Origin of the sequence: Massilia sp. R2A-15, from assembly GCF_030704305.1 — a bacterium.
Taxonomy (GTDB): Bacteria; Pseudomonadota; Gammaproteobacteria; order Burkholderiales; family Burkholderiaceae_D; genus JAFCUW01.
Genome location: NZ_CP131935.1, coordinates 3071440 through 3183649, shown reverse-complemented (window position 1 = coordinate 3183649; position 112210 = coordinate 3071440). Strand labels below are relative to the sequence as shown.

At 65.2% G+C, this 112210-nt stretch carries 100 protein-coding genes (1 of these 100 cut by a window edge); 44 read left to right on the top strand and 56 right to left on the bottom strand.

Translation table 11 applies throughout. From position 1 onward, the window contains the following. The 11 genes from Q4S45_RS14605 to Q4S45_RS14555 form a co-directional block, all read right to left on the bottom strand. On the bottom strand, positions 1-572 hold the 5' portion of the coding sequence (locus Q4S45_RS14605) for a flagellar hook-length control protein FliK (RefSeq protein ID WP_305505397.1). Its footprint begins 577 nt before the window's first position; 572 of the gene's 1149 nt are visible here — the first part of the coding sequence; the start codon lies at positions 570-572; the stop codon falls past the left edge of the window. A gap of 14 nt (positions 573-586) precedes the next feature. Further along, positions 587-913 (bottom strand): flagellar protein FliT, encoded by a 327-nt coding sequence (locus Q4S45_RS14600; protein ID WP_305505395.1) that lies wholly within the window; start codon positions 911-913, stop codon positions 587-589. Positions 914-921: 8 nt separating this feature from the next. After that, entirely contained in the window at positions 922-1413 is a 492-nt protein-coding gene (gene fliS, locus Q4S45_RS14595) for a flagellar export chaperone FliS (protein ID WP_305505393.1), read from the bottom strand. A 21-nt stretch (positions 1414-1434) separates the two neighbouring features. Continuing rightward, positions 1435-2850: a flagellar filament capping protein FliD gene (gene fliD, locus Q4S45_RS14590; protein ID WP_305505391.1), complete on the bottom strand. Its 1416-nt coding sequence runs from the start codon at positions 2848-2850 to the stop codon at positions 1435-1437. Positions 2851-2962: 112 nt separating this feature from the next. Then, on the bottom strand, positions 2963-3337 hold the full coding sequence (locus Q4S45_RS14585) for a flagellar protein FlaG (protein ID WP_305505389.1): 375 nt from the start codon (positions 3335-3337) through the stop codon (positions 2963-2965). Between the two features lie 79 nt (positions 3338-3416). After that, positions 3417-5231 carry a flagellin gene (locus tag Q4S45_RS14580; protein ID WP_305505387.1) on the bottom strand — a complete coding sequence of 605 codons (1815 nt, stop codon included), beginning with the start codon at positions 5229-5231 and terminating at the stop codon, positions 3417-3419. 79 nt (positions 5232-5310) lie between these two features. Further along, entirely contained in the window at positions 5311-5571 is a 261-nt protein-coding gene (locus Q4S45_RS14575) for a hypothetical protein (RefSeq protein WP_305505385.1), read from the bottom strand. Positions 5572-5579: 8 nt separating this feature from the next. Continuing rightward, positions 5580-7133: a GGDEF domain-containing protein gene (locus tag Q4S45_RS14570; protein ID WP_305505383.1), complete on the bottom strand. Its 1554-nt coding sequence runs from the start codon at positions 7131-7133 to the stop codon at positions 5580-5582. A gap of 224 nt (positions 7134-7357) precedes the next feature. Further along, complete coding sequence (locus Q4S45_RS14565) at positions 7358-8005, bottom strand: response regulator transcription factor (protein WP_305505381.1); 648 nt, start codon at positions 8003-8005, stop codon at positions 7358-7360. Then, positions 8002-9090, bottom strand: a complete 1089-nt coding sequence (locus tag Q4S45_RS14560) for a histidine kinase (protein WP_374046111.1) — start codon at positions 9088-9090, stop codon at positions 8002-8004. Before Q4S45_RS14560 ends, Q4S45_RS14565 begins: the two co-directional genes overlap by 4 nt. Positions 9091-9104: 14 nt before the next feature. Further along, complete coding sequence (locus Q4S45_RS14555) at positions 9105-9701, bottom strand: hypothetical protein (protein ID WP_305505377.1); 597 nt, start codon at positions 9699-9701, stop codon at positions 9105-9107. Between the two features lie 89 nt (positions 9702-9790). On the opposite strand from Q4S45_RS14555, the gene greB reads away from it, so the two are divergent. Further along, positions 9791-10357 (top strand): transcription elongation factor GreB, encoded by a 567-nt coding sequence (gene greB, locus Q4S45_RS14550; RefSeq protein WP_305505375.1) that lies wholly within the window; start codon positions 9791-9793, stop codon positions 10355-10357. Here the strand turns inward: greB and Q4S45_RS14545 are convergent. Then, entirely contained in the window at positions 10333-10836 is a 504-nt protein-coding gene (locus Q4S45_RS14545; protein ID WP_305505373.1) for a DUF2726 domain-containing protein, read from the bottom strand. The genes greB and Q4S45_RS14545 overlap by 25 nt on opposite strands. Before the next feature lie 381 nt (positions 10837-11217). Between Q4S45_RS14545 and Q4S45_RS14540 the strand changes: the two genes are divergently transcribed. Continuing rightward, positions 11218-11646, top strand: a complete 429-nt coding sequence (locus Q4S45_RS14540; RefSeq protein ID WP_305505371.1) for a YciI family protein — start codon at positions 11218-11220, stop codon at positions 11644-11646. Between the two features lie 54 nt (positions 11647-11700). On the opposite strand, the gene Q4S45_RS14535 is transcribed toward Q4S45_RS14540, so the two are convergent. The 6 genes from Q4S45_RS14535 to Q4S45_RS14510 all read right to left on the bottom strand — a co-directional run bounded on the left by Q4S45_RS14535 (position 11701) and on the right by Q4S45_RS14510 (position 16990). Beyond that, on the bottom strand, positions 11701-12030 hold the full coding sequence (locus Q4S45_RS14535; protein WP_305505370.1) for a hypothetical protein: 330 nt from the start codon (positions 12028-12030) through the stop codon (positions 11701-11703). Between the two features lie 41 nt (positions 12031-12071). Continuing rightward, positions 12072-12713 carry a nucleotidyltransferase domain-containing protein gene (locus tag Q4S45_RS14530; protein ID WP_305505368.1) on the bottom strand — a complete coding sequence of 214 codons (642 nt, stop codon included), beginning with the start codon at positions 12711-12713 and terminating at the stop codon, positions 12072-12074. A 51-nt stretch (positions 12714-12764) separates the two neighbouring features. Continuing rightward, complete coding sequence (locus tag Q4S45_RS14525) at positions 12765-15008, bottom strand: bifunctional (p)ppGpp synthetase/guanosine-3',5'-bis(diphosphate) 3'-pyrophosphohydrolase (protein ID WP_305505366.1); 2244 nt, start codon at positions 15006-15008, stop codon at positions 12765-12767. A gap of 76 nt (positions 15009-15084) precedes the next feature. Continuing rightward, on the bottom strand, positions 15085-15288 hold the full coding sequence (gene rpoZ, locus Q4S45_RS14520) for a DNA-directed RNA polymerase subunit omega (protein WP_154359737.1): 204 nt from the start codon (positions 15286-15288) through the stop codon (positions 15085-15087). Positions 15289-15331: 43 nt separating this feature from the next. After that, on the bottom strand, positions 15332-15976 hold the full coding sequence (gene gmk / locus Q4S45_RS14515; protein ID WP_305505361.1) for a guanylate kinase: 645 nt from the start codon (positions 15974-15976) through the stop codon (positions 15332-15334). 126 nt (positions 15977-16102) lie between these two features. Continuing rightward, entirely contained in the window at positions 16103-16990 is an 888-nt protein-coding gene (locus Q4S45_RS14510; protein WP_305505359.1) for a YicC/YloC family endoribonuclease, read from the bottom strand. A gap of 94 nt (positions 16991-17084) precedes the next feature. Here Q4S45_RS14510 and Q4S45_RS14505 point away from each other — a divergent pair, with 94 nt between their 5' ends. The 3 genes from Q4S45_RS14505 to rph are packed head-to-tail and all read left to right on the top strand — an operon-like array spanning position 17085 to position 19777. Further along, entirely contained in the window at positions 17085-18068 is a 984-nt protein-coding gene (locus Q4S45_RS14505) for a serine/threonine-protein kinase (RefSeq protein ID WP_305505357.1), read from the top strand. Between the two features lie 13 nt (positions 18069-18081). Then, positions 18082-19026, top strand: a complete 945-nt coding sequence (locus Q4S45_RS14500; RefSeq protein ID WP_305505355.1) for a PP2C family serine/threonine-protein phosphatase — start codon at positions 18082-18084, stop codon at positions 19024-19026. 22 nt (positions 19027-19048) lie between these two features. Next, positions 19049-19777, top strand: coding sequence for a ribonuclease PH (gene rph / locus Q4S45_RS14495; RefSeq protein ID WP_305505353.1), 729 nt, complete (start codon positions 19049-19051; stop codon positions 19775-19777). On the opposite strand, the gene Q4S45_RS14490 is transcribed toward rph, so the two are convergent. Next, positions 19774-22650 (bottom strand): PAS domain-containing protein, encoded by a 2877-nt coding sequence (locus Q4S45_RS14490; protein WP_305505351.1) that lies wholly within the window; start codon positions 22648-22650, stop codon positions 19774-19776. The genes rph and Q4S45_RS14490 overlap by 4 nt on opposite strands. A 143-nt stretch (positions 22651-22793) precedes the next feature. On the opposite strand from Q4S45_RS14490, the gene rdgB reads away from it, so the two are divergent. After that, on the top strand, positions 22794-23378 hold the full coding sequence (gene rdgB, locus Q4S45_RS14485) for an RdgB/HAM1 family non-canonical purine NTP pyrophosphatase (protein WP_305505349.1): 585 nt from the start codon (positions 22794-22796) through the stop codon (positions 23376-23378). Then, positions 23375-24613, top strand: a complete 1239-nt coding sequence (gene hemW, locus Q4S45_RS14480) for a radical SAM family heme chaperone HemW (protein ID WP_305505347.1) — start codon at positions 23375-23377, stop codon at positions 24611-24613. The genes rdgB and hemW overlap by 4 nt, the downstream gene beginning before the upstream one ends. A gap of 56 nt (positions 24614-24669) precedes the next feature. Here hemW and Q4S45_RS14475 read toward each other — a convergent pair whose 3' ends face one another. From Q4S45_RS14475 to Q4S45_RS14460, 4 genes are all read right to left on the bottom strand, one after another. Further along, complete coding sequence (locus tag Q4S45_RS14475) at positions 24670-26262, bottom strand: methyl-accepting chemotaxis protein (RefSeq protein ID WP_374046039.1); 1593 nt, start codon at positions 26260-26262, stop codon at positions 24670-24672. A gap of 201 nt (positions 26263-26463) precedes the next feature. After that, positions 26464-27846 (bottom strand): efflux transporter outer membrane subunit, encoded by a 1383-nt coding sequence (locus tag Q4S45_RS14470; protein WP_305505345.1) that lies wholly within the window; start codon positions 27844-27846, stop codon positions 26464-26466. Further along, positions 27843-31001, bottom strand: coding sequence for an efflux RND transporter permease subunit (locus Q4S45_RS14465; protein WP_305505343.1), 3159 nt, complete (start codon positions 30999-31001; stop codon positions 27843-27845). The genes Q4S45_RS14470 and Q4S45_RS14465 overlap by 4 nt, the downstream gene beginning before the upstream one ends. Positions 31002-31019: 18 nt before the next feature. Then, entirely contained in the window at positions 31020-32219 is a 1200-nt protein-coding gene (locus Q4S45_RS14460) for an efflux RND transporter periplasmic adaptor subunit (protein ID WP_305505342.1), read from the bottom strand. A 134-nt stretch (positions 32220-32353) separates the two neighbouring features. Between Q4S45_RS14460 and Q4S45_RS14455 the strand changes: the two genes are divergently transcribed. Further along, the gene (locus Q4S45_RS14455; protein WP_305505340.1) at positions 32354-32968 is read left to right on the top strand and encodes a TetR family transcriptional regulator; all 615 of its coding nucleotides are present in this window, start codon (positions 32354-32356) and stop codon (positions 32966-32968) included. Positions 32969-33070: 102 nt separating this feature from the next. On the opposite strand, the gene tal is transcribed toward Q4S45_RS14455, so the two are convergent. Further along, positions 33071-34003, bottom strand: coding sequence for a transaldolase (gene tal, locus Q4S45_RS14450; RefSeq protein WP_305505337.1), 933 nt, complete (start codon positions 34001-34003; stop codon positions 33071-33073). A 174-nt stretch (positions 34004-34177) separates the two neighbouring features. On the opposite strand from tal, the gene Q4S45_RS14445 reads away from it, so the two are divergent. From Q4S45_RS14445 to Q4S45_RS14430, 4 genes are all read left to right on the top strand, one after another. Next, on the top strand, positions 34178-34567 hold the full coding sequence (locus Q4S45_RS14445) for a hypothetical protein (protein WP_305505335.1): 390 nt from the start codon (positions 34178-34180) through the stop codon (positions 34565-34567). A 235-nt stretch (positions 34568-34802) separates the two neighbouring features. After that, positions 34803-35318, top strand: coding sequence for an outer membrane beta-barrel protein (locus tag Q4S45_RS14440; protein WP_305505333.1), 516 nt, complete (start codon positions 34803-34805; stop codon positions 35316-35318). A gap of 117 nt (positions 35319-35435) precedes the next feature. Continuing rightward, complete coding sequence (locus Q4S45_RS14435) at positions 35436-36200, top strand: slipin family protein (RefSeq protein WP_305505331.1); 765 nt, start codon at positions 35436-35438, stop codon at positions 36198-36200. A 95-nt stretch (positions 36201-36295) separates the two neighbouring features. Then, entirely contained in the window at positions 36296-36568 is a 273-nt protein-coding gene (locus Q4S45_RS14430; protein WP_305505329.1) for a hypothetical protein, read from the top strand. Between the two features lie 10 nt (positions 36569-36578). Here Q4S45_RS14430 and Q4S45_RS14425 read toward each other — a convergent pair whose 3' ends face one another. The 8 genes from Q4S45_RS14425 to pgi all read right to left on the bottom strand — a co-directional run bounded on the left by Q4S45_RS14425 (position 36579) and on the right by pgi (position 45483). Further along, the gene (locus tag Q4S45_RS14425) at positions 36579-36986 is read right to left on the bottom strand and encodes a hypothetical protein (protein ID WP_305505327.1); all 408 of its coding nucleotides are present in this window, start codon (positions 36984-36986) and stop codon (positions 36579-36581) included. 1 nt (position 36987) lies between these two features. Then, a complete protein-coding gene (locus Q4S45_RS14420) occupies positions 36988-37485 on the bottom strand; it encodes a GAF domain-containing protein (protein ID WP_305505325.1) in 498 nt (165 codons plus the stop codon). 93 nt (positions 37486-37578) lie between these two features. Continuing rightward, positions 37579-38433: an SIS domain-containing protein gene (locus Q4S45_RS14415; RefSeq protein WP_305505323.1), complete on the bottom strand. Its 855-nt coding sequence runs from the start codon at positions 38431-38433 to the stop codon at positions 37579-37581. After that, positions 38433-39899, bottom strand: a complete 1467-nt coding sequence (gene zwf / locus Q4S45_RS14410; protein ID WP_305505321.1) for a glucose-6-phosphate dehydrogenase — start codon at positions 39897-39899, stop codon at positions 38433-38435. Before zwf ends, Q4S45_RS14415 begins: the two co-directional genes overlap by 1 nt. 131 nt (positions 39900-40030) lie before the next feature. After that, a complete protein-coding gene (locus tag Q4S45_RS14405) occupies positions 40031-41275 on the bottom strand; it encodes a sensor histidine kinase KdpD (RefSeq protein WP_305505319.1) in 1245 nt (414 codons plus the stop codon). Then, complete coding sequence (locus Q4S45_RS14400; RefSeq protein WP_305505318.1) at positions 41272-42831, bottom strand: ATPase domain-containing protein; 1560 nt, start codon at positions 42829-42831, stop codon at positions 41272-41274. The genes Q4S45_RS14405 and Q4S45_RS14400 overlap by 4 nt, the downstream gene beginning before the upstream one ends. Positions 42832-42946: 115 nt before the next feature. Then, positions 42947-43840, bottom strand: coding sequence for an SMP-30/gluconolactonase/LRE family protein (locus Q4S45_RS14395; protein ID WP_305505316.1), 894 nt, complete (start codon positions 43838-43840; stop codon positions 42947-42949). Further along, positions 43837-45483: a glucose-6-phosphate isomerase gene (pgi, locus tag Q4S45_RS14390; protein WP_305505314.1), complete on the bottom strand. Its 1647-nt coding sequence runs from the start codon at positions 45481-45483 to the stop codon at positions 43837-43839. Before pgi ends, Q4S45_RS14395 begins: the two co-directional genes overlap by 4 nt. A gap of 230 nt (positions 45484-45713) precedes the next feature. On the opposite strand from pgi, the gene edd reads away from it, so the two are divergent. From edd to Q4S45_RS14370, 4 genes are all read left to right on the top strand, one after another. Continuing rightward, complete coding sequence (edd, locus tag Q4S45_RS14385; protein ID WP_305505313.1) at positions 45714-47630, top strand: phosphogluconate dehydratase; 1917 nt, start codon at positions 45714-45716, stop codon at positions 47628-47630. Next, positions 47627-48250: a bifunctional 4-hydroxy-2-oxoglutarate aldolase/2-dehydro-3-deoxy-phosphogluconate aldolase gene (gene eda / locus Q4S45_RS14380; protein ID WP_305505312.1), complete on the top strand. Its 624-nt coding sequence runs from the start codon at positions 47627-47629 to the stop codon at positions 48248-48250. Before edd ends, eda begins: the two co-directional genes overlap by 4 nt. A 6-nt stretch (positions 48251-48256) precedes the next feature. Next, positions 48257-48781, top strand: coding sequence for a Rhs element Vgr protein (locus tag Q4S45_RS14375; RefSeq protein WP_305505310.1), 525 nt, complete (start codon positions 48257-48259; stop codon positions 48779-48781). A gap of 88 nt (positions 48782-48869) precedes the next feature. Further along, a complete protein-coding gene (locus Q4S45_RS14370) occupies positions 48870-49376 on the top strand; it encodes a hypothetical protein (RefSeq protein ID WP_305505308.1) in 507 nt (168 codons plus the stop codon). A gap of 68 nt (positions 49377-49444) precedes the next feature. Here Q4S45_RS14370 and Q4S45_RS14365 read toward each other — a convergent pair whose 3' ends face one another. The 7 genes from Q4S45_RS14365 to Q4S45_RS14335 form a co-directional block, all read right to left on the bottom strand. After that, entirely contained in the window at positions 49445-50404 is a 960-nt protein-coding gene (locus Q4S45_RS14365) for a tetratricopeptide repeat protein (RefSeq protein ID WP_305505306.1), read from the bottom strand. A gap of 10 nt (positions 50405-50414) precedes the next feature. Next, a complete protein-coding gene (locus Q4S45_RS14360; RefSeq protein ID WP_305505304.1) occupies positions 50415-51638 on the bottom strand; it encodes an ABC transporter permease in 1224 nt (407 codons plus the stop codon). Then, the gene (locus Q4S45_RS14355) at positions 51635-52360 is read right to left on the bottom strand and encodes an ABC transporter ATP-binding protein (protein WP_305505302.1); all 726 of its coding nucleotides are present in this window, start codon (positions 52358-52360) and stop codon (positions 51635-51637) included. Before Q4S45_RS14355 ends, Q4S45_RS14360 begins: the two co-directional genes overlap by 4 nt. Next, positions 52357-53568, bottom strand: a complete 1212-nt coding sequence (locus Q4S45_RS14350; protein ID WP_305505300.1) for an efflux RND transporter periplasmic adaptor subunit — start codon at positions 53566-53568, stop codon at positions 52357-52359. The genes Q4S45_RS14355 and Q4S45_RS14350 overlap by 4 nt, the downstream gene beginning before the upstream one ends. Positions 53569-53766: 198 nt before the next feature. Further along, on the bottom strand, positions 53767-54750 hold the full coding sequence (locus Q4S45_RS14345; protein ID WP_305505298.1) for a sensor domain-containing diguanylate cyclase: 984 nt from the start codon (positions 54748-54750) through the stop codon (positions 53767-53769). Between the two features lies 1 nt (position 54751). After that, positions 54752-55366 (bottom strand): chemotaxis protein CheC, encoded by a 615-nt coding sequence (locus Q4S45_RS14340; RefSeq protein ID WP_305505296.1) that lies wholly within the window; start codon positions 55364-55366, stop codon positions 54752-54754. A 2-nt stretch (positions 55367-55368) separates the two neighbouring features. Next, on the bottom strand, positions 55369-55734 hold the full coding sequence (locus Q4S45_RS14335) for a response regulator (RefSeq protein ID WP_305505289.1): 366 nt from the start codon (positions 55732-55734) through the stop codon (positions 55369-55371). Positions 55735-55927: 193 nt separating this feature from the next. Between Q4S45_RS14335 and rpiA the strand changes: the two genes are divergently transcribed. From rpiA to Q4S45_RS14320, 3 genes are read left to right on the top strand one after another with little or no spacing between them, the layout of a single operon-like run. Continuing rightward, complete coding sequence (gene rpiA, locus Q4S45_RS14330; protein WP_305505287.1) at positions 55928-56605, top strand: ribose-5-phosphate isomerase RpiA; 678 nt, start codon at positions 55928-55930, stop codon at positions 56603-56605. A 13-nt stretch (positions 56606-56618) separates the two neighbouring features. Beyond that, on the top strand, positions 56619-56951 hold the full coding sequence (locus Q4S45_RS14325) for a hypothetical protein (protein ID WP_305505285.1): 333 nt from the start codon (positions 56619-56621) through the stop codon (positions 56949-56951). Then, positions 56936-57820: a DMT family transporter gene (locus Q4S45_RS14320; RefSeq protein ID WP_305505283.1), complete on the top strand. Its 885-nt coding sequence runs from the start codon at positions 56936-56938 to the stop codon at positions 57818-57820. The genes Q4S45_RS14325 and Q4S45_RS14320 overlap by 16 nt, the downstream gene beginning before the upstream one ends. A gap of 19 nt (positions 57821-57839) precedes the next feature. On the opposite strand, the gene Q4S45_RS14315 is transcribed toward Q4S45_RS14320, so the two are convergent. The 5 genes from Q4S45_RS14315 to argA form a co-directional block, all read right to left on the bottom strand. Then, positions 57840-59735, bottom strand: coding sequence for an ABC transporter permease (locus Q4S45_RS14315; protein WP_305505281.1), 1896 nt, complete (start codon positions 59733-59735; stop codon positions 57840-57842). Beyond that, on the bottom strand, positions 59732-61582 hold the full coding sequence (locus tag Q4S45_RS14310) for an ABC transporter permease (protein WP_305505279.1): 1851 nt from the start codon (positions 61580-61582) through the stop codon (positions 59732-59734). Before Q4S45_RS14310 ends, Q4S45_RS14315 begins: the two co-directional genes overlap by 4 nt. Continuing rightward, the gene (locus Q4S45_RS14305; protein WP_305505277.1) at positions 61582-62430 is read right to left on the bottom strand and encodes an ABC transporter ATP-binding protein; all 849 of its coding nucleotides are present in this window, start codon (positions 62428-62430) and stop codon (positions 61582-61584) included. Before Q4S45_RS14305 ends, Q4S45_RS14310 begins: the two co-directional genes overlap by 1 nt. Before the next feature lie 275 nt (positions 62431-62705). Next, positions 62706-62978: an oxidative damage protection protein gene (locus tag Q4S45_RS14300; protein WP_305505275.1), complete on the bottom strand. Its 273-nt coding sequence runs from the start codon at positions 62976-62978 to the stop codon at positions 62706-62708. 34 nt (positions 62979-63012) lie between these two features. Beyond that, entirely contained in the window at positions 63013-64323 is a 1311-nt protein-coding gene (gene argA / locus Q4S45_RS14295) for an amino-acid N-acetyltransferase (protein WP_305505273.1), read from the bottom strand. 53 nt (positions 64324-64376) lie between these two features. Here argA and hrpA point away from each other — a divergent pair, with 53 nt between their 5' ends. Then, a complete protein-coding gene (hrpA, locus tag Q4S45_RS14290; RefSeq protein WP_374046038.1) occupies positions 64377-68504 on the top strand; it encodes an ATP-dependent RNA helicase HrpA in 4128 nt (1375 codons plus the stop codon). 130 nt (positions 68505-68634) lie between these two features. On the opposite strand, the gene Q4S45_RS14285 is transcribed toward hrpA, so the two are convergent. Next, entirely contained in the window at positions 68635-69066 is a 432-nt protein-coding gene (locus Q4S45_RS14285; protein WP_305505269.1) for a PRC-barrel domain-containing protein, read from the bottom strand. A gap of 249 nt (positions 69067-69315) precedes the next feature. On the opposite strand from Q4S45_RS14285, the gene Q4S45_RS14280 reads away from it, so the two are divergent. Both Q4S45_RS14280 and Q4S45_RS14275 read left to right on the top strand, forming a co-directional pair. After that, a complete protein-coding gene (locus Q4S45_RS14280) occupies positions 69316-69438 on the top strand; it encodes a hypothetical protein (RefSeq protein ID WP_305505267.1) in 123 nt (40 codons plus the stop codon). Then, a complete protein-coding gene (locus tag Q4S45_RS14275; protein ID WP_305505265.1) occupies positions 69432-70556 on the top strand; it encodes a PHB depolymerase family esterase in 1125 nt (374 codons plus the stop codon). Before Q4S45_RS14280 ends, Q4S45_RS14275 begins: the two co-directional genes overlap by 7 nt. On the opposite strand, the gene Q4S45_RS14270 is transcribed toward Q4S45_RS14275, so the two are convergent. The 4 genes from Q4S45_RS14270 to acpA form a co-directional block, all read right to left on the bottom strand. Next, on the bottom strand, positions 70533-70961 hold the full coding sequence (locus Q4S45_RS14270) for a DUF86 domain-containing protein (protein ID WP_305505263.1): 429 nt from the start codon (positions 70959-70961) through the stop codon (positions 70533-70535). The two genes, Q4S45_RS14275 and Q4S45_RS14270, sit on opposite strands and share 24 nt — an antisense overlap. Positions 70962-70976: 15 nt before the next feature. Continuing rightward, a complete protein-coding gene (locus tag Q4S45_RS14265; RefSeq protein WP_305505261.1) occupies positions 70977-72218 on the bottom strand; it encodes a putative Na+/H+ antiporter in 1242 nt (413 codons plus the stop codon). 7 nt (positions 72219-72225) lie between these two features. Continuing rightward, positions 72226-73788, bottom strand: a complete 1563-nt coding sequence (locus Q4S45_RS14260; protein WP_305505260.1) for a dienelactone hydrolase family protein — start codon at positions 73786-73788, stop codon at positions 72226-72228. A gap of 88 nt (positions 73789-73876) precedes the next feature. Beyond that, positions 73877-75346, bottom strand: coding sequence for an acid phosphatase (acpA, locus tag Q4S45_RS14255; protein WP_305505258.1), 1470 nt, complete (start codon positions 75344-75346; stop codon positions 73877-73879). Between the two features lie 212 nt (positions 75347-75558). On the opposite strand from acpA, the gene imuA reads away from it, so the two are divergent. From imuA to Q4S45_RS14235, 4 genes are all read left to right on the top strand, one after another. Then, on the top strand, positions 75559-76266 hold the full coding sequence (imuA, locus tag Q4S45_RS14250) for a translesion DNA synthesis-associated protein ImuA (RefSeq protein ID WP_305505256.1): 708 nt from the start codon (positions 75559-75561) through the stop codon (positions 76264-76266). Then, a complete protein-coding gene (locus tag Q4S45_RS14245) occupies positions 76196-77677 on the top strand; it encodes a DNA polymerase Y family protein (protein WP_305505254.1) in 1482 nt (493 codons plus the stop codon). The genes imuA and Q4S45_RS14245 overlap by 71 nt, the downstream gene beginning before the upstream one ends. Positions 77678-77748: 71 nt before the next feature. Further along, positions 77749-78507 (top strand): S9 family peptidase, encoded by a 759-nt coding sequence (locus Q4S45_RS14240; protein WP_305505252.1) that lies wholly within the window; start codon positions 77749-77751, stop codon positions 78505-78507. Positions 78508-78574: 67 nt separating this feature from the next. Further along, the gene (locus Q4S45_RS14235; protein WP_305505250.1) at positions 78575-79228 is read left to right on the top strand and encodes a lysozyme inhibitor LprI family protein; all 654 of its coding nucleotides are present in this window, start codon (positions 78575-78577) and stop codon (positions 79226-79228) included. Positions 79229-79302: 74 nt separating this feature from the next. Here Q4S45_RS14235 and Q4S45_RS14230 read toward each other — a convergent pair whose 3' ends face one another. Continuing rightward, positions 79303-79650 carry a hypothetical protein gene (locus tag Q4S45_RS14230; RefSeq protein ID WP_305505248.1) on the bottom strand — a complete coding sequence of 116 codons (348 nt, stop codon included), beginning with the start codon at positions 79648-79650 and terminating at the stop codon, positions 79303-79305. A 106-nt stretch (positions 79651-79756) separates the two neighbouring features. After that, on the bottom strand, positions 79757-81652 hold the full coding sequence (locus Q4S45_RS14225) for a M61 family metallopeptidase (RefSeq protein ID WP_305505246.1): 1896 nt from the start codon (positions 81650-81652) through the stop codon (positions 79757-79759). 315 nt (positions 81653-81967) lie between these two features. Between Q4S45_RS14225 and Q4S45_RS14220 the strand changes: the two genes are divergently transcribed. The 6 genes from Q4S45_RS14220 (at position 81968) to Q4S45_RS14195 (ending at position 87681) form a co-directional block, all read left to right on the top strand. Continuing rightward, on the top strand, positions 81968-82420 hold the full coding sequence (locus tag Q4S45_RS14220; protein ID WP_305505244.1) for an Hsp20 family protein: 453 nt from the start codon (positions 81968-81970) through the stop codon (positions 82418-82420). 203 nt (positions 82421-82623) lie between these two features. Next, positions 82624-84156, top strand: a complete 1533-nt coding sequence (locus Q4S45_RS14215) for a DegQ family serine endoprotease (protein WP_305505242.1) — start codon at positions 82624-82626, stop codon at positions 84154-84156. 44 nt (positions 84157-84200) lie between these two features. Beyond that, complete coding sequence (locus Q4S45_RS14210) at positions 84201-84863, top strand: response regulator transcription factor (protein ID WP_305505240.1); 663 nt, start codon at positions 84201-84203, stop codon at positions 84861-84863. Beyond that, positions 84860-86209, top strand: a complete 1350-nt coding sequence (locus Q4S45_RS14205) for an ATP-binding protein (protein WP_305505238.1) — start codon at positions 84860-84862, stop codon at positions 86207-86209. Before Q4S45_RS14210 ends, Q4S45_RS14205 begins: the two co-directional genes overlap by 4 nt. A gap of 80 nt (positions 86210-86289) precedes the next feature. Further along, positions 86290-86832: a HEPN domain-containing protein gene (locus tag Q4S45_RS14200; protein ID WP_305505236.1), complete on the top strand. Its 543-nt coding sequence runs from the start codon at positions 86290-86292 to the stop codon at positions 86830-86832. 9 nt (positions 86833-86841) lie between these two features. After that, entirely contained in the window at positions 86842-87681 is an 840-nt protein-coding gene (locus Q4S45_RS14195) for a PhzF family phenazine biosynthesis protein (protein ID WP_305505235.1), read from the top strand. A gap of 44 nt (positions 87682-87725) precedes the next feature. On the opposite strand, the gene Q4S45_RS14190 is transcribed toward Q4S45_RS14195, so the two are convergent. Further along, positions 87726-88250: a hypothetical protein gene (locus Q4S45_RS14190; protein ID WP_305505234.1), complete on the bottom strand. Its 525-nt coding sequence runs from the start codon at positions 88248-88250 to the stop codon at positions 87726-87728. Positions 88251-88602: 352 nt separating this feature from the next. On the opposite strand from Q4S45_RS14190, the gene Q4S45_RS14185 reads away from it, so the two are divergent. The 3 genes from Q4S45_RS14185 to Q4S45_RS14175 all read left to right on the top strand — a co-directional run bounded on the left by Q4S45_RS14185 (position 88603) and on the right by Q4S45_RS14175 (position 95928). After that, positions 88603-91296 carry a TonB-dependent receptor gene (locus Q4S45_RS14185; protein ID WP_305505232.1) on the top strand — a complete coding sequence of 898 codons (2694 nt, stop codon included), beginning with the start codon at positions 88603-88605 and terminating at the stop codon, positions 91294-91296. A 107-nt stretch (positions 91297-91403) separates the two neighbouring features. Further along, on the top strand, positions 91404-92558 hold the full coding sequence (locus Q4S45_RS14180) for an acyltransferase family protein (protein ID WP_305505230.1): 1155 nt from the start codon (positions 91404-91406) through the stop codon (positions 92556-92558). Positions 92559-92754: 196 nt separating this feature from the next. Beyond that, complete coding sequence (locus tag Q4S45_RS14175; RefSeq protein WP_305505228.1) at positions 92755-95928, top strand: error-prone DNA polymerase; 3174 nt, start codon at positions 92755-92757, stop codon at positions 95926-95928. Positions 95929-96024: 96 nt separating this feature from the next. Here Q4S45_RS14175 and Q4S45_RS14170 read toward each other — a convergent pair whose 3' ends face one another. Beyond that, complete coding sequence (locus tag Q4S45_RS14170) at positions 96025-97695, bottom strand: methyl-accepting chemotaxis protein (RefSeq protein WP_374046110.1); 1671 nt, start codon at positions 97693-97695, stop codon at positions 96025-96027. Positions 97696-97862: 167 nt separating this feature from the next. Here Q4S45_RS14170 and Q4S45_RS14165 point away from each other — a divergent pair, with 167 nt between their 5' ends. The 3 genes from Q4S45_RS14165 to Q4S45_RS14155 all read left to right on the top strand — a co-directional run bounded on the left by Q4S45_RS14165 (position 97863) and on the right by Q4S45_RS14155 (position 100439). Continuing rightward, positions 97863-99182: an amidohydrolase gene (locus tag Q4S45_RS14165; protein WP_305505224.1), complete on the top strand. Its 1320-nt coding sequence runs from the start codon at positions 97863-97865 to the stop codon at positions 99180-99182. A gap of 79 nt (positions 99183-99261) precedes the next feature. Continuing rightward, complete coding sequence (locus tag Q4S45_RS14160) at positions 99262-99573, top strand: transposase (RefSeq protein WP_305505222.1); 312 nt, start codon at positions 99262-99264, stop codon at positions 99571-99573. Next, a complete protein-coding gene (locus Q4S45_RS14155) occupies positions 99570-100439 on the top strand; it encodes an IS3 family transposase (protein ID WP_305512093.1) in 870 nt (289 codons plus the stop codon). The genes Q4S45_RS14160 and Q4S45_RS14155 overlap by 4 nt, the downstream gene beginning before the upstream one ends. A gap of 78 nt (positions 100440-100517) precedes the next feature. Here the strand turns inward: Q4S45_RS14155 and Q4S45_RS14150 are convergent, their stop codons facing one another. Further along, entirely contained in the window at positions 100518-100919 is a 402-nt protein-coding gene (locus Q4S45_RS14150) for a PRC-barrel domain-containing protein (RefSeq protein WP_305505220.1), read from the bottom strand. Between the two features lie 207 nt (positions 100920-101126). Between Q4S45_RS14150 and Q4S45_RS14145 the strand changes: the two genes are divergently transcribed. The 6 genes from Q4S45_RS14145 to Q4S45_RS14120 all read left to right on the top strand — a co-directional run bounded on the left by Q4S45_RS14145 (position 101127) and on the right by Q4S45_RS14120 (position 108024). Then, positions 101127-103118: a S9 family peptidase gene (locus Q4S45_RS14145; protein WP_305505218.1), complete on the top strand. Its 1992-nt coding sequence runs from the start codon at positions 101127-101129 to the stop codon at positions 103116-103118. Positions 103119-103252: 134 nt separating this feature from the next. After that, the gene (locus Q4S45_RS14140; protein WP_305505216.1) at positions 103253-104941 is read left to right on the top strand and encodes a CTP synthase; all 1689 of its coding nucleotides are present in this window, start codon (positions 103253-103255) and stop codon (positions 104939-104941) included. After that, positions 104938-105789 (top strand): 3-deoxy-8-phosphooctulonate synthase, encoded by an 852-nt coding sequence (gene kdsA, locus Q4S45_RS14135; RefSeq protein ID WP_305505214.1) that lies wholly within the window; start codon positions 104938-104940, stop codon positions 105787-105789. The genes Q4S45_RS14140 and kdsA overlap by 4 nt, the downstream gene beginning before the upstream one ends. An 87-nt stretch (positions 105790-105876) precedes the next feature. Beyond that, positions 105877-107160, top strand: coding sequence for a phosphopyruvate hydratase (gene eno / locus Q4S45_RS14130; protein ID WP_305505213.1), 1284 nt, complete (start codon positions 105877-105879; stop codon positions 107158-107160). A 42-nt stretch (positions 107161-107202) separates the two neighbouring features. Beyond that, positions 107203-107556: a cell division protein FtsB gene (gene ftsB / locus Q4S45_RS14125; RefSeq protein ID WP_305505212.1), complete on the top strand. Its 354-nt coding sequence runs from the start codon at positions 107203-107205 to the stop codon at positions 107554-107556. A gap of 198 nt (positions 107557-107754) precedes the next feature. Continuing rightward, complete coding sequence (locus Q4S45_RS14120; RefSeq protein ID WP_305505211.1) at positions 107755-108024, top strand: transcriptional regulator; 270 nt, start codon at positions 107755-107757, stop codon at positions 108022-108024. Here the strand turns inward: Q4S45_RS14120 and Q4S45_RS14115 are convergent. After that, positions 108005-108754 (bottom strand): hypothetical protein, encoded by a 750-nt coding sequence (locus tag Q4S45_RS14115; protein ID WP_305505209.1) that lies wholly within the window; start codon positions 108752-108754, stop codon positions 108005-108007. The two genes, Q4S45_RS14120 and Q4S45_RS14115, sit on opposite strands and share 20 nt — an antisense overlap. Before the next feature lie 262 nt (positions 108755-109016). Beyond that, positions 109017-111779: a TonB-dependent receptor domain-containing protein gene (locus Q4S45_RS14110; protein ID WP_305505207.1), complete on the bottom strand. Its 2763-nt coding sequence runs from the start codon at positions 111777-111779 to the stop codon at positions 109017-109019. Positions 111780-112210: the final 431 nt, after the last annotated feature.

Below are 112210 nucleotides of genomic sequence, written 5' to 3'. Positions count from 1 at the left end.
GCAATGACCGCGGTGGGCGGATTGGGCGCCTTGAGCGCGGTGGCCAGCACGCCGGTGATGACTTTCGCGGCCTCGCTCAGCGTGGCATGCGGTGTGTCGGATTCGAGCGTGGGCAGGTGTTCGGCCGGCAGCATGGCCGCATTGGCCACATTCGCGCGCAGGGCGGCCTGGGCCAACGCGCGCTGTGGCGCGGCGGCGTGGGCTCCGGCCGGCGCGCCCTCGGGCAGCGCGGTGGCCAGCGCTTCGGACAGCGTCGCGGCGGCCGATCCGCCGGGGAAGGCGCCGACCTGGAAGGTGGGACGGGGAGACAGCGCAACCAGGGTGAGCGGCACTTCGGCGCCGGGCTGGGCGCCGGGCGGCAGCATCATGCGCGCCGGGGTGCCGTTGACCCTGACGACGAAACTGCCATCGGTCAGCCGGCCGAGCACCTGGCCTTGCAGCGATTTGCCGACCAGGGTTTGCAGCGAGCGTTCGAACAGTTCCTGGCGCGGATCGGCCACGCCCTTGAGCGCGGCGATCGCGCGCGCGGGCGAGACCGGCGCGATGCTGGTGGCGTCAAGCCGGGGCAGCATGGCGCACGGGCACGTTAGATCGCGCCGTAGGCGTTGACCAGCCGGCCCTGCGAGCGAGTGTTGCTGATCAGCGAGGACAGCTGGGCCATCCAAGGCATCGTCAGGTCGCGGATCTTGCGGTCGTCATCGAGCATTTTCTGGATGATGCGCACCTTGCGGGCGCGGTTTTCACCGGTCAGCACCGGCGCCGCGTTCTCCTTGAGCGCCTGGACGTGGGCGGCGCAGCGGCTTTCGAGCACGGCGAGCTGGTCCCAGTCGCTGGCGCTGGCGGCCGCCACCATTTCGCCGGTCAGGCCGACCAGCGTTTCGTACACCGACAAAACTTGTTGACTAGTCATCATGCTCCACCTCATGCCTTGATCATGTTCGCGGCCCGCGGCGCCCCGGCGCCATAGCCGGCGAGCGCGGCCGATGGCGGCAGGGCCATGGCGGCCTGGGCGGGCGCGCCGGCGCCGGGGGCGATCTGGTCCCAGGCCTGCTTCAGTTCGCCCAGCAGGCGCTGGACTTCCTCGATCAGCTCGGGCTGGTTGTTCAGGTTGGCCGTCAGCAGGCGCCCGCCCATGTACTCGTACAGCGCGTCGAGGCTGACGGCGATGCCGCCGCCGGCCGACTTGTCGAGGCTGGCGCGCAGGCCTTCGTCGATGATCGTGATCGCCTTCGAAATGGCCTGGCCCTTGGCGGCGATATTGCCCGCCTTCATCTGCACCAGCGCGGTCGACAGCGCCACCAGCGCGCCGTCGAACAGCATGGCGATCAGCTTGTGCGGGCTGGCGGACAGCACGCCCGTTTCCACGCCCACTTTGGCGTAGGCATTGGCCCCGCTACGCTGCGATCCAAACATGTCGGTTTCCTTTATTTAATATCAGCCGGTCGATTTGGCCAGGCTGGCAAGCTGTTGCGTCAAGAAATTACTGGTGGTGGTCATGCTGGCCATCGCCTTGTCGAGCGCGCTGAACTGGGCGCGGTAGCGTTTTTCGACGTCGGCCAGTCGCGAGTTGATGACGGTGCGCTGCTTTTCCAGGTCGCGCACCGCGCTGTTGATGCTGTTGGTGTGCGACGGCAGCGTGCCGACGGGGCTCAGGATGCGCCCCAGCGTGACATCCATCTGGGCGCCGTAGCCTCGCTGGCCGTTGCTGGTGGCAAACAGTGCGGCGAAATTCTTGGTCGGATCGGCCAGCGCCTTGCCCAGTTTGATCGAGTCGATCGCGATCGAGCCGTCTTTCTGGGTGGTGATGCCGACGTCGGGCAGGCTGGCCGAACCGGCCGGCGCGCCGGGAATCGGGCTGCTCAGCAGCGAACGCAGCTGGGTCTGGATGGTGCGCACGGTGCTGTCGCCGTTGAGCACCGCGCCCTTGCCGGTGGCCATATCGTAGGCCGACAGGTCCGCCATCGACTTGGTGGCGTCGTTGTACGCCTTGACGAAGGTTTCGACCGCCGTCTTCACCACGGCGGTGTCGGGCGAGAGCGTCAGCTTGGTGGTCACGCCGGCGGCGGTGGTGTCGGTCAGGTTCAGGGTGACGCCTTCGATGGCGTCGGTGATCGTGTTGCTGGCCTTGCTGATGGGGACGGTGTCGACGACGATCTGGGCGTCCTTGGCCGATACCGTCTGGGCCATGTTGCTGATGCCGTCGGCGCCGCTGTAGTCGAGCGCGGCAAGCGCCGGGTCGGCGACGATGCGCATGGCGTTCTTCGCGCCGGTGGCGGTCGAACTCAGCGCCAGGTAGTTGCTGGTGCCGTCGTTGATGATGCTGGCGGTGACGCCCGAGTTCGACGCATTGATTGCGTCCTTGATGCCCGACAGCGTGTTGTGGGCGGCGTCGATCGTGATGGTCTTGGTGGTCCTGGCCGGATCGGCGGTGAAATGGCCGGCGCCGTCGTAGCTGCCGAAGTCGAGCGTGATGTTGCCGGTACCGACCACGTCGGCCGGGGTGGCGTAGCCGACGCTGGTTTTCAGCTTCTGCGAATCGGCCAGGCTCTTGACTTCGATGTTGTAGGTGGCGGCGGTGGCGCCGGGACCTGCCGTGACGTTCAGGACGGTCGGATTGGCCACGCTGGACTTGAGCGGCGCCAGCTGGGCAGGCGTGCTCAGCGCGCGCGCGGCCGTCTGCAGCGTCGCCAGCGCGCTCTTCATCGTGCCGAATGCGGTCAGCTTGGCCTGGAAAGCGGCTTCCTTGGTGTCGATCGCGTTCAGCGGTTGTTTCTCGACGGCCATCAGCTGGGTTACCAGGCTTTCGACCGGTAATCCTGAACCAATGCCACCAGAACTGATTGTTGCCATGAATTTTCTCCAACGAAGTAGCAATATACCGTGGGCGCTGTCGGGTCAAATCACGCTAAAGAGGGCGCTTTACCAGCCAATTCGGATTCGGTAACTGTTGTGATGCAAATATTTAGGCTTCTTGCCTGATCAGCATGCCTTGGGCGCGATCGAGCGCCTTGGCGATGTCCAGCGCCTCCTGGGTCGGCATCTGGCGCAGCACCTGCTTGGTTTCCTGGTCGACTACCTTGACGACGGTTCGGTTGCTGTCGGCATCGACGGTAAATTCGACGCCCTGATTGGACAGGTGCAGGGACTGGTTGATGTGGCTGACAGCCTTGGCCAGCGCGTCGGCTGCCGCGTCGGCCACCGCGGCTGGGGCGGCGGGCGTGACCGCGACGGCGGTGTCGGGGGCGATTGCGGCTTGGCGGGCGGCGGGCGCCTCGCGCTCGGGCGGCGCCGGGCTTGCCGTCTGCGCGGCGTTGGCGGGAATCGGGCGGATTTCCATGAATATCTCCCTGGAAGGCAAAAGAACCCGGCCGATTGCTACCGGCCGGGTCGCTTACTGCGTCATGCTGGGCGGGAAATTAACCGCGCAGCAGGGCCAGCACGCCGTTCGGCAGCGAGTTGGCCTGGGCCAGCATCGCGGTACCTGCTTGCTGGAGGATCTGGCCGCGGGTCAGGCTGGCCGTTTCCGAGGCGAAGTCGGCGTCCTGGATCCGGCTGCGCGAAGCGGACAGGTTCTCGGAAGTCGCTTGCAGGTTCGAGACCACGGCGCTGAAGCGGTTCTGGTACGCGCCCAGTGCAGCTTTCGACGAGTTGACCGAAGACAGGGCCGAGTCGATGGTCGAGATCGCAGCCAGTGCGCCCGAAGCGGTGGATACGTCGACCGAGCTGACCGTGTTGGTCGACTTGGCATCGGCGCCCTTGATGCCTTCAAAAGCGCCGAGGCCGGCGTTCTTGTCAGCGTTGCCACCCACGACGATACCGTTGACGTTCGAGCTGCTCAGCGTCACCGTGCCGTGGGTAGTGCCTACGTCGATACCAGTGATCTTTTTGGCATCGCCTGCAGTTACTTCGTCGATTTTGATGTCGCGGCCGTCCGCTGCGCTCAGGGTGATCATGCCGCTGACCGCGTCGGAAGTGGCAGTGACGCCGGTCTTGCCGCTGATCTTGTTGATTGCGGCAGCGGTATTGGCGCCCTGGGCGACATCCGTCGTCGCACCAGCCACGTCACCGAGTTCAACGCCGTTGATCGAAATTGCGCCGGCAGTGTATCCGGTTGTGGAGAACTTCGGGGCGGTACCGCCAATCGGGGTGCCCGCGGTGTCGGTCAGACCGGTATCGTCCGTCAGCGAAGCGTAACCAGCGGCCGCCGTGATGGTGATGCTCTTGCCGTTAGTCGAGGCAAGCGAAACCTTGCCAGCTTCGTCGACAGTTGCCGCTACACCAGTTTGCGAACTCACTTTGTTGATTGCTTCGACAACATTGGCGGCCTGGTTGACCGAAACGCTAGTGCCGCCGGCGGTGCCGTTGGCATAGTCGGCAACAGCGCCTTTGGCGATCGCTCCGATGTTAACACCATTGATCGAGAACGAATTTGCAGCAACAGCGGCTGCTTTAGTACCGTCCGGAGCAGCCGCCTTTGTAGGATCGGTGGCAATGGTCGTGGCGACGGTGGCATTGGCTTTCGCGGTGACGCCCGACTGGCCGGCCACCGCATTTATTGCCTGCGCGACTGCGTATGCGCTGCTGGCCGATTGGCCGGCCTGCGAACCGCTGGCCGTGGCGCCGACCTGGGTACCGTTCAGGGTCAGGTCGCCCGCTGCCAGCGCGCCTTGGGTCATGCCCGAGGTCAGCGACGACGAACCGGACAGACCGCTACCCAGCGAGGTGGTCTGCAGGTTGGCGATCTTGTCGATCTGGATGCGGTCGTTCGAGCCGGCGTTGGCGCCGACCTGGAAGCTTTGCGCGGTGAACGAGCCGTCCAGCAGGTTCAGGCCGTTGAAGCTGGTCGACTTGGCGACGCGGTCGATTTCGTCCTTGAGCTGGCCGACTTCCGACTGGATCGAAGCGCGGTCGGTATCCGAGTTCGAGCCGTTGGCCGACTGAACGGCCAGGTCACGCATACGCTGCAGCAGGTCGGTTGCCGAGTTCAGGCCGCCTTCAGCCGTCTGCGCCAGCGAGATGCCGTCATTGGCGTTACGTGCTGCCACGTTCATGCCGTTGATCTGCGAGGTCATGCGGCTTGCGATCGACATACCCGCTGCGTCGTCCTTGGCGCTGTTGATGCGCAGGCCGGTCGACAGACGCTGCAGCGACGTGGCCAGACCCGATTGGGACGTGGTCAGGTTGCGCTGTGCGTTGAGCGAGGAAATGTTGGTGTTGATCATCGATGCCATGGTATTTCTCCAAACTTGGTATTTCGGGGTGGGCAACCTGCCGCTGTTCACCTTGGTCTGCCACGCTGTTCCGTGACAATCAAACCGCAGTTGAATCAGGTAACGGAGCTACCTGCAAAAAGTTGATGGTAAAAAACTCGAATAAATCTGCGTTTTCACTCTCAAACTTTGGCCGTGCGGCGCGCTTAAACGACGCTGTTTGCGCGATCTTTAGGGCAAAAATAAATTTATTTTTTTCAGCGAAAATGGACGCCGCGCAGCAGGAACTTGCCGAACAGGCTAGACGAATCGACATGGAAATAAAAAAACCGCCCCTGGAGGCGGTTTCGAAGGCTTGCATGGCTGTTATCACTCGGCCACGACTACGCGGTTCTTGCCGCTGTTCTTGGCCTGGTACATCGCCTTGTCGGCGCGCGCCACCAGCGAGGCCTGGCTCTCGTTGGGGATGCGCAGCGCGACCCCGGCCGAGAACGTGATCAGCAGGCGCTCGTTTTCGTGCAGGAAGAAGTGCTTGGTCAGTTCGCGCTGCAGGCGCGTCATGGTCTGGGCCGCAGCGTCGATCGTCGTCTCCGGCAGCAGGATGACGAATTCCTCGCCGCCGAAGCGGGCGATCACGTCCATCGAGCGCAGCGTCTCCTTGACGATCTTGACCAGGTGGCGCAGCGCCGCGTCGCCGGCCAGGTGGCCGTGCGTGTCATTCAGGCGCTTGAAGTCGTCCAGGTCGAGCAGGGCCACGCACAGCGGCGTGCCGCGCCGGTCGGAGCGGGCGGTCTCGCGCTCGAACACGTCATCGAGGCCGCGGCGGTTCAGGCTGCCCGTCAGCTGGTCTTCGCGCACCAGTTCGCTCATGTGGCGCAGCTCGGCCTCGAGCCGGGCGATGCGCTGCTCGGCCTCCTCGACTTCCTGGCGCGCGGCGATCATGCGGTCGCGCGAGGTGAGCGCCTCGGTCTGCACCAGGCGCGTTTCGCGCAGCACTTCGGCCACGACATCGTTGAGGTCTTCGATCTTGTCGGCGCGGCTGATGCGCTCGGAGAAGCCGCCGATCTTTTCGTGGAAGTCGGCGGTGCTGGCGGCCACCGTGCCGAGGCGGTCGATGAAGGTCATCATCATGTTCTTGACGGTGACCTTGACGTCCGACAGGCTGTGCTTGAGCTTGCTCTGTTTATAGATGACGTCCTTCAGGCTGCGAGTGGCGTCCTCGAGCGAGCGCTGGTCCATCGGGCCGGCGATCAGTTCCTGCACCGCCTCGATCTGGCCGCGCAGCCAGCTGTCGTCGTCGAGCAGGCCGCTGACGTTCTCCAGCAGCAGCTTGAACAGGCGCAGCAGCAGCTCCTGCTGCTCGGCCACATCGCCGCCCTTGATCTCGATCTGGTAGCACAGTTGCTTGAGGCGCAGCGCGATCTCGTTCAGCGCCTCGTCGGTGTGGGCCAGCTTGACGGCCGCGCCCAGCGACTCGGCTTCGGTCACCAGCGCAGGAAGGCCGCCCAGCAGCGAGGCGACGGCGAAGGTCAGCGTGCGGCTGAGCAGGTCGCGCAACTGCTTCGATTCGGCGTTCTCGTCGCCGGCCACTTCGATCGTGCTGGGCTTGCGAAAGTGCTTTTCGACCAGCTGCGACAGGCTGCGCGCGTAGCCGTCCCAGTCGCGCGCCTTGACCGCGCGGTTGAAGCGGCGCCCGAATTCGGCGAGGTCGCCCGGCGTGGCGGTCAGCTTGACGGCGAAGTCGGAGAGCACCACCTCGGCGCCCGGGGATTGCGCGGCGACCGGCGCCGGCGCGGCCGGCACACCGGCGATCTCGTTGTAGATGTCGCGGTAGGCGTCGGGGGTGGGGGCGATGCGGCGCGTGGCAAGGCGGCGAAACGCTTCGCGCGCGATTTCGGCGGGGTTGGGTGGTGCGGTGGACATGGGGTGGGACGAACGAACCTGATGCTATTTGATGAAGGAATGATAATCGACTTCATCAAAAGTCATCGTTCGGAAAGGACGCGGGAAATGGCCTTACTTCACGGCTTTGAAAATATTGCCGAAATAGCTAGCCGCGCCTGCAAGATGGGGTCAGGTCCCCGCTTCGCGACGCGCCGCCGGCAGCATCGGGGTCTGGTCCTGCGGACCTGACCCCATTTTTAGCATCATTCGATCAGCTGGTTCTTGATCGCGTAGTGCGTCAGCTCGGCGCTGTTCTTCAGCTTCATCTTCACCAGCAGGCGCGCGCGGTACTCGCTGATGGTCTTGACCGACAGCTTGAGCTCCTCGGCGATCGCGCTGACTGTCTTGCCCGACGCGATCATCGTCAGCGTCTGGTACTCGCGGTCGGACAGCGCCTCGTGCGGCGCCGCCTCGTGTCCCTCGCCGAGCTGGCTCGCCAGTTCCTGGGCCAGCGCCGCGCTGACGTATTTCTGGCCGGCGGCGACCTGGCGGATCGCATCGACCAGCTCGCGCGGCGCGCTCTGCTTGGTCAGGTAGCCGGCGGCGCCGGCCTTGAGCGAGCGGATCGCGTACTGGTCCTCGCGGTGCATCGACAGCATCAGCACCGCCATTTCCGGATGCTCCTTCTTGACCTGCTTGAGCACTTCGATGCCGCTGCGGTCGGGCATCGAGATATCGAGCAGCATCACGTGGCACTTGGCCTTGCGAAACAGCTTGATCGCGTCGAGACCGTTTTCGGCCTCTCCGGCGACGACGATGTCGCGCGAGTCGGCCAGGATCTGCTTGAGGCCCTCGCGCACGATGGCGTGGTCGTCGGCGATGAATACGCGGATGGTGGCTTTTTCGGTCATTGTTGCGGTTCGGTTCCTGGCGAGGCGAGCTTGATCTTGATGGCCACCATGGTGCCACCTCCGGGCGCTGCCGACAAGGTCATTGTGCCGCCCAGCGCGCGCGCCCGCTCGCTCATGCCGCGCAGGCCGAACGAGCCGGGCTTGACGCGGTCGGCCTGGGCGACGCCGGCGCCGTTGTCGCTGATCTTCAGCGAGATGTGCTGGCGCTGGCGCTGCAGCGCCACCGTCACCTGCGTCGCGCGGGCGTGCTTGGCGATGTTGGTGAGCGCCTCCTGGAAGATGCGAAACAGCGCGATCGCGTGGTCGGGCGAGAGGTCAATGTCCTTCTCGTTGGTGGTGAACGTGCAGGCGATGCCGGCCTGCTTTTCGAATTCGCGCACCTGCCATTCGAGCGCGGCGACGATGCCGAAGTCGAGCATCGGCGGGCGCAGGTCGAGCGAGATGCGGTGCACCGCCTCGATCGTGCGGTCGACCAGCGCATCGACGTAGGCGGCCTTGTCGGCCAGCTGCGGTTGCTCCGGCGGCAGGCGCCTGGCCAGCATCGCCAGCGCCATCTTGATGGCCGTCAGGTTGCCGCCCAGGTCGTCGTGGATTTCGCGCGCGATGCGGGTGCGTTCCTGCTCCTTCACTTCCTCGATGTGGGCGGTCAGCTCGGCCAGGCCGGCGCGCGAGTTGGCCGCCTCCTGCTGTTCGAGCTTGCCCGCGGTGATGTTGGTCATGATCCCGTCCCAGCGCACGCCGCCTTCCATCGGATGCGGCGTCGCGCGCAGGTTGATCCACTTGACGTCCTTCCAGGCGTCGATCCAGATCCTGCCTTCCCAGTTCCAGGCCGACAGCGCGGCGGCCGACGCCTGCATCGAATCGAGGTAGCCCTTGCGGTCTTCCGGCAGGATCAGGCGCAGGAACAGGTCCGGGTCCCGCTGCAGTTCGGCCGCGGACAGGCCAAGCAGGGCGGCGCAGCCTTCGCTCAGGTACGGAAAATGGATGGCGCCGCCGGCATCCTGCGCCAGCTGGACCACCATGCCGGGCATGTGGCCGACGATGGCGTTGAAGCGGGCTTCGTAGTCGATGGCGGGTGGGGTCATGGTGGTCATGTGGGTCAACGGCGCCGTGCGCGCCAGATGGCGATGAAGCGGCGCAGCATGCGCGCCGGGCGGCTGGCGCTGCGCGCGCCGGATTTCACGCGGGGACGCAGGCGGGCGAAGAAGGTGCGCGCGGCGCCGCGCATCAGCGCCGACAGCATGCTCACGCGGCGGTAGGCATCGGTGGCTTTCAGGCGCGCGATCCAGCGGTCGCGGATATCGATGAAGCGGGTGTGCCAGCGTTCGAACCACGCCAGGGTGAGCAGGGTGGGGCGGGTCAGGAAGTAGATGCGCGCCACCAGCGCGGCGCCGCCGATCTTGGCGACGACGATGACGGCGATGCCCGAGATCGGGTGGCCGCTGGCGATGGCGATCAGCGCGATGATCTTCACCGGCAGGAGCAGCAGCGCGGGCAGCACGAAGGCGGCCAGCGCGGCGTAGGGCGGCAGCGCGACGATGTGCCGCTCCAGCGCCTTCAGCGGCGGCCAGCCGGCGATCAGGCGCACCAGGCGCAGGCCGAGGTCCCAGAACCACTCCTCCAGCAGCAGGATCAGCGCGCCCAGGTACACCAGGGGCGAGAGCAGCCGGTTGCGCAATGTGCGGGATCGTTTCATTGCGGCCATCATACCGCAACAGGGCGGCTGCAAAGGGTCTGGCCCGCGGGGGCAGACCCAGGTTTTCCACCGCCGGTTACAATAGTCCGATGAATAAAGCATTTGTCAAAGAGTCCGACAACGAGGACGACGAGGAAGCGCTCGCGCTGGCGCAGGCGATCCCCGCCGGCGCCAAGAACTACATCACGCCGGCCGGCTACCAGCGCATCAAGGACGAGCTGCTGCAGCTGATCGATGTCGAGCGGCCGGAAGTGGTGAAGGTGGTGCACTGGGCCGCGTCGAACGGCGACCGCTCGGAGAACGGCGACTACATCTACGGCAAGCGGCGCCTGCGCCAGATCGACGGCCGGATCCGCTTCCTGACCAAGCGCATGGACTCGGCCGCCGTGGTCGATCCGACTGTCCATCACGGCAACGACCAGGTGTTCTTCGGCGCCACCGTGCATTATCAGAACGGCGCCGGCGAGGAGCACACCGTCACCATCGTCGGCATCGACGAACTGGACCCGCTCAAGGGCAAGATCAGCTGGGTCTCGCCGGTGGCGCGCGCGCTGACCAAGGCGCGCGAGGGCGACGTGGTCACACTGCAGACGCCGCTCGGGACGGAGGAGCTGGAAATCCTCGGCGTCAGCTATCCGGCGCCGGAAGCGGACTGACTCGGCGGGGTGCCCAGCAGCGAGTCGAGGATCTCGGCGGTGGCCGGTTTCGCCTTGGACGTCCAGCGCATGACGCGGTAGCCGGCCTGCTGCAGCATGGCGTCGCGTTTCGCGTCCTTTTCCGTATGGTGGGTGCGGTCGTCTAGTTCGATGATCGCCACGATCTGGCCCGTGTCGCGGCGCTGCGCGACGAAATCGACGATCTTCTGGCTGAACATGCCGCGCGCCCGCATGTACTCGCGCCCATTCAACTTCTTCGCCATCGCCGGCTCCAGCAGGGCGCCCATCGCCACCTGGGCGTGGAAGCGGTACTCCGGCACGGCGCGCTCGAGCCGGCCCAAGAATTCCATCTCGTTGGCGGTGAGGAAGGGCTTGGCCTTGAACCCGGCGGCGTTTCCACCCGCGGGACGTTGGACGGCCTTCACACATGCCGCCAGCACGATGGCGACAACGCAAATCAGAAGCAGGGCGATGGACATGGCGGTTTCCTTGAGCACGAATGCATAAACGATACGTTGTTTTGCCGCATGGAAACTATTCAATTGTCACTGTGGTTTGATTGAGACGCGATAAGAGGCTGCTCGGATTATCAAATTACCATTCCCGTCGGACTATCCGGGCGGTGCGACGCGCCGCAATTGACGACGACATGGGAGAAGACGATGACGGAACTGCTGGCTTCGATTGGCGCGACGGTGGGGTATTGGGACGATTTTCTGAAGCTGCTGCTGGCGCTGTTGAAGCTGTTCAAGTAACGCGATGGAGGGGTCATGTCCTGCGGGCCGGGCCCCATTTTGGTCGTCGGCTGTCCAAAAATGTGATAATTTTGCTCACCTTAATCCCAACAACCGGAGACGACGATGCGATTCATGATTTTGCTGAAGGCCGACAAGGATACCGAGGCTGGCGTGATGCCGAGCCAGCAACTGCTGGCCGACATGGGCGCTTACAACCAGTCGCTGATCGATGCGGGCATCATGCAGGCAGGCGAGGGCTTGCACCCGACTTCGAAGGGCGCCAAAGTGCATTTTGCAGGCGGCCAGGTGAGCGTGACCGAGGGCCCGTTCCCGCTGACCGGGGAGCAGATCGCCGGTTTCTGGATCTGGAAATGCAAGTCGAAGGAAGAGGCGATCGAGTGGGTCAAGAAGGTGCCAATGCCGATGGCCAGCGGCCAGGCCGACATCGAGATCCGCCAGATCTTCGAAGCCGAGGACTTCGGCGCCGAGTTCACGCCGGAGTTGCGCGAGCAGGAGGAGCGCCAGCGCGCGCAGATTCAGTCGCAAACCTGAACGTCGCGGCCGGGGTCTGGTCCAGCGGACCTGACCCCATTTTCTGTTGGCGCGTTAGGAAGGCCCAGCGGGCGTAATTCCTCGCGCCGCGGCAATCAGCACATCGACCTGGTCGATCAATTCATCCACGAAACTCGTCGTGACATCTAGCTCACCTTCATACTCGGCAAGATTGCGCTTCTTGTGCGCTTGATCGAGCAACAGCCACTGCTGTGGCGTAAATCCGAGGGTGTGCTCGAGGCACTGGAACACCAGATATCGGTTTTCGCTGCGGTAGCCATGGGCACGAAGGGCCGACAGCGCCGCGGCGTGCGCGGCATTGTAGGCAAGGTCGAATCGGCTTTCCAGCGAAAGGACAGGCTGCCTGGCGTCCTGTAAGCGCACTGAAGCTGAGCGTAATAACCTGGCCGTTTCTCTCTCTGACGTCAGGCGGCTCCGCCTTGAGCTTCCCAATTCGCTCCAGATTCGCCAATGCCGCCGATTCGGACGATGCCATCTTCAGTCCCCTTTACAAAGACTTTCGGCTGCTCCAGCACGCGCATTATGAAGGACCTGCCATCGCGCACGCGCTGCGCAAACTCCTCCGAAGTGTACAACGTCGGATTGACCACCCGGCCCAATTGCGCTTGCGCGGGCAACAAGGCTTCCAGCAACTGTGCGTTCGACGCCAGCGATCCGATCACCATCAGGTCAACGTCGCTGCCCGCACGCTCGGTGCCTTTGGCGATCGACCCGTAGACGAAGGCTATTTCGATGCGAGTCCACAGTGGCTGCAGCGCCGCGCGCAACACATCCGTCACGCCGGACGTCTTGAGTACGATGGAGCGGAGCTCCGCAAAGATCGGCGCGGCGTGGTTGGCCTGGTAATGTTTCTGGTTGCCGACCCTGTGCACGGTGACCAGCCCAGCTGCCTCCAATCGGGCGAGTTCCCGCTGCACGGCCCCGGACCCCGAAGCCGCCAAGGCGATTATTTCGTTGGCGTAGAACGAGCGCTCAGATTGACCAAACAACACTGCCAGCACGCGCTGTTGTGTCTTCGTGAATAATGCATCAGCGTAAATACCCATAAAAGGTATGTTAATGCCCAAAATGGGCACGTGTCAACGGCTGCTGCTGCGTCAGGCGCGCTCGCGCTCCACCCGCGTCACGCCGGCCACGCGCCGCAGGTTGCGGATCAGGTGCGCCAGGTGCACCCGGTCCTTGACCTGGATGGTGAAGCGCAGTTGCGTCATGACGTGTTCGATGTCCTCGTCCATGCCGACGTAGGTGATGTTGGCGTCGGACTCGCCGATCTCCGCGGCGACGCGCGCCAGGATGCCTTTTTCATTGTTGATCAGCACCCGGATGCGGCAGTCGAAGCGGCGGTTCAGCTCCGCGCCCCACTGCACCGCGATCCAGCGGTCCGGTTCCTTGATGCGCAGTCGCTTGGCAGGCAGGCAGTCGCTGGTGTGCACGATCAGCCCCTGGTCGCGCCGCAGCTGGCCGGTGATCTGGTCGCCCGGGATCGGCAGGCAGCACGGCGCCAGCTGCACCGATACGCCTTCGCTGCCGTAAATCGTCACCGGATCCAGTTCCGCCGGCACCAGGTGATGCTGCGACGGCAGGTTTCCCTGGTCGTCGTCGATCAGCCCGAAGATGTGGCGCGCCACCAGCGCGGCCATGCGCTTGCCGATGCCGATCTCCGCGTACAGGTCTTCCATCGACTTGGCCGACGACTCGTTGAGCAGCTTTTCGATGGTCGGCTGCGGCAGGTCGGGATTGATGTTGAGCGCCGACAACGCCTGCGCCAGCAGTTCCTCGCCCAGCTCGACCGACTCGTTCAGGTTCACCGTGCGCAGGTGGTGGCGGATCGCCGAGCGCGCCTTGCCGGTGCGGACAAAACTCAGCCAGGTCGGGCTCGGGCGCGAAGAAGGGTCGGTGACGATTTCGACGATGTCGCCGTTGTGAAGCTCGTTGCGCAGCGGCGCCGGCTCGTTGTTGATCTTGACCGAGACGGTATGGTCGCCGATGCCGGTGTGGATCGAATACGCGAAGTCGAGCGCGGTGGCGCCGCGCGGCAGCGCGATGATCTTCGACTTCGGCGTGAACACGTAGACCGAATCGGGGAACAGGTCCACCTTGACGTGCTCGAGGAATTCGGCCGAGTCGCCGGTCTGCTGCTGGATGTCGAGCAGCGACTGCAGCCAGGTGTGGGTCTTCTGCTGCAGGTCTGACAGGTTCGACTCGTTGTTCTTGTACAGCCAGTGCGCGGCCACGCCCGATTCGGCGGTGCGGTGCATCTCCTGGGTGCGGATCTGGAATTCGACCGGCGTGCCGTAGGGGCCGATCAGGGTGGTGTGCAGCGACTGGTAGCCATTGAGCTTGCGGATCGCGATGTAGTCCTTGAACTTGCCAGGCATCGGCTTGTAGAGGCCGTGCAGGGTGCCCAGCGCCACGTAGCACTGGGCGAAGCTGTCGACCACCACGCGAAAGCCGTACACGTCGAGCACCTGCGAGAACGACAGGTGCTTGGTGCGCATCTTCTTGTAGATGCCGTACAGGGTCTTCTCGCGCCCGTACACTTCGGCCGGAATGTCGGCGGAGGCCAGCGTGTTCTTGACCGCCTCGAGGATTTTCTTGACCACTTCGCGCCGGTTGCCGCGCGCCGCCTTGACCGCTTTCGCGAGCGTCCGGTAGCGCATCGGGTACAGGTGCGAGAACGCCAGGTCCTGCAGCTCGCGGTAGATCGCGTTCAGGCCAAGCCGGTGCGCGATCGGCACATACACTTCCATGGTCTCGGCGGCGATGCGGCGCTTCTTGGCCGGCGCCATGTGCTCGAGCGTGCGCATGTTGTGCAGGCGGTCGGCCAGCTTGATCAGGATGACGCGCACGTCCGACGCCATCGCCAGCAGCATCTTGCGGAAGTTCTCGGCCTGCGCTTCGATCAGGCTCTGGAATTCGATTTTCTCGAGCTTGGACAGGCCGTCGACCAGGGTGGCGACCGGCGCGCCGAAGCGTTCGATCAGCTCTTCCTTCTTGACGTCCTGGTCTTCCATCACATCGTGCAGCAGCGCGGCCATGATGGCCTGCGCGTCGAGCTTCCAGTCGGCGCAGATTTCAGCGACGGCGATCGGATGGACGATGTAAGGCTCGCCCGACTTGCGGACCTGGCCCAGGTGCATCTCGTCGGAGAAACGATATGCTTCCTTGACCTTCTTCAGTTCGGCGGGGGTGAGGTATTCGGACAGCTTGGCCGACAGCTGGGTGACCGACGCCACCGGCGGCGCGGGGCCGCGGGCGGTGTCTTGCGGCTGCGACGCCGAGCGCCGGTCCCGGGTCTTGGGGGTGCCTGAATGTGTCGAATCCGGGGAAGTCAGGTTCATACGCTTGGTCAATCTGCCGCAGTGTGATGAAAGGATACCAGAATGGCGGCTTGACACATTAGGCAGGGCGCCTCAATTACATCGGCACCTTTTTCAGCATCTCGAGGCCGACTTTGCCGGCGGCGATTTCGCGCAGCGCGACGACGGTCGGCTTGTCCTTGGCTTCGACTTTCGGGGTGTGGCCCTGCAGCAGCTGGCGTGCGCGATAGGTCGCGGCCAGGGTCAGCTGGAAGCGGTTAGGGATACTCTTCAAGCAATCTTCAATGGTAATACGGGCCATAGTAACTCCTGATCTGGTGAATTGTGCCGGGGCTGAGAGGGGATTACGACTGCAGCGCATGGATGCCCAGCTGGGCAAAGAGCGAGGCGTTACGCGCGGCTTGCTGGGGAAACCGGGCACGTGTCGCTTTGACAATCGCGCTCATCTCGGACAAGGCGACGTTGAACTCTTCATTAATAATAGCATAGTCGAACTCGGGAGCGTGAGCGATCTCGCCGCCGGCGGCCAGCAGGCGCTTGGTGATCACGTGCGGTTCGTCCTGGCCGCGCTTGTACAAACGCTCTTCCAGCGCGGCGATCGAAGGCGGCAAAATGAAGATGCCGACCGCCGACGGGAACTGCTTGCGCACCTGGCGCGCGCCCTGCCAGTCGATTTCCAGCAGCACGTCGGTGCCGGACTTCATCTCCTTTTCGACCATCAGGCGCGAGGTGCCGTAGTAATTACCGTGCACTTCAGCCCATTCGAGGAACTCGCCGGCGTCGGCGCGCGCAACGAAATCCTCGGGCGTGGTGAAGTGGTATTCGCGGCCGTCCTGCTCGCCCGGGCGCGGCTGGCGCGTGGTCGTCGAGATGGACAGCTTGATCGCCGGTTCCTGGGCCAGCAGGGCGTTGACCAGGGTCGATTTGCCGGCGCCCGACGGCGCCGCGACGATGAACAGGCTGCCGGCGAAGGCGGAGTTGGTATTCATGTTAATAAGTCCTAAATGTTAATCGGGGGTCTGGTCCTGCGGACCTGACCCCATTTGCTTCGGCGCGAAAAATTCAACATGGGGTCAGTCCCCGGGACCAGACCCCGATGCTGCATGCGCCGCCGCTTATTCGAGATTCTGCACCTGCTCGCGCATCTGCTCGATCAGCAGCTTCAATTCCATCGAGGCGTCGGCCAGTTCCTTGACCGAGGCCTTGGCGCCCAGCGTGTTCGCTTCGCGGTTCAGTTCCTGCATCATGAAGTCCAGGCGCTTGCCGACCTGGCCGCCTTTTTTCAGGATGTGGCGCGTTTCGGTCAGGTGCGCGGTCAGGCGCGACAGCTCCTCCGAGACGTCGATCCGGATGCCATACAAGGTCACTTCCTGGCGGATCCGCTCGAACGCTTCCTGGCGCGACAGGGTGGACGGCGCGCCGTGGCCGGCCAGTCCCAGCGCATCCTGCATGCGCTCGACCGCCTTCTGCTGGAACTGCGCGATCACCTGCGGGATCAGCGGCGTGATGCGCTTGACGATGACGTCCATCGCATCGATCCGCGATTCGAGCATGGCCTGCAGCGCGGCGCCTTCGCGCTGGCGGCTCTCCACAAACGCGGCGACGGTGCGCGCGGTCAGGGCGGCGACATCGGCCTGCAGCGACTCCTGGCCCACTTGCGCTTCCTCGATCACGCCCGGCCAGCGCAACAGCTCGGCCACCGACATCACCGGGGCCGAAACGAAATGGCGGGTCACTTCCTGCTGCAGGCGCGCGAGGTCGGCCAGCAGCGAGGCATTCAGGGCTTGCGAGCCGCCGGCGACCTTGCGGCCGAAGCTCAGGCGCGCTTCAACTTTGCCGCGCGTGATGGCGGCCATGATTGCGGCGCGCAGGTCCGGTTCGAGTGCGCGCAATTCGTCGTTGATGCGAAACTGCAGGTCGAGAAAGCGCGAGTTGACGCTCTTGATCTCAATCGTCAGAGTTCCTGCCGCGCCTTCGCTGGTCGCGACAGCGTAGCCTGTCATGCTTGAAATGCTCAATGGAGTCCCCGGTTTTTATCTTTTCTTTACAAAGCTGTGATTTATCCACACAATCGCCGTGTTAAGCAAGGAACCCTTCATGGCTGCACAAAACAACGCCCCGTTGCCCGATGGGCTGGAAATTGCTGGATATCGCATTGTAAAGAAAATTGCGTCCGGTGGGTTCAGTATTGTTTATCTGGCGTATGACGGTGACGGCAATGCGGTGGCGATCAAGGAATACCTCCCCAGCGCCCTGGCGCTGCGCCAGCCGGGCGAGCTGATTCCGGTCATCGAGCGCAAGAACCTGCCCGTTTTCCGCATCGGCCTCAAGTGCTTTTTCGAAGAGGGCCGTGCGCTGGCGCTGATCGCCCACCCGAACGTGGTGCGCGTCCTGAACTTCTTCCGCGCCAACGAGACTGTCTATATGGTGATGGCCTACGAATCGGGCCACTCGCTGCAGGAGCACATCGCGCGCCTGAACGCCAAGGGCAGCAAGGTGGGCGAGGCCTTCGTGCGCCAGGTCTTCACCGAGGTATGCAGCGGCCTGCGCGAAGTCCACGCCAACAAGCTGCTGCACCTGGACCTCAAGCCGGCCAACATCTACCTGCGCACCAGCGACGGCAGCCCGATGCTGCTCGATTTCGGCGCCGCGCGCCAGACCATCAACGCCGACGTGCCCAAGCTGACACCGATGTACACGCCCGGCTTCGCGCCGCCCGACCTGTATTCGAAGGCCGCGGCGCTGGGGCCGTGGTCGGACATCTACAGCATCGGCGCCTCGATGTTCGCCTGCATGGCCGGCCAGCCGCCGCAGCCTGCCGACCAGCGCAAGACCGACGACAAGATGGAGCCGCACTACGCCAAGCTGGCGGCGCATTACTCGCCCGAGCTGGTGGCGATGGTGCGCTCCTGCCTGGAGCTCGATCCGCTGGCGCGCCCGCAAAGCGTGTTCGCCCTGCAGAAGGTGCTGCAGACCCCGATCCCGGAAGCGGCGCCCGTCGGCGCGGCCGAGAAGCTGACCGGCCAGCTGCGCACGCTGGTCGGACGCCTGGGCGCCATCGGCCGCAAGAAAACCAACTGATCCCGGAGCGCCCATGCAATTTTCCGTCTACCAGCAAAGCCACATCGGCGGCCGCAAGGTCAACCAGGACCGGATGGGCTACAGCTTCACCCGCGACGCGCTGCTGCTGGTGCTGGCCGACGGCATGGGCGGCCACCTGCGCGGCGAAATGGCCGCCACCATCCTGATGCAGACCATGTCGGCGCTGTTCCAGAAGCAGGCGGCGCCCTACGTGAAAAAGCCCGAGCGCTTCCTGGAAGAGGCTTTCCTCGAAGCGCACCACGAGATCCATCGCTACCGCGCCGAGACCAACCTGCCGGACACGCCGCGCACCACCGCGGTGGCCTGCCTGATCCAGCACAACACCGCGATCTGGGCGCACTGCGGCGACTCGCGCCTGCTGTGGATGCGGCGCGGCCAAGTGCTGGGCCGCACGCGCGACCATTCGCACATCGAGCACCTGATTTCGCGCGGCCTGGCCGATCCGTCCGAGCGCGCCACCCACCCGGACCGCAACAAGCTGTATAACTGCATCGGCGCCTCGTCGCTGCCCAAGGTGGAAGTGGGGCGCCAGGCCAGCCTGCAGCCGGGCGACGTGATCCTGCTTTGCTCGGACGGCCTGTGGGGCCCGCTCGAGGAAGGGGAGATCACGCACCGCCTCGCGACCCAGACCATCGTGCGCGCGATTCCCGAGCTGGTCGAGATGGCCGTGTCCATCGGCGGCCTGGCCTGCGACAATACGACCGCGCTGGCGATCATGTGGCAAGGTTCGGAAGCCGATGCCGCCTCGCCGCTGTCGGCCGAGCCGAGCGTGATTTCGACCGAGCTGCTGCCCGATAACCTGGTCAGCACCACGATCCAGGCGACGCCGGAGCCGGCCGCCGCGACCGAGGTCGACGCCTTCAACGACGACGAGATCGAAAAGGCGATCGCCGAAATCCGCGGCGCGATCGAGCGCTCCACCCAGATACTCAAATAACATATTCACTTCAAGGACTTACATGACTTTTGCAAATCGCCCGAGCGGGCGCGCCGTCGAACAGCTGCGCGACATCCGCCTGACCCGCCAGTACACCAAGCACGCCGAAGGATCGGTGCTGATCGAGTGCGGCGACACCAAGGTCATTTGCACCGCCAGCATCGAAGACAAGGTGCCGGGCTTCTTGAAGGGCAAAGGGCAGGGCTGGATGACGGCCGAATACGGCATGCTGCCGCGTTCGACGCACACGCGCATGGACCGTGAGGCCGCGCGCGGCAAGCAGTCCGGCCGTACCCAGGAGATCCAGCGCCTGATCGGGCGCTCGCTGCGCGCCGCGTTCGACCTCGAAGCGTTCGGCGAGCGCACACTGCATCTCGACTGCGACGTGATCCAGGCCGACGGCGGCACCCGCACCGCGTCGATCACCGGCGCGATGGTGGCGGCGTACGACGCGTTTCGCCAGCTGCAGCAGCGCGGCATGATTGCCGAAATTCCGCTCAAGAGTTTTGTCGCCGCGATCTCGGTCGGCGTGTACCAGGGCATGCCGGTACTGGACCTCGATTACGTCGAGGACTCGGGCTGCGACACCGACATGAACGTGGTGATGACCGAGGCCGGCCACTTCATCGAAGTGCAGGGTACGGCCGAAGGCGCCGCTTTCGACCGCGCCGGCATGAACCGCCTGCTCGACCTGGCGCAGGCCGGCATCGCCGACCTGATCAAGCTGCAGAAACAGGCGCTGGGCATCTAGGAAGTAGTTGGGGTCAGGTCCGCCGGACCTGACCCCGGGTTTGTCGCGCCGGCCAGCAGCTCGCACAACAATTCGATATCCACCGGCTTGACGAAATGCTGGTCGAACCCGGCCGCCTTCGACAGGATGCGGTCGTGCGCCTGACCGTAGCCGGTTAGCGCAATCATCAGCGCGGAGGCGCCATCCGGCCGCGCGCGCAGGCGCCGCGCCAGTTCATAGCCGTCCATGTCGGGCAGGCCGATGTCGAGGATGAACACCTCGATCGCGGCATCGGCGGCGCTGCGCAATGCACTTGCGCCGTCCTCGGCAACCACGACCTGGTGCCCCTCCGCGCCGAGCAGCGCCGCCAGGGACTCGGCGGCGTCGAGGTTGTCGTCCACGATCATCACGCGCCGGGGCGCCGCATGCGCCGCGGCTTCGGGCGCGGCGGCGGCTTCGGGCGCGGCGCCGTTCGCCACCGGCAGCAGCAGGGTGAAGGTGCTGCCTTTGCCCAGCCCTTCGCTGTCGGCCAGCACGCTGCCGTTATGGAGCGCCGCGATACTCTTGACCAGCGCCAGTCCCAGCCCCAGGCCGCCCTGCGCCCGGTCAGGCGTGCGTTCGGCCTGGATGAACAGGTCGAAGATGTGCGGCAGCAGGGAGGGCGCAATGCCGCTGCCGTTGTCGCGCACCGCGACCAGCGCCTCGCCGTCGTCGATGTCCAGCGACAGCGTGATGTCGCCGCCTTGCGGCGTGTACTTGGCAGCGTTATTGAGCAGGTTGGCGATGACTTGCACCAGGCGCGTCTTGTCGCCGTGTACGTGCGCCGGCCCGGAGCCGATGCGCATGGTCAGGTGATGGCGCCGCGCTTCGATCAGGGGACGCACCTGCTCGACCGCGCTGGCGATCGCCTGCTTCAGGTCGAGGTCCGATTTTTCCAGCTGCACCAGGCCGCGGGTTACGCGCGACACGTCGAGCAGGTCGTCGACCAGGTGGGTCAGGTGCCGCACCTGGCGGCTGATGATGTCGCTCGCCTGGTGCACACGCTGCTGGTCGCCGGCCTGGATCTTCAGCAGCTGCGCCGCGCTGCTGATCGGCGCCAGCGGATTGCGCAGTTCGTGCGCCAGCATGGCCAGGAATTCGTCCTTGCGTCGGGCCGCCAGGCGCAGTTCGTCCTCGGCCAGTTTCTGGGCGTGGATGTCGGTGCAGGTACCCATCCAGCGAATGATCCGGCCGGCGTCGTCGCGCACCGGCAGTGCGCGCCCCAGCACCCAGCGGTATTCGCCGGAGTGGTGGCGCAGGCGGTACTGGATCTCGTAGGTCTGCCCGCTGGCCAGGCTGCGCTGCCAGGCATCCCACGCGCGCGCCTGGTCGTCCGGATGAAACACGCCGTTCCACGCCTCGCCATCGGTCGATCCTTCCGGCACGCCGGTGAAGCTGTACCACTGCTGGTTGTAGTAATCGTGGAAGCCGTCGGGCAGGGTGGACCACACCATTTGCGGCATGGCGTCGGCGATGGTGCGGAATTTTGCCTCGCTTTCGCGCAGCGCCCACATGCTGCGCAGGCGCTCGCTCGCGGTGCGCGCGCGCTCCGCCACTTCGCCGATCAGCGCGAGCTCGCCGGAACTCCACACGCGCGGCAACGCATTATTGACATACAGGACCGCAACCAGCTCGCCGTTTTCGAGCACCGGCACGTTGACGAAGGCGCCGGCGCTGCGTGCGCGCAGCGCGGCGGCCGCCGGGGCCGTACGCGGATCGACGTCGACATCGCCGATCGCAATGAACCTGCCGAGCTTCAGGTCGTCGATGAAGGAACCGTAGTCGCGCAGGTGGAGCGTGCCGGCCAGCGATTCCACGCCGGGCGCGCACCAGTCGCGTTCGACGTGCAGCGTGTCGGCGGCGGGATCGATGGTGCCGTACCCGACCCGGCTGGTGCCCAGCGCCTCGCCCAGTATCCGGGCGGCGGTGAAGCCGATATCGTCCGGCGTCTTCAGGTCGCGCAGGGCGTCGGTCAGGGCGACCAGCGCGTCGCGCCGCGCGTCCGCATGCACGCGGTCGGAGACGTCGACTCCCTGCAGCAGCACGCCGCGCACCTTGCCGTTGTCGCCGCGGATCGGCTGCAGCACGAAGTCGATAAAGCGCTCGTCCACCGGGCCGCCTGGAATCGGCTGCACCGGGTAGCGCGCTCCATTGGCGGCGAACGGCCTGCCGCTGCGGTACACCTCGTCGAGCAGGCGCAGGAAGTCGTGCGCGGCGATGCCGGGGATCTCGGCGATGGTCTTGCCGACGATGTCGCGGTGGCCGATCAGTCCCAGGTAGCCCGAGTTGACCACTTCGACGCGGTGTTCGGGCCCGGTGAGCATCGCCATGAACGTCGACGACTGCTGAAACAGGTTGGCGAAGCGCGCACGATCTTCGGTATCGTCCTCGCGCGCCGCGATCTCCCGTTTCGCCAGCACGGCGTGCGCCTGCGACTGCACGAACGCGGTGACGTCCTCGACGCGGTGGATGATCTGGGTCACTTCGCCGTTCGCATCGAGGACCGGCGCGTTCACCGGGTTCCAGTAACGCTCTTCGAAGGAGCCGTCGGGCAGGGGAATATCGTACTTCTGCACCGCCATCGTATCGGCGGTTCGCGTCGCCAGCACGCGCAGCAGCGAAGCGCGCAGCCTGCGAACGCCGTCGGCGTACGGATCGTCGGGGTTGTCGGGGAAGACGTCGAACAGGTGGCGGCCAACGATGGCCTCGCGGGTGTTGACGGTCGCCTTCAGGTAGGCGTCGTTAACCGCCAGGATCGTGAAGTCCGGCGCGAGCACCAGGTAGGGCGCGGGCGTGGCTTCGAACAGGGTCCGAAAATCGACGGGGGCGTGGCGCTTTGTTGCTAAGTTGGTCATTGGCTCGATAAATGGCGTGGCCAGGTACCCAATGTAGCTGCGGCCGCACCGCGATTTGACCTTAGTGTTGCAGCCCAGTCAAGCGAAGCACGTTTGCCGCGACAGGGTAAAATGTCGCCTTCCCCGCACCGTCTCCCACCATCATGACCCAACGCCTCGTCCTCGCGTCCAACAACGCCGGCAAACTCAAGGAATTTTCCGCCATTCTCGCGCCGCTCGGTTTCGAGCTGCATCCACAGGGCGAATTCGACGTGCCCGAAGCGGAAGAACCGTTCGCCACCTTCGTCGAGAACGCGCTGGCCAAGGCCCGCCACGCCTCGCGCCTGACCGGCCTGCCGGCGCTGGCCGACGATTCGGGCGTGTGCGTCAACGCGCTTGGCGGAGCGCCCGGCGTGTGGTCGGCGCGCTACGCCGGCGAGCCGAAGTCGGACGAGCGCAACAACGAGAAGGTGATCGCCGACTTGGAAGCGCACGCCGACAAGTCGGCCTATTATTACTGCGTGCTGGTGTATGTACGCCACGCCGACGATCCGCAGCCGGTGATCGCCGACGGCGTCTGGGCCGGCGAAATCAGCCCTGTCGCTCGCGGCGCCAACGGCTTCGGCTACGACCCGCACTTCTGGCTGCCGGCGCTGGGCAAGTCGGCCGCCGAGCTGGCGCCGGCCGAGAAGAACGCGCAATCGCACCGCGGCCAGGCGCTGCGGGCGCTGGTCGGGAAGCTGAAATGATTCCGATCAAAGTCGTCGGCGCCGGCCACAAGACCGAACCGCGCTCGCCCGCGTCAAGCGCCTTGCAGTACCTGCAGCCGGGCGCGCTGAACCTGGCGGCGTTGCCGCCGCTGTCGCTGTACATCCATTTTCCGTGGTGCGTGCGCAAATGCCCCTACTGCGACTTCAATTCGCACGAAGCGCGCGGCGAATTCCCGGAGCAGGAATACCTGGACGCGGTGCGCCTCGACCTGGAGCAGTCGCTGCCCCTGATCTGGGGCCGCAAGGTCTACACGGTGTTCATCGGCGGCGGCACGCCGAGCCTGATGTCGGCCAAGGGGCTGGACCAGTTGCTGTCGATGGTGCGCACCTTGCTGCCGCTCGAAATCGACGCCGAGATCACGATGGAAGCCAATCCGGGCACCTTCGAGGCGGAGAAGTTCAAGTCATACCGCGCCAGTGGCGTGAACCGCCTGTCGATTGGCATCCAGAGCTTCAACGCCGACCACCTGAAAGCGCTGGGGCGCATCCACGACGACGGGGAGGCGATGCGCGCGGTGGAAATCGCCCAGGCCAATTTCGACAATTTCAATCTCGACCTGATGTACGCGCTGCCGTCGCAGACGCTGGCTCAGGCCGAGAAGGACCTGGCCACGGCGCTGTCGTTTGCGCCGCCGCACCTGTCGCTGTACCACCTGACGATGGAGCCGAACACGGTGTTCGCCAAGTTTCCGCCTGCACTGCCGGACGACGACGCCAGCGCCGACATGCAGGACATGATTGCCGAGACCACCGCCGCGGCGGGGTTCGAGCATTACGAAGTGTCGGCGTATGCGCAGCGCGGACGGCGCGGGCGCCACAACATGAATTACTGGGAGTTCGGCGATTACCTGGGCATCGGCGCCGGCGCGCATTCGAAGATATCGTTCCCGCACCGGATCCTGCGCCAGGCCCGCTTCAAGCAGCCCGAGTCATATATCAAGGCGGCGCAGGCCGGCAATCCGGTGCAGGAAGAGCACGAGATTTCGCGCGCCGACATGGGGTTCGAGTTCATGCTCAACACCCTGCGGCTGACCGAGGGGTTCTCGCCGAACCTGTTCGGCGAACGCACCGGCATGGGCATCAACGCGATCGACGCGCCGCTCAATGCGGCCGAGGCCAAGGGGCTGATCTACCGCGACCACACGATCATCCGGCCGACGGAGCTGGGGCAGCGCTTCCTGAACGACCTGCAGCAAATGTTCCTCGGCGCATAAAGAAATGGGGTCAGGTTCGCCGAATCTGACCCCGGGTTTGTCGACGCCGCGTGAGCTTACGCGAGGCGCAAACGCGTTTCGTTTGCAACCGCTGGATGCTGCCGTCCCGCCGCCAGCTTGAAGCCTGCCGCCACACTGGCCAGCGTCTCCGCCTGTTCCTGCATGCTGGCCGCCGCTGCCGCCGCTTCCTCCACCAGCGCCGCGTTCTGCTGCGTCACCTGGTCCATCTGCGCGATCGCTTCGTTCACCTGGTCGATGCCGATGCGCTGTTCCTGGCTAGCCGAGGTGATCTCGGACATGATGTCGTTGACGCGGGCGACGCTGTCGACCACTTCGCGCATCGTCGTGCCGGCTTCCTGCACCAGCTTCGTGCCGATGTTGACCTGGCCGACCGAGTCGCCGATCAGGTCCTTGATCTCTTGCGCGGCGCTGGCCGAACGCTGCGCCAGCGAGCGCACCTCCGACGCCACCACCGCAAAACCGCGGCCCTGTTCGCCGGCGCGCGCCGCTTCGACCGCGGCGTTCAGCGCCAGGATGTTGGTCTGGAAGGCGATGCCGTCGATGACGCCGATGATGTCGACGATCTTGCGCGAGGACGAATCGATCGAGCCCATCGTATCGACGACCTTGCCGACGATGTCGCCACCTTTTGCGGCGACGTTCGACGCGGCCAGCGCGAGCTGGTTGGCCTGGTAGGCGTTGTCGGCGTTCTGGCGCACGGTGGACGTCAATTCTTCCATCGACGCCGCGGTCTCTTCGAGCGAACTGGCCTGCTGCTCGGTGCGCGCCGACAGGTCGAGGTTGCCGGCCGCGATCTCGTTCGATGCGGTGGCGATCGAGCGGGTACCCGTCTGCACTTCGGAGACGACCTTGACCAGCGCGTCGTTCATCGACTTCAGTGCGCGCATCAGGTCGCCGATTTCGCACTTCGACGCGGCGTCGAACGTCGTGGTCAGGTCGCCGTTGGCGACGGTGGCGGCGACATCGATTGCCGATTTCAGCGGACGGGTGATGCTGCGCGAGATCAGGTAAGCAAACACGGCGCCGATCGCCACCACCAGAACGCCGAGCAGCAGCAACAGCCTGAAGGCGCGGGCGCTGGCCGCTTCGAGGGCGAGCGCGGTGTCGTCAATGGCCTTGCGCTGGAACGCTTGCAAGGCCTTCACCCTGGCCGAATACGATTCGGCCGCGGGCATGAAGGCGTCGTTGAAGATGCGCACGCTCGCTTCGGCGTCGCCAGCCCTCTTCGCGTTCATCACTTCGACTTTGGCGGCCTGGTATTTGGCGCGGTCGGAGACGATCGCCTTGAGCATGGCTTTTTCTTCATCGCTGGTGAGGACGGCTTCGACCTGCTTGATCAATTCGCTCGCCTTGGTCACGCTGTCGGCGATCGGCTTGGCGAAGGTGGTCGACAGCGTCTCGTCGGTGCTGCGCGCGATCAGCGCGGTGCGGGCGATGGCGGAGTAGGTGTACAGGTACCAGTCGCTGACCAGGCGCTCCTTGACCAGCGGGAGCTCGGTCATGCGCCTGGTCGATTCGGCGGCGGCGCGCGCCGTCACCAGGGAGTAGGCGGTCGATGCGATCGACAGCAGCAGGACAACGGCGAAGGCGACCGCAAGCCGCGTGCCAATGCGTAGGTTGGAAAACATGATAATCGCCCGTCGGTAGATATAAAAACGATACTTCGAGGCAACTATTATCCGCTTTTGGGCGCTGCTGGGCTACATTGCGATGGAAATTTGTTGTACTTGGGAAACAAATGTGTCATCTGACCGAGGCAAAGCAACAATGCCGTTCCGGGGTCTGGTCCGGCGGACCTGACCCCATTTTCATTGCCGCGTCCGGCGTGGTCAGCGGACCTCGGTCCAGCCGCCGCCCAGCACCCGGTACAGCGTGACCTGGTTCTGCAGGCGCAGCAGGTTGGCCTGCACCGCCGCCTGCTGCGCGGCGAACAGCGAGCGCTGGGCGTCGAGCAAGTCGAGATAGGATGCGGCGCCGGCCTTGTAGCGCAGGTCCGACAGGTTGAAGCGGTCGGCTTCGGCCGCGGCCACCGATCGCTGCGCGCGCAGCTGCTCGGCGAAGGTGGCCTGGCCGGCCAGCGCATCGGACACTTCGCGGAACGCCACCTGGATGCTCTTCTCGTACTGCGCCACCGCGATGTCGCGGCCCGCTTTCGCGCTGCCCAGGGTGGCGCTGTTGCGGCCATAGTCGAACAGCGGCAGCACCGCCTGCGGCGCAAAGGTCCAGCCGAACGAGCCGCTCTTGAAGAGACCCGACAGGTGCGAGCTGGCGGTGCCGGCGCTGCCGGTCAGCGCAATGCGCGGGAAGAAATTGGCGCGCGCCGCGCCGATGTTGGCGTTTGCGCCGATCAGCTGCTGCTCGGCCGCGCGGATGTCGGGACGCACCGCCAGCAGGTCGGACGGCAGCCCGGCCGGAAGTTCGGACAGCTCGGTCTGCGCCAGCGTGCGCGCCGGCGCCAGGTTCTCGGGCAGCGGCTGGCCCACCAGCAGCGTGAGCAGGTTGGCGTCTTGCGCGCGCTGGCGCACTTGCTGCGCCAGCACCACGCGCGCGGCGTCGACGAGTGACACGCCTTGCTGCAGGTCGAGCTTCGACACCACGCCGTTGTCGAACTTCAGCTGGATCAGCTTGAGCGACTCTTCGCGGCCGGCCAGGGTCTGGCGGGTCAGGGCCAGCAGCTCGTCGTCGGCCAGCAGCGCCAGATAGGCGTTGGCCACCGAGGCGACCAGGCTGATATGGGCCGACTTGCGCGCTTCCTCGGTGGCGAGGAACTGTGCCAGCGCCGCCTCGCTCAGGTTCTTCACGCGGCCGAACAGGTCCAGCTCGAAGGCGCTCACGCCAAAGCCGGCGGTGTAGGTGCTGGTAGTGCTGTCGTTCGCACCGGGCAGGCGGCTGCCGGTAATCGCCGCGTTCACGGTCGGCAGGGTGTCGGCGCGGCGGATCTGGTATTGGGCGCGGGCCTGCTCGATGTTGAGGATCGCCACGCGCAGGTCGCGGTTGTTGGCCAGCGCCAGTTCGATCAGCTGCTTCAGGCGCGCGTCGGCGAAGAAGCGTTGCCAGGCGATCTGCGACGCCGCTTCCGTCGCAGCCGGGCTGGCCTCGGGAAAGCTGGCGGCGATCGGCGCCGCCGGCCTTTCATATTTCGGCGCCAGCGACATGCAGCCGGACAGCGCAAGGGCGAGCGGCAAGGCGCCCAGGGTGAATCGTTTCATCATATTTTTTCCTCGACTGCGACAGGGGCTTCTTCTTCATGCGCGTACCGCTTGCGCTGGCGCTCGCTGCCTTTAAAAATGGAACGGATCACGACGAAGAACACCGGCACGAAGAACACGCCGAGCGCGGTGGCGCTGATCATGCCGCCCATGACGCCGGTACCGATGGCGCGCTGGCTGGCCGAGCCGGCGCCGCCGGCGATCACCAGCGGCAGCACGCCAAGGATGAAGGCCATCGACGTCATCAGGATCGGGCGGAAGCGCAGGTGGCAGGCGCGGATCGCCGCCTCGACCAGGCCGACGCCTTGCGCCTGCAGGTCCTTGGCGAACTCGATGATCAGCACCGCGTTCTTGGCGCCCAGGCCGATGATGGTGATCAGGCCGACCTTGAAGTAAACGTCGTTCGGAAAGCCGCGCATGTTGGCCGCCAAGAGCGCGCCGAGCACGCCGAACGGCACCACCAGCAGCACCGACACCGGGATCGACCAGCTTTCGTACAGTGCGGCCAGCGCCAGGAACACCGCCAGCAGCGAGAACGCGAGCAGCACGAACACGGTCGAGCCGGACAGCTTTTCTTCGCGCGACTGGCCGGTCCACTCGAACGCGAAGCCTTGCGGCAGCTGCGCCGCCAGGCGTTCCATCTCTTCGAGCGCCTGTCCGGTACTGTGGCCCGGAGCGGCGTCGCCCGACAGGCGCATGGTCGGATAACCGTTGTAGCGCACCGTCTGCATCGGGCCGGTGATCCAGCGGGTCGAAGCGAAGGCCGACAGCGGCACCTGCTGGCCGCGCGCGTTGACCGCGTTCAGCTTGAGCAGGTCGTCGGGCTGCATACGCGCGTTCGCATCGGCCTGCACGACGACGCGCTGCAGGCGGCCGGCGTTCGGGAAGTCGTTGATGTAGGCCGAGCCGAGCGAAGTCGAAATCGCCGCGTTGATCGCGTCGAACGTCACGCCCAGCGCATTGGCCTTGTCGCGGTCGATGTCGAGCTGCAGCTGCGGCGCGTCTTCCAGGCCTTCCGGACGTACGCCGGCCAGGATCGGGCTCTTGGCCGCCATGCCCATCATCTGGTTGCGCGCGGCCAGCAAAGCCTCGCGGCCATTGCCGCCGCGGTCTTGCAGGCGGAACGAGAACCCGGTGCCGCGGCCCAGTTCCGGAATCGGCGGCGGGCTCAAGGCGAACACGAACGAGTCGCGCTGCTTCGACAGCGCGCCGGTGATGCGGTTGGCCACATCCTGCGCGCCCTGGCCGGCGCCTTTGCGCTCCTTCCAGTCCTTCAGCGGAATGAAGGCGAGCGCCACGTTCTGGCCCTGGCCGGAGAAGTTGAAGCCGGCCACCGCCACCATCGCGGCCACTTCCGGCTGTTTCATGATGAACTTCTCGGCGTCGTCCAGCACCTTGTTGGTGCGCTGGAGCGTGGCGCCGGCCGGCAGCTGGATGTTGGCGAGGATGTAGCCCTGGTCTTCGTTGGGCAGGAACGACGACGGCATGCGCATGAACAGCAGCGCGACGACGCCGATCACCACCGCGAACACGGCCAGCGCGCGGCCGGTGTGGCGCAGGGTCTTGGCGACGACGCCTTCGTAGTTCTTCGCGGTGCTGGAGAAGCCGCGGTTGAACCAGCCGAAGAAACCGGTCTTGGCGTGGGCGTGGCCCGCTTCGACAGGTTTGAGCAGGTGCGCGCACAGGGCAGGGGTCAGCGACAGCGCCATGAAGGCCGAGAAGAAGATCGACGACACCATCACCGCCGAGAACTGGCGGTAGATGTTGCCGACCGCGCCGGCGAAGAACGCCAGCGGCACGAACACGGAGATCAGCACCACGGTCACGCCGATGATGGCGCCCTGGATCTGGCCCATCGCCTTGCGCGTGGCCTGCAGCGGCGGCAGGCCTTCCTCGCTCATGATGCGCTCGACGTTTTCCACCACCACGATGGCGTCGTCGACGACGATACCGATCACCAGCACCATGCCGAACATGGTCAGCACATTGATCGAGAAGCCCAGCGCGAGCAGGGTGGCCAGGGAGCCGAGCAAGGCGACCGGCACCACGATGGTCGGGATGATCGTGTAGCGGAAGTTCTGCAGGAACAGGTACATCACCAGGAACACCAGGATCACCGCTTCGACCAGCGTTTCGACGACCTGCTTGATCGAGATATCGATGAACTTCGAGCTGTCGAACGGGATCGCCCACTTCATCCCGGGCGGGAAGTACTTCGACAGTTCTTCCATGCGCTTGCGCACCAGCGTCGCCGTCTCGAGCGCGTTGCCCGACGGGGACAGCTGGATGCCGATGCCGGTCGACGGCTTGCCGTTCAGGCGCGCCGACGTCGAGTAGTTCTGGCCGCCGATTTCGATGCGGGCCACGTCGCGCAGGCGCACCGACGAGCCGTCCGGATTGGCGCGCAGGATGATGTTGCCGAACTGTTCGACGGAGGTGAGCTGGCCGGTGACGACCACGGTTGCGGTAGTGGTCTGGTCCGAGATCAGCGGCAGGTCGCCGATGGTGCCCGACGAGACCTGCGCGTTCTGCGAGCGGATCGCCGCGTTGACGTCATTGGCCGACAGGTTGAAGCCGACCAGCTTGGCCGGGTCGATCCAGATGCGCATCGCCTTCTCGGTGCCGAACAGCTGCGCCTGGCCGACGCCCTTGATGCGCTGGATTTCCGGCAGCACGGTGCGCGAGGCGTAGTCGCCCAGCGCGATCGGGTCCCACTTCGGATCGTCCGACGACAGGATGGTAAACATCAGGAAGTTCGAGCGCGCCTTGTCGACGCGCACGCCTTGCTGCACCACCGCCTGCGGCAGGCGCGGGGTGGCGCGGCCGAGGCGGTTCTGCACGTCCACCTGGGCCAGGTCGGGATCGGTGCCGGTCTCGAAACTCAGCGTGATCGTGCCGGTGCCGTTGGCCTGGCTGATCGACTCCATGTAGATCAGGCCGGGCGAGCCGTTCATCTCGCGTTCGATCACGCTGATGACGCTGTCCTCCAGCGTTTGCGCCGAGGCGCCGGGGTAGGCCGCGGTCACCACGATGGACGGTGGCGCGACGGTAGGGTATTGCGCGATCGGCAGTTGTTTGATCGCGACGCCGCCCATCACCATGATGAACAGTGCGATCACCCACGCGAAGATCGGGCGGTCAATAAAGAAGCGAGCCATGAAGAAGTCCTGTATCTGTTATTTGCCGGCGGCTGGCGCTGGGGCGGTGCTGGCTGCCGTTGGCGTCCATGGCACCGGCTTGACCGGGGCGCCCGGCACCATCATTTTCTGGAAGCCGTCGACCACCACCTGCTCGCCTGGTTTCAGGCCATCGAGCACGATCCAATTGGTGCCTTGCTGGGAGCCGATCTTGACCGGGCGCGGCGCCGGTTTGCCGTCGGCGCCGACGACGATCACGGTGTCGCCCTGGGTGCCGCGGGTGACGGCCTGCTGCGGCACCACGATGGCCGCCGGCAGCTGCTGCTGCGACAGGCGCACGCGCACGTACTGGCCGGGCAGCAGCGCGTTGTCCGGGTTCGGCACTTCGGCGCGCAGCGCGACTTGGCCCGAAGTCGGGTCCACGGTCACGTCGGAGAACAGCAGCTTGCCCTTGCGCGGCAGCTCGGAGCCGTCGTCGAGCATCACTGTCACCGGCACGCCGCCGGCCGCATTGGCCTTGGCGCCGGCGTCGCGGCGCAGGCGCTGCAGGTCGCCGGCCGACTGGGTGATGTTCAGGTAGACGGTGCTGGTCTGCTGGATCAGCGCGAGCTGGGTCGCTTCGGTGGCCGACACCAGCGCGCCTTCAGTCACCAGCGCGCGGCCGATGCGGCCGGCGATCGGCGCCGTCACGGTCGCGTAGCCGGTGTTGATCTGGGCAATCTGCACGGCCGCGCGTTGCGCCGCGACGTCCGCCTCTGCGGTCTTCTGCGCGGCGACGACGTTGACGTATTCCTGCTTGCTGACCGCGTTCGCTTCGACCAGCGGCTTGTAGCGCGAGGCTTGGGCGGCGGCCTGGTTCAGGTTCGCCTCGGACTTGCCGAGGTTGGCGCGGGCGCTGGCCAGCGCGGCCTGGTAGGGCGCCGGGTCGATCTGGTACAGCGCCTGGCCGGCCTTGACTTCGCTGCCTTCCTGGAACAGGCGCTTGAGCACCACGCCGTTCACCCGCGCGCGCACCTGCGCCACCCGCACCGGCTCGACGCGCGCCGGCAGTTCGGTCTGCAGCGCGACGGGCTCGAATTTGGTGACGATCACGCCGACTTCCGGCGGCGGGCGATTGCCGCCGGGCGCGCCGGCCTGGGCGGCGTCCTTCGAACCGCAGGCGGTGAGCACGGCGAGGGCGAACAGGGTGCCGGCGGCGATCCGTGTCATGGACAAGGTGGAGGAGGGGGAAGTGCGCATTGCGTGTGCATCCTTTGGAAATGCGGCTGTGGCAGTCGGGTAGACCGTGTTGCCGCTGGCTTTTGTCAAATTTCCGGATATACTATCACGACTGTATGTTTAAATGTTTTGACGGCGATAATTGAAGGGAAGGCATGGTACGCAGGACCAAGGAAGACGCGCTGGCGACTCGCGACAGCATCCTCGATGCGGCGGAGCAACTGTTCGTGAAACAAGGCGTCTCGGGGACGACCCTCCAGCATATCGCAACGGCGGCCGGTGTGACGCGCGGCGCCATCTACTGGCATTTCCTCGACAAGGGGGCGATGTTCAACGCGATGATGGAGCGGGTCAAGATGCCGCTCGAGGCGGCGCGCCAGCTGCTCGACGAAGCCAACGCGGCCGATCCGCTCGAGGCGCTGCGCGAGCACATGCTGTGCGTGTTCCGCGTGACGGTGGACGATCCGCAGGCGCGGCGGGTGTTCGAGATTGCGACCCTGAAGATGGAGTTCGTCGACGAGTTGAATGCGGTGCGCGAGCGGCGCAAGCAGAATCAGGAGTTGTGGATGGCGCGCACCGAGGCGCGGATCCGCGACGGCATCGCGAGCGGGCAGGTGAAGGCGGACGTCGATGCGACGGCGGTGGCGCTGGGGCTGTGGGCGATCATGGATGGCTTGCTGCGCACCTGGCTGCTGGACCAGCAGGCGTTCGATTTAATGAAGCTGGGGACGCAGATCGTGGACACGCATTTGGCGTGTTTGCGGGCATAGGCAGCAAATAAGATGGGGTCAGGTCCGCAGGACCAGACCCCGGTGACGCGACGGCCGCATCGAAGTCGGGGTCTGGTCCCGCGGACCTGACCCCATCTTCAATCAGCGCATCGCCGCAATCATCTGCTTCAGCTTGCCCGAATCGGCGCAGAAAGCGCGGATGCCTTCGGCCAGCTTCTCGGTCGCCATCGCGTCTTCGTTGAGCATGAAGCGGAACGTCTTCTCGTCGATCGACACTTTTTCCACGGTGGCGCCGCCGTCTTCCCCGCCAAGCTTGCGCGCCACCGGCGCATCGGTATCGGCCATCTGCTGCAGCAGGTCCGGCGAAATCGTCAGCAGGTCGCAGCCGGCCAGTTCCAGGATCTGCGAGGTGTTGCGGAAGCTCGCGCCCATCACCTCGGTCTGGTAGCCGAACTTGCGGTAGTAGTTGTAGATGCGCTTGACCGACTGCACGCCCGGATCGTCGGCGCCGGTGTATTCCACCCCGGTCGACTTCTTGTACCAGTCGTAGATGCGGCCGACGAACGGCGAAATGAGCTGCGCGCCCGCTTCGGCGCAGGCGATCGCCTGCGGCAGCGCAAACAGCAAGGTCATGTTGCAGCGGATGCCTTCGCGCTCGAGGATCTCGGCGGCGCGGATGCCTTCCCAGGTCGAGGCGATCTTGATCAGCACGCGCTCGCGCCCGATGCCGGCCGCTTCGTACAGCGCGATCAGTTCGCGGCCCTTGGCCACGTTCGCCTCGGTGTCGAACGACAGGCGCGCGTCGATCTCGGTGGAGACGCGGCCAGGGATGATCTTCAGGATCTCGACGCCGAACGCGATCAGCAGGCGGTCGATGACGTCGCCGGTCGACAGCTGCGGGAAGTCGCGCACGGCCTGCTCGAGCAGCGGACGGTATTCAGGCTTTTGCACTGCCTTCAGGATCAGCGACGGATTGGTGGTGGCATCGCGCGGCGTGTACGCCTTGATCGACTGGAAATCGCCGGTGTCGGCGACCACGGTGGTGAATTGCTTGAGCTGTTCGAGTTGATTCATGGCGTACGCTAGGGAAAGGAAAGTCGGGCCCGTATTGTATCAAGCGGAAATCATCGCCGCGCAACGGCTTTTTGCGCGATTGCCTGTTTGCAATCGCGCGCCGCGTGGTGTTGTCGTCGTTACACTGTGTCCATGTCAATTATTTCACCGATAACTTTTTCAAGGGAGCGGCACATGAGGCGGAAAACGATCATCCAGGCATTCATCGGCGTGGCGGCAGCGGCGGCCATGGCGGGCGCATTCAGCGCGCAGGCGCAAACGGCCACGGTCCAGCCGCCGAAGACTGGCGAGGCGAACGACCACACGTCGCCCAACGCGGTGCAGCAGCCCGCCGGCAGGATCACGAATGCGACCGGCAACATCAATCCCGGCGTGGTGCCGCCGATCGTCGGCGAGGCGAACGACCACACGTCGCCGAACGCCGTGCCGCGCCCCGCCCACAAGGTGAAGCATATGAAGAAGAAGGTGAAGAAGGCCAGGGTGAAGCCACCTGTGACCGGCGAGGCGAACGACCATACGTCCAATGGCGGCACGACTGAGGCTGCCAAGGCCGCGCGCATGTAGTCAGCCGCACCTGGGTCTGACCGCCGGCGGCGCACATCCAAAAGCGGAGCTTTCGGGCTGAACCCGATGAGGTTGCATGCCTGGCATTCAATTCTGCGCAATTTACAACATTCTGTTGTTTGCTTACTATTCGTTACCTAAAATTGATTGCTGGTGAGTAATAGGATTGTAATAATGCCCGAGTCGCCGACAACTACCCGATCGGCGCCTCCATTCATTATCACAAAGGCCAACCATGTTCAAGAAAATCGCTATCGCCGCGGCCCTCGCCGTCGTCGCTTCGTCGTCGTTCGCCCAGCAGATGCCACGTCCAGCCATCTACGCTGGCGCCGACGTCGGCAGCACCAAGTTCGACGGCATCTCGGATCGCCAGAGCAGCTTCGGCGCGTTCGTCGGCTACCAGTTCCACCCTAACTTCTCGATCGAGGCAGGCTATCGCCGTCTGGGCGAATTCGACCAGTTCGTCGGCAGCACCAAGGTCGGCGTGACCGTTGACCAGACCGCGCTGTCGTTCATCGGCTCGGTGCCGCTGCAGAGCGGATTCAACGTCTACGGCCGTCTGGGCTACAACCGCCTCGACGCCAAGGGCAGCGTTTCCGGCTACGGCAGCGCCTCCGATTCGACCTCGGGCGTGCTGTACGGCGTGGGCGTCGGCTACACCTTCACCCCGAACATCACTGCACGCCTGGAAGCGCAGCGTCCAAGCAGCGATTCGAGCAACATCGGCGCCAGCCTGTCGCTGAAGTTCTAAGCGCCGCCGGTTCGATCAGGAAAGCCCGCTTCGGCGGGCTTTTTTGCATTCTGCGCACGTTCGCGCGCGCGGGCGTATGCTTGCGGTATGGCGTCGAATCCTGCGAGGAGAGCGATCATGGTGCTGCAATTTGGTGGCGTGTTCTTCCTGTTCATCATCGGCCTGCTGCTGTTTTCCACGGTCTGGATCTTCCGCGAGTACGAACGCGGCGTGGTGTTTTTCCTGGGCCGGTTCTACAAGGTGATGGGGCCGGGCCTGGTGCTGATCATCCCGGCGATCCAGAAGGTGGTGCGGGTCGACCTGCGCACCGTGGTGCTGGAGGTGCCGACCCAGGACGTGATCTCGCGCGACAACGTGTCGGTGAAGGTGAGCGCGGTGATCTATTTCCGCATCATCGACGCTGCGCGCTCGGTGATCGAGGTCGAGGATTACCTGAATGCGACCAGCCAGCTGGCGCAGACCACCTTGCGCTCGGTGCTCGGCAAGCACCAGCTCGACGACATGCTGGCCGAGCGCGAGCGGCTCAACCTGGATGTCCAGCAGGCGCTCGACGCGCAGACCAACTCGTGGGGCATCAAGGTATCGAACGTCGAAATCAAGCAGATCGACCTGACCGAGTCGATGATCCGCGCGATCGCCCGCCAGGCCGAGGCGGAGCGCGAGCGGCGCGCCAAGGTGATTCACGCCGAGGGCGAGCTGCAGGCGGCCGAAAAGTTGTTCGAGGCCGCGGCGATCCTGGCCAGGGAGCCGCAGGCGATCCAGCTGCGCTACCTGGAAACGCTGACGGTGATCGGCGCCGACAAGAACACCACCGTCATCTTCCCGCTGCCGATGGACCTGGTGCAGCACTTCCTCCAGTCCGGGAAAGGCGCGTCTCCATAGAACCTTGCGCCATCGAACTGGAATATACGGGTGAACAATGACTGTTCGCCGTCGCGCCGCTGGCGGTGCGAAGGAAACCGAGAGAGGGAATTATCATGCGTACGACTATGGCATTGACGCTGGCGCTGCTGCTGGGCGGCTGCGCCACCCCGGCGGAGCGCGCTGCGCAACAGCAGCGCGAAGTGGACGAGATGATCGTCGTGTACGGGCCCGCGTGCGAGCGGCTGGGATTTCCGAACGGCTCCGATCAGTGGCGCGGGTGCATCCTCAACTTGGACACCAAGAACGCCATTGCGCGCTACCGGACCTCGCCGACGACGACCACCTGCTTCGGCCACCGCGGCTTTTTCAATTGTTCGTCGTTCTGAAGGCCGGCGATCAGGCGTGGCCGTGGGCGCGGATTGAGGTGATGCGCTTGCTTGCAGGGTCATAGGTGGCGTCGTAATAGCAGTCGCCGCCATCGGCAATTACCAGCCAGCCGTCGCGAAGCGATTCGGGCGTGCGGCCCCACAAGGAGCACGCGCCGCTCAGGCGGACAAGGCGTGCTCCGTCCACGACCACACCCTGATACTGCACCGTGTAGGCCGAGATGTCGCGCATGGGACGGCGGTTGCGCGGAGCGTTGTCGATGGCGGATGCCTTGATCGCCGACGCCGCGTCCATCGCGACTTCCAGCGGCACGTCCCATTTTCCGCCGATGACCTGGTACCAGTTCGGCAGCGCCTCCTGTGCAATGGCGCCCTGCGTCAATGAGAGGGCGAACAGGAAAGCGGCGAGGGCGCGCATCTCAGAAATCCGTCGCGTCGAGGAAGGCCTGGACCAGCGCTTCCAGTCCGGACTGGTCTTCTTCGCTGAAGCGGTTCAGGGTAGGGCTGTCGATGTCGAACACGCCCAGCACCGCGCCGTCCTTGATCAGCGGGATGACGATTTCGGCGTTCGACGCCGAATCGCAGGCGATGTGGCCGGGGAAGGCGTGCACGTCGGGCACGAGCATCGTCTTGCGCTGGGCCGCCGCGGCGCCGCACACGCCGCGCCCGAACGGGATGCGCGCGCAGGCGACCTTGCCCTGGAACGGGCCGACCAGCAGTTCCTGGCCGTCGCCTTGTTTGTTCGGGCGGGTGAGGTAGAAGCCGGCCCAGTTCAGTTCCGCGATGGTGTCGTAGATGAAGGCGGAGAACTGCGACGCATTGGCGACCAGGTCGCGCTCACCTTCGAGGATGCTGGCGACCTGGCGGGCCAGCATGGCGTAATCGGGCTTGGTGGAGGCGGCGGGGGTGATGTGCATGGTGTCGTCGAAGGCGATGTGAACGAAGCGGGTATTTTATCTGAGATGATGCGCACACACCTGGGTCTGATCCGCGGTCTCAGACCCAGTCACCTAGCCGATGAACGAATCGAACTGCATGTCGAATTCCTGCAGCGCCTTCTGCGCGTTCTGCATCTTCTTGCGGAACTCGGGTCCGCGCTGCAGCGCCAGGCCGACCGCCAGCACGTCGATCACCACCAGGTAGGCAAGGCGCGCGGAAATCGGCGTGTACGGGTCGGTGTTGAACACCAGGTCGATCGGGATCAGCACCGTGGCCAGGTCGGCCAGCGGAGTGCCGGACGGCGCCAGCACGATGACGTCCGCGCCGCCGCGCCGCGCCAGCTTCACCGAGCGCACCAGCGCCGGGCTGTTGCCGCGCTGGGAGATGGCGACGACCGCATCGCCTTCGCGCAGCAGCGCCGCAGCGATGCTGTGGATGTTCGGATCCGAGTACGCCACCGTCGGCACGCCGGAGCGGAAGAACTTGTGCTGCGCGTCGGCCGCGACGATGCCAGACGTGCCCTGTCCATAGAACTCGATCTTGTTCGCGCGCGACAGGATATCGAGCGACTTCTGGATCGCTTCGGGATTGAGGTTGTTGCGCAGGTCGAGCAGGGTGTTGATCGATCGGCTGCAGATCTTGCTGACCAGGTCGGACGCCAGGTCGTCCTGCGCCGGCTGCTCGTTCGCGCCGGGCAGCGCCAGCGCCAGTCCCTGGGCGAGCTTGAGCTTGAACTCGTGCCAGCCGTCGTAGCCGAGCGTGCGGCAGAACCGCACGACGGTCGGCTCCGACACCTGCGCGCTCTTGGCCAGCGCCGTGATGTTCTGGCTGACCGTCGCTGACGGCTGCTCAAGCACCGCCAGCGCCACCTTGCGCTCGGACTTCGACAGCGAGTCGAGCTGGGTGCGGATAGAGTCGAGCAACATCAGTCTTCAGGCAGGGCTTCTTCGCGCCACTGCAGGCCGTCGCGGCCAATCAGTGCGCTCGCCGCCGCAGGTCCCCAGGTGCCGGACGAATACGGAATCGGATTGCTGTCGGCCTGCTCCCAGTAGTCGAGAATCGGCTCGACCCATTCCCACGCCGCTTCCAGTTCGTCGCCGCGCATGAACAGGGTGAGCTGGCCGCGCAGCACGTCGAGCAGCAATCGCTCGTAGGCGTCCATGCGCGGCGAGTTGAACTGCTCGCGGAAATCGAGTTCGAGTTCGGCCTGCTTCAGGCGCATGCTGTCGCCCGGCGTCTTGGCCATCAGGTTCATCGACAGGCCTTCGTCCGGCTGCAGGCGGATCACCAGGGTGTTGGGCTGGAAGCTCGACGTCGGCTGGTTGAAGATCGAATGGGGAATCGGCTTGAAGCGCACGACGATTTCGGCGAGGCGGTCGGCCATGCGCTTGCCGGTGCGCAGGTAGAACGGCACGCCGGCCCAGCGCCAGGTGTCGATTTCGGCCTTCAGCGCGACGAAGGTCTCGGTGCGCGACTGCTCCGGCGCGTCCGGCTCGTCCTTGTAGCTCGGCACCGGCTGGCCGTCCACGTGGCCGGCGCGGTACTGGCCGCGCACGATGTTCTGCGCCAGCGTGGTCGGCGTGAAGCGCTTGAGCGAGCGCAGCACCTGCAGCTTGGCGTCGCGCACGGCGTCCGGCGCGATCGAGGTCGGCGGCTCCATCGCGACGATGCACAGCAGCTGCAGCAGGTGATTCTGCAGCATGTCGCGCAGCGCGCCGGAGGTGTCGTAGTAGCCCATGCGGTTGCCCACGCCGATCTTCTCGGCGATGGTGATCTGCACGTCCGAGATCCATTCGCGGCGCCACAGCGGCTCGAACAGGATGTTCCCGAAGCGCAGCGCCAGCAGGTTCTGCACCGTCTCTTTGCCGAGGTAGTGGTCGATCCGGTAGATCTGCGACTCGGCGAACACCTTGCCCACTTCCTTGTTGATCTGCTTGGCCGATTCGAGGTCGCGTCCGAGCGGCTTTTCCAGCACCACGCGCGAATTGGCGGTGGCAAGGCCGGTCGCGGCGAGGTTGTCGCAGATCTGCGCGAACAGGTGCGGCGGCGTGGCCAGGTAGTAGACCCGCGTCAGGCTGTCGTCCTTGCGCAGCGCCTCGACCAGCGCGCCGTAGGTCTTCTCGTCGGTCGCGTTCATCGACACGTAGACGATGCGCTTGATGAACTGGGTGTACTTCGCCTCGTCGGGCGCCTTGATGTGCGGCTTGGAGTTGGTCTCGACGGCCTGCAGGAATTCCTCCTGCGACCATTCGTGACGGCCCACGCAGATGATGCGCGCGCCCGGCGGCAGGTCGCCGGCCACGTCGCGCGAGTACATCGCAGGGAGCAGTTTGCGCATCGCCAGGTCGCCGCTGCCGCCAAAAAGAACGAGGTCAAAATCGTTGAGAGCCATAGTATGTGTTCGCAAAAGTAGGATGCCGGATGGATGATGCCGCTTGTCGCCCCGCGCTGGCGCACGCAAGTGCCGCGCCGGCTCGTTTATGTAAATTTACTACATAAATAATCGAATCACAAGAAATTTTACTACTCGATCGCCCCGTCCCGGCCGCGCGGCACACGGATCGTAAACGTCGTTCCCCTGTTGGTGCCGGCGCTGTCGACGGTGAGGGTGCCGCCATGCAGTTCGACGATGCGGCGCGCGATGTACAGGCCCAGGCCGAGGCCGGTCGCGTTGCCGCTGGTTTGCAGCGTGAAGGCGCCGAACACGTGCGGCAGGTCTTCCGCCGCGATGCCCTGGCCGCTGTCGGCGATGTCGATTTCGACGTGGCCCGCGCTGTCGCGGATGGCGACCCGAATGGCGCCGCCGTCCGGCGTGAACTTGATGGCGTTGAGCAGCAGGTTCCAGATCACCTGCTGCAGCCGGCTGGCGTCGGCCGCGAGCGTGATGCCGTCGCCGAAATCGGCCGGCGCGACGCTGAAGGCGATGCCCTTTTCGTGCGCCGCCGGTTCGATCGTCGATACGGCGTCGCGCACGATGCGGCCCAGCGCCACGTCGGCCGGCACGATCGACATATGCCCGGTGAGGGTCCGGGCGGCGTCGATCAGGTCGTCGACCATGCCCGCTTCCTGGCGCACGTGCAGGCGCATCGCGGTCAGGCCGGCTTCAATGGCCGGCGGCAGGTCCTGCACGGTGCGCAGCATCAGTTCGACGCGCATCGACAGCGCCGCCAGCGGCGTGCGCATCTCGTGCGACACGGTGGCCAGGAACAGGTCGCGCGCGCGGCTGACGCGATTGAGCTCGTCGATGATTTCGCGCTGGCGGTCGAACGATCCGGCCAGGGTCGCGAGCAGGGCGGTGTAAGTGGCCATGCGCGCGTCCGAGACGGGCGCCTCGAGCCGCACCTCGTTCCACAGCGCCTGGCCCGACAGGCCGGACAGCTTGGCGATGCGTTCGCATTCGAGCGGGGAGGTGAAGTCGCGGAAGCACCAGCCGAACACCAGCACGCCGTAGACCTTGCCCGACTGGGTCAGCGGCAGGCTGGAGACGCGCATGCCGTGGAACATGCGGTCGGGCGCCGGCGCGCCGCTGTCCACGACCGCGGCGACGATCTCGCGTTCGAATTCGGCGCCGGCGCCGCTTTCGTTCCACAGCGTCCCCGTGCCGAGGAACCTGGTGGTGCGCGACGACACCAGCGGCCCGACCGTGCGCCGGCCCTGCGCATCCCATGCCGAAACGGCCAGTCCGGTGGACAGGGCGTACTGATTCAGGGGCGCGACCCAGCCATCCCAATCGATCTGGGCGACATGGGGCTGCGCGATGTGGATCACTTGTTCGCTTCGACCGGCAAATCGACCGACGAGGGCATCTTGTCGCCCTGGGCGATGGCGCCTTCGATCAACGGGCTTTGGCGCGACGGCGAGCGTGACAGCAATCCGTAGTACGACGAGAACGGCAATTGCGGCACCACGCCGGCCGCATCGCCGCCCGCTTCTTCCTCGAGCAGCTGCAGGCCGCCTTCGGCGATCACGTACTCGCGCGTGACCTGGATGTTGCGGCTGCCGCGCACTTTCGGAATCGCGATCGCGCGCCGCAGCACGGTGGAGATCTCGACGTAGTTCAGCAGGATGATGTTGTCGACCAGGTGCGAGCCCTTGAGCTCCTCGCTGATCTGCGACAGTCCGAGCAGCTCCGGGCTTTCGTAGTTGAAGAGGATCGTCGCCAGGCGGTTCTTGAAGAACGTCGCCAGCGCGTACAGGTAGTCGGCCACCTCGTCGCGGCTGGTCATCTCGTAGACGGCGATCGAGTCGAACACGACGACGTCGATGCCCTCCTGTTCGACCAGCTTGATGATGCGGTCGAAGTGCACGTCGAGCTCGAGTTCGAGCGGCGACTCGTAATGGAGGAACAGTTCGCCGCGCTCGACCATGCCTTCGAGGTCGAAGCCGAGCGAAGCGGCGTTGCGCATCAGCTGGCGCGGATGTTCGTCCAGGCTCACCAGCAGCGTCTTGTGGCCGGCAGCGATGGCCGACTTCAGGAACTGCACGCTCAGCACCGTCTTGCCGGTGCCGGAGATGCCGCTGACCATGGTGACCGACCCTTCGTACAGGCCGCCGTCCATCATCGCGTCGATCGATTCGGAGCCGACCGACAGGCGCTTGTCGGAAGTGGGCTGCTCGTTCAGCGACAGCGGGCGCGATTGGGCGCGGCGGTACACGTGGATGCCCTTGTTCGGTTCGATGCGCATGGTGTGGCTGCCGCCGATGAAGTCCTGGCCGCGCGACTTGAGCACCGTCAGGCGGCGCTGCACGCGCCGGCGGTTTTCCTCGCGCGTGAGCGAGATGATGGTGTCGAACACGAAGCGCTCGTGCGCCGCGGCGCCCATCGACTCGTCGCGTTCGGCGGTGACCATGGTGGTCACGCCGAGGCGGTTCAGGCCCTCGATCAGCACGTGCACGTCTTCGCGGAAGGGCAGGTCGTGCACTTCGGCGTACAGGCGCAGCGGCGTCAGGCCGTCGATCAGCAGGCGCTTGGCGCCCATCGCGCGCAGCGATTCGGAAAACGCGCCCTCGGCATTGCGAAATTCGCTCAGGAGCACGGCGGGGCTGGTCTGGATCACCTTCACCTTGCCGGAGTCGATCTGGCCTTGCAGGTCCCAGCTGAAGCCGGCGGCGTCGCGCAACAGCTTGGTCGAATCGAGTTCGAACGACACGATGGCGCCCGGCTCGTCGTACAGCTCCGCGCCGGCGTGGATGAATCCCAGGCCGAGCGTGGTCTTGCCCGAGCCGGGGGCGCCTTCCACGATGATGTTGTTATGGCGCGGGAGGCCGCCCAGCAGGACTTCATCGAGTCCGGTAATCCCTGTTTTGACCAGCGTGTCCACCATGATTCTCCGTGCGCGAAAAGTTCGGGGCCAGGTCCGGCGGACCTGACCCCATTTAATGCCGACAGTCTATCAGGCTACCTGTGTCCGCTAGCGCACAGATGGAAAGATGGGCTGATCAGGGCTGGTAGAGCGGCTCCGGCAGGCCGGGAACGTCCACCCGCATCGACAGCACGCAGCCGGAGAGCGGGTATCGCGCGCGCTCGTCCGCCGGCCGCTTGGTGCCCGCGCTGGTGATATACAGCGTGCGCAAGTCCGGGCCGCCGAAGGCCATCATGGTCGGCGCACGCACCGGCAGCACTACTTCGCGCAGCAGTTCGCCGTCGCTGGAGAGGCGCAGCAGGCGGCCGCCTTCGAACATCGCGCTCCAGTAGGCGCCTTCGCTGTCGACCGCGGCGCCGTCCGGACGCCCGCCATAGCTGGCTGCCGCCTTGTCGGTTGAGAAGCGCTGGAACGGCTGCGCTTCGCCGACATTGCCGGTGGCGGCGTCGAACGGATAGCGGTCGATGCGGTGGCTGGTGGTGTCGGAGTGGTACATCCACTGCCGGTCCGGGCTGAAGCCAAGGCCGTTCGAGACCGTCATGCCGCCCGACCAGGCCAGGCGCACCTGGCCGCGCTCGAGGCAGTACATTTCGGCCGCCTGTTCCGTGCGCGGCTCGTACAGCGTGCCGACCCAGAAGCGGCCCGCCGCGTCCACGCGTCCGTCGTTGAAGCGCACCTTGCCGGTGTCGTAAGGCGCCGGCGCGATCGGCGTCAGGGCGCCGCTGCCGGTGTCGAAGTGCGCAAAGCCCGAGCGCAGCGCGACGACCAGGCCGCCGCCGGCGTGCAGGCCGATCGCGGCCGGTTCGCTCTCCATCGCCCAGCTGCGGTGCGCGCCGCTGGCCGGATCGAGCCGGTGGATCGCGAAGCCGTCGATGTCGACCCAGTACAGGCAGGCTTCGGCCTGGTTCCACAGCGGGCATTCGCCCACCGCCATCGGCTGATCGTATGCGACTTCGATGGCGTCGCTCATACGGCCGCCTTGGCCATCGCAATCAGGCCATTGGTGGAGCTGTCGTGCTTTGCCGGCTGCGCGTCGCCGGTCAATTCGGCTTCGATGTTCTTCGCAAGTACCTTGCCCAGTTCGACGCCCCACTGGTCGAAGCTGTTGACGTCCCACAGCACGCCCTGCACGAAGGTCTTGTGCTCGTACAGCGCCACCAGCGCGCCGAGCGAATGCGGCGTCAGGTATTCCATCAGGATCGTGTTGCTGGGGCGGTTGCCGGGGAAGGTCTTGTGCGGCGCCAGGCGCTCGATCTCGTCGGCCGCCAGGCCTTGCGCCTGCAGGTCGGCGCGCACTTCGTCGGTGGTTTTGCCGCGCATGAAGGCTTCCGACTGCGCGAAGCAGTTCGCCAGCAGGGCCGCGTGGTGCTGCGCAAACTCGTGCCCCGGCCGCAGCGCGGCGATGAAATCGATCGGCGTCACGTCGGTGCCCTGGTGCAGCAGCTGGAAGTAGGCGTGCTGGCCGTTGGTGCCGCATTCGCCCCAGATCGCCGGGCAGGTCGGCGTGTCGACCGGATCGCCGCCGCGTGTGACGCGCTTGCCGTTGCTTTCCATCTCGAGCTGCTGCAGGTAGGCCGGGAAGCGGTTCAGGTCCTGGTGGTAGGGCGCGATCGACACCGAACCGCAATCGAGGAACTGGCGGTTCCAGAAGCCGACCAGCGCAAGCAGTGCGGGCATATTCCGGTCCAGCGGCGCGCTCTTGAAATGCTGGTCCATCGCGTGGGCGCCGGCCAGGAAGTCGCTGAAGTAGCCGTAGCCGACCGCCAGCGCGATCGGCAAACCGATCGCCGACCACACCGAATAGCGCCCGCCAACCCAGTCCCAGAACGGGAACATGTTGGCCGGGTCGATGCCGAATTTTTTGATCGCCTCCGTGTTGGTGGACACGGCGACGAAGTGCTTGGCCAGCGCTTCGGGCTGCGCCAGCGCCAGGAACCAGCGGCGCGCGGTCTGCGCGTTCATCATGGTTTCGCTGGTGGTGAAGGTTTTCGAGGCGACGATGAACAGGGTGGTTTCCGGATCGACCTGGGACAGCGTCGCGTCCATGTCGTGGCCGTCCACGTTCGAGACGAAGTGCAGGTTCAGCGTCGGCAGCGAGTACTGGCGCAGCGCCAGGCAGACCATCTTCGGCCCGAGGTCGGAGCCGCCGATGCCGATGTTGACGACGTCGGTGATCGGCTTGCCGGTGTGGCCGCGCCAGGCGCCGGAACGCACCGCGTCTGAAAAGCGGCGCACGCGCGCCAGCACGTCGTGCACGTCGGCGCCGACGTCCTGGCCATCGACCACCAGCGCCGGCGCATCGAAAGGCGCGCGCAGGGCGGTATGCAGCACGGCGCGGTCTTCGGTCAGGTTGATCTTTTCGCCGGCGAACATCGCGTCGCGCTGGCGCTCGACGCCGCGGGTGCGCGCCAGGTCCACCAGCAGTTCAAGCGTGCGCCCGTCAAGGCGGTTTTTTGAATAGTCTAGAAACAGGCCCGCGCCTTCGACCGACATCTTCTTGAAGCGGTCGGGATCGGCGCCGAACAGGTCGCGCATCTGCCACTTGCCGGCATCGGCGGCGTGGTCGGCGAGGGCTTGGAAACTGGCTGTGGAGGTGAGGGCAGGCTGGCGCATGGCATCGAGAGTAGAATGGGATTATGTTTATGATACAGGAAATTTCGGTAAATTCACTACATGATGGAATGCCGACGGCGTAATGGATACGCATCGCTAGCAAGCGCGGGAACTCGGCGTCCCCGTCGCTCCGGCGGACCTGACCCATTTGCACAAGAATATTTGCACCGCACAGGTTCTGCCGACAATTTTGTAGTAAAATTTCAGAAATTAATTTCAGAGGATTGACCATGGCGCTCCATCCAGTACTCCAGGCGGTGACCGACCGCATCATCGAACGCAGCCGCCCGTCGCGCGCCGCCTATCTGGCGCACCTCGACGCGGCGCGCGTCCAGGGCGTCCAGCGCAGCGCACTGGCCTGCACCAACCTGGCGCACGGTTTCGCCGCCTTCCCCGCCAACGACAAGCTCAAACTGAAAGAGCAGAAGAAGCCGTCGATCGCGATCGTATCCTCCTACAACGACATGCTGTCGGCGCACCAGCCGTTCCAGTTCTTCCCCGAGATTATCAAGGCCGCCGTGCGCGAAGCCGACGCGGTCGCCCAGTTCGCCGGCGGCACGCCCGCCATGTGCGACGGCGTGACGCAAGGCCAGCCCGGCATGGAGCTGTCGCTGTTCTCGCGCGACACCATCGCCATGAGCACCGCGGTTGCGCTGTCTCATAATATGTTCGACGCCGGCCTGTACCTGGGCGTGTGCGACAAGATCGTGCCTGGCCTGTTGATCGGCGCGCTGCACTTCGGCCATCTGCCGGCCGTGTTCGTGCCGGCCGGCCCGATGACCAGCGGGATGTCGAACAAGGACAAGGCGGCGATCCGCCAGCGCTACGCAAAGGGCCTGGCCACGCGCGAGGAACTGCTAGAAGGCGAGTCGGCCTCGTACCACAGCGCCGGCACCTGCACTTTCTACGGCACCGCCAACAGCAACCAGATGCTGATGGAGTTCATGGGGCTGCACCTGCCCGGCGCCGCCTTCGTCACGCCGGGTACGCCGCTGCGCGACGCGCTCACCGCGGCCGCAGCCAAGCGCGCCGTCGCCATCACCCCGCAGGGCGGCAACTACACGCCGGTCGGCCATATCGTCGACGAAAAGGCGATCGTCAACGCCGTCATCGGCCTGCTGGCGACCGGCGGCTCGACCAACCATACGCTGCACCTGGTGGCGATCGCCAAGGCGGCCGGCATCGTGATCGACTGGGACGACTTCAACGAACTGTCGGCCATCATCCCAATGCTGACGCGGATCTACCCGAACGGCGACGCCGACGTGAACCACTTCAACGCGGCCGGCGGTCCCGGCTTCGTGATCCGCGAACTGCTCGACCAGGGCCTGCTGCACGACGACGTGCGCACCATCCTGGGCAAGGGCCTGCGCGCGCACTGCATGGAACCGTTCCTCGACGGCGACCAGGTGGTGTGGAAGCCGGCGGTGGCGCAATCTGCCGACACCGACGTGCTGCGCCCGGCCGCAACGCCGTTCGCCAACGACGGCGGCATGATCCTCGTGAAGGGCAACCTGGGTCGCGCGGTGATGAAGATCTCCGCGGTCAAGGAGCAGCACCGCATCGTCGAGGCGCCGGCGCTGACCTTCAATTCGCAGGAAGACTTCATGCACGCCTACCAGGCCGGCCACCTGGACCGCGACTTCATCGCCGTGATCCGCTTCCAGGGCCCGCGCGCCAACGGCATGCCGGAGCTGCACGCGCTCACGCCCGCGCTGGCCAACCTGCAGGACGCCGGCCGCAAGGTCGCCCTGGTCACCGACGGCCGCATGTCGGGCGCGTCGGGCAAGGTGCCGGCGGCGATTCACGTGTCGCCGGAAATCCTGGCCGGCGGCCCGCTCGGCCTGGTGCGCGACGGCGACATCATCCGCCTCGACGCCACCCTGGGCACCTTGCAGGCGTTGGTGCCGGACGCAGTCTGGCATGCGCGCGCGATGGCGACGGCGGACCTGTCGTCGTCCCACATCGGCATGGGACGCGAGCTGTTTTCGATGTTCCGCCACTCGGTCAGCGAAGCGGAGAAGGGGGCCACGACCTTCGCGCTGCCATCGCCGATCCCCACCACCGTGCCGCTGCACGAAGGCGCCGATGTCGGCGAAATCGTGCCCGGCTCCGACGAAGACACCTTGATCAAGAACCCATCATGACCATGAACCTGCTCGACATCATGCGCGTTGCGCGCGTCATCCCCGTCATCGCGATCGACGACCCTGAACACGCCGTGCCGCTGGCCAAAGCGCTTGTGGCGGGCGGCATCCGCGTGCTCGAAGTCACGCTGCGCACCAAGCACGGCCTCGACGCGATCCGCGCGATGACCGCCGTGGAAGGCGCCATCGTCGGCGTCGGCACGCTGACCCAGCCGGAGGAGTTTGCCGCCGCGCGCGACGCCGGCGCCGTGTTCGGCGTGTCGCCGGGCCTGACGCCCGCGCTGATCGAGGCGGCCAAAAAGAGCGGCCTGCCGCTGCTGCCCGGCGTGATGACGCCGTCCGAAGTGCTGGCCGCGCGCGAGGCGGGCTTCCGCCAGCTCAAGCTGTTCCCGGCGGTGCCAGCCGGCGGCGTCGGCATGCTCAACGCGATCGGCGGGCCGATTCCGGACGTGACGTTCTGCCCGACCGGCGGGATCTCGATCGAGACCGCGCCGGCTTTCCTGGCCTGCAAAAATGTCGCCTGCGTGGGCGGCTCCTGGCTGACCCCGAAGGACGCGCTGGCCGCCGGCGACTGGGCCCGCATCACCGAACTGGCGAAGGCGGCCGCAGCCCTGGGCTAAACGTTCGTGTCGAAGCGCAGCCTGACCGCGGGCGAAGTGGCGATGGCGTCGATGCTGTTCGGCGACGCCATCGATTATGCGAAAGTTCGCATAATCGGGCGGCGCTACCTGCCGTTCCAGCCGCGTAACTGCGCGATGACGCCCAACGGCAGCATCTACTTCCACCGCTCCTGCTTCCTGGACGATTATTCGTGCGCCGACATCGGCGCGCGCCACTGGTTCATGCACGAGATGGTGCACGTCTGGCAGCACCAGCTGGGCTATCCGGTGCGCTTGCGCGGGGCCGTGCGCATCGGGCTCGATTACCGCTACCGGCTGCGCGACGGCGCCACGCTGGCCGACTTCAACATGGAAGCGCAAGGCGACCTGTTGGCCGACTATTTTGTGTTGAAACTGCTCGATGCGCCGGAAGCGATGCGCTGGCGCCACAACGCCGATCGCCTCCCTCTGTTTGAGGAAGTGCTGGCCGATTTCATTGCCGATCCATCCAGCCGCGCGCACCTGCCGCGCATGTTCGGACGCCGCCGTTAGTGGCGCGGTTTGCGCGGCGTCAAACACATCCGGGCTGAAAGCCGTACGCTAGAAGTTTGCGAGACGCAACTTTTTCCGGCGAGGGCCCATGTACTTCCGTGTATTCATCCCGATCATCCTGCTGCTGTGGTCAGCGCGGGCGGGAGGCGCGCCGGCGCAACGCGTAGGAGAAGCGGAAGTGCGCGATGCGAAGAAGGGGCAGCCATGCTTCACGATTTCCGAGCGCGAGGAGCGGCGCGGCGGCGCGCCCGATTTCGAGGCGATCAGCGTGATCGACACCTCGGCCAGGCCGCGCGAGACGATGTGGAAGATGTCGATGCCGAGCGGGCGCACCTTCCCGGTCATGTTCAGCATGTGCATCCCGTACGCGGGGCGGGTGCAGTCGCTGCCGCAGACGCGCGCCACCGAGCTCGAGCCGGGCAGGGTGTACGAGGTGACGATCGACGTGCGCAGTGGCGGGACTCCCGAACAGGCGCGCAGCTATGGCGCCAGGTTCTGCCTGGTGCGGCAGCGCGACGGCGACGTCAAGGTGCTGCCGATCGCGCCGGGCGCGCGCGAAGGGAAAAATTCGTACGGCTGCATGGCAGGCAAATAGAACATGGGGTCAGGTCCGCGGGACCAGACCCCGAGCTGCGACCGGCGCCGGTCGCGCGGGCTTTTCCTTTACCGCTTCAGTGCCTTCAGTTGTTCCTCGGCGTCGGCCCGCATTTTCGCCGACAGCCCGGTCTTGTAGGCCAGCGCCTTTTCGTACGCCGCCGTGGCCTTCGACTTATCGCCCAGCGCCAGCTGCGACTGTCCGATGCGGTACCAGGCGCCCGCGCGCGGGTTCATCGCGAGCACCTGCTCCATGCCTGCCAGCGCTTCGCGGTGCCTGCCCTGTTCCTGGTGCACGCGCGCCAGGCCGTACACCGCGACGTCGTTGTCCGGGAAGCGCCTGAGTGCCTCGCGGTACAGGCGCTCGCTGTCGGCGTACTTCTTTTCGCTGAGGTAGTTGAAACCGAGATTGTTGATCAGGTCGCGCTGGGCGTCGGCCACGTCGTCGTTGGCGCTGACCGGCATCGCCAGCACCGCCGCCTCGGCCTTCGCGACCTTGTCGTCGGACGCATCGAGACGCGCCTGCATCACCCTGGCGGCATCCGGATTGATGGCCGCCGTCTGCGCCGCCAGCGTGTGCGCCTTGCCGCTGCCGCCGCCGGCAATACCCGGCGCCTGCATGTAGAAGGTCAGCAGCGACATGCGCGCGCCGACATTCTGCGGATCGAGTTCGACCGCCTTCTTGAAGGCGTCGCGGATCGTGCCGGCCGAGCCGATCATCGACATCATCCCGCCCGACAGCGCCTTGCTCCCGAGCGCATTGCCGAACCAGAGGTGGCAGTTCGATACCTGCGGGTGCGCCGCGATGCATTGCTCGCCGAGCTTTGCCGCTTCGTCGTAGCGGCCGGCGGGAAGGATCGCCTCCACCTTCGCGGCGATCGCCTCGGGGTTGGCCGGGTCCTGCGCCAGCTTCGCGTTGGCGATGCGCTCCGCGTCGGCGTACTTGTGCGCCTTGAGCAGCGCGCTGTATTCGTTGGCGGCGGCGGCCTGGGCGAAAAGCATCGCGGCGGCCAGCAGGGATAACTTCATGGAGATCCTTTCATTCGTAGCGCAGGCAGTCGACCGGCTGCAGGCGTGAGGCGCGGCGCGCGGGATAAAAACCGAAGAACACGCCGACCAGGCTGGAAAAGCCGCAGGCGAGCAGGATCGCCGACGGCGTGATGAACACGTCGAATTTGCCGGTGGAGGTGATGCCGGCCGCCGCGCCGACGGCGATCGCAATGCCGATCGCGCCGCCGGCCAGGCAGATCACTACCGCTTCGGTCAGGAACTGCAGCAGCACGTCGCGCGGCTTGGCGCCGATCGCCATGCGGATGCCGATCTCGCGCGTGCGCTCGGTCACCGACACCAGCATGATGTTCATGATGCCGATGCCGCCGACCACCAGCGAGATCGCGCCGATCAGCCCGAGCAGCAGCGCGATGCCGGCGCTGATCTTGTGGGCCACCTCGGCGAACGAGGCCAGGTTCTCGACCCGGAAGTCGTCCGGGTCGTCGACCTTGATGCGATGGCGGTCGCGCAGGCGCTCCTTGATGTCCTCGACCGCGTCATCGAGGTTCTGGCCCGGTTTGCCCTGCACCGCGACGTAGTGGACATTGTTGGGGAAGGGGCTGCGGATCAGGTGCGCGCGCGCCGCGGTGATCGGCACGATGACCATGTCGGCCAGGTTGCCGCCGTCGATCTGCTTGCCTTCGCCGTGCAGCACGCCGACCACTTCGAACGACACGTTCTCGATGCGGATCGACTTGCCGATCGGGTCGAGCTTGTAGAAGAACTGGTCGGCCACCTTCTGGCCGATCACCACCATTCGCGATGCGGCGCGCACGTCGGCTTCCGAAAAACCGCTGCCCTGGTCGAGCTTCCAGTTCCGGATCGCGAACATCTCGGTCGTGACGCCGAACACAGTGAAGCTCGCGGTCTCGTTGCCGGCCGAAAGTTTGAAGCCGCCTTGCAGGGCTGGGGAGGAGCCGGACAGGCTGGGAATATTATTAAGCGAGATCGCATCGTCCATCGTCAGCGACGGCGCGGCGTTGGTGCGCATGCGCCGCTCGGCGGCCCGGCTGCCGCCCGGGAACACGTACAGCATATTGGTGCCGAGCGCCTGCAGTTCCTTGCCGATGAAGCGCTGCATGCTGTCGCCGAGCGCGAGCAGCAGCACCACCGAGGTGATGCCGATGATGATGCCCAACATCGTCAGCACGGTGCGCAGGCGGTTAGCGCCCATCGAGCGGAACGCCTCGATCACGACCTGGAGCAGGTTCATGGCGCCGCCTCGTGAAGCTGGCGCAGGCCCTCGAGCGCCGGGCCGTCGTACACCACGCGGCCGTCCTTCAGGCGCATCAGGCGCCGGCTGTAGGCGGCGATGTCCGGCTCGTGCGTGACCAGCAGGATGGTGATGCCGCGCTCCGCGTTCAGCTGCTGGAACGAGCGCATGATCTCTTCGCTGGTGTGGGTATCGAGGTTGCCGGTCGGCTCGTCGGCAAGGATCAGCGGCGGGTCGCCCACCAGCGCGCGCGCGATCGCCACGCGCTGCTGCTGGCCGCCGGACAGCTGGTTCGGCGTGCGCTTCGCGTAGCCGGCCAGCCCGACGCGTTCGAGTTCATGCAGCGCCTTCGCGTGCGCACGGCCGCGCCCGACGCCGGCGTAAATCAGCGGCAGCGCGACGTTCTCCGCCACGCTCATGCGCTTGATCAGGTTGAAGCTCTGGAACACGAAGCCGATCGTGCGGTTGCGTACCATGGCCAGTTCGGCGCGCGACAGGGTGCGCGTGTCGATCCCGTTCAGCATGTAGGCGCCGCCGGTGGCCTGGTCGAGGCAGCCGAAGATGTTCATCAGGGTCGATTTGCCGGAGCCGGATTGCCCCATCACTGCCAGGAAGTCGCCGCGCGGCACCTGCAGGTCGATGCCGAACAGGACCGGGGTCTCGATCCCGCCCGAGAAGTAGCTCTTGGTGACGCCGCGGATATCGATCAGCGGGCCGCTCATTCGGTCTTCGCCGGCGCCAGCGTGCGGGTGACGACCTTGTCGCCCTTTTTAAGGTCGCCCGCCACCACTTCGGTGTAGCGGTAGTTCGATAGGCCGGCCTTCACGTCGACCGGTACCGCCGCATTGCGCGCGTCGAGCTTGTAGATCTTGAATTGGCGCTGCGCTTCGCTCTTGCTGCGGAACGACAGGTCGTCCTCGTCGGCCGGCGGCGGCGGCAACGGTTCGGGCTTGCCGCCGTTGGCCGCAACGCGCTTCTTGCGCTCCTTTTCCAGCTCCTCGTCGGACAGGCGGAAACGCAGCGCGGCGGTCGGAATGCGCAGCACGTTCTGGCGGCTGCCCACCACCAGGCGCACCTGCGCGGTCATGCCCGGCTTGAGCAGCTCCTGCTTGTTCTCGACGTCGAGCACGACGTTGTAGGTGACGACGTTCTGCACCACGTTGGCGGCCAGGCGGAACTGACGCATGGTGGCGTCGAATTCGCGGTCCGGATAGGCGTCGACGACGAAGCGCGCCGGCTGACCGGCTTTGAGCGCGCCCACGTCGGCCTCGGACACGTTGGTATCGATCTGCATCTTGGTCAGGTCGCGCGCGATCTGGAACAGGTTCGGCGTGTTGAACGACGCAGCCACGGTCTGGCCCAGGTCGATGGTGCGCTTGATGATGACGCCGTCGATCGGCGCGCGGATCACGCTGTTGGCCAGGTCCGCCTTCGAGCGCGCCAGCTGCGCCTCGGCCAGCTTGACGTTGGCCCTGGCGACATCGAGCTCGCGGCGCGACTGTTCCAGCGTCAGCGTCGACACATAGTTCTGCGCCACTAGGCGCACGTTGCGGTCGAAGTTCGATTGCGCCAGCCGCATCGACGCGGCGGCCGAGGCCACGCTGGCTTCGCCCTGGCGGATCTGCGCGTCGAAAATGGTCGGATCGAGCTTGAGCAGGACCTGGCCTTTTTTTACGTGGTCGTTGAAGTCGGCGTTCAGTTCGACCACGGTGCCCGAAACCTGCGAGCCGACGTTGATCAGAGCAACCGGGTTGATGGTGCCGGTGGCGGTGACGGTCTGGGTGATGTTGCCGTTATCGACGGCGGCGGTGCGGTAGAGGGAATCGGGGATCGGCTTTTCTTTTTTGCTTTGCAGGTAGGCCGCGGTTGCAGCGCCGGCGAGGACCAGTCCCAACGCCAGCACCACGCGCTTCTTCGTCAAAATTTTCATCGTTGTTTGCACCCGAACCCGGTGAAGCGCTACCGCGCGATGGATCCAGTGTGCAGCAACTTTGTATTTCATGCAACATACATACAAAGACAAGGGAGTGCGAGCTGCGGGGTCTGGTCCTGCGGACCTGACCCCGGTTTTTTCGCCGCGGCTGGCGATGAGATCCGCTTGTTTCTGGCGCCGGCGACAACGCCGGGGTCAGGTCCGCCGGACCTGACCCCATGCCTGATCGACCGCCACCCGGTTGCGGCCGCCGCGCTTGGCTTCGTACAGCGCCCGGTCGGCCGCGCCGATCAATTCGGCCACTTCGAGCGGATTGCTCGGCGCCTGCGTCGCCACGCCGATGCTGATCGTCACCTGCGCCGCCCCCTGCGCGCCGGCATGGGGAATGGCAAGCTGCGCGACGCACTTGCGCATCGTCTCGGCGATGCCGGTTGCGCCCGCGCTGTCCATGTCGGGCAGGATCACCGCGAACTCCTCGCCGCCGTAGCGCGCGATCAGGTCCGGCGGCCTTTTCAGCCGGCCCGCCAGCGCGGCGGCCACGCGGATCAGGGTGTCGTCGCCCTGCTGATGGCCGTAGTGGTCGTTGTACGCCTTGAAGAAGTCGATATCGATCATCAGCATCGACAAGGGCACGCCGGAGCGCTTGGCGCGCCGCTGCTCCTTCTCGATCGCCTGGTCGAAATGGCGGCGGTTGGCGATGCCGGTCAGGCCGTCGGAGAAGGTCTGCGAGCGCAGCTCGAGCGCCTGCTCGCGCAGCAGCCGTTCGCGCTGCACCGCCGCGCTCACGTCGCTGACCTGGATCAGGCAGTGGCGCCGGCCGCCTTCGACATCGAGCGGCGTCACGGCGACCGCCTGCTGGATGCGCAGGCCGCCCAGCCGCGCTTCGTGGTCGGCGAACAGCGGCAGCGGCGCCTTGTGCAGCGTCTGCGACAGCACGGCGGGGAAGTTGTCGCGCAGCGCCTGCAGCACCGCGCGGTCGAGGCGCTTGCCGTGCAGTTCGGGGAACACGGCGAAAAAGTCGCGTCCCAGTACTTCGACTTCGGTGCAGCCCGAGCGCAGCGCCATCCAGCGGTTCCACAGCACAACGCGGCGCGCGTTGTCGAGCACCACGGCGCCCAGGTCGAGCGCGCCGAGCACATTTTCCAGCATCCCTGGGCGGATCATGTCGATGCTGCCCATGTCACTCGCCCTCGATGCTGGACAGGTAGCGGTCGACCTGCACCTGCAGGTCGGCCAGCGCGGAGAGGTCGAGCACGAACGCCACGTAGCCGTTGATCTGGTGCGTCTCGAGGATGAAATCGATGTGCAGCACCAGCACCACGGTCTCGGGCGCGCCGCCGGAGGCGCCGAGGATGTCCTCGCTGCTGCCAAGGTGGTACACCGGCAGCGAGCCGCGCAGCTCCTGTTCGAAGATGTTGGCCAGCGTGCCGACGCAGGAGTTGAGGATGATGTTGCCGATCTCGCTCATCGCCTCCTGTTCCATCTCGGTGAGTTGCTTGAACGGCACCGCGTCGCCCACCATCAGGCGCACGATGTCGAGGCTTTTATCTTCGGGGAACATCAGGATCGCGTGAGTGGAAAAGGCGCCTTCGTAGCGCTGGCTGACGCCGCACACGCGCTGGCCATCGACGTTGCCGAGCAGGGCGGCGGCGGCGCGGTTGAGGAAGCGGATCGACGGTACCGACATCGTGACCTCTTCGCTGACGATCTCGCTCATCGCCCTGGCGGCCTGTCCGACGCCGATATTGAAGATCTCAACCAGCGCGTCGTGCTGCAGTTCGCTGAGCGTGACCATGCTTACTCCAGCGCGCCCAGCAGGGCGTGGATGCGCGCCTCGGTGATCGGCTTCTCCATGAAGCCGATGCCCATTTCGCTGGCGCGGTTGCGCGTCACATTCTGGACGTTGGCGGTCACCAGCGAGATGTGCGCGTCCGGGCACAGCGCGCGCAGGTGGCCGGCCGCGGCCATCCCGCCCATGCCCGGCATGTTGATGTCGATCAGGATCAGCACCGGCGACAGTGCCTGCACCTTGTCGAGCGCTTCCTCGCCGGTGGCCGCTTCCTCGACCAGCCATCCGGGCTGCCGGGTGAGGATGAACTGGCGCGCCATCAGGCGCGACACGCGGCTGTCGTCGACCACGAGTACGGTTTTTGAGTCGTTCATTGCGGGTTCCTAAGAGTCACTAAAGCGTTGAGTAATTCTCCCATCAAATCGCGATGAGTTTTTCCCAAAAGGAACATTCTTTGCGCTGGCGCGGGTTCGGGCTTGCTGCGGGACAAAGGAATTTGTGGTCGAAAGGCGGCCTCGCCACGGTCGATCCGTTAAAATGTCGGCATTCCTTCAAAGTTACCCAATCATGACCCAAGACGAACTCAAACAAGCGGTGGCCGCGGCCGCCATCCAATATGTGGTGGACGGCGAAATCATCGGCGTGGGCACCGGCTCGACCGCCAATTTCTTCATCGACGAGCTGGCGAAGATCAAGCACCGCATCAAGGGCACCGTCGCCTCGTCCGAAGCGACCGCGGCGCGCCTGCGCGGCCACGGCATCGAGGTGTTCGACCTGAACGACGTGCCGTCGATCGCCGTCTACATCGACGGCGCCGACGAAATCACCAATACCGGCGCGATGATCAAGGGCGGCGGCGCGGCGCTCACGCGCGAGAAGATCGTCGCCTCGGTGTCGGGAAAATTCGTCTGCATCGCCGACGGCTCCAAGCTGGTCGACGTCATGGGCAAGTTCCCGCTGCCGGTCGAAGTGCTGCCGATGGCGCGCGCCGCCGTCATGCGCAAGCTGGCGTCGCTGGGCGGCCAACCGAAGCTGCGCGTAAAGGCCGGCACCGACGAAGCCTTCATTACCGACAACGGCGGCCAGATCATCGACGTCGCCGGCCTGTCGATCACCGACCCGGTCGCGCTGGAGCAGGAGATCAACCAGGTGCCGGGCGTGATCGCCGTGGGCCTGTTTGCGCTGCGCGGCGCCGACGTCTGCCTGCTCGGCACCGGCGAAGGCGTCAAGACCCTCACTTTCTAATCCAGGGAATAGCATGAAGCGATTGCTGCTGCTGGCGACGTGCGCGTGTGCGCTGTCGGCTTGTTCGATGTTCAACACGAAGATGGAACCAGTGGCGGCCGCTCCGGTCAAGCCGGTCGACACGCGCCTGCGCGACGCCAGCGGGGCGTTGATCGAGCGGATCGCGTTCCGCCCGGGCGTGTCGTCGGTGACGGTGGAGCGCCTGGGCAAGCTGCAGGCATGCCAGAGCAACGAGGGCGCCGGACTGGTGACCGAGCCGGGGCCGGTCGAGGTCTACAGGATGGTGTGCGACGGCGGCAGAATCTTCATGGCGCGCTGCGAACTGCGGCAATGCAAGGCGATGTGACGATTCCGGTCACGGATTCGCGCCGCGACGGCATCTTGATGCCGTCGCTGGCGCTGTTTGGCAGCCAGGTCTCGGTCAATCTTGGCGCCGCGGTGGCCAAGAATCTGTTCCCGGTCATCGGGGTGGAAGGCATCACTGCGTTCAGGGTGGGCTTTTCGGCGCTGATCCTGCTGGCGATATTCCGCCCCTGGCGTTCGCCGCTGACGCGCCGCGACGTGTTCAACCTGGTCATCTACGGCGCCGTCATGGGCCTGATGAACCTCTTGATTTACCGCGCGTTCCAGCGCATCCCGATCGGCATTGCGGTCGCCATCGAAGTGACCGGGCCGCTGCTGGTGGCCTTGCTGTCGTCGCGGCGGCCGCGCGATATTGCGTCGTGCGCGCTCGCGGTCTTCGGACTCTACCTGCTGCTTCCCCTTAATTCAGTCGCCGGCCGCCTCGATCCGGTGGGCGTTGCCTATGCCTTCGGCGCCGCCGCATGCTGGGCGCTGTACATCGTGTTCGGCAAGCGCGCGTCGAGCATCGCGGGTGGGCAGGGCGTCGCGCTGGGGATGCTGGTGGCGGCGCTGTTCATCGTGCCGCTCGGCGTGGCGTACACAGACGCGTCGACGATCACGGCGCGGGTAGCGGGCATGGGTCTGGTGATCGCGGTGTTGTCGAGCGCGGTGCCGTACTGCCTCGAGATGCTCGCGCTGCGCGGTCTGCCGCAGGGGCTTTATGGGATGTTCAGCAGCGCCGCGCCGGCCGTTACTGCGCTCGCCGGGCTGGTCGTGCTGGGGGAGCGGTTGAACGGGACGCAGTGGATGGCAATTGCCTGCATCGTGCTGGCGTCGGCGGCGTGTGCGATGTCCGCGCGGGCAAATACCTAGCCGACGGCAAAATTTCTGGCTACTCCGGGTCTGCCGCGCTCTGCGGCAGGCAGACCCACCGTTCGTAAATGATGATGCCTTCATACATCAGCCCGGGCTGGAAGCATACCTCCCCACGCGTGATGATCTTGTGGGGTACCGCCGCAGTGTAGTATTTGCCATCCTCGGAACGTTCGCCGTAGCTGGTGCGATACTGGGCCGAGTCGCTGGCCATGCCGGGCCGGAAGCGCACCAGTGGATACGCCTTGTCGGGCAATGACAGATCGAGGCGCAGCGCGATCGCGTAGCCATCCTCCTGCTCGACCAGGCTACCGCGTGGACGCGGCAATGCGGCGACCTGGCGCGCAAACTTCGGCTCGAGCTGCTTCAGGTGGCGCGCGTAATCGTCCAGCACCAGGTCGAGGTCGTAACCGGACAGCTGGAAAGCGGTCTGCCACAGGGCGTAGCCATGCAGATCGCGCGGGAAGTCCGCGTGGGCCAAAGTCTTGAGCAGCGTTTTCGGCGCCGCCGGGCCGTAGCGGGCCACGAAGCGCTCGACCAGAATCGCCCCCAGCGGGTACTTTAGATTTTGATCGACGGCGCTGGCGAAGGCCTCATGATCGGTCAGCTGCCGCGGCGTGACCAGCCGGCGTGCCGAGGCGATTGCCGCCGCCAGTTCGTGATGTTCGTTCACCCGGCCCGGGCTCGTGATTTTGCCCTCGACCCATTCAGCCAGGCCTTCATTGAACACCGTCATGCCGTCGAGCTGGGGCGCATGCTCGCCGCCCGCCAGTCGCGCGGCAAACACGTGCGCCGTTTCGTGCGCCAGCGTGGAGGACGCACCGGTGACGCGCACGTCCATGCGAATGCGGTCAAGGTAGGCCGTACCCGCGTGATTAGGCGTGGTGCCGGACAGGTCGACGTCGATCGGCGCTCCCCCGTCAATTTTTAACAACGAAGCCACCTCGGTAAAGGTCTGGTCCGCGCCGGCGATCAGCGGACTCACACGCGCGCTGCTCAAAGCCGGGTAGCTGAAGGAATAGTGGGATGTTGTTGCGTGGCCTGTCGCGATCGGCATGAACTCGACGGCATCGGCGCGCTCGCTGCGCGTTCCGCCGCCTTCACCCTCGTCGCGTTTGATCAGCATCACCATCCCTGCGACAGCGGCGATCACCATGCTCGCGACCACAGGCACGACGAACAGGCGTCGCGGCTTTTGCAGGCGTCGTGCTTGCGCCAGTACGCGCCCCGCGGAGCTGAAGATCAGGAACGCCGCTACCCCGAACAGCAGGGTCGCGCCCAGCTGGGTCCAGATCGTTGGGAAGGGCAGCTGCCAGGCCATGCCGGTGAAACGCAAGGTCAGCAGCTCGGCGGGGTTGAGGGCCGCCGCCCACGCTGGCGCCGGGTCTTCCAGCAGCTTGATCCCGATCGCGCACAACGCAAGCACGAGCCAGCAAAGGGTGCGCAGGAAGCCCAGCAGCATGCCGGCTGTCAGGCTGACCGCGGTGACCAGAACGCTCAGGCCGAAAAACGTCAGCAGCAAGGACGGATGCAGCGCGTAGTCGAGCGACCCGCGCGTCGCCAGGTGCAGCGCGACGTTCAACAGCAGCAGTCCCAAAGGTGGAATGATCAGCACCAGCATTGCCGCCTTGATCTTCGCCATGAAGATCGCGCCGCGCGTCAGCGGCAGGCCATCGAGGAAATTCAATGTCCCGTCGTCGATTTCGCGGACCAGCAGGTTGCTGCCCAACGCAAATCCAAGCACGATCTGGAGGGCCGCCAACTCGCTCGACAAGGACGCGAAGCGCACAGGGAAGGAGTGCGCTTCCAATGGCGTGAGAAATGCGTCGATCGTGTCGAGAAGCACCAGCGCCAGGACGACAAACAGGAAGGGGCGAAGGCTGCGCATCTCCTTGGCAAACAATGCGCCGTTCATTTCACCTCCCAGCGCTGCGCCGCCAGCCTGACGCTGCAGCCTAGCAGCGGCTCGCGGCGCTCGATGGCAGTAAATAGGCGCGTGCCGCGCGTGAATGAGGACGGCAGCACGCCCGCGCGCGTCGTGTCGACCCGCTGCAGCACCTCGGCCGGTATTTCCGCGGTCCACGGACGAAGCGTGACGTAGCGAACCGAGAATGGCATGGCTTCGTCATCGGCTTTTCCAACCTGGTAGTGGACCTCGTACGTGCGGCCTTGCATCGGCCGCGCCGTGAAGCGCACCTCTGGAATGGCGATCTGGCCGAGGGGGCCCGCCAGGCGCGTCTGCTCGGTGATGAACAGACGTCCAAACTGCTGCGCGAGCACGGCCTGGTCGGGCGCGCCGGCCTTGGCCAGCAGTTGTGCAAAGCTCGGTTCGAACAGCGAGGCCCGCACGTCATCCGGCGGTCGCACCGCCAGCACCGCGCGGCTCAACGCCTGGAAGCGCTGCTCCCCCATCTGCTGCGCCAACGACGACACCATGCGCCAGGCCAGCGCATCGCCCAGGCAGGCGCCCAGCTCCTCGCGCACGGTCAGCCATTGCAGCACCGCGCTGCCGGCGTCGCGTTGGCGCGCCTGCAGCAGCCGCGCCGCGAATGCCGCGCGCAGCGACAGCTTCTCCTGCTGCTGCGGCAGGTCGCGGGCTACCAGCCACTGCGCGATGCCTTCCACCAGCCAGCGCCTGTCCTCCATCGCCGCGCGGCCCCGCGAATGCCAATCCATCGACGCCGCCATCGCATAGGCGCGAAAGGCTTCGCGGTCGAACTGGCTGTTGGTGAAGGCGGCGCGCACCACCACGCCATCCGCATTGGGCAGTGCGGCGCGCTGGAATGCGTCGCCATCGAGCGCATCGTCGGGCAGCGCCGCCAGCGGGGGAGCCTGCGGCAGCGCCAGGAACGACTGCAGGCGCCCCAGGTCGGAAGCCAGCAGATTGGCCAGCGTGCGCGATTCCGAGCGATCGTTCGTGATTCCGACCGCAACGGCGGGGCCGGCTTCGCTGCGCACCGCTTGCTGAAGCTGGAAGGCTGGCTTCGACTTGCGCGATTCGATCACCGTAAATGCCATGATCAGTGCCAGGATGCCGATCGTGACGCCGGATTTTTCGCGCGACGTCATGCGCCGCGACAGGGCGACGACCAGGGAGCCCTCGGCGGACAGCGCGAGCGCGAACGTGGCCGCGACGAGCGCGACGGCAATGCCGCAGGTTATCAGCACGGCCCTGCGAGGTAGCTGCAGCCGTTCGTAGACCATCGACTCCTGAACCAGGTGGAACGGCGGCCACTGTGCCATCGCCATTTGGCCGGCGGTGTCGGCCATGATGATGGAGACGATCAGCACACCCCAGATGACGAAACGGTAGCGGCCCGTCAGCCCGATCGCAAAGGCCAGTGCATAGCTGAGGAAGATGAAACTGGCGCTACGGATCGCCACCAGTGCGATGTAGTGAGGTGTCAGCAAAACCTGTCCGCGGGCGGCGAGCAGGATGACGCCGAAGCAGGCCGCCATCGCCAGCGACAGCAGCGCCGCCCCGAACAGCCATTTCAGCGCAAGCACCTGGGCCCGATGGACAGGCAGGGTTTCCAGGAACAGCTGCGTGCGACCCATGTATTCGCGCACCACGAGGCGGTTCGCCAGAATCAGCGCCGTCAGCGGCGCGAACAGCACCACCACTTTTTGGTAGGCCGCCATCGGGCTGCCCATCTGCCCCGCGCCCAGCAGCGTGACGGCCTGGCCGATCGCGAGCACGATCAACATCGCCAGCAGCACGCGGCGATGTTCCCGCCACTCCTTTCGCAGCAGGGCGCGCATCAGGCGAGGACGCTGTCGGTGCGGGCAAATGCGAGGAAGATGTCTTCCAGCGACAGCGTCTCGACGGCGACGCCGTCCGGCCAGCCGGCGCTGTCCCACAAGGCGGGATCGGCACGCCAGACATCGCCGCGCAGTCGCGTGAAGCCTTCGCCCGGCGCCAGCGAATCGTCGGCCACAATCCGGCGCACGCTCGCGCGCAGGCTGCCGACCTCGCCTTCGAAGCAGCAGCGGCCGCCCTGCACGATGCCGACGCGCTGCGCCAGCTGCTCCACCTCGCCGACCAGGTGGGAGGAGAACATCACCGTTGTGCCCTGTTCGCGCTGCAAGGCTTGCAGCCGGTCGTTGAACTCGCGCCGCGCCACCGGATCGAGTCCGGCGGTCGGCTCGTCGAGCAGCAGCAATTCCGGACGCGGGGCCAGCGCCAGCGCCAGGCCGAGCTTGGTGCGCGTGCCGCCGGACATTTCCGAGGCACGGCGGTCGCGCGGCACGTCGAGCAGGCGCAGCAGGCGCACGAATTCCGGCGCATCCCATTTCGGATAGAAGCTGCCGACAAAGGCGCCCAGCTGGTCGGACGTCATCCACGGATAGAAATTCGGCTCCTGGCAGACGTAGCCGATGCGCTGCTTGAGGGAAGAGGGCATCCGTTTCACGCTCTGCCCCAGCACGGCGATGTCGCCGCCATGAGGCCGCAGCAGGCCCATCAGAAGTTTGAGCGTCGTGGTCTTGCCGGCGCCGTTGCGGCCGAGGAAGCCGAACATTTCGCCTTGCCGTACAGTGAGGGACAGGTCGTCCAGGGCTAATACTTTGCCGTACCGGTGGGTGATGTTTTCCAGCTCGACTGCATTCATGGTCTGATTGCCCGTTTTGGTTTTGGGCAATTATACTGCGGTCGGTTGCATCTTTTGCAAGAATATTGCAAACGACAACGTTGCTGAATTCAGGGGGAAGTTTGAGGGAATTCTGTGGCGCTTCATGTCGGCGCGGGGGAGATCAGTGCCTGGTCGGCACGCTCAGCATGGGTTCCTGCCTGCGCAGGAACGACGACTGAAAAATTTAGCGATAACTCTAAAACCGTCGTTCCTGCGAAGGCAGGAACCCATGCTGAAACTGGTTAGTCTGGGACTTAATCCGCTGGCGGCACGTAGCCGACAGCCGCATCGGCGCCTTCGCCGAAGAAGTGCTTCTCCATCTGCGCCGCCAGGTATTTGCGGGCGCGCAGGTCGGCCAGGTTCAGGCGGTTTTCGTTCACCAGCATGGTCTGGTGCTTGAGCCACGCGGCCCACGCCTCTTTCGACACCTGCTCGTAGATCTTCTTGCCCAGTTCACCCGGGTACGGCGGGAAGTCGAGCCCTTCGGCGTCTTTATTCAGTTTGATGCAATGGACGGTGCGGGCCATGTGTGCTCCTAATGCGGTATGGTGAAAGCGGAGATTATAAAGATTTAATCAGGACCTGTGATTTGCGCTGCCAGTTGTACATCTGCTGGCGGTCCTTCGGCAGCGCGTCGACCGTGGCCGGCACGAAGCCGCGCTTCTGGAACCAGTGCGAGGTGCGCGTGGTCAGCACGAACAGCTTGTTGAAGCCGGCGGCGCGCGCGCGGTTCTCCATGTGGCGCAGGATGCGTTCGCCGTCGCCCTGGGTCTGCACTTCGGGATTGACGGTCAGGCAGGCCATCTCCGCCATCTTCGCGGCAGGGAACGGGTACAGCGCGGCGCAGCCGAAGATGACGCCATCGTGCTCGATCACCGAGAAGTTGTCGATCTCGCGTTCGATCAGCTCGCGGCCGCGCTTGACCAGCGTGCCGTCGGCTTCGAGCGGCTCGATCAGCTTGATGATGCCGCCGACATCGTCGATGTTCGCCTTGCGCAGGCTCTCGAGGTTCTCGTGGCTGATCATGGTGCCCACGCCGTCGTGGGTGAACAGCTCGAGCAGGGCCGAACCGTCCATCGCGAACGACACGATGTGGGCGCGCTCCACCCCGTTGTTGCAGGCCTTGATCGCGTGCTGCATGTAGTACGCCGCGTCCGAAGGCAGGAAGCCGGCCTGCAGCACCGCTTCGGCCTGGTGCGACGACAGTTCGCGGATTTCGACGCCGCCTTCGTCGAGCATCATCGGCGTTTCGCTGATGAAGATCAGCTTGTCGGCATGCAGCGCGATCGCGGCCGACACGGCCACGTCTTCCATTGTCAGGTTGAACACTTCGCCGGTCGGCGAGAAGCCGAGCGGGGAGAGCAGCACGATGCTGTCGGTGGCCAGGATCGGATGGATCGTCTCGGCGGCGACCTTGCGGGTGACGCCGGTCAGCTCGAGATCGACGCCGTCGATCACGCCAAGCGGGCGCGCGGTGACGAAATTGCCGGAGATAATACGGATCGCGGCATTCGACATCGGCGTGTTCGGCAAGCCCTGGCTGAATGCGGCCTCGATGTCGAGGCGCAGTTCGCCGGCCGCTTCCTTCGCGCATTCGAGCGCGGCGGTGTCGGTGATGCGGATGCCGTTGTGGAAGCGGCCTTCGACGTTACGCAGCGCGAGCTGCTCGGCCACCTGCGGACGCGAGCCGTGCACGATGACGACGCGGATGCCGAGCGCCACCAGCAGCGACAGGTCCTGGGCCAGCACGGTGAGGGCGCCGGCGGTGACGAGTTCACCCGGGAATGCGACGACGAAGGTCTTGCCACGGAAAGCGTGGATATACGGCGCGACGGAGCGCAGCCACTGGACGAATTGGTTAGAAGTTTCCATTTGCCGCATTATAATTCGCTGCGCGACTTGCGCGCTAAATACGTGTAAAAACAATGTCAGAACAGAGTAACAAGCCTGCAGATGCCGCTTCGGCCGCCAATAACCATCGTGCGCAGCGGTCAAAGGCGGGGTCAGGTCCGGCGGACCTGACCCCATCGAAGCAGGCGCCGTCCCGTCAGGGTCAGCAACGGCAGCAGGCAAAGCCGGGGTCTGGTCCTGCGGACCTGACCCCATCTTCGCGTCAGGGTGGACGCCAGCAGCAGGGCAAAATGGGGTCAGGTCCGCGGGACCAGACCCCGACCCAGCGGACGCCGCGTGAGCCGCGGCCGCCGCGCCAGCCGGCCGTGCGTACGCCGCTGCCGCCGATCACCTTCCCGGAAGACCTGCCGGTTTCCGGGCGCCGCGCCGAAATCGCCAAAGCGATCGCTGAAAACCAGGTCGTCATCGTCTCCGGCGAAACCGGTTCGGGCAAGACCACCCAGCTGCCCAAGATCTGCCTGGAGCTGGGCCGCGGCGAAAAGGGCCTGATCGGCCACACCCAGCCGCGCCGCATCGCCGCGTCCTCGACCGCCAAGCGGATCGGCGTGGAACTCGGCTCGCCGCAGGGCGTCCACGTCGGCTACAAGGTGCGCTTCAACGACACCTTGCAGCCAGGCGCCTGGATCAAGCTGATGACCGACGGTATCCTGCTGGCCGAAACCCAGACCGATCCGCTGCTCAAGGCCTACGACACCATCATCATCGACGAGGCGCACGAACGCAGCCTGAACATCGACTTCCTGCTCGGCTACCTGAAGCAGCTGCTGCCGCGCCGCCCGGACCTGAAGGTCATCATCACCTCGGCGACCATCGACGCCGAGCGCTTCGCGCGCCATTTCGGCACGCCCGACAAGCCGGCGCCGGTGATCGAAGTGTCGGGCCGCCTGTACCAGGTCGAGGTGCGCTACCGCCCCGTCGAACGCGAGCAGATCCTGACCGGCGCCCCGGATACCGGCAAGCCGCTGCCGAAGGCGCAGGCCGCGCGCGAGAAGCGCGACCTGATGGACGCGGTGGTCGATGCGGTCGATGAACTGTGCCGGCTGGGTTCCGGCGACGTGCTGGTGTTCCTGCCGGGCGAGCGCGAGATTCGCGACTGCGCCGAGGCGCTGCGCAAGCACCACCCGCCGCATGTCGAAATCCTGCCGCTGTTCGCCCGCCTGTCGGTCGAGGAGCAGGAGCGCGTCTTCAAGATCGGCAACGCGCGCCGCATCGTCCTGGCGACCAACGTGGCCGAGACTTCGCTGACCGTGCCGGGCATCCGCTACGTGGTCGACGCGGGCCTGGCGCGCGTGAAGCGCTACAGCTTCCGCAACAAGGTCGAGCAGCTGCAGGTCGAGCCGATCGCGCAGTCGGCGGCGAACCAGCGCGCCGGCCGTTGCGGCCGCGTCGCCGACGGCGTCTGCATCCGCCTGTACGAAGAACAGGACTTCCTGCAGCGGCCGAAGTTCACCGAGCCGGAAATCCTGCGCTCGTCGCTGGCGGCGGTCATCCTGCGCATGAAGTCCCTGCACCTGACCGACGTCGAGACCTTCCCCTTCATCGAGCCGCCGCAAGGCCGCGCGATTGCCGACGGCTACCAGCTGCTGCAGGAAGTGGGCGCGGTCGACGAGTTCAACCAACTGACCCCGCTCGGCAACAAGCTGGCTCGCCTGCCGCTCGACCCGCGCGTGGGCCGCATGATCCTGGCCGCGCTGGAAAACGCCTGCCTGACCGAGATGCTGATCGTCGCGTCGGCGCTGTCGGTGCAGGACCCGCGCGACCGGCCGATGGAGCATCAGCAGGCCGCCGACGAAGCGCACAAGAAGTTCGCCGACGAGAAGTCGGAGTTCCTGACCTACCTGAAGATCTGGCGCTGGTTCGAGCAGGCGATCGAGCACAAGAAAACCAATCGCCAGCTGATGGAAACCTGCCGTTCCAGCTTCCTGTCGCAAGTGCGCCTGCGCGAGTGGCGCGACGTGCATTCGCAGCTGCTCACCATCGTCAAGGAGCAGGGCTGGCGCCTGAACGAGCTGCCGGCCACTTACGAAAACCTGCACACCGCGCTGCTCACGGGCCTCTTGGGGAACATCGGCTTCAAGAGCGAGGATGAGCCGGGCACCGGCTACCTGGGCGCGCGCGGCATCAAGTTCCACATCTGGCCAGGTTCCTCGCTGATCAAGAAACCGGGCAAGTGGGTGATGGCGGCCGAACTGGTCGAAACCACGCGCCTGTACGCGCGCACGATCGCCAACATCCAGCCGGAGTGGGTCGAGCGCGTCGGCGCGCACTTGCTGAAAAAATCGTGGGGCGAGCCGCGCTGGGAAAAGCGCGCCGCGCAGGTGACCGCATCCGAACGCGCGACCTTGTACGGGCTGGTGGTGTACAGCCAGCGCCGGATCAACTACGGCCAGTTCAATCCGCAGGAAGCGCGTTCGATCTTCATCCAGGACGCGCTGGTCGGCGGCGACTACGACACGCGCGCGCCGTTCTTCGCCCACAACCACAAGCTGGTCAAGGAGATCGAGAACCTCGAGCACAAGTCGCGCCGGCTCGACGTGCTGGTGGACGATCACCTGATCGCCGCCTTCTACGACAAGCTGATCCCGGCCGACGTGGTCAACGGCGCCGGCTTCGAGAAGTGGCACAAGGATGCCACGCGAGATAATCCGAAGCTGCTGTTCCTGAACCGCGAAGAGCTGATGCGGCACGAGGCGGCCGGCGTCACCACGGAACTGTTCCCGAAGACGCTGACCGTCACCGGCATCGAGATGGCGCTGACCTACCACTTCGAGCCTGGCAGCGTGCGCGACGGCGTGACGATGTCGGTGCCGCTGTTTGCGCTGAACCAGCTGCCGCGCGAGCGCGTCGAGTGGCTGGTGCCGGGCATGCTGAAGGAGAAGGTGCACCTGCTGCTCAAGTCCCTGCCGCAGAAGCTGCGCCGCCATTGCGTGCCGCTGCCCGATTACGCGGCGCGTTTTTGCGAACGGATTCAGGACGCCGGCAAGTTCGGCCGCGGTGATCTGATCGACGCGATCATCGCCGACATCCGCGCCCAGACCAGCATCGCGGTGATGACCACCGACTTCAAGGTCGAAACGCTGCCGGCGCACCACTTCATGAACTTCAAGGTGATCGACGAGCACGGGCGCCAGCTCGACATGGGGCGCAACCTGGCCACCCTGCAGGCCGAATTCGGCGGGCAGGCGCGCCAGAGCTTCCAGAAGCTGGCCGAAGCGACCGCGGTGGCGGCGCCGGCGGCTCCCGTTAAAGGCAAGGCGGCGGCGCCGGCCGCGGAGGCGCCGAAGGCGACGGGCGCCCACACCAACATCACCTCGTGGACCTTCGGCGAGCTACCGGAGTTGCTCGAGATCGTGCAGGGCAAGCTGACCCTGATCGGCTTCCCGGCGCTGGTGGACAAGGGCACGCACTGCGACCTCGAAGTGTTCGACGATCCGACGGTGGCCGCGCGCACGCACAGGATCGGCCTGCGCCGCCTGTTTGCGCTGCAGTTCAAGGAGCAGCTCAAGTTCATCGAAAAGAACATCCCGGGCATGCAGCAAATGGGGATGCAGTTCATGGCGATGGGATCGCAGGAAGAGCTGCGCGACCAGATCATCGCGAAGGCGATTGACATCGCCTGCCTGCAGGATCCCCTGCCGACCGACGCGGCCTCGTTCAACAAGCGCAGGGACGAGGGCAAGTCGCGGCTTGGCTTGCTGGTCAACGAGATTGCGCGGCTGGTGTCGTTGGTGCTGACCGAGTTCCACGGGCTGCCCAAGAAGCTGCAGGGCGTGCAGGCGCAGGCGGCGGCCGACATGCAGGAGCAGTTACGCGGCCTGGTGCACAAGCGCTTCGTCACCGACACCGAGTACGCGCAGCTGTCGCACTTCCCGCGCTACCTGAAGGCGATCAATGTGCGGATCGAGAAGCTGCGCGGCGATCCGGCGCGCGATGCGAAGCTGATGGCGGAATGGAACGGGGCGGCGAGCCAGTTCCTGCGGATTTCGAAGACGCAGGCGGGCAAAAATACCGACCCGCGCATGACCGATTTCCGCTGGATGCTGGAAGAGTTGCGGGTGTCGCTGTTTGCGCAGGAGCTGCGTACGCCGATGCCGGTGTCGGCCAAGCGGCTGCAGAAGGTGTGGGAGTCGATGCAGCGCTAGAAGTTGGGGTCAGGTCCGCCGGACCTGACCCGGGGTTGCCGCGGCAGATGGATTTGACGGTAAAGTGATTCCACCGCTAGTGTCAAATTCGGGGTCAGGTCCAGCGGACCTGACCCCCGGTCTGCATCTTCTAGTGATCGCTGCGCGTTTCCCCCATCGCCGGCCCCGAGCTGGCGCCGGCCCCGCGCACCGCGCCTCCCACCATGCCGTCCACCGGCACGCCGGTGCCGTGACCCGGAAGATCGGCGCCATAGAAACTGTGCACCTGCTTCACCCACTCCACGTCGGTCATGTCGGGCCACGAATGCGAATTGAATCCCGGCGCCGACTTCAGTTTGTCCTTGTCCACGTCGAGCACGAAGCATTTGTCCACGGTATCCAGGCGCAGCGCTTGCCACGGCACGGCGAACAGTTTCTCGCCCAGCCCGAAAAAGCCGCCGAACGCCAGCACCGCATACGCCACTTGTCCGGTGCGCATGTCGAGCATGATTTCCTTGATGTCGCCGAGGCTCAGCCCCTCGGTGTTGATCACGCTCTCGCCGATCAGGGTGTCGGAACCCATCAGTGCCGGTCCCGGCCCCTTTCCGCTGGCGTGCTTGTATATCCCCAATCTGTCACGGTCTAGAAAGCCCATGATTAGTCCCTCCTGGTGAATCCCCAGCCTAGGGACGCCAAAGCGGCACGTCTTTGATGTAGCTCAATCGTGCTGCCGCCAAATCAATCCGTTGTGTTCATGCCCTTATGCGCGCCAGCGCACAGAGCCGGGATTGCACACTGGATACTCTGGTAAAAAAACACGGAGGCACCCTAAATGATGTTTGTGAACGCACGCTGCAACAACGCCGGCCCGCTGGGCAAACCAATCCGCACCCGCTCGTTCCGGGCGTTCCTGCTGGCGCGCATTCACGTTCCCCTCACCAGGCTCCGATGGTAAAAACAGCTAACCCATGGCTGCGCAGCGTGCTGCGCGCCACTAAGAAGCAGCAGCGTTCGGTTGTCCGCGCCATCGGCAGCCTGCTCGCGCCGCCCAAGCCCAAACGCCAGGCCAAGGTTCGTCCGGCCGGCGTAGCCGCCACCGTCACTCCGCTCAAGGCGCGCGCCAAACGCAGCACCCCGGCCGCCGCCAAGCCGGCGTCGCCGGCTCCCGCCATCGGCAAGTGGCTCGCTTCCTATCTGCCGGGAATATCCGAGCGCGGCACCCTGCGCCGCATGAGCTACTGGCTGTACCTGCCCGACAAGCCGCCCGCCGACACCGGCCTGCCGTTGATCGTCATGCTGCACGGCTGCGACCAGACCGCGACGCTGTTTGCCGAGGGCACGCGCATGAACCAGCTGGCCGAGGCCGCCGGCTACGCGGTGCTGTATCCGCAGCAGGCCGTCAGCACCCATCCCCATCGCTGCTGGAAATGGTACGACCGCGCGACCCAGCAGGGCGGCGGCGACGTGCCGATGATCGTCGGCATCGTCAACAAGGTGATGGCCAGTTACCCGATCGACCGGTCGCGCATTTATATCTGCGGCATTTCGGCCGGCGCGGGCATGGCCAACATCGTCGCGCTGAACCATCCCGAGTTGTTCGCCGCCCTCGGCCTGCATTCGGGGCCGAGTTTCGGCGCCGGCCACAGCACCATCGGGGCGCTGGCGGTGATGCAGCACGGCGGCGGCGCGCGCGTGGACGGGGCGATCGAGGAAGTGCTGGACAAGCGCGACGCGTTTTCGCCCTTGCCGACGATCCTGATCCAGGGCGAGGACGACCACGTGGTGCGGCCGATCAATCAGGTTCAGCTGGCGCGCCAGGCGATGCTGGTCAACCGCCTGCCGGCCGACAGTCCCGAACAGGTAAAGGTGAAGCTCGGTACCCGGCGCGGCCACGGCTACCACTTGCGCGACGTGTACCGCGGCCGCAAGGTGATGCTGCGGGTGGCGCGCATCGCCGAACTGAAGCATGCATGGAGCGGCGGCGACGAGCGGCTGTCGTATAACTCCGGGCGCGGGCCGGATGCGAGCCGGATGATGCTCGATTTCTTTTCAAGGCACCGGCGGGCGGTTTGACTCGCGCGTGAGCAGCGCCTGGGCGAACGCTTCGACATCGTCCAGCCCGCGCTTGACGATGGTCACCAGCGCCGGCAGCGGCGCGGCCTGGTAGTCCCACTCGGCGCGGCAGAATTCGCCGACGCGCACCAGGTCGTGGGCCAGTGTGTCGCCGATCCAGCCGTGCTCGCGCAGCAGCGTGAACACGTGGCCTTCGTCTTCAGGTTCGCCCAATCCGTAGCTGCCGATCACGTAGTCGCCCATTTCCACCGCCGCTTCCCACGCGCGCAGCACGTTGAGCGTGGCCGCGTCGCGCCGGGTGATGTCGTCGAGGAAGGTGGTGGGATCTTTTTCGTATTCCTCGCGCGCCCGCCGCAGGCAATGCTCGATCATCGCCGTCTTGCTCGCAAGTACCTGGTCGCTCATGATTGCCTCCACTGGCTAAATGAGGAAAAGTGCCGCCGCGACGATGGTCGGCGCAAGCGCGCCCAGGAACAGGCCGGCCGCGCCGATCGATTCGTCGTTGAAGCCGCGCCGCAGCAGCGACACCCCTGCCGGATTCGGCGCGTTCGCGATCACGGTCAGCCCGCCGCCGGCGACGGCCCCGGCCACCAGCATATACCTGTCGTGGGCGGACAGGCCGGAAATCAGCGAGCCCAGGTAGGTGAGCGCGGCGTTGTCGGTCACCGCGGTCAGGCCGAGCGCGCCGAAGAACAGCGCGGTCGGGCCCAGGCTCGAGACCAGCGGCTGCAGCCACCATTGCTGCATGCCGCCCAGCACCACCAGCCCGGCCAGGAAGAAGCCGACCAGCAAGCCTTCCTTCAGGATCAGCGGATCCTGGTGGCGCGGGTAGGCCTGGGTGTAGCCGAGGAACAGCAGGAACAGGCCGAGGAACAGCACCGGATGGTGCGCGAGCAGCACGACGGCGGCAAGGAAGGCGAGGTGGATCAGGGCGATTGCGGGCGGCACGCGCGGCGCGGTCGCGGCTGGCTTTGCCGCTACGAGGTGGCGCCGCAGCAGGAAGGTAACGCCGGTCGCGTTGATGGCGACCGCCAGCGCCGCCTTCCAGCCGAACTGCGCGGCCATGAAGGCGCTGTCCCAGCCCCAGGCGCCGGCCACCATCAGCACCGGCGGCGCGGCGTAGGCGGTCAGGGTGCCGCCGATCGACACGTTGACGAACAGGACGCCGAGGGCGCCGTACTTGAGCCACTCCGGAGGGCCGGGCCGAAAGACCAGAGGCGCCAGCATCAGCGCGGCGATCGTCATCGCCGCCGGCTCCGTGACCAGCGAACCGGCCAGCGGCACGAGCGCCAGGCCAAGCCAGGTCTGCGCCACCTCGTCGCGCATCGGGGCCAGCCGCGCCAGCCAGCCCAGCAGGCCGCGCACGCTGTCCAGCACCGGGCGCGAAGCCGCCACCACCATCACCACGAACACGAACAGCGGCTCGGTGTACTGGCGCGACTCGGCGTACGCAATCGCCGCTTGGCCGCCCGACAGCAGCGCCATCGCGATGATCAGGATGAAGGCCCAGAAGCCGAACACCACCTCGACCTCGCCGAGAAGGTGCAGCAGGCCGGCGTGGCGCGGGTGGCGGTGCGCCAGCACCTCGAAACCCTTTGCGGCGAAGGTGTGGATCAGGGCACAGCCGAACAGGATCGCGCCGGCAAGTTCGACTGTGTGCATCGTGTCCTTATCCGGCGGCCGGTTTGGTCACGCCGGCATGCAGGGTCTTCAGGCGCTCCACCGCATTCGTGTTGGACGGATCGAGTTCCAGCGAGCGCTGGTAATTCTTGATCGCCAGCGCCTTGTCGTCAGCTTGCTGATAGGCTTCCGCCAGTGAGTCGAAGGCATTCGCGCTTTTCGGATCGACGATGGTGGCGAGCTTGAAGATCTCGATCGACTCCTTGACCTTGTTCGCCCTCAGCAACTGGTAGCCCCAGTCAATCAGCACCTGGTCGCCCAGCTTGAAATCGGGATGCTTCTTTTGCATCTCGGCGTACACTTCCGATGCGTGGCCGAATCCGCGCTGGCCCAGGCCGGCGGCGAACGTGTCGAGCGTCGGCGGCAGGCCGCTCGAGGCGCGCCTGTCGACCATCAGCATATGCGCCGGCACGCCGTTTTTGGCGGGCGCGTTGGCCATGAAGGCGAGGCCGGCGGTATCGTTCTTCAAATAGGCGTTGAGGAACTGGGCGACGTAGCGCGCCATCCAGCTCATCGCCAACGAGGTTTCCTCCCGCGTGTATTCGTCCAGGCCCCGGTCGCCATCCGACGCGAAGCGCTGGAACTCCGAGCTGAAGTTCGAGTGCTCCATCGGATTCATCGTCAGCTTGTAGAAGTCGGCGTATTTGATGTCGTTCAGCAGGTTGCTGGACATATCGAACTTGCGGGTGGCATGTTCTTCCATCGATCTTGGGCGGGCCGCGATGTACATGAACGGGGCCGTCAGCCGCTCGGGCGAGACATATTTCGCCGAGCGCACGAGTTCCGGGAAATAACGCACCGAACCGTCCAGGCTCACCAGTGCCGAAATGCGGCTGTCCCTGGCGGCGGCCAGCACGTTCGCCAGGCCGCCCCAGCTGTACCCGATCACCGCGATGTGCGCGGCATCGGCCTGCGGCAGCGATTGCGCGTAGCCGACCAAAAATTCGATATCGCCGGCCTGGGCTTCCACACCCTCGAGGTCCATCGTCATCGCGCGGCCGTGCGGCCCGATCGCCGCGGTCGAGATCACCACATAGCCCTGGCTCGCGAGGTATTCGCACAGGTCGACGTTTTCATGCGCCGACGCATTGAAACTCGGCGCGTAGATCACTACGGGGAATTTTCCCGCTGCCGGCCTGGCGTTGCGCACCGCCCACATCGGCCGGGCTTCTTCGCCCCGGATCGTCGCGGCGCTCAAGGTGGTCCAGATGCCCGAGATACTGGTCGAAGTGACCTTGTCGATTTCAGCTGCTGGACGGTGGAAATCTTCTTCGGTGGCGACGGTGCGCAGATAGTCGATGTAGTGCACCGGCGCGCCGCCTTTCGCCGCCGGATACCAGATCAGCGTTTGCAGCGGCCGCGCGCGCTCGCCGGAGCTGGGCTGGCGGGTCAGCACATCGATCCTGGCCTTGTAGGTGCGCGAATAATCGTATTGCTGCACGGTGCGCAAGCCGACCCCATGCGGGCCGGGCTCGGCGGAAAAGACGAAACCCGATGCGGCCTGTGCGAGCGACATGGCGCCGAATAACACGCCGAACACGATCTTGTGCATATATGTATCTCCACGATAATTAATTTTTTACAATCATGGCAAGATAGCACATATATTTTTGCGCCAGAGCACTAAATTCGCCGCCAGCTCAGCGCGCAGCCTTGTTCAGTTCGAACGCATTGGTCAGGTCGCCTTGCTGGGTGCGCACGCCAGGCAGCGGTTCGAGCTTGAAGCGGTGCGTCAGGAACTGCAGGATCGACGTGGTGTCGTACGGGGTGTGGTCGACGAAGCCTTTCTTGGCATACGGCGAGATGATGATCGCCGGAATGCGCGAGCCCGGACCCCAGCGGTCGCCCTTCGGCGGCGCCACGTGGTCCCAGAATCCGCCGTTCTCGTCGTAGGTGATGATGATCGCCATGTGCTTCCACTGCGGCGACGCCTTCAGCTTCGCTACGATGTCGGCCAGGTGGATGTCGCCTTCCATCACGTTGGCGCCGCCGGGATGCTCGTTGAGCTTGCCGGACGGCTTGTAGAACGTCACCTGCGGCAGCTTGCCGGCCTTGATGTCGGCCATCATGTCCTCGCCGTCCTTCAGGTGGATGGCGCGATCCTTCGTGCCTGGCGCAAAGCGCAGGAAATAGTTGAAGGGCTGGTGGTGCGGCTGGAAGTCCACTTCGCCGCCGTAGATCTGCTTGCGGTCTTTCAGCGCCGCGTTGTAGCCGCCGGCATACCACTTCCAGGTCACGCGCTTGTCGGACAGGGTGTCGCCGATGGTTTTCAGGGTCTGCGGTGGCAGCGGGTCATCGGCCGGGTCGGCCAGGCGCGGATCGTCCTGGGCCGGCTTCGCCAGGCTCGGCTGATAGCTCGGCTGCACGGTATTGATGGTGTAGCCGTCCGGGCTGATCACGCCGTCCTGGAACTTCGGCCCGCCGGCCATTGCGCTGGCCGGCGAATCATCCTTGACCATCAGGCGGCCGTTCGCGTCCAGCTTGGCGCGCATCTTGTCGGGCGCGTTGGGGAAATTCGGCGTGCAGGCGCAGGCCAGCCACATGTGGTTGATGTAGGAGCCGCCGAATGCGCCCATGAAGAAATTGTCGGCCAGCGTGTATTCACGGGCGAGTTTCCACAGCGGCAGCGACGCGCCGTCGTAGTGGCCCATGGTCAGCGCGCCGGCGTCGGACCAGGCCACGAACATGTCGTTCTTGCCGCCGTTGATCTGCATCTGGTTCTGGTAGAAGCGGTGGGTCAGGTCGCGCGTCTTGGCCGACAGCGGCAGGTTGATCGGCGGCGCGTCGATCTGGAACGGGGCGTTCGGCATCGCGGCCGGATACTGCGGGTCGGGTACGCCCACCTTCTGCCACACCGGCGGCAAGGTGGCCAGCACGGTGCCGTCGCGGTCGCGCTGGACCAGGCCGTTTTCGGCGGTGGCGTTGGCGATGCCGTTGGCGCCCGGGAAGCTGCCGTACAGGTTGTCGAAGCTGCGGTTTTCGCCGTACAGCACGACCACGGTCTGGATCTGTTCGAGGCCCGTCAGCTTCTTGGGCGCCTTCTTGGCGGCGTGGGCGGGCAGGGCGGCGAGCGCGGCGAGGGCGAACAGAGCGGAGCAGGCGAGTTTCATTGTTGGGCCGTGAAAAAGTGGACGCCTATTATTTCACCTTTTCGAATCCGCCGGCGGAGGAAAGTCGGGGTCTGGTCCTGCGGACCTGACCCCATTTGCTTTAACAAGCTGCCCCATCGATTGCACCGGCGCACACGATATCAGATAGACCTTGCCAAACCCCCGCCCAAATAGTACTGTGTATTCATACAGTAGTTTTAAGCGATTCCACCATGTCACTCCATCAACATATCGCCGCGCCGGAGGCCTTGCACCCCTCCTTGTGGCTGGCTTCCCAGCTGGCGCATTCCACTGCGCGCTGCGTCGATACCGGCCATCCCGCGCTGTCGGGCCAGTTGCCCGGCGGCGGCTGGCCGACCGGCACCCTCATCGACCTCATGCTGCAGCAGCCCGGCATCGGCGAACTGCGCCTGCTGCGTCCCGCGCTGGCCACGGTGGCGCGGCGCCGCATCGTGCTGCTGCAGCCACCCCATCCGCCGCAGGCGCTGGCGCTGGCCGCGCTCGGGCTGGCGCCATCGCAGCTCATCTGGATCCGCAGCAGCCGCAGCAGCGATGCGCTGTGGGCCGCCGAGCAGGTGCTGCGCAGCGGCAGTTGCGGCGCCTTGCTGTTTTGGCAGAACCACGCGCGCGGCGAAACCCTGCGCCGGCTGCACCTGGCCGCGCAAAGCGGCGAAACCCTGTTTTTCATGATGCGCCCGCTCGCCGCGGCGCAGGACAGTTCGCCCGCACCCCTGCGCCTGTCCCTGCGGCCGGCCGCGGGCGGAATGGACATCGAATTCGTCAAACGCCGGGGACCGCAGCGCGACGCGCCGCTGTTCCTGCCCCTCACACCTTCTTTATTGCAGCGCCATGCGACTTTGGATCGGGCTCTACCTGCCCCAGTTACCGCTCGAAGTGTTTTGCCCGAACTGGTCCAGTGATTCGGCCAGCGTCGTGCTCGAGCAGGAACGCGTGCTGGCGCTGTCGCCGGCGGCGCGGGCGGCCGGCGCGCAGGCCGGCATGCGGCGCGGCGGCGTGCTCATGCTCGTGCCGGATGCCAAGCTGTACGAGCGCTCGGTCGAGCGCGAAGCCGAGGCCCTGCATGCGGTAGCGATGGCGCTGCTGCAGTACACGCCGCTGGTGGCGCAGGCCGAGGAATCGACGCTGCTCATCGACATCGGCGCCAGCCTGCGCCTGTTCGGCGGCATTCGCGCCTTGTGCCGGCGCATCCGCGCCAACCTGCGCGCGCTGGGCTTTACCGGCTCGCTCAGCTGCGCGCCGACCGCACGCGGCGCCTGGCTACTGGCGCGCCACGGCGGCGCGCGCGTCGTCCAGATGGATTCGCTGGTGCGCCGCCTCGACCGCCTGCCGGCCGCCTTGCTGCCGCCGGCGCGGCCCTTCGCGTCCTGGTTCGAAGGCATCGGCTGCTTCAACCTGGGCGACATGCGGCGCCTGCCGCGGCCCGGCCTGCAGCGCCGTTGCGGCCGGCCGCTGCTCGACGTCCTCGACGCCGCCTACGGTATGACGCCCGAACTGTTCGACTGGATCGAGGCGCCCACCACTTTCCGCGCCAAACTCGAACTGTTCGACCGCATCGAGCACGCCGACGCGCTGCTGTTCGGCGCGCACCGTCTGCTGCTGCAACTGACCGGCTGGCTGTGCGCGCGCCAGCTGGCGGTCGAACGCATCACCCTGCAGCTCGAGCACGAACGGGGCCGCGTGGCGATGGCGCCCACCGAAATCGACATCGCGCTGGCCGAGCCGACCTGGCGCGACGAGCACCTGGTGCGCCTGCTGCGCGAGCGGCTCGGCAAGGTCGAACTGGTGGCGCCCGTCATCGGCCTGTGCCTCGAAGCGCTGCAGGTGCAGCCGATGGCGCCGCCGAGCGACTCGCTGTTTCCCGAGCCGGGCGGCAGCGAGCAGGACCAGTTGCGCATGCTCGAACTGCTGGTGGCGCGGCTGGGACCGGAAAACGTTCTGCAAGCGGCACCCCAAGCCGATTATCGGCCCGAGCACGCCAACGCCTGGGTCCCTGTCGGCAAGAAGATTCGTCCGACGGAGCGCGAGGCGCAGATGCCGCCGGATGTGCTCAGCCTGCCGCGCCCGAGCTGGCTGCTGGCCAAGCCGATCGCGCTCTTGATGCGCAATCACCGGCCGTTCTACGGCTCGCCGCTCAAGCTCGCCTCCACGCCGGAGCGGATCGAAGCAGGGTGGTGGAGCCAGTCGCAAACGCGCGACTATTTCATCGCTGAAGGACAGGACCACGCGCACTACTGGGTATACCGCGAGCGCATCGTCGGGTCGGCGCAAGACAGCGAGCCGCGCTGGTTCCTGCACGGCCTGTTCGGTTGAACGGCGCTTGCCGAAGGGGCCGATCTGATGCACAGTAACAGGTTGCTGGCTCAACCGTAAATGGAACCGACATGCAGACTGAACGTAAGGAATTTGCCGGCGCGGACGGACAGAAACTGGCGGCGCGGATGGAATCACCGGACGGGCCGGTCAGGGCCTACGCCTTGTTCGCTCACTGCTTCACCTGCGGCAAGGACGTGTTTGCGGCCAGCCGCATCGCGCAGTCGCTGGCCGAGCGCGGCATCGCCACGCTGCGCTTCGACTTCACCGGTCTGGGCGCGAGCGAAGGCGATTTCGCCAACACCAACTTCTCGTCCAACGTCGCCGACCTGGTGGCCGCGGCCGACTTCATGCGCGGCGCGGGGCAGGCACCGCAGATCCTGATCGGGCACAGCCTGGGCGGCGCCGCGGTGCTGGCGGCCGCCGGGTCGATCCCGGAAGCGAAAGCGGTGGTGACGATCGGCGCGCCGAGCGATCCTGAGCACGTGCGCGGGCTGCTGGGGCCGTCGCTGGGCACGATCGAATCGGCGGGCGAGGCGGAGGTGTCGCTGGCGGGGCGAACCTTCAAGATCAAGCGCCAGTTCCTGGTCGATGCGGCCGGCTACAACCTGGCCGCCAAGACCGCGTTGCTGAAGCGCGCGCTGCTGGTGATGCATTCGCCGAAGGACACGACGGTCGACATCAGCAATGCGCTGGCGATTTTCACCGCGGCGAAACACCCGAAGAGTTTCATCTCGCTGGACGACGCCGACCACCTGCTCACGCGCAGGGAAGATGCGGTGTATGTGGCGGGAATGATCGCCGCGTGGAGCGAGCGTTACCTCGCGTAGGGTCCCGAGGCGCAGATCCCAGCGTCATGACGACGCGACGAATGACCATTCTGTTTAGGAACCATCGATGAAAATGCTGTTGTTCTTGTTAATTGCTCTCGCTGCCGGCTCCGGCAGTTGTGCCAGTTTCCCCTGCGACAAAGCTGTATCGCAGACGGAAAAGCTCATCTGTCGAGATCCGGAATTGTCCAGGCTCGATGAGGACATGGCGACGAGCTTCAAGAAGCAACTTGCGGCCATCGATGGCGCCTACAAGAAAGATGCGCTCAACGAGCAAAAGAACTGGCTACGATTCGTACGTAGTCTTTGTGATGATGCCAGCTGTCTTCGACGAGCGTATGAAACGAGGAACCAGCTGATTGCAGCATGTTCCCCGAATTGCGTCGACCCAGTCGAAGTGTATAGGTTGGGGGATGAAAACTACAATTTGGTCACATTAAGGGATCCCGCGCGGCGCTTGAAATCCTTCAGTGCCAAAGTTCAGGCACGGGCACTGGGCTCCGTGCTTGGGTGCGAAACATTGATTGAGGTACCGGTGGGGACCGCACATGGGAATAACAGCTTCGGAGGCGTGTGCAAAGTCAAGACTGCCAACAAAACGCATTACATGGCGATTTGTGACGATGACATGGTGGGCCATTTTGGCGCCATCGAAGCGGAAAGCGGCCTGCCTCAAAAAGCGCTGGTCGACTTCACGATCAAGGAATGCTTCGGCGGTTAGCGCTCGAGGATTCAAGCGCGCCGGGCTAAAGTCAAGATGGGGGCAGGTCCTTGGGGACCAGACCCCAGGAATTGTCATTCGTCGTCAAACTCTTCCGCCAGGTTCTTCCAGCCCTTCTTCTTGGCGAACTCGCTGAACTCCTCGGGCGCTTCCAGCACGATCATCTTCGCTTCCTGCAGGCCAGGATCGCTGTGCTCGAAGTTCGGGCCGACGTAGCCCAGCGCGCGCAGGCGGTCGATGATGTTTCCGACCAGCGTCTTGTCCTTGTACAGCCCCGCGACGGACGCGGTGAAGTCCACGAAGACGTCAATAATCCCGTAGCCCTCGTCGTAAATGCGTATCGCCTTGACGTCGTGGGAACGGCCGCTGCTGTCGCTGGCCTTGAACGGGCCACTCAGCTGAATGTCGGTATCGGTAGTCATGGCCGCAGCATACACCATCGTGAAATTACTTGAGTGGGGTCAGACCCGTTTATTGAACGGCGCGGAGTCGACATCGCCGACAAATAAGCGGGTCTGACCCCATTGTTTACTTGAGCGGCTTCAAGATCGCCGTGAGACGGTCCTTGCTGCCGGCAATGCGCTCAAGGTGCGGATAGCGCAGGCCGCCGTGATAATCGAGCGAAATGGTCCGATAGTTTGTGCCCTGTTTCACCAGCAGCACGATCGGGTCCTTGCCGTCCTTGGCCGCCTTCACGGCCGCCTTCAGCACCTCGCCCTTGTAGGCGCGGTTGTTGACCGCGACGATCGTGCTGTTGGCCGCCAGCCCGGCGCGGAACGCCACGCTGTCCCAATTCACGGCAGCGACGCCGCCGTCGGCCTTGACCGTCATGCCCAGCGAGTAGGCGAAGCTGGTCGTCTTGCTCTGCTCGTCGGCCGACTTGCTGTAGTCGCTTGGCTTGTCGCTGTACACCAGCTTCCAGCCGGCGCGCGCCAGGCCGTCGAGCGGCGCGCCGCTGGCGTGGCCGTCCAGGCGCGCGCGCAGGAACGGCGCCCAGTCGAACGGCTGCACCTTGTTCAGCGCGGCGACCACGTCGTCGAAGGTGTAGAACGCCGGCAGAAAACTGCCGTCGTTGATGCTGTAGAAGGCGCGCGCGAAGTCGTCCAGCGAGTGCTTCTCGCCCGACATCTCGCGAATCTTGGTATCGACGTCAAGCCACACGAACATGCCCTCGACGTAGTAGTCCTCGGCGCGCTGCCAGTTGCGCCAGCCCAGCGGGCGGCGGCCGTTGATGATCGAGTCGTTGACCGTGTCCTGCAGCGCGCGCCACGAGCGGCCCTGCACGTTGTCGTACAGCGCGGCCATCGCGGCAAATTCTTCCTGCGTGCCTTTTTCCGCGATCAGGCCGGAGCGCGCGCCCAGCACCTTGCCCCAGTACTCGGTCTGGCCCTCGTACACCCACAGCAATTCGTTCTGCAGCGGCGTGTTGAAGTCCGGGACGTTCTGGCCGGCCGGGCGGCGGAACTTGCCGTCCCACGAATGGGTGTACTCGTGCGGCAGCAGGTCGCGTACCGCTTCGTTCTTGGCCCACTCGGTGAAGTAGCCCGGCTTGACGCCGTTCTCGCTCGACTGGTGATGCTCGCGGCCGATGCCGCCGAAGTCTTCCGACAGCGCCAGCAGGAAATCGTAGTGGTTGTAATGGTGCGAGTTGAACAGCTTGGCCGCCTGCTTGACCAGCGTGCGGTGCGCCTCGATCTGCTCGGGCTTCGCTTCCAGGCTCTCGGCGTTGTCGGCGACGATGTTGAGGAAGACCGGCGCCTTGGCGCCCGGGTCGAGGTCGATGCGCTTGAAGTAGCGGCCGGCAAACAGCGGCGAGTCGATCAGGGTTTCCAGGTCGAGCGGCTTGAACACCACTTCATTGCCGTTGCGCGCGGACGCTTCGAGCGCGCTGCCGTATTGCCAGCCTTCCGGCAGGGTCAGGCTCGGCTGCACCGTGATGCGGCGCGCAACGTAGCCGGCCGGGTACAGCGTCACCGACGGCCACTGCACGCCAAGGATGTCGTTGGTCATCGTGATGCGGCCCTGCGAGCCGTCCAGCGGCGACAGGAACTGGTACTCCGCCTCGAGCGTGCTGACCCCTTGCGGCACCGTCAGGTGAAAGGCGAACACATTGACCGGGTCGCGCGTCCACTCGACCGGCTTGCCGTTGCCGGTGAACTTCAGGCCGGCCAGCTGGGAGAGGATGTTGTTCGGGCCGTGGTTCGCCGGCAGCCACTGCGGATACAGCAAGGTCAGCGGCCCCGGCTTGACCGGAATCGACATCTTCATGCGGAAGATCTGCTGGCTCAGGTTGGTGGCGTCCACCTTCAGCACGATGGTGCCGGGATACGGCTGGTCCACCGGCGCAGGCACGTCGGCGCGGGCGGGCAGGGCGAGGGAGGCGAGCAAGGCAACGAGGGGCAGCAGCTTGAGCTTGGAGGTCATGGTCAGAATAAATAGTTGATATGTCAAGTAATTCGGCAGCGGAAGTGTAGCACGCGAGGCAGGGGAGTGAGGCAGGGGTGTTGTGAAGCGAAGCTACGCGCCTGCGGAACGGTCGAGCCTTGCAAGGCTCGACTCCTTCCCGGTCCACCGGACCACATTTTTTAAGAAAAACGCCAAATTTTTTTCGCCTCATTGGGCAAAAATCCGTATTTTTCAAGCCCTTGAAATGGCTGGGCGCCACCACTAGATTGGACGCAACGGATGCTCAACAGAGGTCCGTCAACTTATCGCTTAACTTACAAAAGGATATTTATCATGCGTACTTTCGACCTTACCCCTCTCTATCGTTCCGCTATCGGCTTCGACCGCCTGGCCAACCTGCTCGAGCAGCGCGCCGATGCGCAGCCAAGCTACCCGCCATACAACATCGAACTGGTGAACGAGGACCAATACCGCATCGTCATGGCGCTCGCTGGTTTCAGCCGCTCGGAAATCGAGATCGTCACCGAGCGCGACGCACTGCACGTCACCGGCCGCAAGCAGAAGGATGAAGTGCAGCGCACCTACCTGCACCGCGGCATCGCGGCGCGCGACTTCGAGCAGCGCTTCCAGCTGGCCAACCACGTCAAGGTGACGACCGCGTCGTTCGACAACGGCATGCTGACCATCGAGCTGGTGCGCGAAGTGCCGGAAGCGCTCAAGCCGCGCAAGATCGCCATCGACGGCGGCGAAACCGTGCAGGCACTGGAGCAGCGCCAGGCCGCCTAAGCGGTGCTAAAGGGTCTGCCCCCGCGGGGGCAGACCCAGGTGTTGAAGTAAGGGGGCGCTCGCGGTTGGAGCGCCCCTTTCTGCGTCAAACATGGGGGGCAGGTCGGCACGACCCGACCGCTCCAGCGGCAAACTTAAGCAAACTCTAAGTCTGCAGGTTCACACTCATCACATCGACCAACCCAACTCACAGGAGTACGACAATGCAAAACCAAGGTGCCGTTACTGCCATTACCGCCAAGCGCCTGACGCTTGCACTCGCTGCCGCCGGCGCGATCGGCGGAGCAGTGGGTGCGATCGCGGTCAACCACAACAACGCAGTCGCTGCCAGCGCGGCCGCCGCGGCCGCGCCGTCGACCTACGTCGCGCCGGCGCCGCTCGCCGCGCCAGGCACGCAGGTGTCGATGGCGCTGCCCGACTTCACCCAGATCGTCTCGCGCATGGGGCCCGCCGTGGTCAACATCCGCGTGATGAGCGGCACCAAGACCGCCTTCAAGGGCCGCGCCCAGCAACGCGAGCCGCAGTTCGATGAAGACGATCCGTTTTTTGAATTCTTCCGTCGCTTCCAAGGCCCGCAAAATCCGCGCGGCCAACGCGACAGGCCCGTTTTTGGCGCCGGTTCCGGGTTCATCGTGAGTCCGGACGGCGTCATCCTGACCAACGCGCACGTGGTGCGCGATGCCGAGGAGGTCACGGTCAAGCTGCAGGACCGGCGCGAATACCGCGCCAAGGTGCTCGGCTCCGATCCGAAGACCGACGTGGCGGTGCTCAAGATCGACGCCAAGAACCTGCCGGTGGTCCCGATCGGCAAATCGAGCGACCTGAAAGTGGGCGAGTGGGTGCTGGCGATCGGCTCGCCGTTCGGCCTCGAGAGCACCGTGACAGCGGGCGTGGTCAGCGCCAAGGGCCGCTCGCTGCAGGACGATAACAGTGTGCCGTTCATCCAGACCGACGTCGCCGTCAATCCCGGCAACTCGGGCGGGCCGCTGTTCAACACGCGCGGCGAAGTGGTCGGCATCAACTCGCAGATCTATAGCCAGACCGGCGGCTACCAGGGCCTGTCGTTCGCGATCCCGATCGACGTGGCCTACCGCATCAAGGAGCAGCTGGTCGCCACCGGCACGGTCAAGCACGCGAAGCTGGGCGTGACGGTGCAGGAAGTGAACCAGGGCTTCGCCGATTCGTTCAACCTGGCCTCGCCGGAAGGCGCGCTGGTGTCCTCCGTCGAACGCGGCGGCCCGGCCGACAAGGCGGGCCTGAAATCGGGCGACGTGATTCGCAAGCTCAATGGCCAGCCGATCGTCGCGTCGGTCGACCTGCCGGCGATGCTGTCCACGTCCAAGCCGGGCGAGAAGGTGACGATGGACGTCTGGCGCGACGGGAAGATCGTGCAAGTAGGTGCGAAACTTGGCGACGCCAGCGAGAAAGCCGCGCCGGAAGAACGCGTGGAGACGGCGTCGGCCGGCGCCGGTTCGAAGCTCGGCCTGGCGCTGCGTCCGCTCCAGCCGATCGAGCGGCGCCAGTCCGGCCTGGCATCGGGCCTGCTGATCGAAGACGCAGACGGCGCCGCGGCGAACGCCGGCGTGCAGCCGGGCGACGTTCTGCTGTCGGTCAACGGCCGCCCGGTGAACACCATCGACCAGGTACGCGAGGTGGTTGGCAAGTCGAACAAGTCGGTGGCCTTGCTGATTCAGCGCGGCAGTGACAAAATCTTCATTCCGGTGAGGATAGGCTAAACCTGGTCGTCCTCCATCCGCAATGATTCGAGAAAGAGGAAGTAATGCGGCTATTGCTGGTGGAGGACGATGTGATGATCGGCGAAGTGGTGCTCGACCTGCTCAGGGCCGAGCACTACGCCGTCGACTGGGTCAAGGACGGCGAGATGGCCGACACCGCGCTGGTGCAGTCGCAAGCCTACGACCTGGTGCTGCTTGATCTCGGCCTGCCGCGCAAGGACGGCCTCGAAGTGCTGCGCTCCATGCGCGCCCGCAAGGACCGCACTCCCGTGCTGGTGGCAACGGCGCGCGACGCGGTCGGCGACAGGATCGCCGGTCTCGATGCCGGCGCCGACGATTACGTCCTCAAACCCTACGACCTCGACGAACTGCTCGCGCGCATCCGCGCCTTGCTGCGCCGTTCGGCCGGACGCGCCGAACCGGTGTTCGAGTACAAGACCATCTCGGTCAATCCCGCCACGCGCGAAGTGACGGTGGCCGGCGTGCCGGCGACGCTGTCGGCGCGCGAGTGGGCCGTGCTCGAAGCGCTGATCGCGCGGCCCGGCGCGGTGCTGTCGCGCGCGCAGCTCGAGGAAAAGCTGTACAGCTGGCGCGATGAAGTGTCGAGCAACGCGGTCGAAGTCTACATCCACGGCCTGCGCAAGAAGCTTGGCAGCGAACTGATTCAAAACGTGCGCGGTGTTGGCTACATGGTGCCCAAGCTATGAAGTTGACGCATTCGCTGCGCGGACGTCTGCTGTGGTTCATGCTGGCGGCGATCACCTTCGCCGCGGTCGTGCAGGCGACGGTCGCCTACCGCACCGCGCTCTCCGACGCCGACCAGATCTTCGACTACAACATGCAGCAGATGGCGCTGTCGCTGCGTACCAGCGCGCCGCTGTCGAACGCGGAGTCGCGCGCCGGCATCGACGCGGCCGCCGAAAACAACGAACTGGTGGTGCAGGTGTGGACGCTGGACGGCGTGCAGCTGTTCCGCTCCGTGTCGAGCGCGCGCCTGCCGCAGCGCGCCGTGCTGGGATTTTCCAACGTCGAGGTGAACAACACCACCTACCGGATCTTTTCGGTCCAGACCAGCACCCAGACGGTGCAGGTGGCGCAGGACATGGCGGTACGCCGCAACATGGCCAGCAACCTGGCGCTGCGCACGGTCTGGCCGATCGCGGTGATGATGCCGATCCTGATGCTGTCGGTGTGGTGGATCGTCAGCGGCTCGCTCGAACCGGTCGCGCGGGTGCGCTCGCAGGTGGCGTCGCGCCAGGCCGACGATTTGTCGCCGGTGTCCGACGCGGGACTGCCGGACGAAGTGCAGCCGCTGGTGCAGGAACTGAACCTGCTGTTCGGGCGCGTGCGCGAAGCGTTCGAGGCGCAGCAGCATTTCGTCGCCGACGCGGCGCACGAACTGCGCACGCCGCTGGCCGCGCTCAAGCTGCAGGTGCAAAGCCTCGAGCGCGCCGACACGCCCGAATCGCGCCAGCTGGCGGTGGCGCGGCTCTCCGCCGGCATCGAACGCTCGACCCGGCTGGTCGAGCAGCTGCTGGTGCTGGCGCGGCAGGAAGCGAATGCCGCCGGCGGCCCCAGGTCGCAGCCGGTCGCGCTGGACGAGCTGGCGCGCCGGACCGTCGGCGACCTGGCCAACGTGGCGCAGCACAAGGACGTCGATCTGGGCCTGCACCGTGCCGATGAAGTGCGCATCGAAGGGCAGGCCGACGCGCTCACTATCCTGATGCGCAACCTGGTCGACAACGCCATCAAGTACACGCCTGCAGGCGGCACGGTCGACATCGACGTGCGCAAGGACGGCGCCGGCGCCGCCATCGTGGTGGAGGACAGTGGACCCGGAATTCCGGTCGAGGAGCGCGAGCGCGTGCTCGACCGGTTCTACCGCGTCGCCGGCAGCGAGGCGTCCGGCAGCGGCCTCGGACTGGCGATCGTCAAGGCCATCGCCGAACGGCATGGCGCGACGCTCACGCTGGGCCAGTCCGCGCGCCTGGGTGGCCTCGCCGCCACGGTCGCGTTCCCGCCGCCTCCACGGGGTCTGGTCCTGCGGACCTGACCCCATGTTGCTTGACTAATCTTTCCGTGGCAACATGACTGCGACAGCCAGCCATTGGGGGGCGCTTTACGAAGGTATTCATGTCGCGCGCATTGCAAGGATTTGAGAATGGCATTAGGGATGCCGAAGAACTATTGGCCCATTTCGACGCCATCAACGGCAAGCCGCCGCCGGCCAACGCCGAGGTGCTGAAGCGGGCTGGGCTCGTTATGGCGCTGACGGCGTGGGAGACCTACGTCGAGGACCGCCTGCTGGAGGAAATGAGCAAGAAACTTGGAGTGGTGGCCGGGAGCTACGTCGGCGACTTCGTGATGAACAAACTGAAGCACGACCTGAAGCAATTTCATAATCCCAGTTCCGACAAGACCAAGCGGATTTTTCATGAATACCTTGGGATTGATGTGACGGAAGGTTGGGCGTGGGCTAACTACGAGCCGGAGAAGGCGCGAACGACGTTGAATGCCTGGATGTCCAAGCGTGGCGACGCCGTGCATCGCTCGAAGCCAGTCAACGCCGGATCGCCGGCGGCCCATTTAGTCAAGAGGGACGACCTTGAAAAACTCATTCGCTTCATCCGCGATTTGGTGAAAGCCACCGATTTGTTTATCGCGAAGTCCACCTGATCCATCGACATGCCCGCTATCCGCTACCAGCTCCTTAACGTTTTCGCCGAAACCACGTTCGGCGGCAATCCATTGGCCGTCATCGAAGACGGATCCGGTCTGTCCGACGCCGACATGCAGGCTGTCGCGCGCCAGTTCAACCTGTCGGAGACCACCTTCCTGCTGCCGTCGACCGTCGCCGCAGCCCGCGTGCGGATCTTCACGCCGACCTACGAGATGCCGTTTGCCGGCCATCCGACCCTCGGCTCGGCGCAGGTGGTCAGCGATCTGCTGCGCGCGGGAGAGCGCTTCAGCATCGAGATGAAAGGCGGCGTGATTCCCGTGCGCCGGCGCGACGGCCGCTGGACGCTGTCGGCGAATGCCGCCCGCCATCGCCTGATGGAAGCGACATCGGCCGAACTGGCGGCCATGCTCGGATTGCCCGCGAACGCCATCGTCGGCCCGGCGTACTGGATGGACTGCGGCACCGAGCAGCCGATGATCGAGCTCGCGTCGGTCGAACATGTGCACGCGTGCCGGCCGGTCGCTTCGCTGATGGCGCAATGGAGCCGGAACACGGCGGGTCAGCCGAAGACCTACGTGTTCGCGCGCACCGCGGAAGGATTCGAGAGCCGCTATTTCTGGATGACAGGCGAAAACAGCATCAGCGAGGATCCCGGCACCGGTTCGGCCTGCGCGAACCTTGGCGCATGGTGGCTGCTGACGCAAGGCGATCGACCGCTGCATGCGATCGTGCGGCAGGCGACGGCGATCAATCGGCCAAGCGTGCTGACGCTCGATGTCGAGCAGGGGAAGGTGGAAGTAGGGGGCAGGGTGATCGTGCTGGGGAAGGGCGAGCTCAGTTGGTGACGGCGCAGGTCCGGCCGATCTGCGCCGCCAACACGTCGACCTGATTACTTCGCGATCGCCTGCAGCAGCACAAACCCTTCGTGGCGGATGACGCCCTCCGCATCCGCCAGCGCCTTGCTGGCCTTGATGAAGGCCGGGCGCTGCATGTCCTTGCGTTCGGCTGCGGTCGGGGTGGGGCGGGCCGGCTCGCCGAAGCTGGGGCGGCTGTTGTACATCAGGTAGACCAGCTTCTTGCCGTAGGTGGAAGAATAGAAGCGCGCCATCTCGGCGGCCGTCTCCGCGCTGATGGTGCGGGCCAGGGGATAGGCCAGGCGCGCGTAGATTTGCTCCTTCGGCACTTTCTCGAGCTTGGCGTAGGCGGCGGCGCGCTGCTGCTCGCTGGCGTAGCGGCTCGAGCCGGTCACCGAGCGCATCATTTTCTCCATCTGCATCGCCGCCATCAGATCGGTGACGGCGCGCACGTGGCCGTTGGTGATGACGGCCGGCGCGGCGGCGGGCGCCACGGCATATGATTCACTGCAAGTTGCGATCAGCACAGCCAGGCCCAACGCTTTGATCAGCTTCATCATTTCCTCTTGAGTAATGTTTATTTTAGGAAATTATAGCAAGTTTGCATCATGAAAAGCATCTGCTTCGCCGCATCGATGCTCCATGCTGTGTTTATATTCAGCATTCTTCCTTTACATGTCCTCCTTCCCCCCAGCGACCGGCTTGCCCGATTGAGTGGTATCCGCTGCCACGCAAATCTCTTCAAATATTGCATAACCTAAAATCATGGCAGACATACATTTTATCATGCCGTGCGTCAACATTGTCGGTATTGAACTGGTAGTAACATACTAATGTTGACACGCGGCAAAAGCCGATTTTCTTGTTGGGCATGATAAAAAAGGTGGAGATATGAGGGCAGGCAAAAAACCAATGGCGATCGCAATCTCGGCAGCGCTGCTGACGCTGGCGGCGGCGCCGTCGTTCGCACAGCAGGCGACGGTGCAGGAACAGGGCGCGCAACCGGACGTGGCGGTCGTCGCCATCACCGGCATTCGCGCATCGAAGCAGAAGTCGATCGATACGAAGAAGAACGCCGGCGCCAGCGTCGAGGTGGTCTCGGCCGAGGACATCGGCAAGATGCCCGACAAGAACGTTGCCGATGCGGTCCAGCGCCTGCCCGGCGTCAACATCGGCGCCACCTCGGCCGGCCAGTTCGACGAAGCCGAGCGCGTCTCGCTGCGCGGCACCTCGCCGAGCCTGACCCTGACCACGCTCAACGGCCACTCGGTCAGCAGCGGCGACTGGCACGTGGCCGACCAGACCAGCAGTGGGCGCAGCGTCGGCTTTGCGCTGCTGCCGTCGGAGCTGGTCAGCCAGGTGATCGTCTACAAGTCGGCCCAGGCGGACATCGTCGAAGGCGGCCTGATCGGCACGGTCGATATCATTTCGCGCCGCCCGCTCGATTTCAAAAAGCAGCTGACGATGGAAGCGTCGATCGGCGCGGTCTACGCCGACCTGCCGAAGAAGACCGATCCGCAAGTGAGCGCGCTGGTCAACTGGAAGAACGACGCCAACACCTTCGGCGTGATGGCCCAGGGCTTCTCGGAGAAGCGCGCGATCCGCCGCGATTCGCAGGAGCATCTCGACTGGCGCACCATTTCGCCGACCAGCACGCTGGCCAAGGCGCACCCTGAACTGGCCGGTGTCGCCTACAGCGGCCTGATCGGTTCGGCACTGTTCGACGGCGTGCGCGAACGCAAGGGCGGCATGCTGGCGCTGGAAGCGAAACCGATGCGCGACCTGACCATTGGCGTGACCGGCATGGTCGCCACGCTCGACGCGACCAACTACAACCGCAATCACATGACCGACTTCTCCGACGCGATCGGCAGCGGCAACGGCGTGCAGAATTTCCAGTACGCCCTGTCGCCAAGCGGCAAGACGATCAACCGCCTGACGCTGCCGAACCAGGGCCCGTACGTCGACGATTCGACGCCGCCGTCGGAAGTGGTGGAAAGCTACGTGCGCGACGGCGCCCGCTCGACCAGCGCCTTCCTCGACCTGAACGCCAAGTACCGCGTGACCAACGACCTGGACGTGCAGGCGCAGGTCGGTTACACCAAGGGCGAGGGCAAGACGCCGAAGCAGAACTCGGTCGAGGTGAACGTCTACAACAGCGCTTCGGCCTACACCCTGTACGGCATGAGCCACGCCGCCGACGTGTCATACGGCTCGCTCGACGTGTCGAACTTCAAGAACCCGAACATCGTGCTGACCGGCGCCGGCGGCACCAGCATCGACACGCTCGACAAGGAATCGAACGGCCAGCTCGACTTCACCTACCGCCTGGCCCAGGGCATGTTCAACCGCGTCAAGTTCGGCGCGCGCTATTCGAGCCACACGCGCGAACTGCACCAGATCGCGCCGGCGCTGCTGACCGACACCTTGCCGCCATGGGATGGCTCGGTCTATCCGTCCGATTTCGGCAGCAACATCGGCGGCGCGTTCCCGCGCAACGGCTGGTTCATCGGCGCGGCCGACCTGCAGAAGTGGAAAGACGGCAATCTCGACGCCGATCCGCTGCGCCGTGAACTGCTGCGCTCGGAATTCAAGCTGACCGAGAAAAATGCGGCCGCCTATGTGATGACCGAATTCGAAGCCGACAAGCTGTCCGGTAACGTCGGCGTGCGCGCGGTCAAGACCAAAGAGGAAGCGCTGGTCAACATTCCGGTCGCCGGCGCGGTCTGCCCCGCGCTCCAGCCATGCCCGTCCGTGCCGGGCGCGGTCACGACCTCGATCTACGGCACCGTCTACCAGGCGCCGATCACCAACACCTACACCAACTTCCTGCCTAGCCTGAACCTGCGCTACGAGCTCGACCATGGCTGGATCGGCCGCGTCGCCCTGAACCGCACGCTGTCGCGCGCCGACTATGCGGACCTGGCCGGCGCCATCAGCGGCGTCGACAACCTGACCCACAAGGCCACTGGCGGCAACCCGAACCTGAAGCCGACCACCTCCGACAATATCGATGCGTCGATGGCCTGGTACTTTGCGCCGCGCGCCTTGCTGTCGGCCGGCGTGTTCCATTCGAACATCCACGACTACGTGAAGTTCGGCGACACCAGCGTCACCTTGTATAACACCACCACCAACAAGGACGACACCTACACGGTCACCTCGCCAGGCGCCATCTCGGCCCGCGTGCAGGGTGTCGAGTTCGCCTACGAGCAGCCGATCGGCGCCGGGTTCGGCTTCAACGCCAACTACACCTATGCCGATTCGAAGGATGCCGACGGCGCTCGCATGAAGGGCCAGTCGAAGCACACCTACAACATCGGCGCCTACTACGAGGACGACAAGTTCAGCGCGCGCCTGGCCTACAACGGCCGCTCCGACTACATCATCAGCATCAACCGGACCGGTCCGACGACGCAGAACGCGCCTTTCAAGACGCTGTCGGCGTCGCTGCAGTACAAGCTGTCGGAGAACCTGTCGCTGTCGCTCGATGCGCTGAACCTGAACAACCCGATCAGCAAGGCGTATGCGTTCAACGAAGAGCAGCCGCGCGCGTTCCGTGAAAACGGCCGCCAGTACTACCTGAACCTGCGCATGAAGTACTAAGCCTTCGGCCGATGGGCGGTCCGCGGCCGGGCCGCCCATTTTCCGTGCCGGCCCTCGCAATGGGGGCGCAGCAACCGGCACACACTTTTCCGCATAGAGGCATAGGCATGAACTTGCAACAACAACGGCTCGCGTCGCTGGACGCGTTCCGCGGTTTCACGATCGCCGCGATGGTCCTGGTCAACAACCCTGGCGACTGGAGCCACCTGTACGCCCAGCTCGACCACGCCGAATGGAACGGCTGGACCTTCACCGACACCATCTTTCCCTTCTTCCTGTTTATCGGCGGCGTGTCGATGGCCTTGTCGCTCGGCCGGCTCGCCGCCGCCGGCGCCGCCAAGCCGGCCCTGCTGGGCAAGCTGGCCTGGCGCGCCACCCTGATCTTCCTGATCGGCTTCACCCTGAACTTCATCCCCAACTTCAACCTGGCCACGGTGCGCATCCCCGGCGTGCTGCAGCGCATCGCCGTGTGCACGCTGCTGGCGGCGCCGATCGTGGTCTACCTCGGTTGGCGCGCGCAGCTCGCCGTGATCGCTTTTTTGCTCGCCCTGTACGCCGGCCTGATGCTGTATGTCCCGGTGCCCGACGTGCACGGCGTGTGGGCGGCCGGCGCGCTCGAGCCGGGGCGCGACTTCGGCGCCTTCGTCGACCGCTGGCTGCTCGACGGCCACCTGTGGGTCAAATCGAAGAGCTGGGACCCGGAAGGCGTGACCAGTACCTTGCCGGCGCTGTGCAGCCAGCTGGCCGGCGTGCTGGCGGGGCGCTGGCTGCTGTCTCGCTACTCCCGCGGCGAGCAGACGGTGTGGATGATGCTTGCCGGCCTGGCCTGCCTGGCGGTGGGCAGTGTGGCCGACGCGCTGCTGATGCCGATTAACAAAAGTCTGTGGACGCCGTCGTACGCGGTATGGATGACCGGCTGGGCCTTGCTGGCGTTCGGCGCCTTCTTCTGGCTGCTCGACGCCAATCCGCATGCGGCGTTGCGCGAGCGCGCCCGGCGCCTGAGCACGCCGCTGCTGATCTACGGCATGAACGCGCTGTTCATTTTCGCCTTCTCCGGCTTCGTCGCCAAGATGCTCGGCTTCATCAAGCTGGCGCAGCCGGACGGCGGCAAGATCGCGCTGGGGCGGCTGCTGTATGCGCCGATTGGCGCGCTGCCGATCGCGCCGGTCAACGCATCGCTGTTGCATGCGCTGGCGTTCAACGCCGCCATGTTCGGCGTCGCCTGGCTGATGTGGCGGAAGAAGTGGTTCGTCAAGGTCTAGCAGTCGAGGCAGCCCGCCCATGGGGGCAGACCCGCCCATGGGTCAGACCCGTTTTTTCGAAAGATAAAGGCGGCAGCGGCCAAATAAGAAGCGGGTCTGACCCCGGCCTGCCGGTTGGGCCGCGCTTTCAGGCATTTTCTTGTCTGGCCGCGCCCGTAGGCTATACTGTGTTTATATACAGTATTCTTGCTTCCCGATGCCTGCTTTCCTCCCCGCGGCTGGCTTGCCCGACTATGCCGAGCTGTTCTGCCTGTCGAACTTCTCCTTCCTGCAAGGCGCCTCGCACGCCGAGGAGCTGGTCGCGCGCGCCGTCCAGCTGGGCTACTCGGCGCTGGCGCTGACCGACGAATGCTCGCTCGCCGGCGTGGTGCGCGCCCACGCCGAAGCGAAAAAAGCCGCGCTGCCGCTGCTGGTCGGCGCCCATTTCCACCTGCAGAATCCGGACGGCAGCCCCGCGCTGTCGCTGATCCTGCTGGCGCAAAACCGCAACGGCTACGGCAACCTGTCCGAGCTGGTCACGATCGGCCGCACCCGCGGCGACAAGGGCACCTACCTGCTCACGCCCGCCGATTTCGCCGCGCCGCCGCCTGCGCTCGCGCACCTGAAGCAGATGCCCGACTGCCTGGCGATCCTGCTGCCGGCCTATCCCGGCCACGACGCCGCCGACGTCGATCGCCTGCACGCGCAGGCGGCGTGGATGGCCGCGACCTTTCCGGGCCGCGCCTGGATCGGCCTGAACCTGCTGCACCGCGCCTACGACGACGCCCACCGGGCCACCATCGAGGAGGTGGCGTGGCAGCACGCGCTGCCGATCACCGCGGTCGGCCACGTGGTCATGCACGTCCGTTCGAGGAAGCCCTTGCAGGACACGCTGTCGGCGATCCGCATCGGCAAGCCGGTGGCCGAATGCGGCTACCAGCTGGCCCAGAACGCCGAGCAGCACCTGCGCGCGCGCCTGCGCCTGGCCAACATCTACGCGCCCGAGGTGCTGGCCGAAACGCTGCGCATCGCGCGCCTGTGCACCTTCTCGCTCGACGAACTGCGCTACGAATACCCGAACGAAGTCGTCCCCGCCGGCCACACGGCGGCCAGCTACCTGCGCAGCGAAACCTACATCGGCGCGCACCGGCGCTTCCGCGAGGGCATCCCGGCCAAGGTGCAGCAGCAGCTCGAACACGAGCTGGCGCTGATCGGCGAGATGCGCTACGAGCAGTACTTCCTGACCGTCTACGACATCGTGCGCTTCGCCCGCTCCAACAACATCCTGTGCCAGGGCCGCGGCTCGGCCGCCAATTCGGCGGTGTGCTACTGCCTGGGCATCACCGAGGTCGACCCGGCCCGCGCCAACCTGCTGTTCGAGCGCTTCATCTCGAAGGAGCGCAACGAGCCGCCCGACATCGACGTCGACTTCGAGCATCAGCGGCGCGAGGAGGTGATCCAGTACATCTACAACAAATACGGCCGCACCCGCGCCGCGCTGGCCGCGGTGGTGATCAGCTACCGGCCCAAGAGCGCGCTGCGCGACAGCGGCCGCGCGCTCGGCATCGACCTGGCCATCGTCGAGAAGGTGGCCAAGACCCACCACTGGTTCGACAGCAAGCAGGACCTGGTGAACCGGCTGGCCGAAAGCGGCCTCGATCCCGAGTCCGGCCTGGCGCAGCAATGGGCCACGCTGGCGCAGCTGCTGCTCGGCTTCCCGCGCCACCTGTCGCAGCATCCGGGCGGTTTCGTCATCGCCCAAGGCAAGCTGTCGCGCCTGGTGCCGATCGAGAACGCCGCGATGGCCGAGCGCAGCGTCATCCAGTGGGACAAGAACGACCTCGAGGAGCTTGGCCTGATGAAGGTCGACGTGCTGGCGCTGGGCATGCTTTCGATGCTGCGCCGCGGCCTCGAATTAATCAGCACGCGCCACGGCACCGTGTTCGAGATGCAGGACATCCCGCACGACGACACGCCCACCTACGACATGATGTGCGCGGCCGACACGGTCGGCGTATTCCAGATCGAGTCGCGCGCGCAAATGAGCATGCTGCCGCGCATGCGACCGCGCGTGTTCTACGACCTGGTGATCGAAGTGGCGGTGGTGCGCCCCGGCCCGATCCAGGGCGGCATGGTGCATCCTTACCTGCGCCGGCGCCAGGGCCTGGAGGAGGTGGTCTATCCGAAACCCGAGATCCGCGCGGCGCTCGAACGCACGCTCGGCGTGCCGATCTTCCAGGAGCAGGTGATGCAGGTGGCGATCCTGGCGGCCGGCTTCACGCCGGGCGAGGCCGACCAGTTGCGGCGCGCGATGGCGGCGTGGAAGCGCAAGGGCGGCCTGGAAAAATACTACGAGCGCATCGTCGGCGGCATGCTCGAACGCGGCTACACGCTCGAATTCGCCGAGTCGATCTTCGCCCAGATCCAGGGCTTCGGCGAATACGGCTTCCCCGAATCGCACGCGGCCAGCTTCGCGCTGCTGGCCTACGCCAGCGCGTGGATGAAGCGCCACGAGCCGGGCGCCTTCCTGTGCGCGCTCCTGAACAGCCAGCCGATGGGCTTCTACAGTCCGTCGCAGCTGGTGCAGGATGCGCGCCGCCACGGCATCGAGGTGCGGCCGATCGACATCGCCGTCAGCGACTGGGATTCGACACTCGAAGAATTCGACGACACCCGCACGCGCCAGCCGGCGGTGCGGCTCGGGATGTCCCTGCAGCGCGGCATGAGCCGGGAAGTGGCGGCGCGCATCGAGGACGCGCGCGCGATCCGGCCGTTCACCGACGTGGCCGACCTGGCGCGCAGGGCGGGGCTCGACCGCGGCGACCTGCAGGTGCTGGCCGCGTCGAACGCGCTCGCTTCATTGGCCGGCAACCGGCGCCAGGCGCTGTGGCAGGCGGTCGGCGCGGTGCCGGACAAGGACCTGCTGCGCCCGACCACGCCGCAGGAGGAGGCGCCGCGGCTGCGCGCGCCGTCCGAGGGCGACGAGATCGTCGGCGACTACCGCTCGCAGGGATTGACCTTGGGCCGTCATCCGCTGGCGCTGCTGCGCCCGCAGTTGCTCAAGCAGCGCTTCATGCCGGCGGCGGTGCTGAACGACTACCAGAACGGCCAGCTGGCGCGCGCCTGCGGCATCGTCACGGTACGCCAGCGGCCCGGGACGGCCAAGGGCGTGCTGTTCATGACGCTGGAAGACGAGACGGGCAACATCAATCTGATCGTGTGGCCCAAGCTGGTGGAGGAGCAGCGCCGCGAAGTGCTGCGCGCGCCGTTATTGGGCGTGTACGGGGTCTGGCAGAGGGAAGGGGAGGTGCGCCACCTGGTGGCCAAGCGGCTGGTGGACATGTCGCATTTGCTGGGGCGCCTTGGCACGCAAAGCCGCGACTTTTGCTGATTATGGAAAAAGGGAACTGGTCCTGCGGACCTGTCCCCATTTTGCGTCGACTCTGAAGATGGGGACAGGTCCGCAGGACCAGTCCCCAAACTTCATTTAGAACTCTTCCCAGTCGTCGCCGCCACGCGCGGCGCGCTTCGGCGCCGCGATCGCGCGGGCCACCGGCGCCACGCGGGCCGGACGCGCCGGCGCTGCCGCGCGCAGCATCGGCTCTGTCTTTCCGGTCGAACGATCAAGCTTGAACACGCCGACCACCTGCGCCAGCTTGCCGGCCTGCTCCTGCATCGATTCGGCCGCCGCCGCCGATTCTTCCACCAGAGCCGCGTTCTGCTGCGTCACCTGGTCCATCTGCCCGATCGCCTGGTTGACCTGCTCGATGCCGTCGGTCTGCTCCTGGCTGGCCAGCGCGATCTCGCTCACGATGTCGGTGACGCGGCGAATGCTCGACACCACCTGGTCCATCGTCGCGCCGGCCTGGTCGACCAGCTTGGCGCCGGCGTCGACCTTCTCGACCGAGTCGCCGATCAGCGTCTTGATTTCCTTGGCCGCCGCCGCCGAACGCTGGGCCAGCGTGCGCACTTCGGATGCGACAACGGCGAAGCCGCGCCCCTGCTCGCCGGCGCGCGCCGCTTCCACCGCCGCGTTCAGCGCGAGGATGTTGGTCTGGAAGGCGATGCCGTCGATGACACCGATGATGTCGACGATCTTGCGCGCCGACTCGTTGATCGATCCCATCGTCACGATCACCTGGCCGACCACCGCGCCGCCCTGTGCGGCGTAGTCCGACGCCGTGATCGACAGCTGGTTGGCCTGGCGCGCATTGTCGGCGTTCTGCTTGACCGTCGAGGTCAGTTCCTCCATCGACGCCGCGGTCTCTTCGAGCGAGCTGGCCTGCTGCTCGGTGCGCGCCGACAGGTCGTGGTTGCCGGCGCTGATTTCGCCCGACGCGGTGGCGATCGCGTCGGTGCCGCCGCGTACTTCGCTGACGATCTTCACCAGGCTGTCGTTCATGTGGCCGAGCGCGCGCAGCAGGGCCGCGGTTTCATCCTTGCCGGAGGCGCCGATGGTGCGCGTCAGGTCGCCGCCGGCGACGGTTTCCGCCAGCTCGACCGCCTGGCGGATCGGCCGCGTGATGCCAACCGTCAGCAGCCACGACCCGGCCACGCCCAGCGCCACCGCGCCGGCCGTGAGAACGGCGATCAGGGTGGTGCTGATGCCGGCGGTGTCGTCGATCGCCTTGGCCGTCGAATCGATATGGCTGCGCTGCAGCGTGACCATCTCCATCAGCAGGTCCTGGTAGACCTTGGCGCGCGGCGTGTACGCTTCGTCGAGCACCTTGACGGCGGTCTCGTTGTCGCCGGCGGCCTTGGCCTTCATCGCCGCTTCGCGCGCTTCGATGTAGATCTTGCGCTGCGCGATGATCTTCGCGTACAGCGCCTTTTCGTCAGGCGCCTGGATCATCGGCTCGACCTTCTTGACCAGCTCGATGACCTGCTGGGCGGTGGTGGCGGCGTCTTCCTTGAAATACGCGCCCAGCGCCGGGTCGCTGCTCTTCATGATTGCCGCAGTGCGGCGGATGGCGCCGAAATTCTGGCCGTACCAGTCGGTAAACAGGCGTTCCTTGGCCAGCGGCTGGTCCATCATGACGTGGGTCGATTTCGCCACGTCGTTCAGGCGCCAGGCGCCCGTCACGGCAATGAACACGGTCATCGCGAGGATCAGGGCGAAGCCCACGGCGAGCCGGGTGCCAACTTTCATATTAGACATCGAAAACATGATAACTTTCTTTAGCGTGGCAATTTTGCCAAAATTGAACCCACTATTTTACAGTGTTCTACGGCAACTTTCATTTCCTGATAGAATTTATCGGCTAGATTTCCACAAATGTTGCAGATGCACATCGTTTGACCCTCAACCACTTTGATAGCGCTCCCATGACCTCTGTTTCCCGCCACATTCTCCTCCTTGCACTGGCCGCCAGCGGCGCCGCCAACGCCGCTCCACTGCCGAAAACCATGGCCGACCAGCTCAACGCGTCCTATCCGGCAATCGAAACGCTGTACCAGGATCTGCACCGCACGCCCGAACTGGCCTTTAACGAGCAACATACCGCCGCCCGGCTGGCTGCGCTGGCCAAGGGCCTCGGCTTCGAAGTGACCACCGGCGTTGGCGGCACCGGCGTGGTGGCCCTGCTGCGCAACGGCCCGGGGCCGACCGTGATGCTGCGCACCGAGATCGACGCCTTGCCGGTGCAGGAGAAGACCGGCCTGCCGTTCGCCAGCACCGCCACGGCCAAAAACGCCGCCGGCGAGACCATCCCGGTGATGCACGCCTGCGGCCACGACCTGCACATGTCGGCCTGGTACGGCACCGCCAAGCTGATGGCGGAAAACCGCAAGCAGTGGAGCGGCACGCTGATGCTGGTGGGCCAGCCGGCCGAAGAGACGGTGTCGGGCGCGGCGGCGATGCTCAAGGACGGCCTGTTCACCCGCTTCCCCAAGCCTGACTACGCGCTGTCGATGCATGACGACGCGAGCGGGGCGTCGGGCACGATCATGTATCACGCCGGCGCCTTCCGCGCCTCGTCCGACGTCGTCAACATCACCATGTTCGGCCAGGGCGGGCACGGCGCGGTGCCGCACGAAACGCGCGACCCGATCGTGATGGCCTCGCGCCTCGTGCTGGCCCTGCAGACCCTCGTCTCGCGCGAGAACAACCCGCTCGACCCGGTCGTCATCACCGTGGGCAGCATCCAGGGCGGCACCGTGGCCAACATCATCCCGGACCAGGTCAAGCTGCAACTGTCGGTGCGCACCTTCCGGCCGGAGGTGCGCAAGCGCGTCTTGGCCAGCATTGCGCGCGAAGCGAAGGGCGAGGCGATCGCCGCGGGCGCGCCGAAGGAGCCGCTGGTGGAAGTCAAGCCGGGCACCGATTCGGTCTATAACGAGCCGGAGCTGGTCGGCCGCGTGGTCAAGGTGGTGCAGGGCGCGGTGGGTCCCGAGTTTGTGAAGGAGATGCCGTCCAAGATGACGTCGGAGGACTTTTCGCAGTATGGCCTGCAGCCGGGCGTGAAGGCGATCCTGCTGCACGTGGGCGCGGTCGAGGCGTCGCGCCTGGAGGCGGCGACCAAGGCTGGCCAGCCGCTGCCGGGCACGCATTCGCCGCAGTGGGCGCCGGACTTCAAGCCGACGGTGACCAACACCATCAAGGCCGAGACGGCGATCCTGCTGGACCTGATGGCGCCAAAGAAGTAAGTGGAAGGCGGGGGACTGGTGCTGCGGACCTGAGATGTACCGAGTTTGGTGGACATCCAAATAGGGGACAATACGTTCCATGGATACCAAACTCGTAAAATCATCTGAAAACCAGGTCTTTAGCCCGGAGTTCAAGCTCCAAGCGGTTGAACGTCTGAAGCAATGCGATAACGCCGCGGCGCTGGCGCGAGAGCTCGGCGTGCGTCGAAATCAGCTTTATAAATGGGCGAAGCGGGTCGACTTGGTCGGCCCGGACTTGGCGTTTCGACCGCCTGGGCGCCCGCCAGCTGGCGAGGAAGACGAGCTGACTCGGCTTCGCAAGGAGAATCTTCGCCTGGCACTGGAGCTCGAAATTCTAAAAAAAGCCGAGGCGTACTTCATGCGCCGATAGCGCTGAGGTACGCCTTCATTCGCGAGCATGCCGAGATGTATCCGGTCGGGCTGATGTGCCGCTTACTTGGCGTAAGCCGAAGCGGCTACCATGCCTCGCGCTGTCGCCCTATGAGCCCGCGCGATAGCGCGGACATCGCCTTGATTGCGAGGCTTCACGAGATCGACGCGGAACACCGGCGCGCTGCAGGCGTCATCAAGATGTGGCGGGTGCTACGCGCGGAAAAAAATCCATGCGGGCGAAATCGAGTGGCACGTCTACGACGTTGCGCCGGCATTCAGACGCTTCGAACCCAACGACTGCAAAGCAAACCAGCACCGCAACAAAAAGAACCGCCAGCCCCGAATCTGGTGAACCGGAAATTCAAGGTCGCCGTTCCAAACCGCGTGTGGGTGGGCGACATGACGCAAATCACCACGCGGACGGGGATAAGCCATCTGTCGATATTCCTGGATTTGTCCACGCACGCTGTCATTGGCTGGGCGATGGGAACGAGCCAGACCGCCGCCCTGGCCGTGCAGACGATCGAAGCGGCCATGGAGCGATATCGCCCGCCGCCAGGGCTCGTTTGCCACACGGATCAGGGATCGCCTTACGGCTCGAAGAAGTTTCGCGACTACCTCGAGTCGAAGGGCGCAATTGCGAGCATGAGCCGCAAAGGGAACTGTCACGATAACGCGGTTGCGGAGAGCTTCTTCTCGAACCTGAAGAACGAGTTGACGCATCACTTCGTGTATGAAGATCACGCTGCCGCAGTTGCCGCCGTCAAAGATCATATTGAGGTGTACTACAATACAATCCGACTTCATCAATCGCTCGGCTACAAAACGCCGGCGCAGGTCCAGGCGCAGCACATGTGTTGCTAATTAACCTGTCCACCAAACCGGTGCATCTCAGACCTGACCCCGGGCTTGTCGCCGCCGCTGAACGGATCGGCGCAGCGCTTACACGCCGCTGGTGCCGTAGTAGCCGTGAATCTGGCTGGCCCAGGTCTGGTCGGCCATGTTCGGCCAGTTGTCCTTGTCGAAGCCCGGAGCGGCGTCGATCTTTTCCTTGTCCATGTTCATCGTCATCCGATGGTTGGCGGTGTCGAGCGTCAGCGCCGCCCAAGGCACCGCGAACAGCTTGTCGCCGATGCCCAGCACGCCGCCGCTCGACATCACCACATAGGCGATCTTGCCGCTGCGCATGTCAAGCATGATTTCCTTGATCTCACCCAGGTGCTCGTTCTTCAGGTTGTGGACGTGGTCGCCAATGAGGGTGTCGGCGCCCATCAGTTCAGGGCCCGGCCCCTTGTGATTCTTGTTCGAATACATTCCGAGCGTGTCGCGATTCAAATAGGACATGTTGGCCTCCGTGGTAAAAAAGACAGCATGGCCCGCGCGCGCCATCGGGTCTGTTCGCTCGCGCACACTGAACCGGTCGGCGCGCGATGATGCGATGACAAAAAATTCTCGTAATGGCGGTGTGAGTTAGGAAAAATTTAATTAACTCATAGTAATATTGATGTTTCGCAACTCATTGTCGCGCTTGCGCGCCGTTCGAGGAGAGTCATGTCCGATTTAGTTCGCCGCATCGCGGTACTCGTCGTTGCCGTGGTAGCGCCCTTGGCGTGCGGCGCGGCGCCCACGCCCGGGCTGATCCCGATCGCGCATTTCATTGCCGAGGACAGCTACCGCGACCCGATCCTGTCGCCGGACGGCAAGCACATCGCCGTCAGCACGACGCAGCCGGCGCTGTGGGGCAGCGGCACACCGATGCTCGCCATCATCCGCGTCGAGGACCGCAAGATCGTCACCGGTATCAAGCTCGACAGGTTCGAAGTGCCGGGCGAATATCAATGGGTCAGCAGCACCCGCCTGGTGGTCGGCAAGGCGCGCGATTTCGGCGACCGCGAAGAGCCCACCCCGACCGGAGAAATCGTCTCGGCCAACGTCGATGGCAGCAACCAGCAATACCTGTATGGCTTCCTGCGCCGGGGCGGCCGCGACATGGGGATGGCCTGGATTGCCGGCGTGCCGGCCAGGCTCGACAATCGCGTGTACCTGAATGCCTACAATTTCGACCGGAAAACGAGCGAACTGTACGAAGTCGACAGCGTCACAGGCGCGCGCAAGGAACTGCTGCGTTTGCCCGTTCCGGGCTTGTCGATGGTGCTCGATCACGACGAGCAGCCGCGCTTTGCCTACGGCGCAACGCGCAACGGCTACGCCATGTTCCTGAAATTCGATCTCAACACCTGGACCTGGGAGCCAGATCGGACCAGCGTGGGCGAGGCGCACTCCAGGCCGGTCGCCTTCGCGATGGACAACCGAGCGTTCTATGCGCTCGCTTCGCTCGGCGGCGCGCCGGAGACCCTGACCCGCACCGACGTCGATACCGGTGTGGTCAGCACCGTGGGCGCCGACCCGCAGTTCAATGTCGCGCTGGTGGGCGCCGGCAGCGACAAGGCGGAGCCGCTCGGCTGGCTCGGCGGTGACAAGCTCGAGCTGCATTACCTCGACGCCGGCTCGGCGCTGGCGCAACTGCACCGCCGGCTGGCCGAGCAGTTTCCCGCCGGCTTCGTCACCTTGCTCAATTCCAGCCAGGATCGGCAGAAAACCTTGTTTTCCGTGCGCAGCGACCGCGACCCCGGTTCGTTCTACCTGTACGACGCCGCCACCAACCGCGCAGATTTCCTGTTCGGCGGGCTGGAAAATATCGAACCGGCCGACATGGCGCCGCGCATCCCGGTCGAATTCAAGGCGCGCGACGGACTCAGCCTGCACGGTTTCCTGACCCGGCCGAACGTGGCGGGCGGCGGTCCGTTGCCGATGGTGCTGCTGCCCCACGGCGGGCCGCATGGCGTTGCCGATGCATGGTATTTCGACACCGACGCCCAGTTTCTTGCCAGCCGCGGCTACGCGGTGCTGCAAGTCAATTTCCGCGGTTCCGGCGGGCGCGGCGACGCCTTCATCAAGTCCGGCTACCAGGAATGGGGTGGCAAGATTCAGACGGACCTGATCGACGGCGTGCAGTGGGCGATCGACCAGGGATTTGCCGACCCCGCGCGGATCTGCGTCTTTGGCGCCAGTTTCGGCGCGTATTCGGCGATGATGCTGCCGGCGCGCGCGCCGAAGCTGTTCAAATGCGTGGTCGGCTATGCCGGTGTGTACGATCTTGAAATGTTGTACAACAACAAATTTTCGGAAAAAGATGCGGTAGTGGACGGCGCCGCCCTGTTGAAGCGCTATATCGGTGACGACGCCGCCCAGCAACGCCAGCAATCTCCGGTGGCGCTGGCCGGCCAGATCAAGGTGCCCGTCCTGCTGATCCATGGCAGCGCCGACGACGTCACCCCGGTCGCGCAGGGCAAGGCGATGCGCGCCGCCCTGGACGCGGCCGGCAATCCCCCTGAATACATGCAGGTGAGCGGAGAGGGCCACGGCTTTTATCTGTCGGCGAACCGGCAGAAGGTGTACGCCAGGCTGGAGCAATTTTTCGCGAAGTTCCTCGCCGCGCCGCGTCCCGGACAGGCCGGCGCGGGCGCTGTTGCACCCCCTTGAGCGGCGCCGCCGGCCTGCCGCCGCGCCCCCAGCCCAGGCCGCCGGCCGTGGTTTTTTGCCTTGGCTTGCGGAAGCCTGGCACGGATTAAGGTATAATTTCAATTTCCCGCACGTGCCGTTCGGCACTATCTGCAATGACCAAATTTGTCTTCGTCACCGGTGGCGTCGTGTCTTCCCTTGGAAAAGGGATTGCCGCCGCCTCTCTCGCCGCCATCCTCGAATCGCGCGGCCTCAAAGTCACCATGCTCAAGCTCGATCCGTACATCAACGTCGATCCGGGCACGATGAGCCCATTGCAGCATGGTGAAGTGTTCGTCACCGACGACGGCGCTGAAACCGACCTCGATCTGGGCCACTACGAGCGCTTCATCAGCACCCGCATGAAGAAGGTGAACAACTTCACCACCGGCCAGATTTACGAATCGGTGATCCGCAAGGAGCGCCGCGGCGAATACCTGGGCAAGACGGTCCAGGTGATCCCGCACATTACCAACGAGATCCAGGATTACATCTACCGCGGCGCCGAAGGCGCGGACGTGGCGCTGGTTGAAATCGGCGGCACCGTGGGCGACATCGAGTCGCTGCCCTTCCTCGAAGCGGCGCGCCAGCTGTCGTTGCGCGCCGGCCGCAAGTCCTCGGCCTTCGTGCACCTGACCCTGGTGCCGTTCATCGCCTCGGCCGGCGAACTGAAAACCAAGCCGACCCAGCACAGCGTGCAGAAGCTGCGCGAGATCGGTATCTCGCCGAACGCGCTGCTGTGCCGCGCCGACCGTCCGATCCCGGACGACGAGCGCGCCAAGATCTCGCTGTTCTCAAACATCGAAGAACAGGCCGTCATTTCGGTGTGGGACGTCGACACCATCTACAAGGTGCCGCAGGTGCTTCACGACCAGGGCCTGGACGAAATCATCCTCGACGCGCTGGGCATCGAAGCCAAGCCGGCCGACCTGTCGGTGTGGACCAAGCTGATTCACGCGCTCGAGCACCCGAAGGAGTCGGTCACCATCGGCATGGTTGGCAAGTACGTCGACCTGACCGAGTCGTACAAGTCGCTGACTGAAGCGCTGCGCCACGCCGGCATCCACACTGAGAGCCGCGTCAACATCGAGTACCTCGACTCGGAAGACATCGAGACCAAGGGCTGTGCCCACCTGGCGAAATACGATGCAATCCTGGTGCCGGGCGGCTTCGGTAAGCGCGGCGTCGAAGGCAAGATCATGGCCGCCCGCTATGCGCGCGAGAACAAGGTGCCTTACCTGGGCATCTGCCTGGGCATGCAGGTCGCGCTGATCGAATACGCGCGCCACGAAGCCGGCATGGCCAACGCCAACTCGACCGAGTTCGACCCTGAAACCGACCAGCCGGTCGTCGCCCTGATCAACGAGTGGCAGAACCACGACGGCAAGGTCGAAAAGCGCGACGAGAGCTCGGACCTGGGCGGCACCATGCGCCTGGGCGCGCAGGCTTGCGCGGTCAATCCGGGCACGCTGGCCGCCGAAATCTACGGCAGCGTCGTCACCGAGCGCCATCGTCACCGCTACGAAGCGAACAACCACTACCTGTCGCGCGTCGAGCAGGCCGGCCTGGTCGTGTCCGCACGCACCCCGACCGAAGACCTGTGCGAAATCATGGAGCTGCCGCGCCAGGGCGCGCACGCGCACCCCTGGTACATGGGCGTGCAGTTCCACCCTGAATTCAAGTCCACCCCGCGCGCCGGCCATCCGCTGTTCTCGTCCTTCATCAAGGCGGCGCTGGCCCACAAGGGCGCGGGCAAGCAGGCCGCCCCAGTGGCCGAGCCGGCATTGCAAGGAGATGCAGCATGAAGCTTTGCGGATTCGACGTCGGCCTCGATAAGCCGATCTTCCTGATCGCCGGCACCTGCGTGATCGAGTCGCGCCAGATGGCGATGGACACGGCCGGCACGCTCAAGGAAATCACCTCGGCGCTGGGCATCCCGTTCATCTACAAGTCGTCCTTCGACAAGGCCAACCGTTCGTCGGGCAGCACCTTCCGCGGCCCCGGCATGGAGAAGGGCCTCGAGATCCTCGCCGACGTCAAGCGCGAGATCGGCGTGCCGGTCCTGACCGACGTGCACACGATCGAGGAACTGCCGGCTGTGTGCGCGGTGGTCGACGTGATCCAGACCCCGGCCTTCCTGTGCCGCCAGACCGACTTCATCGTCGCCTGCGCGCAGACCGGACTGCCGGTCAACATCAAGAAAGGCCAGTTCCTCGCGCCCGGCGACATGAAGAACGTGATCGACAAGGCGCGCGTGGCGGCACGCGCCGCCGGCGTCAACGAAGACAACTTCATGGCCTGCGAGCGCGGCGTCTCGTTCGGCTACAACAACCTGGTGTCGGACATGCGTTCGCTCGCCATCATGCGCGAATCGAACTGCCCGGTCGTCTTCGACGGCACCCACTCGGTGCAGCTGCCGGGCGGCCAGGGCACATCGTCCGGCGGCCAGCGCGAGCACATCCCGGTGCTGGCGCGCGCCGCGGTCGCAGCCGGCATCGCAGGCCTCTTCATGGAGACCCACCCGAATCCGGCGGTCGCCATGTCGGACGGCCCGAACGCGATGCCGCTGGGCCGCATGAAGGAGCTGCTCTCGACCCTGGTCGATATCGACCGCGTGGTCAAGAAGGCCGGCTTCCTCGAGACCAGCTTCTAAGCGACCAGCTACACCAGGGTCTGCCCCCGCGGGGCAGACCCTTTTTACTGCGCCTGAAAAGATTACCTACCTTCGGAGACTAAAAACATGAGTGCTATCGTTGATATTATCGGCCGTGAAATTATCGATTCGCGCGGCAATCCGACCGTCGAGTGCGACGTGCTGCTCGAATCGGGCGTGATGGGCCGCGCCGCGGTGCCGTCGGGCGCCTCGACCGGCTCGCGCGAAGCGATCGAACTGCGCGACGGCGATCCGAAGCGCTATTTCGGCAAGGGCGTGCTGCAGGCCTGCGAGAATATCAACACCGAAATCTCCGAAGCGATCATGGGCCTGGACGCCAACGAGCAGGCCTTCCTCGACCGCACCCTGATCGACCTCGATGGCACCGAGAACAAGAGCCGCCTTGGCGCCAACGCCATGCTGGCCGTGTCGATGGCGGTGGCCAAGGCCGCAGCCGAAGAAGCCGGCCTGCCGCTGTACCGCTACTTCGGCGGCTCGGGCGCGATGCAGATGCCGGTGCCGATGATGAACGTCATCAACGGCGGCGCGCACGCCGACAACAACCTGGACATCCAGGAATTCATGATCATCCCGGTCGGCGCCCCGACTTTCAAGGAAGCGATCCGCTACGGCGCCGAAGTGTTCCACACGCTGAAGAAGATCCTGCACGCCAAGGGCCTGGCCACGTCGGTCGGCGACGAAGGCGGCTTCGCGCCGTCGGTGGCCAACCACGAAGAAGCGATCAAGCTGATCATGCAGGCGATCGAGGAAGCCGGCTACGAGCCGGGCACCCAGATCGCGCTGGGCCTGGACTGCGCCGCGAGCGAATTCTACAAGGACGGCAAGTACGTGCTGTCGGGCGAAGGCATGTCGCTGTCGGCTGCCGACTTCACCAACATGCTCGCCACCTGGTGCGACAAGTACCCGATTATCTCGATCGAAGACGCGATGGCCGAAGGCGACTGGGACGGCTGGAAGATCCTGACCGAGCGCCTGGGCAAAAAGGTGCAGCTGGTCGGCGACGACCTGTTCGTCACCAACACGAAGATCCTGAAGGAAGGCATCCAGAAGGACATCGCCAACTCGATCCTCATCAAGATCAACCAGATCGGCACCCTGACCGAGACCTTCGCTGCGATCGAGATGGCCAAGCGCGCCGGCTACACCGCGGTCATTTCGCACCGTTCGGGCGAGACCGAAGACTCGACGATTGCCGACATCGCGGTGGGCATGAACGCGCTGCAGATCAAGACCGGCTCGATGTCGCGTTCGGACCGCATGGCCAAGTACAATCAGCTGCTGCGCATCGAGGAAGACCTGGGCGACATCGCCAGCTACCCGGGCCGCGACGCGTTCTACAACCTGAAGTAATTGCCTGCAACCGGCCAGCCCCGCTGGCCGGTTTCTACATCCATGCGCCTGATTACGCTTGTCCTTTGTGCCTTGCTGCTGCTGATCCAGTACCCCCTGTGGCTGGGGAAGAAGGGCGGCTGGCTGAAAGTGTCTGACCTCGAGACCCAGGTCGCCGAGGCCCGCAAGAAGACCGAAGAACTGAAGGCGCGCAACGCCAAGCTCGACTCCGAAGTGCGCGACCTGAAGGACGGCACCGGCGCGGTCGAGGAGCGCGCGCGTTACGAGCTTGGGATGATCAAGTCGAACGAAATCTTCGTCCAGGTGCTCGATGAAAACGGCAAGCCTGCCGAGTCGAAGACACCGCTGCCGCCACCGCCGCCGGAAAAGCCCGCGGCCGCCAAAGCCGCGCATTAATTTCTCGCCGCCGCGACAAATTCGGGGTCAGGTCCGGCGGACCTGACCCCATTTTCCATGCGGGCCTGGATATCGAATATATTTTGGTCGTTACGGCGCACTCGTTGTAATCTTGTTGTGCGGCGGCGATAAACGTCGCCAAACCGCAGACATTCAGCGTGCAAAAACGTATTGGGCCGAATGGAAATCGAGGCAACCATGAACAAGTTTATAGGAGCGGTCTCACATCGAGAACGCGAAATCGAGGAGCTGGCCGCTGATCCAGACCTTGCGGCCGAATATCTGAAGATGGCAATCGCATGCCTCGCCGATCCGGTCGAGCGCACTGGTGGTTTGCTCGGTTTACGGTCGCTGGTCGATGCATATGGCGAACTTGGCGGCATTGCTGCCGCCGCCGGGATCAGCCCTGATGCGCTTGATCGCGCACTGGTCCAGCTGGATCCCGAGCTCAGTCGATTAGCGTCTTGACCAGCACCTTGCCATCAGCCATAACGCTTTCCTGGCGCACCATCAGCTGCGTCGCCTTGGCGAACCAGAACGTCGACACCGGGCCAGGCCGGTTGTAGTCGGTCGTCACCGTCCAGCACTCCACCGGCCCGCCCGGTCCCGCGATCGTCGCCGATCCCGTCACCTTGAACAGATAACGCTGCGGCGCCGTACGCCCGCCCGGATGGTAGAAGTTGATGCTGGCCTCGTAGCCCGCGGCCAGCGGCAGCGTCTGCAGCGTTTCGATGTCGGTCTCGAAGTTGAAGGTCGGCTCCGGCGAATCGACTGCCAGGTCCTTCTGCGAATTCTCCGCCAGCTCCTTGATGCCAGTGACCTTGTCCGGCGCGAATGCGAAGCCCGCGACCAGGCGCTTGCCATCGCGTTCGCTGACCGTCTCGTGCGTGCGCGGGCGGAAGGTGCCCGCGTCGAACCACGAATCGAGCGTGCGGGTCGATGGCGGATTGACGCCATCCCAGCGCTGCGTGATGTGCAGCGCATTTTTCTCGAAGCGCACCGTGCGTGCCCAGATGTCGATCGGCGCATTGATGTCGCCCGATTTCACGTAGCGCAGGTAGTGGTGGGTGCCTTCATGCAGCAGCGCGAAGCGCGGCAGCGGGGCGCCCAGATCGACGTTGGTGACCGCCGCGCCGGCGTGCAGGGAAGTGGCCGCGGCAATCGCGGCGAAGAGTAGTTTGAAACCTGGCTTGTGCATATATCCTGTGCCCTGGTCAAAAACGCTATTCTAATTTGCCTGATTGGCGCGAAACCGCGTATGCATCGAAAAAAGCTCAGCGCTAACGTGCGAGCAGTCGCTCCTGCGCAGGCAGGAGCCTATGCTGAATCTGCGCAAAGTCGGCATGGATTCCTGCCTTCGCAGGACTGACACCCATAGAAAAAAGGCCCCGGGCGCGAGCACGGGGCCTTTCGAAGATGGGATCAGGTCCGCAGGACCAGACCCCCTCGCATCAGCTGACTTAGAACTTGTAGGTAGCGCTCAGGTAGCCGGTGGCGCCGTGGGCGTCGTAGTAGCTAGGATCGTAGCCGGACTGGAAGTACTGGCCAGCCGTCAGGGCCGCAGGCGGCTGACGGTTGAACAGGTTCTTCACGCCGCCGCGCACCACCAGCTGCTTGAAGCCGGTGAAGGTGCCCTGCAGGTCCCAGGTCGAGAACGCGCCAACGTGCTGGGCGTCGGTACCGGTAGCGGAATCGGCGCGCGCGTTGTCGTAGTAGCCCGACTGGAAGTTCTGGGTCAGGTTCAGGCCATACGCCTTGTACTTCCAGTCGAACGACAGCTGGTGCTTCCAGCGGAAGATGATGCCGCCGTTGGCGACCGCGTTCAGCTTCTGGCCGTCCGGGGTCAGCGTCGCCGCCACGCTCTTCTGCACGGTGCCGTCGATCAGGGTCTCGTCGAACTTGGTGACGTAGGTGCCGTTCAGGCGGGTGCTGAAGTTGCCGAAGGTGGCGCTCTTCGGCAGCGCGTAGCGCACGTCGAGGTCGATGCCCTGGGTCTTGAGCGAGTTCGCGTTGATGTTGGTGTTGATGATCTTCGCGATGTTGCCGTTGGCGTCACGCTGCACGAACGGCTGGTACGCGGCCACGCCGTTGGCGGCCTGGTCGACCAGGAATTCCGGATCGAAGGTGGTGACCAGGTTGTTGACGTTGATCTTCCAGAAGTCCAGCGCGACCGACAGGCCCTTGACCGGATCGACCACGAAGCCGACCGAGGACTGCTCCGATTTCTCCGGCTTCAGGTTGGCGTTGCCGCCGTAGACCGTGTTGAACTGGGCGCGCTCGCCGGTCGCCGGATCGACGAAGGTGGCGGTGGTGCCGGTCGAGACCGGGGTGTTCAGCTCAGGCAGCGCGGCGACGCGGAAGCCCTTGCCGTACGAGGCGCGCACCAGCAGCTGCGACACCGGCTGGTAGCGCAGGCTGATCTTCGGATTGGTCGCCTTGGCGTCCGGGTAGCGGTCGGTGCGCACGGCCAGGTCGGCTTCGAGCGTCTTCAGCACCGGCACGATCACTTCGCCGAACAGGGCCTGCGAGTTGCGCGACGCCGACAGCGGCAGCGCCTGGCCGCCGTAGCCCGAGATGTCGCCCGACTGGTAGGCCACGCTTGGATTGAACTTCAGGCTCTCGTCGCTGATCGAGCCGCCCAGCGCGAACTTGGCGGCGCCGGCTGGCAGCTGGTACAGGTCGCCGGACACGCGCGCGGCCAGCGAATCGTTGGTCAGGGTCGAGTTGACCATCTGGCCGTTGTAGTTGGTCGCGCGGATCTGCGCGGCCAGGGCCGGGGTCTGGTATTGGGTGTACGGGTTGAACGCCGGGTTGTTGCTCAGCAGTTGAACCAGCTGCACGTTGTTCTGGTAGCCGCCGGTGGTGGTCTCGGTGACGTCGGACGCGTTGTGGGTGTAGGCCACATCGTAGTCGTAGCCCTTGACGGTGCCGCGGGTGCCGATCACCAGGTGGGTCTGGTCGGCGATGTCTTCATGCGAGCGTCCGCCGGCGTCGACCGCGCGGTAGCTGACCGTGACCGGCTTGCCGGCTTCGGATGGCTTCTTCGACGCGATGTAGGCGGCAGGGTAGAACGGGCTGCTTGGCGCCAGGATGATCGCCGGGTACACGTTCTGCTTGGCGAAGGCGGTGTCGCTTTCGAGGAAGCTGTTGCTGTATGGGGAAGCCTGCTCGATCGTGACGGTCTTCTGGCGCGAGTGGAAGCCTTCCATGAACAGCTCGGCGCTGTCGTTGAGCTTGAAGCGCAGGCTGCCGGCCAGGTTGGCGCGCGCCACTTGCGGCGCCAGCGGCACCAGCGGCGCCGAGTTGTAGCGGCATGCGGTGTTCGGGCCGAAGTTGGCGTCGAAGCCGCTGCCGTTGGCGGCGCAGTTGTTTGGCGAGAGCGGATTGCCGATCGAGCTGCCCAGGCTGGCCAGCGAGTTCGGCACGATACCCATTGCGTTGGTCTGCGTGGTCGGCACGAAGGTGGTCAGGTTGCCGCTCGGGGTCGCGCTGTTGTCGAAGCGGCCGTCGTTGGTCCAGTTGTTCTGGGCGTAGCGGCGCTGGCGGCCGTACAGGGCATTGTCCTTGCCGACGTCGGCCGACACGGTGATGTTGTAGCGGTCTTCGTCGAAGTCGCCGAAGCCGGCGATGATGCTGGCCTTGCCGGTGGCGCCGCCGCCGTCCTTGGTGCCGCTGGCGTAGGTGCTCGCCTCGACGCCCTGGAAGTTATCGCGCAGGATGAAGTTGATCACGCCGCCGATGGCGTCGGAACCGTACACGCCCGAAGCGCCGTCTTTCAGCACTTCGACGTGGTCCACGGCAGCGAGCGGGATCGAGTTGACGTCGACGGCGGTGCCGTCGGTGGCGTAGTTGGCCAGGCGGCGGCCGTTGACCAGCACCAGCGTCTTGGACGCGCCGATGCCGCGCAGGCTCGCGGTCGATTCGCCGTAGGTCGACGAGCCGGCGCCCTGGGCCGCGTTGGTCGCGCCGACCATGGTGTTCGAGCTGACCGAGGTGAGCAGCTGCTCGGTGTTGGTGACGCCGAGCTTCTGGATGTCTTCACGCGTCAGGGTCTGCACTGGCAGCGCGCCTTCGGCCTGGGCGCGCTTGATCGACGAGCCGGTGATCTGCACGCGCTGCATTGGCGCTTCCGCGGTTTGCGCCTGGGCGGCGATTGCGCCGAGCGCGATGCTGCCGGCGAACATCAGGCGCAGGGAGCGCGCGATAATTTTTTCTTGAGTCATTCGTAGTCCCGATTGGATGGATGTGTCAGGGCCGCGCCGCGGCTGGCGGCCGCGCGGCGAAAACGTTGGCTACTCGGGAAATTGATGCGTGGAGTGACGGCGGCGCGGTACGCCAGGGGGAGAGGCGGGCGCTGCCGGGGAACCAGTACTTCGCTTTCAGGGTAAGACCAACCTGGATGTTTTCAGGTGCGAGCTTGCGATTGTTGCATTGCGCAAGTTCAATTCATCTTACAAACGGGGCGGTTCGGGTGTCAACACGCCGGAGTGTGCGGAACACAGTCTGACCGTCACGCGATGTATGCATGTCTCAACCACAACAAATTAATGGTTAAGTAATAAGTGCAGAATAAATGACTATTCAATGGCTATCTAACGGAATTTTCGGCGGTTCGAAATGCATTTGCACGAATAAAACGAGCGTGCTTTTTTGA

Bases quoted from the DNA above. Each gene is read 5' to 3' on its own strand.
- Q4S45_RS14600 (WP_305505395.1), bottom strand. From the start codon at position 913: ATGATGACTAGTCAACAAGTTTTGTCGGTGTACGAAACGCTGGTCGGC.
- fliS (WP_305505393.1), bottom strand. From the start codon at position 1,413: ATGTTTGGATCGCAGCGTAGCGGGGCCAATGCCTACGCCAAAGTGGGC.
- fliD (WP_305505391.1), bottom strand. From the start codon at position 2,850: ATGGCAACAATCAGTTCTGGTGGCATTGGTTCAGGATTACCGGTCGAA.
- Q4S45_RS14585 (WP_305505389.1), bottom strand. From the start codon at position 3,337: ATGGAAATCCGCCCGATTCCCGCCAACGCCGCGCAGACGGCAAGCCCG.
- Q4S45_RS14580 (WP_305505387.1), bottom strand. From the start codon at position 5,231: ATGGCATCGATGATCAACACCAACATTTCCTCGCTCAACGCACAGCGC.
- Q4S45_RS14575 (WP_305505385.1), bottom strand. From the start codon at position 5,571: ATGCAAGCCTTCGAAACCGCCTCCAGGGGCGGTTTTTTTATTTCCATG.
- Q4S45_RS14570 (WP_305505383.1), bottom strand. From the start codon at position 7,133: ATGTCCACCGCACCACCCAACCCCGCCGAAATCGCGCGCGAAGCGTTT.
- Q4S45_RS14565 (WP_305505381.1), bottom strand. From the start codon at position 8,005: ATGACCGAAAAAGCCACCATCCGCGTATTCATCGCCGACGACCACGCC.
- Q4S45_RS14560 (WP_374046111.1), bottom strand. From the start codon at position 9,090: ATGACCCCACCCGCCATCGACTACGAAGCCCGCTTCAACGCCATCGTC.
- Q4S45_RS14555 (WP_305505377.1), bottom strand. From the start codon at position 9,701: ATGAAACGATCCCGCACATTGCGCAACCGGCTGCTCTCGCCCCTGGTG.
- greB (WP_305505375.1), top strand. From the start codon at position 9,791: ATGAATAAAGCATTTGTCAAAGAGTCCGACAACGAGGACGACGAGGAA.
- Q4S45_RS14545 (WP_305505373.1), bottom strand. From the start codon at position 10,836: ATGTCCATCGCCCTGCTTCTGATTTGCGTTGTCGCCATCGTGCTGGCG.
- Q4S45_RS14540 (WP_305505371.1), top strand. From the start codon at position 11,218: ATGCGATTCATGATTTTGCTGAAGGCCGACAAGGATACCGAGGCTGGC.
- Q4S45_RS14530 (WP_305505368.1), bottom strand. From the start codon at position 12,713: ATGGGTATTTACGCTGATGCATTATTCACGAAGACACAACAGCGCGTG.
- Q4S45_RS14525 (WP_305505366.1), bottom strand. From the start codon at position 15,008: ATGAACCTGACTTCCCCGGATTCGACACATTCAGGCACCCCCAAGACC.
- rpoZ (WP_154359737.1), bottom strand. From the start codon at position 15,288: ATGGCCCGTATTACCATTGAAGATTGCTTGAAGAGTATCCCTAACCGC.
- gmk (WP_305505361.1), bottom strand. From the start codon at position 15,976: ATGAATACCAACTCCGCCTTCGCCGGCAGCCTGTTCATCGTCGCGGCG.
- Q4S45_RS14510 (WP_305505359.1), bottom strand. From the start codon at position 16,990: ATGACAGGCTACGCTGTCGCGACCAGCGAAGGCGCGGCAGGAACTCTG.
- Q4S45_RS14505 (WP_305505357.1), top strand. From the start codon at position 17,085: ATGGCTGCACAAAACAACGCCCCGTTGCCCGATGGGCTGGAAATTGCT.
- Q4S45_RS14500 (WP_305505355.1), top strand. From the start codon at position 18,082: ATGCAATTTTCCGTCTACCAGCAAAGCCACATCGGCGGCCGCAAGGTC.
- rph (WP_305505353.1), top strand. From the start codon at position 19,049: ATGACTTTTGCAAATCGCCCGAGCGGGCGCGCCGTCGAACAGCTGCGC.
- Q4S45_RS14490 (WP_305505351.1), bottom strand. From the start codon at position 22,650: ATGACCAACTTAGCAACAAAGCGCCACGCCCCCGTCGATTTTCGGACC.
- rdgB (WP_305505349.1), top strand. From the start codon at position 22,794: ATGACCCAACGCCTCGTCCTCGCGTCCAACAACGCCGGCAAACTCAAG.
- hemW (WP_305505347.1), top strand. From the start codon at position 23,375: ATGATTCCGATCAAAGTCGTCGGCGCCGGCCACAAGACCGAACCGCGC.
- Q4S45_RS14475 (WP_374046039.1), bottom strand. From the start codon at position 26,262: ATGTTTTCCAACCTACGCATTGGCACGCGGCTTGCGGTCGCCTTCGCC.
- Q4S45_RS14470 (WP_305505345.1), bottom strand. From the start codon at position 27,846: ATGATGAAACGATTCACCCTGGGCGCCTTGCCGCTCGCCCTTGCGCTG.
- Q4S45_RS14465 (WP_305505343.1), bottom strand. From the start codon at position 31,001: ATGGCTCGCTTCTTTATTGACCGCCCGATCTTCGCGTGGGTGATCGCA.
- Q4S45_RS14460 (WP_305505342.1), bottom strand. From the start codon at position 32,219: ATGCGCACTTCCCCCTCCTCCACCTTGTCCATGACACGGATCGCCGCC.
- Q4S45_RS14455 (WP_305505340.1), top strand. From the start codon at position 32,354: ATGGTACGCAGGACCAAGGAAGACGCGCTGGCGACTCGCGACAGCATC.
- tal (WP_305505337.1), bottom strand. From the start codon at position 34,003: ATGAATCAACTCGAACAGCTCAAGCAATTCACCACCGTGGTCGCCGAC.
- Q4S45_RS14445 (WP_305505335.1), top strand. From the start codon at position 34,178: ATGAGGCGGAAAACGATCATCCAGGCATTCATCGGCGTGGCGGCAGCG.
- Q4S45_RS14440 (WP_305505333.1), top strand. From the start codon at position 34,803: ATGTTCAAGAAAATCGCTATCGCCGCGGCCCTCGCCGTCGTCGCTTCG.
- Q4S45_RS14435 (WP_305505331.1), top strand. From the start codon at position 35,436: ATGGTGCTGCAATTTGGTGGCGTGTTCTTCCTGTTCATCATCGGCCTG.
- Q4S45_RS14430 (WP_305505329.1), top strand. From the start codon at position 36,296: ATGCGTACGACTATGGCATTGACGCTGGCGCTGCTGCTGGGCGGCTGC.
- Q4S45_RS14425 (WP_305505327.1), bottom strand. From the start codon at position 36,986: ATGCGCGCCCTCGCCGCTTTCCTGTTCGCCCTCTCATTGACGCAGGGC.
- Q4S45_RS14420 (WP_305505325.1), bottom strand. From the start codon at position 37,485: ATGCACATCACCCCCGCCGCCTCCACCAAGCCCGATTACGCCATGCTG.
- Q4S45_RS14415 (WP_305505323.1), bottom strand. From the start codon at position 38,433: ATGTTGCTCGACTCTATCCGCACCCAGCTCGACTCGCTGTCGAAGTCC.
- zwf (WP_305505321.1), bottom strand. From the start codon at position 39,899: ATGGCTCTCAACGATTTTGACCTCGTTCTTTTTGGCGGCAGCGGCGAC.
- Q4S45_RS14400 (WP_305505318.1), bottom strand. From the start codon at position 42,831: ATGGTGGACACGCTGGTCAAAACAGGGATTACCGGACTCGATGAAGTC.
- Q4S45_RS14395 (WP_305505316.1), bottom strand. From the start codon at position 43,840: ATGAGCGACGCCATCGAAGTCGCATACGATCAGCCGATGGCGGTGGGC.
- pgi (WP_305505314.1), bottom strand. From the start codon at position 45,483: ATGCGCCAGCCTGCCCTCACCTCCACAGCCAGTTTCCAAGCCCTCGCC.
- edd (WP_305505313.1), top strand. From the start codon at position 45,714: ATGGCGCTCCATCCAGTACTCCAGGCGGTGACCGACCGCATCATCGAA.
- eda (WP_305505312.1), top strand. From the start codon at position 47,627: ATGACCATGAACCTGCTCGACATCATGCGCGTTGCGCGCGTCATCCCC.
- Q4S45_RS14370 (WP_305505308.1), top strand. From the start codon at position 48,870: ATGTACTTCCGTGTATTCATCCCGATCATCCTGCTGCTGTGGTCAGCG.
- Q4S45_RS14365 (WP_305505306.1), bottom strand. From the start codon at position 50,404: ATGAAGTTATCCCTGCTGGCCGCCGCGATGCTTTTCGCCCAGGCCGCC.
- Q4S45_RS14360 (WP_305505304.1), bottom strand. From the start codon at position 51,638: ATGAACCTGCTCCAGGTCGTGATCGAGGCGTTCCGCTCGATGGGCGCT.
- Q4S45_RS14355 (WP_305505302.1), bottom strand. From the start codon at position 52,360: ATGAGCGGCCCGCTGATCGATATCCGCGGCGTCACCAAGAGCTACTTC.
- Q4S45_RS14350 (WP_305505300.1), bottom strand. From the start codon at position 53,568: ATGAAAATTTTGACGAAGAAGCGCGTGGTGCTGGCGTTGGGACTGGTC.
- Q4S45_RS14345 (WP_305505298.1), bottom strand. From the start codon at position 54,750: ATGGGCAGCATCGACATGATCCGCCCAGGGATGCTGGAAAATGTGCTC.
- Q4S45_RS14340 (WP_305505296.1), bottom strand. From the start codon at position 55,366: ATGGTCACGCTCAGCGAACTGCAGCACGACGCGCTGGTTGAGATCTTC.
- Q4S45_RS14335 (WP_305505289.1), bottom strand. From the start codon at position 55,734: ATGAACGACTCAAAAACCGTACTCGTGGTCGACGACAGCCGCGTGTCG.
- rpiA (WP_305505287.1), top strand. From the start codon at position 55,928: ATGACCCAAGACGAACTCAAACAAGCGGTGGCCGCGGCCGCCATCCAA.
- Q4S45_RS14325 (WP_305505285.1), top strand. From the start codon at position 56,619: ATGAAGCGATTGCTGCTGCTGGCGACGTGCGCGTGTGCGCTGTCGGCT.
- Q4S45_RS14320 (WP_305505283.1), top strand. From the start codon at position 56,936: ATGCAAGGCGATGTGACGATTCCGGTCACGGATTCGCGCCGCGACGGC.
- Q4S45_RS14315 (WP_305505281.1), bottom strand. From the start codon at position 59,735: ATGAACGGCGCATTGTTTGCCAAGGAGATGCGCAGCCTTCGCCCCTTC.
- Q4S45_RS14310 (WP_305505279.1), bottom strand. From the start codon at position 61,582: ATGCGCGCCCTGCTGCGAAAGGAGTGGCGGGAACATCGCCGCGTGCTG.
- Q4S45_RS14305 (WP_305505277.1), bottom strand. From the start codon at position 62,430: ATGAATGCAGTCGAGCTGGAAAACATCACCCACCGGTACGGCAAAGTA.
- Q4S45_RS14300 (WP_305505275.1), bottom strand. From the start codon at position 62,978: ATGGCCCGCACCGTCCATTGCATCAAACTGAATAAAGACGCCGAAGGG.
- argA (WP_305505273.1), bottom strand. From the start codon at position 64,323: ATGGAAACTTCTAACCAATTCGTCCAGTGGCTGCGCTCCGTCGCGCCG.
- hrpA (WP_374046038.1), top strand. From the start codon at position 64,377: ATGTCAGAACAGAGTAACAAGCCTGCAGATGCCGCTTCGGCCGCCAAT.
- Q4S45_RS14285 (WP_305505269.1), bottom strand. From the start codon at position 69,066: ATGGGTTCCGACACCCTGATCGGCGAGAGCGTGATCAACACCGAGGGG.
- Q4S45_RS14280 (WP_305505267.1), top strand. From the start codon at position 69,316: ATGATGTTTGTGAACGCACGCTGCAACAACGCCGGCCCGCTGGGCAAA.
- Q4S45_RS14275 (WP_305505265.1), top strand. From the start codon at position 69,432: ATGGTAAAAACAGCTAACCCATGGCTGCGCAGCGTGCTGCGCGCCACT.
- Q4S45_RS14270 (WP_305505263.1), bottom strand. From the start codon at position 70,961: ATGAGCGACCAGGTACTTGCGAGCAAGACGGCGATGATCGAGCATTGC.
- Q4S45_RS14265 (WP_305505261.1), bottom strand. From the start codon at position 72,218: ATGCACACAGTCGAACTTGCCGGCGCGATCCTGTTCGGCTGTGCCCTG.
- Q4S45_RS14260 (WP_305505260.1), bottom strand. From the start codon at position 73,788: ATGCACAAGATCGTGTTCGGCGTGTTATTCGGCGCCATGTCGCTCGCA.
- acpA (WP_305505258.1), bottom strand. From the start codon at position 75,346: ATGAAACTCGCCTGCTCCGCTCTGTTCGCCCTCGCCGCGCTCGCCGCC.
- imuA (WP_305505256.1), top strand. From the start codon at position 75,559: ATGTCACTCCATCAACATATCGCCGCGCCGGAGGCCTTGCACCCCTCC.
- Q4S45_RS14245 (WP_305505254.1), top strand. From the start codon at position 76,196: ATGCGACTTTGGATCGGGCTCTACCTGCCCCAGTTACCGCTCGAAGTG.
- Q4S45_RS14240 (WP_305505252.1), top strand. From the start codon at position 77,749: ATGCAGACTGAACGTAAGGAATTTGCCGGCGCGGACGGACAGAAACTG.
- Q4S45_RS14235 (WP_305505250.1), top strand. From the start codon at position 78,575: ATGAAAATGCTGTTGTTCTTGTTAATTGCTCTCGCTGCCGGCTCCGGC.
- Q4S45_RS14230 (WP_305505248.1), bottom strand. From the start codon at position 79,650: ATGACTACCGATACCGACATTCAGCTGAGTGGCCCGTTCAAGGCCAGC.
- Q4S45_RS14225 (WP_305505246.1), bottom strand. From the start codon at position 81,652: ATGACCTCCAAGCTCAAGCTGCTGCCCCTCGTTGCCTTGCTCGCCTCC.
- Q4S45_RS14220 (WP_305505244.1), top strand. From the start codon at position 81,968: ATGCGTACTTTCGACCTTACCCCTCTCTATCGTTCCGCTATCGGCTTC.
- Q4S45_RS14215 (WP_305505242.1), top strand. From the start codon at position 82,624: ATGCAAAACCAAGGTGCCGTTACTGCCATTACCGCCAAGCGCCTGACG.
- Q4S45_RS14210 (WP_305505240.1), top strand. From the start codon at position 84,201: ATGCGGCTATTGCTGGTGGAGGACGATGTGATGATCGGCGAAGTGGTG.
- Q4S45_RS14205 (WP_305505238.1), top strand. From the start codon at position 84,860: ATGAAGTTGACGCATTCGCTGCGCGGACGTCTGCTGTGGTTCATGCTG.
- Q4S45_RS14200 (WP_305505236.1), top strand. From the start codon at position 86,290: ATGTCGCGCGCATTGCAAGGATTTGAGAATGGCATTAGGGATGCCGAA.
- Q4S45_RS14195 (WP_305505235.1), top strand. From the start codon at position 86,842: ATGCCCGCTATCCGCTACCAGCTCCTTAACGTTTTCGCCGAAACCACG.
- Q4S45_RS14190 (WP_305505234.1), bottom strand. From the start codon at position 88,250: ATGATGAAGCTGATCAAAGCGTTGGGCCTGGCTGTGCTGATCGCAACT.
- Q4S45_RS14185 (WP_305505232.1), top strand. From the start codon at position 88,603: ATGGCGATCGCAATCTCGGCAGCGCTGCTGACGCTGGCGGCGGCGCCG.
- Q4S45_RS14180 (WP_305505230.1), top strand. From the start codon at position 91,404: ATGAACTTGCAACAACAACGGCTCGCGTCGCTGGACGCGTTCCGCGGT.
- Q4S45_RS14175 (WP_305505228.1), top strand. From the start codon at position 92,755: ATGCCTGCTTTCCTCCCCGCGGCTGGCTTGCCCGACTATGCCGAGCTG.
- Q4S45_RS14170 (WP_374046110.1), bottom strand. From the start codon at position 97,695: ATGTCTAATATGAAAGTTGGCACCCGGCTCGCCGTGGGCTTCGCCCTG.
- Q4S45_RS14165 (WP_305505224.1), top strand. From the start codon at position 97,863: ATGACCTCTGTTTCCCGCCACATTCTCCTCCTTGCACTGGCCGCCAGC.
- Q4S45_RS14160 (WP_305505222.1), top strand. From the start codon at position 99,262: ATGGATACCAAACTCGTAAAATCATCTGAAAACCAGGTCTTTAGCCCG.
- Q4S45_RS14150 (WP_305505220.1), bottom strand. From the start codon at position 100,919: ATGTCCTATTTGAATCGCGACACGCTCGGAATGTATTCGAACAAGAAT.
- Q4S45_RS14145 (WP_305505218.1), top strand. From the start codon at position 101,127: ATGTCCGATTTAGTTCGCCGCATCGCGGTACTCGTCGTTGCCGTGGTA.
- Q4S45_RS14140 (WP_305505216.1), top strand. From the start codon at position 103,253: ATGACCAAATTTGTCTTCGTCACCGGTGGCGTCGTGTCTTCCCTTGGA.
- kdsA (WP_305505214.1), top strand. From the start codon at position 104,938: ATGAAGCTTTGCGGATTCGACGTCGGCCTCGATAAGCCGATCTTCCTG.
- eno (WP_305505213.1), top strand. From the start codon at position 105,877: ATGAGTGCTATCGTTGATATTATCGGCCGTGAAATTATCGATTCGCGC.
- ftsB (WP_305505212.1), top strand. From the start codon at position 107,203: ATGCGCCTGATTACGCTTGTCCTTTGTGCCTTGCTGCTGCTGATCCAG.
- Q4S45_RS14120 (WP_305505211.1), top strand. From the start codon at position 107,755: ATGAACAAGTTTATAGGAGCGGTCTCACATCGAGAACGCGAAATCGAG.
- Q4S45_RS14115 (WP_305505209.1), bottom strand. From the start codon at position 108,754: ATGCACAAGCCAGGTTTCAAACTACTCTTCGCCGCGATTGCCGCGGCC.
- Q4S45_RS14110 (WP_305505207.1), bottom strand. From the start codon at position 111,779: ATGACTCAAGAAAAAATTATCGCGCGCTCCCTGCGCCTGATGTTCGCC.